Here is a 97,636-nt window from a genome sequence, read left to right as displayed (position 1 = left end):
ACAATAGCGATCTTTTCCTGTGTAGTACGCCGTCTGCGTTTCTCCGGTCCTAAGACATCAATCATCTGCTCTCCAATGACTAGTCTAAAAACTAGTATTAAGACTATCACTTATTTAAGTGATATTGGTTGTCTGGAGATTCATGGGGCCAGTCTAAAGATAACCCATATTGTATAATGCGTTTAAATATGCCGTCTTATATAAAATGATGGTCAGATTAATATGCGGATTATCTTTCTACGCAAGGAGTATTTATCTCTACTCCCGTCAATGATTGCATCTCTTTTCTCTGCTAACGGTGTCGCGGCGGCCATTGATTTATGCCAGGGATATGATATCAAAGCGAGTTGTCACGCCAGCAGGCAAAGCCTTTCAGGCATTACGCAGGACTGGAGTGTCGCCGATGGGCAATGGCTGGTTTTTTCGGATATGACCAATAATGCCAGCGGAGGAGCCGTATTTTTGCAACAAGGAGCGGAATTTTCACTATTACCAGAAAATGAAACTGGAATGACTCTGTTTGCCAATAACACCGTTACAGGAGAATATAATAACGGCGGGGCCATATTTGCTAAAGAAAACTCAACGCTGAATCTTACTGATGTTATTTTTTCCGGTAACGTCGCAGGCGGCTATGGTGGCGCAATCTATTCTTCTGGTACTAACGATACTGGTGCCGTCGATTTACGTGTCACTAACGCCATGTTTCGCAATAACATCGCTAATGATGGCAAAGGTGGCGCAATTTATACCATTAATAATGACGTTTATTTAAGTGATGTTATTTTTGATAACAACCAGGCATATACATCAACAAGTTACAGTGATGGCGATGGCGGGGCAATCGATGTTACCGATAATAATAGCGACAGCAAGCATCCTTCAGGTTATACGATAATAAATAACACCGCCTTTACAAATAACACTGCCGAAGGTTATGGCGGGGCGATATATACCAATAGCGCGACGGCTCCCTATCTTATTGATATTTCTGTTGATGACAGCTACAGCCAGAACGGCGGCGTGTTAGTGGATGAGAACAACAGCGCAGCAGGCTATGGAGATGGTCCTTCCACTGCGGCGGGTGGCTTTATGTATCTCGGCTTAAGTGAAGTTACCTTTGATATTGCCGACGGAAAAACGCTGGTTATTGGCAATACAGAGAATGACGGAGCTGTTGACTCTATTGCTGGTACCGGGTTGATCACCAAAACAGGTTCCGGCGATCTGGTACTTAATGCAGATAACAATGACTTTACTGGTGAGATGCAGATTGAAAACGGTGAAGTTACCCTGGGTCGCAGCAACTCCCTGATGAATGTCGGCGATACGCATTGCCAGGACGATCCGCAAGACTGCTACGGTCTGACGATAGGGAGTATTGATAAGTACCAGAATCAGGCAGAGCTAAACGTTGGCTCCACCCAACAAACCTTTGTGCACTCATTGACGGGCTTTCAGAATGGCACTTTAAATATCGATGCTGGTGGCAATGTTACTGTTAATCAAGGTAGTTTTGCTGGCACCATCGAAGGTGCTGGTCAGCTCACCATTGCGCAAAACGGCAGCTACGTGCTGTCGGGGGCGCAGTCGATGGCGCTAACCGGCGATATAGTCGTTGATGATGGTGCGGTGCTTTCGCTGGAAGGCGACGCGGCAGATCTCGCCGCTCTCCAGGACGATCCGCAGTCGATCGTGTTAAACGGCGGTGTGCTCGATCTCTCTGATTTCTCCACCTGGCAGAGTAGCACATCATACAACGATGGCCTTGAAGTCAGCGGCAGCAGCGGAACGGTTATCGGCAGTCAGGATGTGGTAGATCTTGCAGGTGGAAACGATATGCATATCGGCGGTGACGGGAAAGATGGCGTCTACGTGGTGGTCGATGCGGGCGACGGGCAGGTAAGTCTGGCAAACAATAATAGTTATTTGGGCACAACACAAATCGCCTCCGGTACGCTGATGGTGAGCGACAACTCGCAGCTTGGAGATACCCACTATAACCGCCAGGTTATCTTTACCGATAAGCAACAAGAAAGCGTGATGGAGATTACTGCCAATGTCGATACTCGCTCTACGACGACTGAGCATGGGCGTGATATTGAAATGCGCGCCGACGGTGAAGTGGCAGTTGATGCGGGGGTAGACACGCAGTGGGGCGCACTGATGGCTGACAGCAGCGGGCAGCATCAGGATGAGGGTAGCACATTTACTAAAACGGGGGCGGGTACGCTGGAGCTGACCGCCAGCGGTACAACGCAGTCGGCAGTACGTGTCGAAGAAGGCACCCTGAAAGGCGATGTTGCGGATATCTTTCCTTATGCTTCGTCACTGTGGGTCGGTGATGGGGCGACGTTCGTTACTGGCGCGGATCAGGATATTCAGTCAATTGATGCTATTTCCAGCGGCACTATCGACATCAGCGATGGTACGGTTTTGCGCCTGACCGGGCAGGATACTTCCGTCGCCCTTAATGCCTCACTATTTAACGGCGATGGGACGCTGGTGAATGCCACCGATGGTGTGACGTTGACAGGTGAGCTTAATACCAACCTTGAAACTGACAGCCTGACTTATCTTTCCAACGTGACGGTTAATGGCAATCTGACCAATACGTCCGGTGCGGTTAGCCTGCAAAATGGCGTCGCTGGCGATACGCTGACGGTAAACGGTGATTATACCGGCGGCGGTACGCTACTGCTCGATAGCGAATTAAACGGCGATGACTCGGTAAGCGATCAATTGGTGATGAACGGTAATACTGCTGGCAACACAACTGTGGTGGTTAACTCCATTACAGGGATTGGTGAGCCGACATCGACAGGCATTAAAGTGGTTGATTTCGCAGCTGATCCCACGCAGTTTCAAAACAATGCGCAGTTCAGTCTGGCAGGCAGCGGCTACGTCAATATGGGAGCGTATGACTACACGCTGGTGGAAGATAACAACGACTGGTATCTGCGATCGCAAGAAGTAACGCCGCCATCGCCACCTGATCCAGACCCTGACCCAACACCCGATCCTGACCCAACACCCGATCCAATCCCCGCTTACCAGCCGGTGCTGAATGCCAAAGTTGGCGGTTATCGCAATAATCTGCGGGCGGCAAATCAGGCGTTTATGATGGAGCGACGCGATCATGCAGGTGGCAATGGTCAGACGCTGAATTTACGTGTTATCGGCGGACGTTATCATTACACGGCGGCAGGGCAACTGGCTCAGCATGAAGACACTTCTACGGTGCAGCTTAGCGGTGACCTGTTTAGCGGGCGCTGGGGCGATGATGGCGAGTGGATGCTTGGGGCGGTTGGTGGCTACAGTGATAATCAGGGCGAGAGCCGCTCGAATATGACCGGAACTCGCGCCGATAACCAGAACCACGGTTATGCCGTTGGGCTGACCTCAAGCTGGTATCAGCACGGTAATCAGAAGCAGGGGGCCTGGCTGGATAGCTGGCTGCAATACGCGTGGTTTAACAATGATGTTTCCGAACAAGACGATGGCACAGATCATTACCACTCGTCGGGGATTATCGCCTCGCTGGAAGCCGGGTATCAGTGGTTACCGGGGCGTGGTGTGGTGATTGAACCGCAGGCGCAGGTGATTTATCAGGGCGTGCAGCAGGATGATTTTACCGCCGCTAACCGTGCGCGCGTGTCACAATCGCAGGGTGATGATATTCAGATGCGGCTGGGTTTACACAGCGAATGGCGTACCGCTGTTCATGTCATACCAACATTAGATCTGAATTATTATCACGATCCCCATTCGACGGAAATTGAAGAGGATGGCAGCACTATCAGTGACGATGCGGTGAAGCAACGGGGTGAAATAAAAGTGGGAGTCACGGGCAATATCAGTCAGCGAGTGTCCCTGCGCGGCAGCGTGGCGTGGCAGAAAGGGAGTGATGATTTTGCCCAGATGGCAGGGTTTTTGTCGATGACGGTGAAATGGTAATCACTGTCTAGTCGGCACGGTTGCCGGATGCGGCGTAAACGCCTTATCCGGCCTACGGGGAGCATTTGTAGGCCTGATAAGACGCGGCAAGCGTCGCATCAGGCATTGGCTCGGCCAAACAACAACCTCACTTATTCTGCGTGTGCAGCATATAGTTCACATCCACGCCGGGGCCGAGTTTAAAAGTATTAGTGAGCGGGTTGTAATGTAGCCCGGTTATATGTCGCTCTTTAAGGCTTGTCTGATCTACCCAGCCAAGCAGTTCTGCCGGTTTAATAAACTTCTTCACATCATGCGTGCCTTTGGGCACCATGCGCAAAATATATTCCGCGCCAACCACCGCCATCAGCCATGACTTGCCGTTGCGGTTAAGCGTCGAGAAAAAGACATCGCCGCCTGGTTTCACCAGTTGCGCACAGGCTCTGACCACTGACTGCGGATCGGGGACGTGCTCCAGCATCTCCATGCAGGTCACCACATCATACTGCCCGGCATGTTTTGCCGCGTGCTCTTCCACGGTTTCCTGCACATAATCCACCTGAATGCCGCTTTCCAGCGCGTGCAGTTTTGCCACCTGCAATGGCTCAAAGCCCATATCCAGACCGGTCACCGTCGCGCCTTCGCGCGCCATACTCTCGGCCAGAATGCCGCCGCCACAACCGACATCGAGCACCTTTTTGCCAAATAAACCGCCAGCACGCTCGGCAATATAGCCCAGACGCAGCGGGTTAATGCGGTGCAACGGTTTGAACTCACCTTCAAGATCCCACCAGCGGGAGGCGACGGCTTCAAATTTAGCGATCTCTTCGTGGTCTACGTTATGGTTTTCCGGCGATTTTTCGGCATTCATTGGCACTTCTACTCCGTAATTGGCAAGACAAACGAGTATATCAGGCATTGGATGTGAATAAAGCGTATAGGTTTACCTCAAACTGCGCGGCTGTGTTATAATTTGCGACCTTTGAATCCGGGATACAGTAGAGGGATAGCGGTTAGATGAGCGACCTTGCGAGAGAAATTACACCGGTCAACATTGAGGAAGAGCTGAAGAGCTCCTATCTGGATTATGCGATGTCGGTCATTGTTGGCCGTGCGCTGCCAGATGTCCGAGATGGCCTGAAGCCGGTACACCGTCGCGTACTTTACGCCATGAACGTACTAGGCAATGACTGGAACAAAGCCTATAAAAAATCTGCCCGTGTCGTTGGTGACGTAATCGGTAAATACCATCCCCATGGTGACTCGGCGGTTTATGACACGATCGTCCGTATGGCGCAGCCATTCTCGCTGCGTTACATGCTGGTAGACGGTCAGGGTAACTTCGGTTCCATCGACGGCGACTCTGCGGCGGCAATGCGTTATACGGAAATCCGTCTGGCGAAAATTGCCCATGAACTGATGGCCGATCTCGAAAAAGAGACGGTCGATTTCGTTGATAACTATGACGGCACGGAAAAAATTCCCGACGTCATGCCAACCAAAATTCCTAACCTGCTGGTGAACGGTTCTTCCGGTATCGCCGTAGGTATGGCAACCAACATCCCGCCGCACAACCTGACGGAAGTCATCAACGGTTGTCTGGCGTATATCGATGATGAAGACATCAGCATTGAAGGGCTGATGGAACACATCCCGGGGCCGGACTTCCCGACGGCGGCAATCATTAACGGTCGTCGCGGTATTGAAGAAGCTTACCGTACCGGTCGCGGCAAGGTGTATATCCGCGCTCGCGCAGAAGTGGAAGTTGACGCCAAAACCGGTCGTGAAACCATTATCGTCCACGAAATTCCGTATCAGGTAAACAAAGCGCGCCTGATCGAGAAGATTGCGGAACTGGTAAAAGAAAAACGCGTGGAAGGCATCAGCGCGCTGCGTGACGAGTCTGACAAAGACGGTATGCGCATCGTGATTGAAGTGAAACGCGATGCGGTCGGTGAAGTTGTGCTCAACAACCTCTACTCCCAGACCCAGTTGCAGGTTTCTTTCGGTATCAACATGGTGGCATTGCACCATGGTCAGCCGAAGATCATGAACCTGAAAGACATCATCGCGGCGTTTGTTCGTCACCGCCGTGAAGTGGTGACCCGTCGTACTATTTTCGAACTGCGTAAAGCTCGCGATCGTGCTCATATCCTTGAAGCATTAGCCGTGGCGCTGGCGAACATCGACCCGATCATCGAACTGATCCGTCATGCGCCGACGCCTGCAGAAGCGAAAACTGCGCTGGTTGCTAATCCGTGGCAGCTGGGCAACGTTGCCGCGATGCTCGAACGTGCTGGCGACGATGCTGCGCGTCCGGAATGGCTGGAGCCAGAGTTCGGCGTGCGTGATGGTCTGTACTACCTGACCGAACAGCAAGCTCAGGCGATTCTGGATCTGCGTTTGCAGAAACTGACCGGCCTTGAGCACGAAAAACTGCTCGACGAATACAAAGAGCTGCTGGATCAGATCGCGGAACTGTTGCGTATTCTTGGTAGCGCCGATCGTTTGATGGAAGTGATCCGTGAAGAGCTGGAGCTGGTTCGTGAACAGTTCGGTGACAAACGTCGTACTGAAATCACCGCCAACAGCGCAGACATCAACCTGGAAGATCTGATCACTCAGGAAGATGTGGTAGTGACGCTCTCTCACCAGGGCTACGTTAAGTATCAGCCGCTTTCTGAATACGAAGCGCAGCGTCGTGGCGGGAAAGGTAAATCTGCCGCACGTATTAAAGAAGAAGACTTTATCGACCGACTGCTGGTGGCGAACACTCACGACCATATTCTGTGCTTCTCCAGCCGTGGTCGCGTCTATTCGATGAAAGTTTATCAGTTGCCGGAAGCCACTCGTGGCGCGCGCGGTCGTCCGATCGTCAACCTGCTGCCGCTGGAGCAGGACGAACGTATCACTGCGATCCTGCCAGTGACCGAGTTTGAAGAAGGCGTGAAAGTCTTCATGGCGACCGCTAACGGTACCGTGAAGAAAACTGTCCTCACCGAGTTCAACCGTCTGCGTACCGCCGGTAAAGTGGCGATCAAACTGGTTGACGGCGATGAGCTGATCGGCGTTGACCTGACCAGCGGCGAAGACGAAGTAATGCTGTTCTCCGCTGAAGGTAAAGTGGTGCGCTTTAAAGAGTCTTCTGTCCGTGCGATGGGCTGCAACACCACCGGTGTTCGCGGTATTCGCTTAGGTGAAGGCGATAAAGTCGTCTCTCTGATCGTGCCTCGTGGCGATGGCGCAATCCTCACCGCAACGCAAAACGGTTACGGTAAACGTACCGCAGTGGCGGAATACCCAACCAAGTCGCGTGCGACGAAAGGGGTTATCTCCATTAAGGTTACTGAACGTAATGGTTTAGTGGTTGGCGCGGTACAGGTAGATGACTGCGACCAGATCATGATGATCACCGATGCCGGTACGCTGGTACGTACTCGCGTTTCGGAAATCAGCATCGTAGGCCGTAACACCCAGGGCGTGATCCTCATCCGTACTGCGGAAGATGAAAACGTAGTGGGTCTGCAACGTGTTGCTGAACCGGTTGACGAGGAAGATCTGGATACCATCGATGGCAGTGCCGCGGAAGGGGACGATGAAATCGCTCCGGAAGTGGACGTTGACGACGAGCCAGAAGAAGAATAATTTTACTTCTTCATGCCAAAAGGGAGCTATCTCCCTTGTTTGAATTGAAAAGTCCAGGCTGCAAAGTCTGGGCTTTTGTCGTATTAGGGCACGGTAAAGTTTGGCTGTGCCCGTAAAAAATGGCTGGCTATACACAAGGAATGTGGCAATGAGTGGTGAAAAAAAGGCGAAAGGCTGGCGGTTCTATGGTCTTGTAGGTTTTGGCGCAATAGCACTGCTTTCCGCTGGCGTCTGGGCGTTGCAATATGCTGGCAGTGGGCCAGAAAAAACGTTGTCGCCGCTGGTGGTGCACAACAATCTGCAAATCGATCTCAATGAGCCGGACCTCTTTCTCGACAGCGACTCTCTGAGCCAGCTTCCCAAAGATCTCCTCACCATTCCGTTTCTCCACGATGTTCTGAGCGAAGATTTCGTTTTCTATTATCAGAATCATGCCGATCGTCTGGGCATTGAAGGCAGCATTCGTCGTATTGTCTATGAACACGATCTCACGCTGAAAGATAAGCTCTTTTCGTCACTCTTAGATCAGCCCGCGCAGGCAGCGCTGTGGCACGATAAACAAGGCCATCTTTCACATTATATGGTGCTGATCCAGCGCAGTGGTTTAAGCAAACTGCTGGAGCCATTGTTGTTTGCCGCTACCAGCGACAGCCAGTTAAGCAAAACGGAAATCAGTAGCATCAAGATAAATAGTGAAACTGTTCCTGTTTATCAGTTGCGCTATAACGGCAATAACGCCCTGATGTTCGCGACTTATCAGAACAAGATGCTGGTGTTTTCCAGCACGGATATGTTGTTTAAAGATGATCAGCAGGATACCGAAGCCACGGCGATCGCAGGTGATTTGTTGAGCGGCAAAAAACGCTGGCAAGCAAGCTTTGGCCTGGAAGAGCGTGCTGCTGAAAAAACGCCAGTACGCCAGCGCATCGTGGTCAGCGCCAGGTTGCTGGGTTTTGGCTACCAGCGGTTAATGCCTTCTTTTGCTGGCGTACGCTTCGAAATGGGTAACGACGGCTGGCACAGTTTTGTGGCGTTAAATGATGAATCCGCCAGCGTAGATACCAGTTTCGATTTTACGCCGGTCTGGAACAGTATGCCTGCCGGGGCCAGCTTCTGTGTGGTGGTGCCGTATTCACACGGTATTGCCGAAGAGATGCTTTCGCACATCAGTCAGGAAAACGACAAGTTGAATGGGGCGTTAGACGGTGCCGCGGGGCTGTGCTGGTATGCAGACTCAAAATTGCAAACCCCGCTGTTTGTCGGTCAGTTTGATGGCACTGCCGAACAGGCGCAATTGCCAGGGAAACTGTTTACGCAAAATATTGGTGCGCACGAAAGCAAAGCGCCAGAAGGTGTTTTGCCGATAAGCCAGACTCAGCAGGGCGAAGCGCAAATCTGGCGTCGCGAAGTGAGTTCCCGATACGGTCAGTATCCGAAAGCGCAGGCGGCGCAACCCGATCAATTAATGTCGGATTATTTTTTCCGCGTGTCGCTGGCGATGCAAAACAAAACGCTGCTTTTCTCCCTCGATGACACGCTGGTTAATAACGCCCTGCAAACACTGAATAAAAACCGCCCGGCAATGGTGGATGTAATACCCACTGATGGCATCGTTCCGCTCTATATCAATCCACAAGGCGTGGCGAAACTGCTGCGTAACGAAACGTTGACCAGTCTGCCGAAGAATCTCGAACCGGTTTTTTATAACGCCGCACAAACTTTATTAATGCCGAAGCTGGACGCTTTATCTCAACAACCGCGTTATGTCATGAAGCTGGCCCAGATGGAACCCGGTGCCGCCTGGCAGTGGCTACCCATAACCTGGCAGCCGCTATGAGGCACGGGCTGCTGGCGCTGATTTGCTGGCTGTGTTGTGTTGTTGCCCATAGCGAAATGCTGAATGTCGAACAATCCGGGCTGTTTCGCGCCTGGTTTGTACGCATTGCACAAGAACAGCTCCGCCAGGGGCCAAGTCCACGCTGGTATCAGCAGGATTGTGCGGGCCTGGTGCGATTTGCGGCGAACGAGACGCTGAAAGTTCACGATAGTAAATGGCTAAAAAGTAACGGTTTCTCTAGCCAGTATTTGCCGCCAGAGATGACGCTAACACCTGGACAGCGTCAACTGGCGCAAAACTGGAATCAGGGGAACGGGAAAACCGGCCCCTACGTGACCGCGATTAATTTGATTCAGTACAACAGCCAGTTTATTGGCCAGGACATAAACCAGGCGCTGCCTGGCGATATGATTTTTTTCGATCAGGGCGATGCCCAGCACTTAATGGTCTGGATGGGGCGTTACGTCATCTACCACACCGGAAGCGCCACGAAAACTGACAACGGAATGCGCGCAGTCAGTCTGCAACAACTTATGACATGGAAGGACACCCGATGGATACCCAACGATTCCAATCCCAATTTCATTGGCATTTATCGTTTAAATTTTCTGGCGCGATAGCAGCGTGCTTGTCCCTGTCTCTTGTGGGAACAGGGCTTGCTAATGCTGATGATTCGCTTCCTTCCAGTAACTATGCGCCGCCCGCCGGGGGAACATTCTTTTTGCTTGCTGACAGCAGTTTTAGCAGCAGTGAAGAGGCGAAAGTGCGACTGGAAGCGCCGGGGCGTGATTATCGGCGCTATCAGATGGAAGAGTACGGCGGCGTGGACGTTCGCCTGTATCGTATTCCTGACCCGATGGCATTTTTGCGCCAGCAGAAAAACCTGCATCGCATTGTGGTGCAACCGCAATATCTGGGCGACGGGCTGAACAATACGCTGACCTGGCTGTGGGATAACTGGTACGGCAAATCTCGCCGCGTAATGCAGCGTACTTTCTCTTCTCAGTCACGGCAGAATGTGACTCAGGCATTACCCGAATTACATCTCGGCAATGCCATTATTAAACCTTCCCGTTATGTACAGAACAACCAGTTTTCCCCGCTGAAAAAATATCCCTTGGTGGAACAGTTCCGTTATCCACTATGGCAGGCTAAACCGGTCGAGCCGCAGCAAGGGGTAAAACTGGAAGGCGCATCCAGCAATTTCATCTCGCCGCAGCCGGGTAACATTTATATTCCTCTCGGCCAACAAGAGCCGGGACTGTACCTCGTCGAGGCGATGGTTGGTGGGTATCGGGCGACGACGGTGGTGTTTGTTTCCGATACCGTGGAGCTTAGCAAAGTGTCAGGCAACGAGCTTCTGGTGTGGACCGCGGGTAAAAAACAGGGTGAAGCGAAGCCCGGCTCAGAGATCTTGTGGACTGACGGTCTTGGCGTGATGACCCGCGGTGTGACCGATGACAGCGGTACCTTGCAGTTACAACATATATCGCCAGAACGTTCATACATTCTGGGTAAGGATGCTGAAGGCGGTGTTTTTGTCTCCGAGAACTTCTTCTACGAAAGCGAAATCTACAACACCCGCTTGTATATTTTTACCGATCGCCCGCTATATCGCGCAGGCGATCGTGTCGATGTTAAAGTGATGGGCCGCGAGTTCCACGATCCGTTGCATTCATCCCCCATCGTCAGCGCCCCGGCGAAGCTTTCGGTGCTGGACGCTAACGGCAGTCTGTTGCAAACCGTCAATGTCACGCTGGATGCGCGCAATGGCGGGCAGGGAAGTTTCCGCCTGCCAGAAAATGCCGTAGCCGGAGGTTATGAGTTACGTCTTGCTTACCGCAATCAGGTCTATAGCAGCAGTTTTCGCGTGGCAAACTACATCAAGCCACATTTCGAGATTGGTTTAGCTCTCGACAAAAAAGAGTTCAAAACTGGCGAAGCGGTCAGCGGCAAACTGCAACTGCTTTACCCGGATGGTGAGCCGGTAAAAGATGCCCGCGTGCAGTTAAGTTTGCGCGCTCAGCAATTATCAATGGTCGGTAACGATTTGCGTTATGCCGGACGTTTTCCCGTGTCGCTGGAAGGCAGCGAAACGGTGTCCGACGCCAGCGGTCATGTGGCGTTAAATCTCCCCGCCGCCGATAAACCGAGCCGCTATTTGTTAACCGTCTCCGCCAGTGACGGCGCGGCGTATCGCGTCACCACCACCAAAGAGATCCTCATTGAACGCGGCCTGGCGCATTACTCTTTAAGTACCGCCGCACAATACAGTAATAGCGGCGAGTCGGTTGTGTTCCGTTATGCCGCGCTGGAATCTTCAAAACAGGTTCCTGTTACGTATGAATGGTTGCGTCTCGAAGACCGCACGAGCCATAGCGGAGAGCTACCGTCAGGCGGCAAATCCTTTACCGTCAATTTCGCTAAACCTGGCAACTACAATCTGACATTACGCGATAAAGACGGCTTAATTCTCGCTGGGTTAAGTCATGCCGTCAGCGGTAAGGGCAGCACGGCGCATACTGGTACGGTAGATATCGTGGCGGATAAAACGCTGTACCAGCCAGGCGAAACTGCGAAGATGCTGATTACCTTTCCGGAGCCAATTGATGAAGCATTATTGACGCTGGAACGCGATCGCGTGGAACAGCAGTCGCTGCTTTCGCATCCGGCAAACTGGCTGACGTTACAACGTTTAAACGATACCCAGTATGAAGCCCGGGTTCCAGTGAGCAATTCCTTTGCGCCTAACATCACTTTTTCGGTGCTGTATACCCGTAATGGTCAGTACAGTTTTCAGAACGCCGGGATCAAAGTTGCCGTTCCTCAGCTTGATATCCGGGTGAAAACGGACAAAACCCATTACCAGCCTGGTGAACTGGTCAATGTCGAATTAACCTCGTCGCTGAAAGGTAAACCTGTTTCTGCGCAGCTAACGGTAGGCGTGGTCGATGAAATGATCTACGCGCTGCAACCAGAAATCGCGCCGAATATCGGCAAATTTTTCTATCCGCTGGGGCGTAACAATGTGCGTACCAGCTCCAGTCTGTCGTTTATCAGCTACGACCAGGCGCTCTCCAGCGAGCCGGTTGCGCCTGGCGCAACTAACCGCAGCGAGCGGCGAGTAAAAATGCTTGAACGTCCACGGCGTGAAGAGGTGGATACCGCGGCATGGATGCCGTCACTCACAACCGATAAACAAGGCAAAGCGTATTTCACGTTCCTGATGCCTGATTCGTTAACCCGCTGGCGTATCACCGCGCGTGGGATGAACGGCGACGGGCTGGTCGGGCAGGGGCGTGCTTATCTGCGTTCGGAAAAAAATCTCTACATGAAGTGGAGTATGCCAACGGTGTATCGCGTGGGCGACAAACCGGCGGCAGGACTGTTTATCTTCAGTCAGCAGGATAACGAACCGGTGGCGCTGGTGACTAAATTTGCAGGCGCTGAGATGCGCCAGACGCTGACGCTGCACAAAGGGGCGAATTATATTTCGCTGACGCTGCACAAAGGGGCGAATTATATTTCGCTGACGCAGAACATTCAGCAATCTGGCTTGTTAAGTGCAGAACTGCAACAAAATGGGCAAGTGCAGGACAGCATTAGCACAAAACTGTCTTTTGTGGACAACAGCTGGCCCGTTGAACAGCAGAAAAATGTCATGCTCGGCGGTGGCGAGAACGCGCTGATGTTGCCCGAGCAGGCGAGTAATATCCGGCTACAAAGTAGTGAAACGCCGCAGGAGATTTTCCGCAACAATCTTGATGCGTTAGTCGATGGACCATGGGGTGGCGTGATCAACACCGGTAGCCGTCTGATCCCGCTCAGTCTCGCCTGGCGTTCGCTTGCCGATCATCAAAGTGCCGCCGCTAACGACATTCGTCAGATGATTCAGGATAACCGTCTGCGGCTGATGCAACTGGCGGGGCCCGGAGCGCGCTTTACCTGGTGGGGTGAAGATGGCAATGGTGACGCCTTCCTTACGGCATGGGCATGGTACGCCGACTGGCAGGCCAGCCAGGCGCTCGGCGTAACGCAACAACCGGAATACTGGCAGCATATGCTCGACAGTTATGCCGAGCAGGCGGATAACATGCCGTTATTGCATCGGGCGCTGGTGCTGGCGTGGGCACAGGAGATGAATCTGCCGTGCAAAACGTTGTTGAAAGGGTTGGATGAAGCTATCGCCCGGCGCGGAACTAAAGATGAAGATTTCTCTGAGGAAGACATCCGCGATATCAATGACAGCCTGATCCTCGATACACCGGAATCTCCACTGGCAGATGCGGTGGCAAACGTCTTAACCATGACGTTGCTGAAAAAAGCGCAGTTGAAGTCCACGGTGATGCCACAGGTTCAGCAATATGCGTGGGATAAAGCGGCAAACAGCAATCAGCCGCTGGCGCACACGGTTGTGCTGCTCAATAGCGGTGGTGACGCTACCCAGACGGCCGCTATTTTAAGTGGTTTGACCGCTGAGCAATCCACTATTGAGCGCGCGCTGGCCATGAACTGGCTGGCGAAATATATGGCGACAATGCCTCCAGTTGTTTTGCCTGCGCCTGCGGGCGCATGGGCTAAACATAAGTTAACTGGAGGGGGCGAAGACTGGCGTTGGGTTGGTCAGGGCGTGCCGGACATTCTCTCTTTTGGTGACGAATTATCGCCGCAAAATGTGCAGGTCCGCTGGCGTGAGCCGGCAAAAATGGCTCAACAAAGTAACATTCCGGTGACCGTTGAACGCCAGTTGTATCGGCTTATCCCTGGTGAAGAAGAGATGAGCTTTATTCTGCAACCGGTGACCAGCAATGAGATTGACAGCGATGCGCTGTATCTCGATGAAATTACGCTTACCAGCGAGCAGGATGCAGTTCTGCGCTATGGTCAGGTGGAAGTACCGCTCCCGCCGGGAGCCGACGTTGAGCGCACAACATGGGGCATTTCAGTCAATAAACCCAACGCCGCGAAACAGCAGGGGCAATTGCTGGAAAAAGCGCGTAATGAAATGGGCGAACTGGCCTATATGGTGCCGGTGAAAGAACTGACGGGAACGGTCACTTTCCGCCATTTGCTGCGCTTCTCGCAAAAAGGGCAATTCGTTCTGCCTCCTGCTCGTTATGTGCGTTCCTATGCACCTGCGCAGCAAAGTGTTGCGGCAGGGAGTGAATGGACCGGGATGCAGGTGAAATAAGTGAACTGGCGCAGAATCGTCTGGCTATTGGCGTTGGTTACTCTGCCAACGCTTGCGGAGGAGACGCCGTTACAACTGGTGCTGCGCGGTGCGCAGCACGATCAACTGTATCAGCTGTCGTCATCAGGCGTGACCAAAGTCTCAGCATTACCTGACTCGCTCACCACGCCGTTAGGGAGTTTGTGGAAACTGTATGTTTACGCCTGGCTGGAGGATACCCATCAACCGGAGCAGCCCTACCAGTGTCGCGGAAACTCCCCGGAAGAGGTTTATTGTTGTCAGGCTGGGGAGAGCATAACGCGCGATACCGCGCTGGTACGTTCCTGTGGGCTCTATTTTGCGCCGCAGCGGTTGCATATTGGCGCAGATGTGTGGGGGCAATACTGGCAACAGCGTCAGGCACCTGCGTGGTTAGCGTCTCTTACAACGCTGAAGCCAGAAACCTCGGTAACGGTTAAATCGCTGCTCGATTCATTAGCGACGTTACCTGCGCAAAACAAAGCTCAGGAAGTCTTACTGGATGTGGTGCTGGACGAGGCGAAAATCGGTGTCGCATCCATGCTCGGTAGTCGGGTACGGGTGAAAACCTGGAGCTGGTTTGCCGATGATAAACAGGAAATCCGCCAGGGTGGTTTTGCTGGCTGGTTAACCGATGGTACACCGCTGTGGGTTACTGGCAGTGGCACCAGCAAAACGGTACTAACCCGTTATGCGACGGTGCTTAATCGGGTTTTGCCAGTGCCGACGCAGGTTGCCAGTGGGCAATGTGTAGAGGTGGAGCTGTTTGCCCGCTATCCGCTGAAGAAAATCACAGCGGAAAAGAGTACGACGGCAGTAAAACCCGGCGTACTTAATGGGCGCTATCGTGTAACGTTTACTAATGGTAACCACATTACGTTTGTCAGCCACGGTGAGACGACCTTACTGAGCGAAAAGGGCAAACTGAAATTGCAGTCGCATCTCGATCGTGAAGAGTACGTTGCCAGAGTTCTGGATCGCGAGGCGAAAAGTACGCCCCCTGAGGCAGCGAAAGCCATGACCGTGGCGATTCGCACTTTTTTACAGCAAAACGCCAATCGGGAAGGCGATTGCCTGACCATCCCCGACAGCAGCGCCACGCAGCGTGTTTCTGCTTCGCCAGCGACCACGGGGGCGCGAACGATGACCGCCTGGACGCAGGATCTCATCTATGCAGGCGATCCGGTTCATTATCATGGCAGTCGCGCTACCGAAGGGACACTTTCCTGGCGGCAAGCCACGGCCCAGGCGGGGCAGGGGGAGCGTTACGACCAGATACTCGCGTTTGCTTATCCCGACAACAGCCTTAGCCGCTGGGGAGCTCCACGCTCAACCTGCCAGTTATTACCCAAAGCGAAAGCCTGGCTGGCGAAAAAAATGCCGCAGTGGCGGCGTATATTACAAGGCGAGACGGGGTACAACGAACCAGACGTGTTTGCGGTCTGTCGTTTAGTCTCAGGTTTCCCCTATACCGATCGGCAGCAGAAACGGCTGTTTATTCGTAACTTCTTTACGCTTCAGGATCGGCTGGATTTAACCCATGAGTATCTGCACCTGGCCTTTGATGGTTATCCCACCGGGCTTGATGAGAACTATATCGAAACGCTGACCCGACAATTATTAATGGACTAATGCTATGCGAAAGATTTTTCTTCCGTTGTTACTGGTGGCACTTTCGCCTGTCGCTCACAGTGAAGGTGTGCAGGAAGTCGAGATTGACGCACCGCTCTCTGGCTGGCATCCGGCAGAGGGCGAAGATGCCAGTTTTTCACAATCGATCAATTACCCGGCGTCGTCCGTCAACATGGCAGATGATCAAAATATCTCAGCGCAGATCCGCGGCAAAATAAAGAATTATGCTGCGGCGGGTAAAGTTCAGCAGGGCCGGCTGGTGGTCAACGGTGCCAGTATGCCGCAGAGAATTGAATCCGATGGTTCATTTGCACGCCCTTATATTTTCACTGAAGGCAGCAACAGCGTGCAGGTCATCAGCCCGGATGGGCAAAGCCGGCAAAAAATGCAGTTTTACTCAACGCCGGGTACAGGAACGATTCGTGCACGTTTACGGCTGGTTCTCTCGTGGGATACGGACAATACCGATCTCGATCTCCATGTTGTCACGCCCGATGGCGAACACGCCTGGTACGGTAACACCGTGCTGAAAAACAGTGGTGCACTGGATATGGATGTCACGACGGGGTACGGACCCGAGATTTTCGCCATGCCAGCACCAGTTCACGGGCGCTATCAGGTGTATATCAACTACTATGGTGGGCGCAGCGAAACGGAATTGACGACCGCCCAACTGACGCTGATCACCGATGAAGGATCGGTCAATGAGAAACAGGAAACATTTATTGTACCGATGCGTAATGCTGGCGAGCTGACGCTGGTGAAAAGTTTTGACTGGTGATCCATCCCTTCACACAACCTGGCTCTCTCTTTTTTCAGATAAGACTGCTGGGCGATCTGCCGACGCCAGGATATAACCATTAACAAGCGTCGGCAGATTGGTCATTTCTTATTTTTCGTACTGAGAACTGTCCATCTACTCCGGCTTTCCTGGTTAAGGCAATGGTTTCTAAGCGATACGCATTATTGCAATGGTGACAGAACATTGCGGTAACACGCTTTTACCGCTACCTTAACCACACTCCATCGGTCACCTGAGGCGGAGCTTCGCCCCTTTGAAATACCTTGCTTCTTTTCGTACAACCCTGAAAGCCTCGCGCTACATGTTCAGAGCATTGGCGTTAGTGCTCTGGCTGTTGATTGCTTTTTCATCCGTTTTTTACATCGTTAATGCGTTACATCAGCGAGAATCGGAAATTCGTCAGGAATTTAATCTGAGTTCCGATCAGGCTCAGCGCTTTATTCAACGCACCTCTGATGTGATGAAAGAGCTGAAGTACATCGCCGAAAATCGCTTATCGGCAGAAAACGGTGTGCTTTCCCCGCGTGGACGAGAAACGCAGGCGGATGTGCCTGCGTTTGAACCGCTGTTTGCCGACTCCGATTGTTCCGCAATGAGTAACACCTGGCGAGGTTCTCTGGAGTCATTGGCGTGGTTTATGCGCTACTGGCGCGATAATTTTTCTGCGGCTTACGATCTCAACCGGGTATTTTTAATCGGCAGTGATAACCTCTGCATGGCCAATTTCGGTCTGCGTGATATGCCAGTGGAACGCGATACCGCGTTGAAAGCTTTGCATGAACGCATCAATAAATATCGAAATGCACCACAAGATGATAGCGGCAGTAACCTCTACTGGATCAGCGAAGGTCCGCGCCCTGGCGTCGGGTATTTTTACGCGTTGACGCCAGTTTATCTGGCGAACCGGTTGCAGGCGCTTTTGGGTGTCGAGCAGACCATCCGGATGGAGAACTTTTTCTTACCGGGTACGTTGCCGATGGGGGTTACCATTCTTGATGAAAATGGTCATACCCTGATTTCGCTTACCGGACCAGAAAGTAAAATTAAGGGCGATCCTCGCTGGATGCAGGAACGCTCCTGGTTTGGCTATACGGAAGGGTTCCGGGAGCTGGTGCTGAAGAAAAATCTGCCACCCTCATCGCTAAGCATCGTGTATTCGGTGCCGGTTGATAAGGTGCTGGAACGCATTCGCATGTTGATCCTTAACGCAATTTTGCTGAATGTGCTTGCCGGAGCTGCATTGTTTACTCTCGCGCGGATGTACGAGCGACGTATTTTCATTCCGGCGGAAAGCGACGCCCTGCGACTGGAAGAACATGAGCAGTTCAATCGCAAGATTGTCGCCTCCGCGCCAGTGGGTATCTGCATTTTGCGTACCGCTGATGGCGTCAATATTTTAAGTAACGAACTGGCGCATACCTATCTCAATATGCTTACGCATGAGGACCGCCAACGACTGACGCAAATTATCTGTGGGCAGCAGGTCAATTTTGTTGATGTCCTGACCAGCAACAATACCAATCTGCAAATCAGCTTCGTCCATTCGCGCTATCGTAATGAAAACGTGGCCATTTGTGTGCTGGTGGATGTTTCTTCGCGCGTGAAGATGGAAGAGTCGTTGCAGGAGATGGCACAAGCAGCGGAACAGGCGAGCCAGTCAAAATCGATGTTCCTTGCCACCGTCAGTCATGAGCTGCGAACGCCGCTGTATGGCATTATCGGTAACCTGGATCTGTTGCAAACCAAAGAGTTACCGAAAGGCGTCGATCGGCTGGTGACGGCAATGAACAACTCTTCCAGCCTGTTGTTGAAAATTATCAGCGATATTCTCGATTTCTCGAAGATTGAATCGGAACAGTTGAAGATCGAACCGCGTGAGTTTTCACCGCGTGAAGTGATGAACCACATCACCGCCAACTATTTACCGCTGGTGGTACGCAAGCAGTTAGGCTTGTACTGCTTTATTGAACCGGATGTGCCAGTGGCCTTAAATGGCGACCCGATGCGTTTACAGCAGGTCATCTCCAACCTGTTGAGTAACGCCATAAAATTCACCGATACCGGCTGTATAGTTTTGCATGTCCGCGCTGATGGCGATTATCTCTCTATCCGTGTTCGCGATACCGGCGTGGGGATTCCGGCGAAAGAAGTGGTGCGCTTGTTTGATCCCTTCTTCCAGGTCGGAACGGGCGTACAGCGAAACTTCCAGGGGACCGGTCTGGGTCTGGCGATTTGTGAAAAACTGATCAGCATGATGGACGGCGATATCTCGGTAGATTCAGAACCGGGAATGGGCAGCCAGTTTACCGTGCGTATTCCGTTGTACGGCGCTCAGTACCCGCAGAAAAAAGGCGTGGAAGGGTTGAGTGGTAAACGCTGCTGGCTGGCGGTCCGCAATGCGTCGCTCTGTCAGTTCCTGGAAACCAGTTTGCAGCGCAGCGGCATCGTCGTTACAACATACGAAGGGCAGGAACCGACTCCCGAAGATGTGTTAATTACTGACGAGGTAGTGAGTAAAAAATGGCAGGGTAGAGCGGTAGTGACCTTCTGTCGTCGCCATATTGGTATTCCGCTGGAGAAAGCGCCAGGGGAGTGGGTACACAGTGTGGCTGCCCCGCATGAGCTACCGGCATTGTTGGCGCGTATTTATTTGATCGAGATGGAGAGCGACGATCCTGCTAACGCTCTGCCGTCGACGGACAAAGCGGTCAGCGATAATGACGATATGATGATTCTGGTCGTGGATGATCATCCGATTAACCGACGTCTGCTGGCAGATCAGTTGGGATCGTTGGGCTATCAATGTAAAACCGCGAATGATGGTGTCGATGCGCTTAATGTACTTAGCAAGAATCATATTGATATCGTGCTTAGCGACGTCAACATGCCAAATATGGATGGTTACCGCTTGACGCAACGCATTCGTCAGTTGGGACTGACGTTGCCGGTAATCGGAGTAACTGCTAATGCGTTGGCTGAAGAGAAGCAGCGGTGTCTGGAGTCCGGTATGGACAGCTGCCTGTCGAAGCCGGTAACGCTGGATGTGATAAAACAGACGCTGACGGTATATGCCGAGAGGGTCAGGAAATCGCGGGAATCGTAGGACGGATAAGGTGTTTATGCCGCATCTGGCATTCAGTGCAAATGCCAGATGCGACGCTGACGCGTCTTATCTGGCCTACTTTAATGTAATCTGTTGAAATAATGGGAATCGTAGGCCGGATAAGGCGTTTACGCTGCATCCGGCAATCGGTGCAAATGCCAGATAAGACACTAACGCGTCTTATCTGGCCTACAGATGATTAGTCTTTATCTGCCGGACTTAAGGTCACAGAAGAGAGATAATTCAGCAGGGCGATATCGTTCTCGACACCCAGCTTCATCATCGCAGATTTCTTCTGGCTACTGATGGTTTTAATACTGCGGTTCAGCTTTTTAGCGATCTCGGTCACCAGGAAGCCTTCCGCAAACAGGCGCAGAACTTCACTCTCTTTTGGCGAGAGACGCTTGTCACCGTAACCACCAGCACTGATTTTTTCCAACAGGCGAGAAACGCTTTCCGGGGTAAATTTCTTCCCTTTCTGCAGCGCGGCGAGAGCTTTCGGCAGATCGGTCGGTGCACCTTGTTTCAGCACGATCCCTTCGATATCCAGATCCAATACCGCACTAAGAATCGCCGGGTTGTTGTTCATGGTCAGAACAATGATCGACAGGCTTGGGAAATGGCGCTTGATGTACTTGATTAAGGTAATGCCATCGCCGTACTTATCGCCAGGCATGGAGAGATCGGTAATCAACACATGCGCATCCAGTTTCGGCAGGTTGTTGATCAGTGCTGTAGAGTCTTCAAATTCGCCGACAACATTCACCCACTCAATTTGCTCAAGTGATTTGCGAATACCGAACAAGACTATCGGATGGTCATCGGCAATAATTACGTTCATATTGTTCATGTAATAGGCTACCTTGCTACAGCAAGCTCTTGACATAACTGTCAATGTCGCTGATGTATTTTTCTATTCCTGGAACATCCTTCTCACGAATCAGATGTTCCAGCGTTTCACATAACTGCTTGCCGGGTACCAGATTTAGCATGGCAAATACGCCTTTAAGACGATGAGCCGTTTGGGCTAACGCAGCAAAGTCACTGGTTGCTGCTTCAGTATACAGCCTCTTAACATCATCCGGTACTGTGTCTACAAAGAGCGCATAATAGCCGCTGGCATGGAGTTGCGCATTTTCATCTCCGCCCAGAGGCGATTCTGTCACCTCTTCCTGCGCCAGTTGCACTTCAATTAATTGTAAGACCGCTTCCTGCATAGCGTTGCTCATATTGAAGTTGACGCACAATTGACCAGGCCCAATTTCCCGTACGCCAGACTCATCATCGCTTAAAAGCAAGCCAGAGGCAGTAAGATTAGACGGATTATCCGTTAAAAAGATATCATAATCTTGACTAATTAATCTTTCATCGGGTGTGATACAGGTTGCACCCCAATTTTCTAACTGGCGAGTGACAATATTCCGAATTTCTGCCGAAGTAACATCCACCATTACGCAGACATCATCCAGTAAACGCTCTTCTTCCTCTTCAACTTCCGGGTCAGCTGCGAGCATTTTGATATGCACAGAGTAGCGTGTACCAAGCCCATCCCGCGTTTTGATGTTTAAATGACCGCCCAGTTTACGTGCCAGTTGATCGCTCAGCCAGAATGCCAGCGGGTCCGCCTTGCCATAGCGATCGTTTTGGGTCTGGTTGATAAACGGGAAGTGCAAATTATCCATTTCATGAATACTTACGCCTTCTCCCGTGTCCAGAATGCGGAACGTCAGGCGGTCTTCGGAGGACTCATCCTGATCAACCTCAAGGGTGATTTTTCCCAATTGCGTTGAGGTCACGGCATATTGCATCAGTAGCAGCAAAATACGTCGTAAGGCATCGCGATCGCCGCGGCGCATATCGTGTGCTTTCAGATGATTGTTAATCAGCAGTTGCAGACCTTTACGCTTGATGGCAGGCAACACTGAAGGCACAACTTCATCAATTAAATCCTGCACGGAGAACAGCACCGTCTCACTTTTCCAGCTATCATCCGCAAGCATGTTCGCTAACTGTATTTCATCAACCAGCCGCACCAGCACATCTGCCTGATTCGCCAGTTGTTTGCTTTCCGGGGCGTTGAGTTTAGCCGCGCTCTCCGCCAGGGACTGTGCGGGTTCTTTCAGCGCATCGCCAATGTTTTTCATAAAGGTCATCCGCCCCTGCTGGTTTTTCTCATACAGACGCTGCGCCTGCTTGAGTTTCTTGTTTACCAGCACTTCGCGATCCTGATCGCGAATAATGAAAATTTGTGTGCGCGGCGCGACCTGGCTGCGGAACATGCGGATCTCATACAGCTCGTTATTGATCGTCGCCTGAATAATCCCCTGATGCTGTTCCGCCATGGTGGTGATGTTTTGCAGATTCAAATGCGGCAGCAAATGATCGGCAATTTTGTTACTTATGACAGTGCGGTTCGATTCCTGATCGTGAACCAGCAGGCCGAGCGGCAGCAGTGAGACTATCTCTTCATTAATTGCCCGTAAAATGCGCAATTCGTTATTGACCGCCGTGCTGGGTAGACTTTCTGTACTGCGGCTGGAGAAATGGCGGAATGTGGTATAGCCAAATAACGCCAGCGCCAGCAAACCGATGTTCAGCAGCAGTGGCAGCAGAATGTTTTGCAACGTATCCAGCAATAAGGTGCCATAAGGAACCTGCCAGACCAGGCGCATATCGGTAGAGTTGAGTGCCGAGGCGATTTCAATCTTCGTACTGTTAAAGTGGATACTGACGCTATCCGTTCCTTCTTTCTCATTATCATTGTCTCCCGTTGCCGTCGTGTCTGGCTCAAGGCGGAAACTGTCCAGCGGCATACCCGGTGGGATCAAATCATTAATCGGCAGATCAAAAGCCACGACCGTTGCCAGATGTCCTGGCTGGTTAAAGGTAGTACGCAATGTAAAGTAATGACCGTTCTGCCAGGCCAGGCGGCGCATGTTAGAAAAGCTTTCGCGTTCATCGAGGGCGTTGGCCTGTTGCAACATCTCTGCACGACGTGAATCAACAATGTCGCTGACGGTCGATTCTTTAAATCCGGAGGTGAGATCTTTAAGGGGTAGGGTTGAGATCAGCACCAGACTGTTATCCTGACCATTCAGGTAATACATCGACCACGGTACATTTTCTGCGCCCCACAATGTATCCAGATAAGTGGACATCCGCTGAGTCATCTCAAGCGTTGAGTTGTCGTGAGAGCCAAAGATTAACGCTTCCGTTTTGCGGCGTGGTTTCTCCAGATAGTAGACATCCTGTTTCAGGCGCGTCTCTTGTAAACCTTCGCCGGAGGAGGGGGAGGTCGTCGCGGCAATGTTGTCGTAGATCTGCCAGGTCACGTAACGCCAGTTATCGACGCGCTTTTGGATAGCATGGGTAATGTCGACAATCTGGTAACTTTTATCTTTCAGCCAGGCGTTAACGGCGCTTTGTACCATTACACCCATCGTCACCAGTAACACAATGATCAACAGTAAAAAGAAGCGGGTAATGCTCCCCGGTAGGAGTGAAAAGCGGGTCGTGGCCGTTGTCTCTTTCTGACGCATTCGTGTTTATGACCTGTTAAAACTTCGCGAAGTGATAGGGCAGTATAAAGGGTACAGTGTGAAATTCCAGACTCTTACCTGATTGATGATTCTCTATTCTCCCGTGATATTTATCATCCTGCATTGGGGGAAATAGATGTACAAGCGCCATTTTGCTGTACAAATAACCTACAAAAAGCCCAACAAAAATAATTGCAAATAAACAAAGATTGCTGGAAATTATGCGGATGTTAATTATTTGTGAAATAGTTAACAAGCGTTATAGTTTTTCTGTGGTAGCACAGAATAATGAAAAGTGTGTAAAGAAGGGTAAAAAAAACCGAATGCGAGGCATCCGGTTGAAATAGGGGTAAACAGACATTCAGAAATGAATGACGGTAATAAATAAAGTTAATGATGATAGCGGGAGTTATTCTAGTTGCGAGTGAAGGTTTTGTTTTGACATTCAGTGCTGTCAAATACTTAAGAATAAGTTATTGATTTTAACCTTGAATTATTATTGCTTGATGTTAGGTGCTTATTTCGCCATTCCGCAATAATCTTAAAAAGTTCCCTTGTATTTACATTTTGAAACATCTATAGCGATAAATGAAACATCTTAAAAGTTTTAGTATCATATTCGTGTTGGATTATTCTGCATTTTTGGGGAGAATGGACTTGCCGACTGATTAATGAGGGTTAATCAGTATGCAGTGGCATAAAAAAGCAAATAAAGGCATATAACAGAGGGTTAATAACATGAAAGTTAAAGTACTGTCCCTCCTGGTCCCAGCTCTGCTGGTAGCAGGCGCAGCAAACGCTGCTGAAGTTTACAACAAAGACGGCAACAAATTAGATCTGTACGGTAAAGTAGACGGCCTGCACTATTTCTCTGACAACAAGTCAGAAGACGGCGACCAGACCTATGTACGTCTTGGTTTCAAAGGCGAAACTCAGGTTACTGACCAGCTGACCGGTTACGGCCAGTGGGAATATCAGATCCAGGGCAATACCTCTGAAGACAACAAAGAAAACTCCTGGACCCGTGTGGCATTCGCAGGTCTGAAATTCCAGGATGTTGGTTCTTTCGACTACGGTCGTAACTACGGCGTTGTTTACGACGTAACTTCCTGGACCGACGTACTGCCAGAATTCGGTGGCGACACTTACGGCTCTGACAACTTCATGCAGCAGCGTGGTAATGGCTACGCAACCTACCGTAACACCGACTTCTTCGGTCTGGTTGACGGTCTGAACTTTGCTGTTCAGTACCAGGGCAAAAATGGTAGCGTAAGCGGCGAAGGCATGACCAACAATGGTCGTGGTGCTCTGCGTCAGAATGGCGACGGTGTCGGCGGATCTATCACTTATGATTACGAAGGCTTCGGTATCGGTGCTGCAGTTTCCAGCTCCAAACGTACTGATGATCAGAACTTCGGCCTGAACGGTTATGGTGAGCGTTATTTGGGTAACGGCGACCGCGCTGAAACCTACACTGGTGGTCTGAAATACGACGCTAACAACATCTACCTGGCTGCTCAGTACACCCAGACCTACAACGCAACTCGCGTAGGTTCCCTGGGTTGGGCGAACAAAGCACAGAACTTCGAAGCTGTTGCTCAGTACCAGTTCGACTTCGGTCTGCGTCCATCTGTAGCATACCTGCAGTCTAAAGGTAAAAACCTGGGTGTCGTTGCTGGTCGTAACTACGACGACGAAGATATCCTGAAATATGTTGATGTTGGTGCGACCTACTACTTCAACAAAAACATGTCCACCTACGTTGACTACAAAATCAACCTGCTGGACGACAACCAGTTCACTCGTGACGCTGGCATCAACACTGATAACATCGTAGCTCTGGGTCTGGTTTACCAGTTCTAATCTCGATTGATATCGAACAAAGGGCCTGCGGGCCCTTTTTTCATTGTTTTCAGCGTACAAACTCATTTTTTTGGTGTACTCTTGCGACCGTTCGCATGAGGATAATCACGTATGGAAATAAGCTTTACCCGCGTGGCACTGCTGGCTGCCGCGCTCTTCTTTGTTGGTTGCGATCAAAAACCACAACCCGCCAAAACCCACGCTACTGAAGTTACCGTTCTTGAAGGCAAAACCATGGGTACCTTCTGGCGTGCCAGCATCCCGGGCATTGATGCCAAACGCAGTGCCGAACTTAAAGAAAAGATTCAGACCCAGCTGGACGCCGACGATCAGCTGCTTTCGACCTATAAAAAAGATTCCGCGCTGATGCGCTTTAACGACTCGCAAAGTTTGTCGCCGTGGCCAGTAAGTGAAGCGATGGCCGAAATCGTCACTACCTCGCTGCGCATTGGCGCGAAGACCGATGGTGCGATGGATATTACCGTCGGGCCGCTGGTGAATCTGTGGGGCTTTGGCCCGGAACAACAGCCGGTTCAAATTCCGAGCCAGGAACAGATCGATGCGATGAAAGCCAAAACCGGCTTACAGCACCTGACGGTCATCAATCAGTCGCATCAGCAATATCTGCAAAAAGACCTGCCGGATTTATATATCGATCTCTCCACCGTCGGTGAAGGTTATGCGGCGGATCACCTGGCACGCTTGATGGAGCAGGAAGGTATTTCACGTTATCTGGTGTCAGTTGGTGGTGCTCTGGATAGCCGTGGTATGAACGGTGAAGGCCAGCCGTGGCGGGTAGCGATTCAAAAACCAACCGATAAAGAAAACGCGGTTCAGGCCGTGGTGGATATCAACGGTCATGGCATTAGCACCTCTGGCAGCTACCGTAACTATTACGAACTGGACGGCAAACGTCTTTCTCATGTTATCGATCCGCAAACCGGGCGTCCTATCGAACACAATCTGGTATCCGTGACGGTGATTGCCCCGACGGCGCTGGAAGCCGATGCCTGGGATACTGGCTTAATGGTACTCGGGCCGGAGAAAGCCAAAGAGGTTGTTCGCCGGGAAGGGCTGGCGGTCTATATGATCACCAAAGAAGGTGATAGCTTTAAAACCTGGATGTCGCCGCAGTTTAAAAGCTTCCTTATCAGCGAAAAAAATTAAAGCGCAAGATTGTTGGTTTTTGCGTGATGGTGACCGGGCAGACTAAAGGCTATCCTTAACCAGGGAGCTGATTATGAAAAAAGCCACATGCTTAACTGACGATCAACGCTGGCAATCTGTCTTAGCCCGCGACCCGAATGCCGACGGCGAATTCGTTTTCGCCGTGCGTACCACAGGCATCTTTTGCCGTCCGTCTTGCCGCGCCAGACATGCTTTGCGGGAAAACGTCTCCTTCTACGCAAATGCCAGCGAGGCACTCGCCGCTGGCTTTCGCCCCTGCAAACGTTGTCAGCCAGACAAAGCCAATGCCCAGCAACATCGGTTGGATAAAATTACCCACGCCTGTCGACTGCTGGAACAGGAAACGCCTGTAACGCTGGAAGCCTTAGCCGACCATGTGGCGATGAGTCCGTTCCATCTGCATCGGTTGTTTAAAGCGACTACCGGAATGACGCCTAAAGCCTGGCAACAGGCCTGGCGCGCTCGCCGTTTGCGCGAATCGCTGGCGAAAGGGGAGAGCGTGACGACGTCTATTCTTAACGCCGGATTCCCCGACAGCAGCAGTTACTACCGCAAAGCCGACGAAACGCTGGGCATGACGGCTAAACAATTCCGTCACGGTGGCGAAAATCTGGCGGTGCGTTACGCGCTGGCTGATTGTGAGCTGGGTCGTTGCCTGGTGGCAGAAAGCGAGCGGGGGATTTGCGCGATATTGCTGGGCGATGATGACGCGACACTAATCAGCGAGTTGCAGCAGATGTTTCCCGCTGCCGACAACGCGCCTGCCGATCTGATGTTTCAGCAACATGTGCGTGAAGTGATCGCCAGCCTCAATCAACGCGATACGCCGCTGACGTTACCGCTGGACATTCGCGGCACTGCTTTTCAGCAACAAGTCTGGCAGGCACTGCGCACGATACCTTGCGGTGAAACCGTCAGTTATCAGCAACTGGCTAACGCCATCGGCAAACCGAAAGCGGTACGGGCCGTTGCCAGCGCCTGTGCCGCCAACAAGCTGGCTATCATAATACCCTGTCATCGGGTGGTCCGTGGTGATGGCACACTTTCCGGTTACCGCTGGGGCGTGTCGCGTAAAGCGCAACTGCTGCGCCGCGAAGCTGAAAATGAGGAGAGGTAATGTTGGATCTGTTTGCCGATGCTGAACCGTGGCAAGAGCCACTGGCGGCTGGAGCGGTAATTTTGCACCGTTTTGCTTTTAACGCTGCGGAGCAACTGATCCGCGATATTAATGACGTTGCCAGCCAGTCGCCGTTTCGCCAGATGGTCACCCCCGGGGGATATACCATGTCGGTGGCGATGACCAACTGTGGGCATCTGGGCTGGACGACCCATCGGCAAGGTTATCTCTATTCGCCCATTGATCCGCAAACAAATAAACCGTGGCCCGCCATGCCACAAAGCTTTCATGATTTATGTCAACGTGCGGCTACGGCGGCGGGCTATCCGGATTTCCAGCCAGATGCTTGTCTTATCAACCGCTACGCTCCTGGCGCGAAACTGTCGCTGCATCAGGATAAAGACGAACCGGATCTGCGCGCGCCGATTGTTTCTGTTTCTCTTGGCTTACCCGCGATTTTTCAATTTGGTGGCCTGAAACGTAATGATCCGCTCAAACGTTTGTTGTTGGAACATGGCGATGTGGTGGTATGGGGCGGTGAATCGCGGCTGTTTTATCACGGCATTCAACCGCTGAAAGCGGGGTTTCATCCACTCACCGGCGACTGCCGCTACAACCTGACATTCCGTCAGGCAGGTAAAAAAGAATAAAAATAAGAATTATTATTGCTGTGCGCGCGAAGATGTTTAAACTGCGGGCTGTAATTCATTGTCCGGGTTTTCTGCATGGAACTTCTTGTACTTGTCTGGCGGCAGTATCGCTGGCCATTTATCAGTGTGATGGCGCTAAGCCTCGCCAGTGCGGCATTAGGCATTGGCTTAATTGCTTTTATCAATCAGCGCCTTATCGAAACGGCGGATACCAGTCTGCTGGTATTGCCGGAGTTTCTGGGATTATTGCTGCTGTTGATGGCAGTCACTCTCGGATCGCAACTGGCGCTCACCACTTTGGGGCATCACTTCGTTTACCGACTGCGTAGTGAATTTATCAAGCGGATTCTGGATACCCACGTCGAGCGCATTGAACAACTCGGTAGCGCCTCGTTGCTGGCGGGATTAACCAGCGATGTGCGCAATATCACCATTGCTTTTGTGCGTCTTCCGGAACTGGTGCAGGGGATCATTCTCACTATCGGTTCCGCGGCGTATCTGTGGATGCTGTCGGGCAAAATGTTGCTGGTAACGGCTATCTGGATGGCGATCACCATCTGGGGTGGTTTTGTACTGGTGGCGCGGGTGTACAAACATATGGCGACCCTGCGTGAAACCGAAGACAAGCTGTACACGGATTTTCAAACCGTACTCGAAGGGCGCAAAGAGCTGACTCTGAACCGGGAACGCGCCGAGTATGTGTTTAACAACCTCTACATCCCCGATGCGCAAGAGTATCGCCATCATATTATTCGCGCAGACACCTTCCATCTTAGCGCCGTGAACTGGTCAAACATCATGATGCTGGGCGCTATCGGCCTGGTGTTCTGGATGGCGAACAGTCTCGGTTGGGCTGATACCAACGTTGCTGCGACCTATTCGTTGACGCTGTTATTCCTGCGTACGCCGCTGCTTTCGGCGGTTGGCGCATTGCCGACGCTGCTGACGGCGCAGGTGGCGTTTAACAAGCTGAACAAATTCGCGCTCGCGCCTTTCAAAGCTGAGTTTCCGCGCCCGCAGGCTTTTCCCAACTGGCAAACGCTGGAGCTGCGTAACGTGACGTTTAGCTATCAGGATAACGCGTTTTCCGTTGGGCCGATTAACCTCACCATTAAACGTGGCGAGCTGCTGTTTCTGATTGGCGGCAACGGTAGCGGAAAATCGACGCTGGCGATGTTGTTGACGGGCTTGTATCAGCCACAAAGCGGCGAAATCTTGCTGGATGGCAAACCTGTCAGCGGCGAACAACCGGAAGATTATCGCAAACTGTTTTCGGCAGTGTTTACCGATGTCTGGCTGTTTGATCAACTGCTGGGGCCGGAGGGTAAACCCGCTAACCCGCAACTGGTTGAGAAGTGGCTGGCGCAGCTGAAAATGGCTCATAAGCTTGAGTTAAGCAACGGGCGTATTGTTAACCTGAAGTTATCAAAAGGGCAGAAAAAACGCGTGGCGCTGTTGCTGGCGCTGGCAGAAGAACGCGATATTATCCTGCTGGATGAATGGGCGGCGGATCAGGATCCACACTTCCGTCGTGAGTTTTATCAGGTGTTGCTGCCGCTGATGCAGGAGATGGGTAAAACTATTTTCGCTATCAGTCATGATGATCATTACTTTATCCACGCCGACCGCCTGCTGGAAATGCGCAATGGGCAACTTAGCGAGCTGACGGGCGAAGAGCGCGATGCCGCTTCGCGTGATGCCGTTGCCCGGACGGCATAATATTACGACGCTGACCTGGCGGACTGCTGCCGTCAGGTCAATATGCTAAAAATCCCTTCATTTCTAATAACCCTATAATTAATCAACGAAATTATAATGTTTCTAAAATTAGAATATAATTTATAAACATTATTTAAATGTTATTACTTAAGTGTTACCGTTGATGCCGCGCAAATCTCACCTGCAATAAAGCGACTAAAAGTAAGGCATTAACAAGATGAAAAAAGTGACTGCCATGCTCTTCTCGATGGCCGTGGGGCTTAATGCCGTTTCGATGGCGGCAAAAGCGAAAGCGTCCGAGGAGCAGGAAACTGATGTACTGTTGATTGGCGGCGGCATTATGAGCGCCACGTTGGGGACCTATTTACGCGAGCTGGAGCCTGAATGGTCGATGACCATGGTGGAGCGCCTGGAGGGTGTCGCGCAGGAGAGTTCGAACGGCTGGAATAACGCCGGAACCGGGCATTCTGCACTGATGGAACTGAACTACACCCCGCAAAACGCCGATGGCAGCATCAGTATTGAAAAAGCAGTCGCCATTAACGAAGCATTTCAGATTTCCCGCCAGTTCTGGGCGCACCAGGTTGAGCGCGGCGTGCTGCGTACTCCGCGTTCATTTATCAATACCGTTCCGCATATGAGCTTTGTCTGGGGCGAGGATAACGTTAATTTCCTGCGCGCCCGTTACGCCGCGTTGCAACAAAGCTCGCTGTTTCGCGGTATGCGTTACTCTGAAGATCACGCGCAGATCAAAGAGTGGGCACCGTTAGTGATGGAAGGGCGCGATCCACAACAGAAAGTAGCGGCAACACGCACAGAAATTGGCACTGATGTGAACTATGGCGAGATCACCCGCCAGTTAATTGCTTCCTTACAGAAGAAATCTAACTTCTCGCTGCAACTCAGCAGCGAAGTCCGCGCCCTAAAGCGTAATGACGATAACACCTGGACCGTTACCGTTGCCGATCTGAAAAACGGCACTGCACAGAACATCCGCGCCAAATTTGTCTTTATCGGCGCGGGCGGTGCGGCGCTGAAGCTATTACAGGAATCGGGGATTCCGGAAGCGAAAGACTACGCCGGTTTTCCGGTGGGCGGACAGTTCCTTGTTTCGGAAAACCCGGACGTGGTTAATCACCATCTGGCGAAGGTTTACGGTAAAGCATCCGTTGGCGCACCACCGATGTCGGTTCCGCATATCGATACCCGCGTTCTGGACGGTAAACGCGTAGTGCTGTTTGGGCCATTTGCCACCTTCTCAACCAAATTCCTCAAAAACGGTTCATTGTGGGATCTGATGAGTTCCACCACCACCTCTAACGTGATGCCGATGATGCACGTCGGGCTGGATAATTTCGATCTGGTGAAATATCTGGTGAGTCAGGTGATGTTGAGTGAAGAGGATCGTTTTGAAGCGTTGAAAGAGTACTATCCGCAGGCAAAAAAAGAGGACTGGCGTTTGTGGCAAGCGGGGCAGCGCGTGCAGATTATCAAGCGTGATGCCGAGAAAGGTGGCGTACTGCGTCTGGGTACTGAAGTGGTCAGTGACCAGCAAGGGACCATTGCCGCGCTGCTGGGGGCATCGCCAGGGGCGTCAACCGCCGCGCCGATTATGTTGGATCTGCTGGAAAAAGTATTTGGCGATCGCGTTTCCAGCCCGCAATGGCAGGCTACGTTGAAAGCGATCGTTCCGTCTTATGGACGCAAGCTGAACGGTGATGTAGCGGCAACAGAACGCGAGTTGCAGTACACCAGCGAAGTGCTGGGGCTGAAATACGACAAGCCGCAGGCAGCAGATAGTACGCCAAAACCGCAGTTGAAACCGCAACCCGTTCAAAAAGAAGTGGCGGATATTGCGTTGTAATGATGTGCCACATCCGGCATGGTATGCCGGATGTGGCGTATGCTGATAAGACGCGCCAGCGTCGCATCAGGCACCGGCTCGGGCGTTAGATGTCGGATGCGGCGTGACCGCCTTATTCGGCCTACGGGGTGCCGCACTTCACAGCATTTTAGCGAACTACCGCGTTGTCAATTTTCTCTTCCGCCTTCCAGACGCGGTACTTCACATCTACATTGTCTGGCGTATACACCACGATCGGCAGCTTGCTGTTGTAACGCAGCATTCCAGCATCGCCCAGATACGCGGTGACAAATTTCTTCTCTTTCTTGCCATCCGGGCAGGCCATCATCGTGGAAACCGGCGAGCTAACTTTATCAAAGACATAATAATCATAGCCCCAGCCTTCCAGCGTTTTGCTTTCCAGCTTCCCGCCGAGACGATGCAAATTGCAATCGACTTCCAGCGTCTGACCGATTAACAGTTCTACTTTCAGGGTAGATTCATCTTCTTGCGGGGTTAACTGAATCACCTGACGCTTCATCCCTTTTTCAGCTTGTGGATAAGGCGCGATTTTTTCCAGTGGCTGGACGCTTTCTGCCGCCCAGGCGGAAGTGGTAGCGAAAGCGGCAAACAATACTGCAGGTAGAATGGTCTTCATTTTTTTGCTTTCCTTCTTCATTTATAGGTTTTCACCGATGATGTCGCTGAAGGTTAACATATTCATCAGATTTATTAATTTGCTTTATGAATAACTTAAAGAACATTCAGACAATTTTACCTGCTCTTTTAGTGTTAAATTCTGATGAGGGAGCAAACCAGCAGAAATATCTCTGGTGAATTAATCGCTATATAAATATGTTTATAACCATTTGAAATGTGAGCAAAAGCCCGTTTTTGCCACGCTTCCCGCCACTCTTTTGATCCTGCTACAGGTTTTACCCCGATCGGGGTATGCATCTTTGACACATCCTTTAATATCTTAGCGGCTATAAAAATGGCTTATTAATTATGCGGTTTATTTGGTCGCTCTCAATTTTCAGAGCGCGTTAATGATGGAAGGTCAATGTGAAGATTGATGCATCCCGTCGGGGCATACTCACTGGTCGCTGGCGCAAAGCCAGTAACGGTATCCGTCCACCCTGGTCCGGTGATGAATCTCATTTTCTGACCCATTGCACCCGTTGCGACGCCTGTATTAATGCTTGTGAAAACAACATTCTGCAACGCGGCGCGGGCGGCTATCCGAGCGTTAATTTCAAAAATAACGAGTGCAGCTTCTGTTACGCCTGCGCGCAGGCTTGCCCCGAATCGCTATTTTCTCCGCGCCACACCAGGGCCTGGGATTTGCAGTTCACCATTGGGGACGCGTGCCTGGCGTATCAGTCAGTTGAATGCCGCCGCTGTCAGGATAGCTGTGAGCCAATGGCAATTATCTTTCGCCCGACGCTCTCCGGAATCTACCAGCCGCAACTTAATAGCCAACTTTGCAACGGATGTGGAGCATGTGCAGCCAGCTGTCCGGTATCAGCCATAACTGCGGAGTATCTCCATGCACACTAACTGGCAAGTTTGCAGCCTGGTCGTGCAGGCCAAAAGCGAACGAATTTCAGACATCAGCACCCAACTGAACGCCTTTCCCGGCTGTGAAGTTGCTGTCAGCGACGCGCCGAGCGGTCAGTTGATTGTGGTGGTGGAAGCAGAAGACAGCGAAACGCTGATCCAAACCATTGAGTCAGTACGCAACGTAGAGGGCGTGCTGGCGGTGTCGCTGGTTTATCACCAGCAGGAAGAGCAAGGTGAGGAAACACCATGAAACTCAGTCGTCGTAGCTTTATGAAAGCTAACGCCGTTGCGGCCGCTGCGGCGGCTGCCGGTCTCAGCGTGCCGGGCGTTGCCCGCGCCGTTGTTGGTCAGCAGGAAGCCATTAAATGGGATAAAGCGCCGTGCCGTTTCTGCGGTACTGGTTGCGGCGTTCTGGTCGGAACGCAGCAGGGGCGTGTGGTGGCCTGTCAGGGCGACCCGGACGCACCGGTTAACCGTGGCCTGAACTGCATTAAGGGCTATTTCCTGCCCAAGATCATGTACGGTAAAGACCGTTTGACGCAGCCGCTGCTGCGTATGAAAAACGGTAAATATGACAAAGAAGGCGAATTTACCCCAATCACCTGGGATCAGGCCTTCGATGTGATGGAAGAGAAATTCAAAACCGCCCTGAAAGAAAAAGGACCGGAATCGATCGGTATGTTCGGTTCTGGTCAGTGGACTATCTGGGAAGGTTATGCCGCGTCCAAGCTGTTCAAAGCGGGCTTCCGTTCGAACAACATCGACCCGAACGCACGTCACTGTATGGCGTCGGCAGTAGTTGGCTTTATGCGTACCTTTGGTATGGATGAGCCGATGGGCTGCTATGACGACATCGAGCAGGCTGACGCGTTTGTGCTGTGGGGCGCTAACATGGCGGAGATGCACCCGATCCTCTGGTCACGCATCACTAACCGTCGTCTCTCTAACCAGAACGTCACCGTGGCGGTGCTTTCTACCTACCAGCATCGTAGCTTCGAGCTGGCGGATAACGGCATCATCTTTACGCCGCAATCTGACCTGGTGATCCTGAACTACATCGCCAACTATATCATTCAAAACAATGCGATAAATCAGGACTTCTTCAGCAAGCACGTTAACCTGCGCAAAGGGGCGACGGACATCGGCTACGGTTTACGTCCGACCCATCCGCTGGAAAAAGCAGCGAAGAATCCGGGTTCTGACGCCTCCGAACCGATGAGCTTTGAAGATTACAAAGCCTTCGTTGCTGAGTATACGCTGGAAAAAACTGCCGAAATGACCGGCGTGCCGAAAGACCAGTTAGAACAACTGGCGCAGCTGTATGCCGATCCGAACAAGAAAGTCATCTCCTACTGGACGATGGGCTTCAACCAGCATACTCGTGGCGTGTGGGCCAACAACCTGGTCTACAACCTGCACCTGCTGACCGGCAAAATTTCCCAGCCGGGTTGCGGTCCGTTCTCCCTGACCGGGCAGCCTTCCGCGTGTGGTACTGCGCGTGAAGTGGGCACCTTTGCTCACCGTCTGCCTGCGGACATGGTGGTAACTAACGAGAAACATCGTGATATCTGCGAGAAGAAGTGGAATATCCCGAGCGGCACCATTCCGGCGAAAATCGGTCTGCATGCGGTAGCACAAGACCGTGCGCTGAAAGACGGCAAGCTGAATGTTTACTGGACCATGTGTACCAACAACATGCAGGCCGGGCCGAACATCAATGAAGAGCGTATGCCGGGCTGGCGCGATCCGCGCAACTTCATCATCGTCTCCGATCCGTATCCGACAGTCAGTGCGCTGGCCGCCGACTTGATCCTGCCGACCGCAATGTGGGTAGAGAAAGAGGGCGCTTACGGTAACGCCGAACGCCGTACTCAGTTCTGGCGTCAGCAGGTACAGGCGCCAGGCGAAGCGAAATCGGATCTCTGGCAGTTAGTCCAGTTCTCCCGCCGCTTCAAAACTGAAGAAGTATGGCCGGAAGAGCTGCTGGCGAAGAAACCGGAACTGCGTGGCAAAACGCTGTACGAAGTTCTGTATGCCACCCCCGAAGTGAGCAAATACCCTGTATCCGAACTGGCGGAAGATCAGCTGAACGATGAATCCCGCGAGCTGGGCTTCTATCTGCAAAAAGGGCTGTTCGAAGAGTACGCATGGTTTGGTCGCGGTCACGGTCACGATCTGGCACCGTTCGATGACTACCACAAAGCGCGCGGTCTGCGCTGGCCGGTGGTGAACGGTAAAGAAACGCAGTGGCGTTACAGCGAAGGTAACGACCCGTACGTGAAAGCGGGCGAAGGCTACAAGTTCTACGGTAAACCGGATGGCAAAGCGGTGATCTTCGCGCTGCCGTTCGAACCGGCGGCGGAAGCACCGGATGAAGAGTACGACCTGTGGCTCTCTACCGGACGCGTTCTGGAGCACTGGCACACCGGCAGTATGACTCGCCGTGTACCAGAACTGCACCGCGCCTTCCCGGAAGCGGTCCTGTTTATTCACCCGCTGGATGCGAAAGCGCGCGATCTGCGTCGTGGCGACAAAGTGAAAGTGGTTTCTCGCCGTGGCGAAGTGATCTCGATTGTCGAAACGCGCGGTCGTAACCGTCCGCCACAGGGCCTGGTGTACATGCCGTTCTTCGACGCCGCACAGCTGGTTAACAAACTGACGCTGGATGCGACCGATCCGCTCTCGAAAGAGACGGACTTCAAGAAGTGCGCAGTCAAACTGGAGAAGGTGTAAGCCATTATGTCCCGGTCAGCGAAACCTCAAAATGGTCGCCGCCGCTTTCTGCGCGATGTCGTTCGCACAGCAGGCGGGCTGGCTGCCGTGGGTGTGGCGCTGGGGTTACAACAGCAAACCGCACGCGCATCTGGCGTGCGGTTGCGCCCGCCCGGAGCCATAAACGAGAACGCCTTTGCCAGTGCCTGTGTGCGTTGCGGTCAGTGTGTTCAGGCTTGCCCTTACGACACCTTAAAACTGGCGACGCTGGCTTCTGGCCTGTCGGCGGGCACGCCATATTTTGTCGCACGGGATATTCCTTGCGAAATGTGTGAGGACATTCCGTGCGCCAAAGTGTGCCCAAGCGGTGCGCTGGATCGTGAGATTGAATCGATCGACGACGCGCGGATGGGGCTGGCGGTACTGGTGGACCAGGAAAACTGTCTCAACTTTCAGGGGCTGCGCTGCGATGTTTGTTATCGCGAATGCCCGAAAATTGATGAGGCCATCACCCTGGAGCTGGAGCGCAACACGCGTACCGGTAAGCACGCCCGCTTTCTGCCGACGGTTCACAGCGACGCCTGTACCGGTTGCGGTAAGTGCGAAAAAGTATGCGTGCTGGAACAACCGGCAATCAAGGTGTTACCGCTGTCACTGGCGAAAGGGGAGTTAGGTCACCATTACCGCTTCGGCTGGCTGGAGGGGAACAATGGCAAATCGTAAACGTGACGCCGGGCGCGAGGCGCTGGAGAAAAAAGGCTGGTGGCGCAGTCACCGTTGGCTGGTGTTACGTCGCCTTTGTCAGTTCTTCGTGCTGGGGATGTTTTTGAGCGGTCCGTGGTTTGGTGTGTGGATCTTACACGGTAACTACAGCAGTAGCCTGTTATTCGACACCGTTCCGCTGACCGATCCGCTGATGACGCTGCAAAGTCTTGCCAGTGGTCATCTGCCTGCCACGGTGGCGTTGACCGGTGCGGTGATTATCACCGTGCTCTACGCCCTGGCGGGAAAGCGATTATTTTGCAGCTGGGTCTGCCCGCTGAACCCGATTACCGACTTAGCGAACTGGTTACGCAGGCGCTTTGACCTCAATCAGTCTGCGACGATCCCTCGCCACATTCGCTACGTGCTGTTGGTGGTCATTCTGGTGGGATCAGCCTTAACTGGCACGCTCATTTGGGAATGGATCAACCCCGTTTCTCTGATGGGGCGCAGCCTGGTAATGGGCTTCGGCAGCGGCGCGCTGCTTATTCTCGCGCTGTTTTTATTTGATCTACTGGTCGTTGAACACGGCTGGTGCGGGCACATTTGTCCGGTTGGCGCGCTGTATGGCGTGCTGGGTAGCAAAGGTGTGATTACCGTTGCGGCCACCGATCGGCAGAAATGTAACCGCTGTATGGATTGTTTTCATGTTTGCCCGGAACCGCATGTGCTACGTGCCCCGGTGCTGGATGAACAAAGCCCGGTGCAGGTCACCAGCCGCGATTGCATGACGTGCGGTCGCTGCGTGGATGTCTGTTCTGAGGATGTATTTACAATAACTACACGATGGAGTTCGGGAGCGAAATCATGAAAAGCCATGACCTGAAGAAAGCGCTGTGTCAATGGACGGCGATGCTGGCCCTGGTGGTAAGCGGCGCGGTTTGGGCGGCTAATGGCGTCGATTTTAGCCAGTCGCCGGAAGTATCCGGGACACAGGAAGGGGCCATTCGGATGCCAAAAGAGCAGGAACGGATGCCGCTGAACTATGTGAATCAGCCGCCAATGATCCCGCATAGCGTTGAAGGTTATCAGGTAACGACCAATACCAACCGCTGCTTGCAGTGCCACGGTGTCGAAAGTTATCGCACCACTGGCGCGCCGCGTATCAGTCCTACTCACTTTATGGACAGCGACGGCAAAGTGGGCGCGGAAGTGGCTCCGCGTCGTTATTTCTGTCTGCAATGTCACGTACCGCAGGCCGATACCGCGCCAATCGTGGGGAATACCTTTACCCCATCAAAAGGTTACGGGAAATAAGAGGTTATTATGGGAAATTCTGACCGTAAGCCTGGTCTGATTAAGCGCCTGTGGAAATGGTGGCGTACCCCCAGCCGTCTGGCGCTGGGGACGCTGCTGTTGATCGGTTTTGTTGGCGGCATCGTCTTCTGGGGTGGCTTTAACACCGGGATGGAAAAAGCCAATACCGAAGAGTTCTGCATTAGCTGCCACGAAATGCGCAACACGGTGTATCAGGAATACATGGATTCCGTGCACTACAACAACCGTAGCGGCGTCCGTGCGACCTGTCCGGATTGTCACGTTCCGCACGAGTTTGTGCCGAAGATGATACGCAAGCTCAAAGCAAGTAAAGAGCTGTATGGTAAAATTTTTGGCGTTATTGACACGCCGCAGAAATTTGAAGCTCATCGTCTGACGATGGCACAGAATGAGTGGCGGCGCATGAAGGACAATAACTCGCAGGAGTGCCGTAACTGTCACAACTTCGAGTATATGGATACAACCGCCCAGAAATCGGTTGCCGCGAAGATGCATGACCAGGCGGTGAAAGATGGGCAAACCTGTATTGATTGCCATAAAGGGATAGCGCACAAGCTGCCCGATATGCGTGAAGTCGAGCCAGGTTTTTAACAGGGTTATTGCGTGGGTATGCTTGAAGCCAGAGAGTTACTTTGTGAGCGGGATGAACGAACCTTATTTAGTGGCTTGTCATTTACGCTGAACGCAGGAGAGTGGGTACAAATCACCGGTAGCAACGGCGCGGGGAAGACAACGCTTCTCCGTTTGCTGACGGGGTTGTCTCGCCCTGACGCAGGCGAGGTTCTCTGGCAAGGGCAGCCCTTGCATCAGGTACGCGACAGCTACCATCAAAACCTGTTATGGATAGGCCATCAGCCGGGGATCAAAACCCGGCTGACGGCGTTAGAAAATCTGCACTTTTATCATCGCGATGGCGATACCGCACAATGTCTGGAAGCCCTGGCGCAGGCCGGGCTTGCCGGATTCGAAGATATTCCTGTAAATCAGCTCTCGGCCGGGCAACAACGCCGCGTCGCTTTAGCGCGTCTGTGGCTGACCCGTGCCACGTTATGGATCCTCGACGAGCCTTTTACCGCGATTGACGTTAACGGCGTCGATCGTCTGACCCAGCGTATGGCGCAGCATACGGAGCAGGGGGGGATTGTGATTCTGACTACCCACCAGCCGCTCAACGTTGCTGAAAGTAAAATTCGCCGCATTTCACTGACGCAAACGAGGGCCGCATGATGTTCTGGCGCATTTTCCGTCTTGAGCTGCGTGTAGCGTTTCGCCATAGCGCCGAAATCGCCAACCCGCTGTGGTTCTTCCTGATTGTAATTACCCTTTTTCCGCTCAGTATCGGTCCGGAGCCGCAACTGCTGGCGCGTATTGCACCGGGCATTATCTGGGTTGCTGCGCTGCTTTCATCCTTGCTGGCGCTGGAACGACTGTTCCGTGACGATTTGCAGGACGGCAGTCTTGAACAATTGATGTTGTTGCCGTTACCCTTGCCCGCCGTTGTGCTGGCGAAGGTGATGGCGCACTGGATGGTAACCGGTCTGCCGTTACTCATCCTTTCGCCACTGGTAGCAATGCTACTGGGAATGGATGTTTATGGCTGGCAAGTGATGGCGCTGACGCTTCTGCTGGGAACGCCTACGCTTGGCTTTCTCGGTGCACCGGGTGTGGCGTTGACAGTGGGACTTAAGCGCGGTGGTGTGCTGCTCAGCATACTGGTGTTACCGCTGACTATCCCATTACTCATCTTTGCCACCGCCGCGATGGACGCGGCTTCCATGCATTTGCCCGTTGACGGGTATCTGGCAATTTTAGGCGCGTTGCTGGCAGGCACCGCGACATTAAGTCCTTTTGCGACGGCGGCAGCGTTACGAATCAGCATTCAATAACGCTGGATTACTGATTTTTGTTCGAGTCTGGTATCGAAACTATGTGGAAAACACTGCATCAACTGGCGATCCCTCCACGGCTGTATCAAATCTGTGGCTGGTTTATACCGTGGCTGGCAATTGCCAGTGTGGTCGTGCTTACCGTCGGCTGGATCTGGGGATTCGGCTTTGCTCCGGCTGATTATCAGCAGGGAAATAGCTACCGCATTATCTACCTGCATGTGCCTGCGGCGATCTGGTCGATGGGCATTTATGCATCAATGGCGGTGGCGGCTTTTATTGGCCTTGTCTGGCAGATGAAAATGGCCAACCTGGCGGTGGCGGCGATGGCCCCCATTGGTGCCGTGTTTACCTTTATTGCCCTGGTTACCGGCTCTGCATGGGGAAAACCGATGTGGGGCACCTGGTGGGTATGGGATGCACGTCTGACTTCTGAACTGGTGCTGCTGTTTTTGTATGTGGGTGTGATTGCCCTGTGGCACGCCTTCGACGACCGCCGTCTGGCGGGCCGTGCGGCAGGTATCCTGGTGCTGATTGGCGTGGTGAATCTGCCGATTATTCATTACTCCGTGGAGTGGTGGAACACCCTGCATCAGGGATCAACGCGGATGCAGCAAAGTATCGATCCGGCGATGCGTTCGCCGCTGCGCTGGTCGATTTTTGGCTTCCTGCTGCTGTCTGCCACGCTGACGCTGATGCGGATGCGTAATTTGATTTTGCTGATGGAAAAACGCCGTCCGTGGGTGAGTGAACTGATACTGAAAAGAGGCCGTAAATGACCCCTGCATTTGCTTCCTGGAATGAATTTTTCGCAATGGGCGGTTACGCCTTTTTTGTCTGGCTGGCGGTGGTGATGACCGTTATTCCGCTGGTGGTTTTGGTCGTGCACTCGGTGATGCAGCATCGCGCAATTCTGCGTGGTGTGGCGCAACAGCGGGCGCGTGAGGCGCGTTTACGTGCTGCGCAACAGCAGGAGGCTGCATGAATATTCGCCGTAAAAACCGCTTGTGGATTGCCTGTGCCGTGTTGGCAGGGCTGGCGCTGACTATCGGTCTGGTGCTATATGCGCTGCGCTCGAATATCGATCTCTTTTATACGCCGGGGGAAATTCTCTACGGCAAGCGTGAAACTCAGCAAATGCCGGAAGTCGGGCAGCGTCTGCGCGTCGGCGGGATGGTGATGCCGGGTAGCGTGCAGCGCGATCCCAATTCGCTAAAAGTAACTTTCACCATTTACGACGCTGAAGGTTCAGTAGATGTCTCTTACGAAGGCATTTTGCCGGATCTGTTCCGTGAAGGGCAGGGCGTTGTGGTGCAGGGCGAGCTGGAAAAAGGCAATCATATCCTCGCGAAAGAAGTGCTGGCGAAACACGACGAAAACTACACGCCGCCAGAAGTTGAGAAAGCGATGGAAGCTAACCACCGTCGCCCGGCGAGTGTTTATAAGGACCCAGCATCATGATGCCGGAAATTGGAAACGGGCTGCTGTGCCTGGCGTTAGGGATTGCGCTGCTGCTGTCCGTGTATCCGCTATGGGGCGTGGCGCGCGGAGATGCGCGCATGATGGCGTCTTCCCGCTTGTTTGCCTGGCTGCTGTTTATGTCTGTGGCTGGCGCATTTCTGGTGCTGGTCAATGCTTTCGTGGTCAACGACTTTACCGTCACCTATGTTGCCAGCAACTCCAATACCCAGCTTCCGGTGTGGTATCGCGTGGCGGCTACCTGGGGCGCGCATGAAGGCTCGCTACTGCTGTGGGTGCTGCTGATGAGCGGCTGGACCTTTGCGGTGGCGATTTTTAGTCAGCGTATTCCGCTGGATATTGTGGCCCGCGTACTGGCGATAATGGGGATGGTCAGCGTCGGCTTTTTGCTGTTCATTCTCTTTACCTCTAACCCATTCTCACGCACGCTGCCGAACTTCCCGATTGAAGGGCGCGATCTTAACCCGCTGTTACAGGATCCGGGGCTGATCTTCCATCCGCCTCTGCTTTATATGGGGTACGTGGGTTTCTCGGTGGCGTTTGCTTTTGCCATTGCTTCTTTGTTGTGCGGGCGTCTGGACAGCACTTATGCGCGTTTTACTCGTCCGTGGACGCTGGCGGCGTGGATCTTCTTGACGCTCGGCATTGTGCTCGGTTCCGCATGGGCCTATTACGAACTCGGCTGGGGCGGCTGGTGGTTCTGGGATCCGGTAGAAAACGCCTCGTTTATGCCGTGGCTGGTGGGGACTGCGCTGATGCACTCACTGGCGGTCACTGAACAACGCGCCAGCTTCAAAGCGTGGACATTACTGCTGGCAATCAGTGCCTTCTCGTTGTGTCTGCTGGGGACTTTCCTGGTGCGTTCCGGCGTGCTGGTATCGGTACACGCGTTTGCCTCTGATCCGGCACGCGGTATGTTTATCCTCGCCTTTATGGTACTGGTGATTGGTGGTTCGCTGCTGCTGTTTGCCGCGCGTGGACACAAAGTTCGCTCACGCGTAAACAATGCGCTGTGGTCGCGGGAATCTCTGCTGTTAGCGAACAACGTTTTGCTGGTCGCCGCGATGCTGGTGGTATTACTGGGGACGCTGCTGCCGCTGGTGCACAAGCAACTGGGACTGGGCAGTATTTCGATTGGCGAACCGTTCTTCAACACCATGTTTACCTGGCTGATGGTGCCGTTTGCGCTGCTGCTTGGTGTCGGTCCTCTGGTGCGCTGGGGGCGCGATCGCCCACGTAAAATCCGCAATTTATTGATTATCGCCTTCATCTCAACGCTGGTGCTGTCGCTGCTGCTGCCGTGGCTGTTCGAAAGCAAAGTTGTGGCGATGACGGTGCTCGGCCTGGCAATGGCCTGCTGGATTGCTGTGCTGGCAATTGCGGAAGCTGCGCTGCGTATTTCACGTGGCACGAAAACCACCTTCAGTTATTGGGGAATGGTGGCGGCTCACCTGGGGCTGGCAGTGACAATTGTTGGTATTGCCTTTAGCCAGAACTATAGCGTTGAGCGTGATGTGCGCATGAAGTCCGGCGATAGCGTCGATATTCATGAATATCGCTTCACCTTCCGTGATGTCAAAGAGGTGACTGGCCCGAACTGGCGTGGCGGTGTGGCGACTATCGGCGTAACGCGCGATGGCAAGCCGGAAACGGTGCTGTATGCGGAAAAACGTTATTACAACACTGCCGGGTCGATGATGACCGAAGCGGCAATTGACGGCGGCATCACGCGTGACCTGTACGCCGCGCTCGGTGAAGAGCTGGAAAACGGCGCGTGGGCCGTGCGTCTTTACTACAAACCATTTGTTCGCTGGATTTGGGCGGGCGGGCTGATGATGGCGTTGGGCGGACTGCTGTGTCTGTTTGATCCTCGCTATCGTAAGCGCGTGAGTCCGCAAAAAACTGCGCCGGAGGCCGTATGAAGCGCAAAGTATTGTTAATTCCGTTGATTATCTTCCTGGCGATTGCCGCGGCGCTGCTGTGGCAGCTGGCGCGTAATGCCGAAGGGGATGATCCGACCAATCTGGAATCGGCGCTCATTGGCAAGCCTGTGCCGAAGTTTCGTCTCGAATCACTGGACAATCCGGGGCAGTTTTATCAGGCGGATGTGCTGACTCAGGGCAAACCAGTGCTGCTTAACGTCTGGGCGACCTGGTGTCCGACCTGCCGTGCGGAACATCAATATCTGAATCAGCTTTCAGCGCAGGGCATTCGCGTGGTCGGCATGAACTATAAAGACGATCGCCAGAAGGCAATCAGCTGGCTGAAAGAGCTGGGCAATCCTTACGCGCTAAGCCTGTTTGATGGCGACGGCATGTTAGGGCTGGATCTCGGTGTCTATGGCGCGCCAGAAACCTTCCTTATTGACGGCAACGGTATCATTCGCTATCGCCATGCGGGCGATCTCAATCCTCGCGTCTGGGAAGAAGAGATCAAGCCGCTGTGGGAGAAATACAGTAAGGAGGCCGCACAATGAGGTTTTTATTGGGCGTGCTGATGCTGATGATCTCCGGCTCAGCACTGGCGACCATCGACGTGTTGCAGTTTAAAGATGAAGCACAGGAACAACAGTTCCGTCAGCTCACTGAAGAACTGCGCTGCCCGAAATGCCAGAACAACAGCATTGCCGATTCCAACTCGATGATTGCCACCGACCTGCGTCAGAAAGTGTATGAACTGATGCAGGAAGGTAAAAGTAAAAAAGAGATTGTCGATTATATGGTGGCGCGTTACGGCAACTTCGTCACTTACGATCCGCCGTTAACGCCGCTGACCGTGCTGCTGTGGGTGCTTCCGGTAGTGGCTATTGGCATTGGCGGTTGGGTCATATACGCCCGCTCGCGGCGTCGGGTACGCGTAGTGCCGGAAGCGTTTCCTGAACAAAGCGTGCAGGAAGGTAAGCGTGCCGGATATATTGTTTATCTGCCGGGTATTGTGGTGGCGTTAATTGTGGCTGGCGTCAGCTACTACCAGACTGGCAATTATCAGCAGGTGAAAATCTGGCAGCAGGCCACGGCACAGGCTCCGGCGTTGCTGGACAGGGCGCTGGATCCGAAAGCCGATCCGCTCAACGAAGAAGAGATGTCGCGTCTTGCGCTGGGGATGCGTACTCAACTGCAAAAAAATCCGGGAGATATAGAAGGCTGGATTATGTTGGGCCGCGTTGGCATGGCGCTGGGTAACGCCAGTATCGCCACCGATGCATACGCTACTGCGTATCGCCTCGATCCGAAAAACAGTGATGCCGCACTGGGTTATGCTGAAGCGTTGACACGTTCATCTGATCCCAACGACAACCGCCTCGGCGGCGAACTGCTGCGCCAGTTGGTGAGAACGGACCATAGCAATATCCGTGTGCTAAGCATGTATGCGTTTAATGCCTTTGAGCAGCAGCGATTTGGCGAAGCCGTTGCCGCGTGGGAGATGATGTTGAAACTCTTACCTGCCAACGATACTCGCCGTGCGGTGATTGAACGTAGTATCGCGCAGGCGATGCAACATTTGTCGCTGCAGGAGAGTAAATAAAAAGAGGCCCGATGGTGATGCCATCGGGCTATTTTTATTGTGCCCCGCGTTGTTGCAGGAACAGAATGGTGGCCGCCACGCGTGAGCGGACATTGAGTTTACGCAGCAGATTGCGAATATGTACTTTTACTGTCTGCTCGGAAATATTCAATACCGAGGCAATCTGTTTATTTGACAGCCCCTGTGCCAGCTCGTGCAGAACATCCAGCTCGCGCTCCGTCAGCACGCTGAAGGGATCTTCTTCCGCGCCAAACATTTCACGTTCACGTAAGTACTGATTGACGCGTTCGCTAAAGACTTTGCTGCCTTTCGCTCCGGCACGAATCGCTTCCAGCAATACTTCCGGGTCGCTGTCTTTCAACAGATAACCGTCTGCGCCTGCGTCTATCAGCGCAAAGACATCGCTGGAGGCATCGGATACGGTCAGGATAATAATTTGCGCGGTAACGCCATCCCTGCGCAAGGCATTGAGGGTATCCAGGCCACTCATACCTTTCATATTGAGATCCAGCAAGATCACGTCGATATCCAGTCTATTCGCCAGATCGATCGCGCTCGCGCCGTCGCCCGCTTCGGCGACCACTTCAAAGCCAGGATCAAGCTCCAGTAACTGACGAACACCGCGTCGCATAAGTGGATGATCATCCACAATCATCACCTGAAAAGGCGTTGCTTCAGGCATAGTAGTCTCCTGAGGTTTTATTAGAATCATTATGTTTGAGCGTAGCGTTGGTAACGCTACCAGGCGCGTGAATGTTACCCCATTTTATGTATGGACATGTAGTGAAAACTACAACCTTGTCGTTCGCTTTGGCATCATTTTCATTATAAAGACGGAATTTTGCATCAGCTTCTCATCAAGAAAAACAACTAAAAAATCAATCACAATACTTGTGCATTTCTTTAAACAGTTTTTAAAAACTGACTCCGGGTATGGAGCTATGGGTATTTTCCGTACCCAATGCTTTTAACAGCAATTAATTTCATAGGATGAAAGCTCAATTCATCAATCTGGTTCTGTTTCTCTTTGTCGTTCCGCAATATCTGTTCTGGTGGCTACAGCGTTATATTCACCCATAGCATTGGCATCAACAGTTGAGTATGGTGAGACAGTTGATGGTGTTGTCCTGGAAAAAGATATCCAGCTGGTTTATGGGACCGCCAATAATACGAAAATCAATCCTGGCGGAGAACAGCATATAAAAGAATTTGGTGTAAGTAGTAATACTGAAATTAAAGGAGGGTATCAGTACATTGAAATGAATGGTACCGCAGAATACTCAGTATTAAATGACGGTTATCAAATTGTTCAAATGGGTGGCGCGGCAAACCAGACTACCCTCAATAATGGTGTGCTACAGGTTTATGGCGCAGCGAATGATCCCACGATTAAAGGCGGGCGCTTAATCGTTGAAAAAGATGGGATTACCGTCCTTGCCGCTATCGAAAAGGGAGGATTACTGGAGGTTAAAGAGGGGGGATTAGCGATTGCGGTAGATCAGAAAGCAGGCGGTGCTATTAAAGCAAGCACGCGGGTCATGGAGGCATTCGGAACAAACCGTCTCGGTCAGTTCGAAATCAAGAATGGTATTGCTAACAATATGCTGTTGGAAAACGGCGGAAGTTTGCGAGTTGAAGAAAATGACTTCGCTTATAATACTACTGTAGATAGTGGCGGCTTACTGGAGGTTATGGATGGCGGGACTGTAACTGGCGTTGATAAAAAAGCAGGCGGAAAATTAATTGTCTCAACGAATGCGCTGGAAGTGAGTGGTACAAACAGTAAAGGCCAATTTAGTATAAAAGATGGTGTGTCAAAAAATTATGAACTGGATGATGGTTCCGGGCTCATTGTTATGGAGGACACGCAGGCCATTGATACTATCCTTGATGAGCATGCCACTATGCAATCGCTGGGAAAGGATACTGGTACGAAAGTGCAGGCAAATGCGGTATATGATCTCGGTCGATCAGATCAGAATGGAAGTATCACGTATTCCTCAAAAGCCATTTCTGAAAATATGGTTATCAACAATGGCCGCGCTAACGTCTGGGCTGGCACAATGGTTAACGTTTCAGTCAGAGGGAATGATGGCATTCTTGAGGTCATGAAGCCGCAAATAAATTATGCACCCGCAATGTTGGTGGGTAAGGTAGTGGTTTCTGAGGGCGCTTCTTTTAGAACGCATGGTGCCGTGGATACCAGCAAAGCGGACGTTTCGCTCGAAAATAGCGTATGGACCATCATTGCCGATATCACTACGACGAACCAAAACACCCTCCTCAACTTAGCCAACCTTGCGATGTCTGACGCAAATGTGATTATGATGGATGAGCCAGTGACTCGTTCATCAGTGACGGCAAGTGCGGAAAATTTCATTACGTTGACCACCAATACCCTGTCGGGAAACGGCAATTTTTATATGCGTACCGATATGGCTAATCATCAGAGCGATCAGCTCAACGTCACCGGTCAGGCAACAGGTGATTTCAAAATATTCGTGACGGACACCGGTGCCAGCCCGGCAGCAGGAGATAGCCTTACACTGGTAACAACGGGCGGCGGTGATGCTGCATTTACGTTGGGCAATGCCGGAGGCGTTGTTGATATCGGTACGTATGAATATACCTTGCTGGATAATGGCAACCATAGCTGGAGTTTGGCAGAGAATCGCGCGCAAATTACCCCTTCAACCACTGATGTGCTGAATATGGCGGCAGCACAACCGCTGGTATTTGATGCAGAACTGGACACCGTGCGTGAGCGTCTTGGTAGCGTAAAAGGCGTTAATTACGATACGGCGATGTGGAGTTCGGCAATTAACACCCGCAACAACGTGACCACTGATGCGGGCGCTGGCTTTGAGCAAACATTGACCGGGCTGACGCTCGGTATCGATAGCCGTTTCTCCCGTGAAGAAACCAGCACAATTCGCGGCTTGTTCTTTGGTTACTCTCATTCTGATATTGGTTTTGATCGCGGCGGCAAAGGCAATGTCGATAGCTATACCCTGGGGGCTTATGCCGGTTGGGAGCATCAGAACGGTGCCTATGTTGATGGAGTGGTGAAAGTTGACCGTTTTGCCAACACCATCCATTGCAAGATGAGTAATGGGGCAACAGCGTTTGGCGATTACAATAGTAACGGCGCGGGTGCTCATGTCGAGAGCGGGTTCCGTTGGGTTGACGGATTGTGGAGTGTTAGACCCTATCTGGCCTTTACCGGCTTTACCACAGATGGTCAGGACTACACGTTATCAAACGGCATGCGCGCGGATGTGGGAAATACCCGGATATTACGCGCTGAAGCGGGAACGGCGGTAAGCTATCACATGGACCTGCAAAACGGTACGACGCTGGAACCCTGACTGAAAGCCGCCGTGCGTCAGGAATACGCCGATTCTAACCAGGTGAAAGTTAATGACGATGGCAAATTTAATAATGATGTGGCTGGAACCCGTGGCGTTTATCAGGCTGGGATAAGGTCATCGTTTACCCCGACGTTAAGCGGTCATTTGTCAGTCAGCTATGGCAATGGCGCAGGGGTAGAATCGCCGTGGAATACTCAGGCGGGTGTGGTCTGGACGTTCTGATAACAAAAAATAAACAGGCTGTGATGTGTCACGGTCTGTTTATCGAATTAATTGCAGATATAAAAAAAACCAACCGTAAAGGTTGATTTTTTCTTGGGATTTTTGGTCGGCACGAGAGGATTTGAACCTCCGACCCCCGACACCCCATGACGGTGCGCTACCAGGCTGCGCTACGTGCCGACTCGTGGCTGCTAATACTACCGTTTTCCACACCGATTGCAAGTAAGATATTTTGCTAACTGATTTATAATTAATCAGTTAGCGATAAAACGCTTCTCGTCTGTCAGCACTTGCAATAACAAACTTAACTGTGGTTTTTCATCTTTCACTCTTTCACCACGTAAGTTGTAAGTGCGGTATTTACCGTTATTGTTCAGCACCAGCGTCTTTTTCGGGGTGGTAATTGCCAGCGTATCGTTATCCGCTGCAGTAACCCAGTAATGACGGCGTTGAGGGTTGAACAAATCCTGACCTTGCGAATATTCGCTGGCAGGTGTGCTGACATGTAGCAGGCGTTGCATCAGCGTCGTCATCAGATCGGTATGATCAGTCAGAGCATTAATACGCTGCGCCGGCGTGCCTGGCCAGTGAATCACTAATGGCACCTGCAGATGACCGTGGGACCAGTCAAAGGTTTCTTCGTCTTCGCTCAGCGGAATACCCCGACCGGCAGTGATAATCACCACCGTATTGTCCAGTTTGCCAGAATCACGCAGTGCATTGAGCACGCGGTTGATCTGGTCATCGACATTGCCTGCCGCCCGGCTATATTTCCGTGCAAATGCCTGCTGATTGCTGTCGTCAATGTTAGTGCCATTGAAAGAGACCCACGAGAACCAGCGGTTATCTTCTTGTGCGTAGCGGCCCAGCCAGTTGATCCACTGCGTGGCGGTCTGCTCGTCGGATTGGGTGCGTACGCTCGGCATCGAGAAATCTGACAACAATGCCTGGCGATACAGCGGGCTGGTAAAGCCATCTGATGAGAATAATCCCAGCTGATAGCCTTGCTGATTAAGCGCAGTAATTAACGCCGCAGGGGTACGGGTCGACAGAATGCCGTCCATATAGCTCGGCGAGATGCCATAGAACAGGCCAAAGATGCCGTTGTCTGTAGTGTTGCCGGAGCTCATATGGCGCGTGAACGAAATATTTTGCTCAGCAAAACCTGCCAGCGCAGGCATCTGCTTCTCGAAGCGTGAGTAGTTCAGGCCATCGACAGTAATCAACAGCACATTCTGCCCGGTGCCCATATCGCGATAGCGCAGTTCGCTTAACGGATACTGAACGGAAACGGCGTCTGGATTACCTTGCTCAATAAGACGGCGTTGATACTCCTGCGCATCAAGCAGACCATGCTTCTCAAGAAAACGTCGCGCCGTCATCGGGTACGAAAGCGGCAGGTTAGCGCGCTGCATGGTGATCGGGCGATAGAAGTTGGCATCGGCCCAGATATACACCACATGCGAGGCGATAAAGGCGATAAATAAGAATGCGGCCAGCGGGCGCGCGAAGCGCCGACGACGCGTCAGGCTGCGCAGCTTTTGCCAGCTCCACGTCGCAAACACCAGTTCAAGCAATAAAATAACCGGCACGCTGATGAACATCAGCTGCCAGTCGCGCGCCATCTCATTTTCGTCTGGGTTGATAACCAGTTGCCAGACGATGGGATTAAGATGGAGATGGAAACGAGTAAAGACTTCGCTATCGATCAGTAATAGCGTCATTCCCGCCGTTGCCAGAATGACGGACAAAAACCTCATCAGCCTCTGGGAGCCGACGATAAAGGTCAGCGGGAAGAGGATCAGCAAGTAGGTGGCGAACACCAGGAAGCTGAAATGGCCGATAATGCTTACGTAGGAATAAATGCGACCAGCAAGCGTTGTCGGCCAGTCGGCGATAAACAGGTAACGGCTGCCAATGACGAGCGAAAGCAGAATATTGAACAGTGCAAACCAGTGCCCCCAACTGACCATCTGGGAGACTTTTTCACGGTAGCGCTGACGATGAGTTACCATAACCTGTTATCTGTTTCCCTTAGTGCGCTTTGTCTTCGTTGATAGAGGACTGTAAGGCGCGGGCAAAAGAGTTGGCAATTGCCTGGCGTTGGGCCGGGGCAATGCTGGTATTGATAAGGTTAGTGACCATGTTGCCTAACACCATCAGGGAAAGGTCGGTCGGAGCCTTATGTTTTTCCAGTACGTTGAGCAGCTCTGCGAGCAATTGTTCAACCTGTTCATCACTGTAGCGGGAAATTTGTGGCATAAATCGAAATCAGTTAGTTGATGAAAGGGCAACATATTACCGTAGCAACGGTTTTTTTTCTGCTTTTTTATGCGTTAAATCATTCTCGTTACGCTGCCTTCTGTAAAATGACCGCCATCTTTTATTGCGTCGCTTAACCGGCGGTGGTTGAATACCGCCCGGTCTTAAAGGAGAGTTTATCATGAGTCTGGATATCAACCAGATTGCTCTGCACCAGCTTATCAAGCGTGATGAGCAGAACCTTGAGCTGGTGTTGCGCGATTCATTGCTGGAACCGACAGAAACCGTCGTTGAGATGGTGGCAGAACTGCATCGGGTCTATAGCGCCAAAAATAAAGCTTACGGCTTGTTTAGCGAAGAGAGTGAACTGGCGCAGACGCTGCGCTTACAGCGTCAGGGCGAAGAGGACTTTCTGGCATTTAGCCGCGCGGCAACCGGGCGCCTGCGTGACGAATTAGCGAAATATCCTTTTGCTGACGGTGGATTCGTGCTGTTTTGCCACTACCGTTATCTGGCGGTGGAGTATCTGCTGGTGGCAGTTCTGAGCAACCTGAGCAGTATGCGCGTTAACGAAAATCTCGACATCAATCCAACCCATTATCTTGATATCAATCATGCGGATATTGTTGCGCGTATCGATTTAACCGAATGGGAAACCAATCCAGAGTCCACCCGCTATCTCACTTTCCTGAAAGGGCGAGTAGGGCGCAAAGTGGCGGATTTCTTTATGGATTTCCTCGGGGCCAGCGAAGGGTTAAACGCGAAAGCGCAAAACCGTGGGCTGTTGCAAGCGGTTGATGATTTCACTGCCGAAGCACAACTGGATAAAGCAGAGCGACAGAACGTGCGCCAGCAGGTTTATAGCTACTGTAATGAGCAGCTGCAGGCAGGCGAAGAGATCGAACTGGAGTCGCTGTCGAAAGAGCTGGCAGGCGTCAGCGAAGTGAGTTTCACGGAGTTTGCGGCTGAAAAAGGCTACGAACTGGAAGAGAGCTTCCCGGCAGACCGTAGCACACTGCGTCAGTTGACGAAGTTTGCCGGTAGCGGCGGTGGCTTGACTATTAACTTTGATGCGATGCTGTTAGGTGAACGCATCTTCTGGGATCCGGCAACCGATACCCTGACCATTAAAGGCACGCCGCCGAATTTGCGTGACCAATTGCAGCGCCGGACGTCTGGCGGCAATTAATCGGTTTTGTGTTCTGAATGCCAGATGCGGCGTGAACGCCTTATCTGGCCTGCAAAAAATAGCAATACCGTAATCAGGCATAATCTGCAGATACAAAAAACCCCGCCGGAGCGGGGTTTTTTACAACTTATTCAGCAATTAAGCGCGAACGAAGTCGATGTGCTGCAGCTTCGGTTTGTACGGGTGACGCTGTACGTCCTGAGCTTTAACTTTGATTTCTTTACCGTCAACAACGATGGTCAGAACTTCGCTGTAGAATTCAGCTTTAGCTTGCATGTTCATGACTTTGTCGTGATCCAGCTCGATAGCCAGCGGCGCTTCTTTGCCACCGTAGATGATTGCCGGGAACTTGTTAGCGGCACGCAGGCGGCGGCTCGCACCCTTACCCTGCTCTTTACGTACTTCTGCGTTGATAGTAAACATTTCTTTCTCTCTTAAATTAATCCTGCTACAGGCGACCCAGCAACAGGTAAGTGATCTGCTTTGCGTATGCAAAAGCGGGCGAGATTCTATACTCAATCGCTTTATACATCAATCAAAACTACCATTAACCGCGTAATTCGTGCGCCCGACGAAAACGACCTTCGTAATCGAACACTTTTTCACGCACTTGCCAGTACTGACCTTTCATGCGGGCAACGACAAAATCCGGGTGTCGCAATAAGGCTTGCTGGGCGAGGATATCGGCGGCGGTGATCCAGCGCAGAGGGATGCCCGGTGTGCGCGTATGCGGGCGGATAAAAAGCTGCTCGAAGGCAGTTCGCTGGGCGGGCGTTTGCAGACGGAAACGCTCACTCACATCCGCGCCGTCTTCATCGTAATAGGTGATTTTCAACCATTCGCCTTTCTCGTCGTGCTCATGCTGCAAAGACATGCCGCTACAGCGTAATACCAGCGCATCTTTCAGTCGTAGCGCCGCTTTTAACATATCATCCGGATCAACCAGTACCGTGTCACATTCGCGGCAGCGGCGAGCGGCAATATCATTTTCTGCGTTACATTGCGGGCAATTTTTAAAACGGAAACGGAAGTCACACTGTTCGCGATGACCGTCGTCATCTTCAAACCATCCCTGACAGCGGCGACCAAAGTGTTCAATCAATGTCCCGTCGGCGGTCGTTTTCCCCCAAAAGGTGTTGGCAAAACCGCAGGCAGGGCAGAAAACCTGTACCGGAACGTTGTCACTTTTGCCTTTCGGTGTACCAACTTCCGGCGCGTAGAGATCGTGAGGATTACCCGCATAATCAAGAATTAAACAATCAGTCTTGCCCGGAGCGAGACGCAGACCGCGCCCGACAATTTGTTGGTAAAGACTCACTGATTCGGTAGGGCGCAGAATGGCGATAAGATCGACGTGCGGGGCGTCAAATCCGGTGGTCAGTACTGCGACGTTGACCAGATAGCGAAAACGCTGGGCTTTAAAATCTTCAATTAACACATCGCGCTCAGCGCCGGGGGTGTCGCCAGTAATCAGTGCAGCATCTTCGGCAGGCAGTAATCCCACAATCTCTTTTGCGTGTTCAACGGTGGCGGCGAAAATCATTACCCCTTTGCGCTTTTCGGCGAACTCCATGATCTGGCTGATGATATGTGGCGTAATGCGTTGCTGTTTTTTCAGCTCACGGTTGAGATCAGCTTCGCTGAACAGCCCGTTACTCTGTGCCTGCAAGCGGCTGAAATCGTATTGCACTACTGGCATATCCAGTCGTTCTGGCGGCGTCAGATAGCCGTGTTTAATCATATAACGCAGCGGCAGCTCATAAATGCAGTCACGGAAAAGGGCTTTCTCATCGCCGCGTACCATGCCGTGATAATGGAACTGGTAGATCCAGCCTTTGCCCAATCGAAAAGGCGTGGCAGTCAGCCCCAGCAGGCGTAAGTGGGGATTCACTTTAGTCAGGTGAGTGAGGATTTGCTGATACTGGCTCTCTTCATCGTCACCAATACGGTGGCATTCATCGACAATCAACAGCGAAAATTCACCCTGAAAGGCATCAAGATTACGAGCGACCGACTGCACGCTGCCAAATACCACTTTACCGTGGCTCTCTTTGCGCTTTAACCCAGCGGCAAAAATATCGGCTTCCAGCCCCAGCGCCTGATACTTTGCATGGTTTTGCGCCACCAGTTCTTTGACGTGTGCCAGCACCAGAACACGACCACGCGCCAGCCGTGCCAGTTCGGCAATCACCAGGCTTTTACCTGCGCCGGTGGGCAGCACGATAACGGCAGGGGTTTTATGACGACGAAAATGGTTGAGCGTGGCATCCACGGCTTCTTGCTGATATGGGCGAAGTGTAAAAATCATGGTCTCGCGTAGGTAGATTATTCTGCTAATAGTATGCCATGGATCTTTTTCCCTTGAGGGATGTTATTAGACCGCTATACTGGGCAGACAACAGTTCAGATTTTCGGGTCAATGCCCGACCTCCGTTTTTACAGGCAAAATCACACACATGCGACTTGATAAATTTATCGCACAGCAACTCGGCGTTAGCCGTGCTATTGCCGGGCGTGAAATCCGCGGCAATCGTGTCACCGTCGATGGCGAAATCGTCCGTAATGCAGCGTTCAAACTGCTTCCTGAACATGATGTCGCTTACGATGGCAACCCGCTGGCGCAGCAACACGGTCCACGTTACTTCATGCTCAATAAGCCTCAGGGCTATGTTTGCTCCACGGACGACCCTGATCACCCAACGGTGCTCTATTTTCTTGATGAACCGGTAGCGTGGAAACTGCATGCGGCGGGGCGGTTGGATATTGATACCACCGGTCTGGTGCTGATGACTGATGATGGTCAGTGGTCGCACCGCATTACTTCTCCGCGCCATCATTGCGAGAAGACCTATCTGGTGACACTGGAATCACCTGTAGCTGACGATACGGCAGAGCAATTTGCTAAAGGCGTGCAGCTGCATAACGAAAAAGATCTCACTAAGCCTGCGGTGCTGGAAGTGATTACCCCAACGCAGGTTCGTCTGACCATCAGCGAAGGGCGTTATCATCAGGTGAAACGCATGTTCGCCGCCGTGGGTAACCACGTGGTTGAGCTGCATCGTGAACGTATTGGCGGTATTACGCTGGATGCTGATTTAGCCCCCGGTGAATATCGTCCGTTAACTGAAGAAGAAATTGCCAGCGTCGTCTAACTTTTCAATGACTTTCAGGAGCCCGTTGTGACCACCCGACAGCATTCGTCGTTTGCTATTGTTTTTATCCTTGGCCTGCTGGCCATGTTGATGCCGCTGTCGATTGATATGTATCTGCCCGCGCTACCGGTAATTTCAGCGCAGTTTGGCGTACCGGCGGGCAGTACGCAGATGACCCTCAGTACTTATATTCTGGGCTTTGCGTTGGGGCAGTTAATCTACGGGCCGATGGCAGACAGCTTCGGGCGTAAGCCGGTGGTGCTCGGCGGTACGCTGGTGTTTGCCGCCGCCGCGGTGGCGTGTGCGTTGGCAAACACCATCGATCAGCTGATTGTGATGCGTTTCTTCCACGGGCTGGCTGCGGCTGCGGCCAGCGTGGTCATTAACGCCCTGATGCGCGATATTTACCCGAAAGAAGAGTTCTCGCGGATGATGTCGTTTGTCATGCTGGTGACCACTATTGCACCGCTGATGGCACCGATTGTCGGCGGTTGGGTGCTGGTGTGGCTGAGCTGGCATTACATCTTCTGGATCCTGGCATTAGCGGCGATTCTGGCTTCGGCAATGATTTTCTTCCTGATTAAAGAAACCTTACCACCGGAGCGTCGTCAGCCATTTCACATTCGTACCACTATTGGTAACTTTGCGGCGCTGTTCCGTCATAAGCGTGTCCTGAGTTATATGCTGGCCAGCGGTTTCAGCTTTGCCGGAATGTTCTCGTTCTTAAGCGCCGGACCGTTTGTCTACATTGAAATTAACCACGTCGCGCCGGAAAACTTTGGTTATTACTTTGCACTAAACATTGTTTTCCTGTTCGTGATGACCATTTTTAACAGCCGCTTCGTTCGCCGCATTGGCGCGTTAAATATGTTCCGCTCGGGGTTGTGGATACAATTTATTATGGCAGCGTGGATGGTCATCAGTGCGCTGCTGGGGCTGGGATTCTGGTCGCTGGTGGTTGGCGTTGCGGCGTTTGTGGGCTGCGTGTCGATGGTGTCATCCAATGCGATGGCGGTCATTCTTGATGAGTTTCCCCATATGGCGGGAACGGCATCTTCGCTGGCAGGAACCTTCCGTTTTGGCATAGGGGCAATTGTTGGCGCATTGCTTTCTCTTGCGACCTTTAACTCTGCATGGCCGATGATTTGGTCAATTGCATTCTGCGCAAGCAGCTCCATTCTCTTCTGTCTGTACGCCAGTCGACCGAAAAAACGGTGATCTATTGCACAACGAGGAAGCTAAAAGGCTTCCTTTGTTGATGCATGTCAACCACAAATCTATCATTCCCCCGATATATGTTTATTTTATGTAAAATCAATTTATGTAAAAAGTCACATCATTGTAGTTAAAAAGGTTGAGTTAGATCGCAGAAACGGGTACATATAGCCCCGCAAACGTGACCACGCCCGCAGATATTACTTAAATCAGAGCCATAGAGGCCACGCAGGCGAGGCATCAATCTTTACGATCTGTATAAAGACGGATTGTTGATGATGTGTTAAAATTGATGTAAACAAATTGTGAAGTGAATGTACTTCCGGGGAAAATAAGTGACTTCATTACAACTCTCAATCGTCCATCGACTGCCGCAGAACTATCGCTGGTCTGCTGGTTTCGCAGGTTCGAAGGTTGAACCGATTCCGCAAAATGGACCGTGCGGTGACAACAGCCTGGTGGCGCTTAAATTGCTTAGCCCGGATGGTGATAATGCATGGTCGGTGATGTATAAACTAAGCCAGGCGTTAAGCGACATCGAAGTTCCATGTTCGGTGCTGGAGTGTGAAGGTGAGCCGTGCCTGTTTGTAAATCGCCAGGACGAGTTTGCTGCAACATGCCGATTGAAAAATTTTGGTGTGGCAATTGCCGAACCCTTTTCAAACTACAATCCTTTTTAAGCGTCAGCTCAACGCCAGTAGCTGACGCGTATACTCCTGCTGCGGTGTGGCAAACACGCGCGCGCACGGTCCTTGTTCCACTACTTCCCCTTGTCGCAGTACGATAACCTGATGACATAACGCGCGGACAACGTGCAAATCGTGGCTGATAAACAAATAGGCCAGTTGATGCTTTTGTTGCAATGATTTCAATAGCGTCAATATTTGCGCCTGTACCGTTTTGTCGAGTGATGATGTCGGTTCATCAAGTATGATCAGCGAGGGCTTAAGAATTAATGCCCTGGCAATCGCAATACGTTGTCGCTGACCACCAGAGAACTCCGCCGGATAACGGTGGCGTGTTTCAGGATCTAATCCCACTTCATGCATCACGGCTATCACTTGTTGTTCGCGTTGTGCGGCAGAAAGCGTCGGCTGGTGAACCCGTAAGCCTTCCTCAATAATCTGCAAAACGTTGAGTCGTGGGTTGAGCGAGGAGTTTGGATCCTGAAATACCACCTGAATGCGATGACGAATAGGTAACAGCTGGCGGCGATTTAAATTTTGCAGTGGCTGACCGTCAAAGATGATGCTGCCCTGAGAATTAATCAGTCGCAGCAGCGCCAGTCCCGTCGTACTTTTCCCGGAACCGGACTCGCCCACTAAACCCAGTGTTTCACCCGCTCGTAGCGTAAAACTGATGTTTTTCACCACCACATTATGATCCACAATGCGCTTCAAAATCCCTTTGCGAATGGGGAAGGCAACCTGAAGCTGTTCAACATCCAGCAACGTTGAGGCAGGTTCTGGCAACGGCACTGGATCGCCTGACGGTTCACTGTTGAGTAGCTTTTGTGTGTAAGGATGAGTGGGTGAGGCAAATAGCGTAGCGGCGTAATTTTGCTCGACACAGCGACCGTTTTGCATTACCGCCACGCGGTGGGCCAGTTTTCTGACAATGCTGAGGTTATGAGTAATAAACAGCATGCCCATATTCAGCTCGCCTTGCAGTTCGCGCAACAGCTGTAAAATCTGCGCCTGGACAGAGACGTCCAGTGCGGTGGTCGGTTCATCGGCAATTAATAATTCCGGTCGCGTTAACAGCGCCATCGCAATCATCACCCGCTGGCGTTCCCCGCCGGAGAGCTGATGCGGATAATCTGTCAGCCGTTTTGCCGCCTGGCGGATACCAACGCGATCAAGGCAGTTAAGAATTTCGCCACGAGCCGCTTCCCGACGCATCCCGCGGTGGAGTGAAAGCACTTCATAAAGCTGTTTTTCCAGGGTATGCAATGGATTTAACGACACCATCGGTTCCTGAAAAATCATGGCGATCTTATTACCGCGTACACCGCGCAACGTTTGATCGCTGGCGTGAAGCAGCGATTCGCCATGAAAACGAATATCGCCGGAGAGATATTCAACCGGCGGGGAAGGGAGCAGGCGTAAAATTGACAGCGCGGTAACGCTTTTGCCTGAACCTGACTCACCCACCAGCGCCAGCGTTTCGCCAGCCTCAATCTGTAGTGAAACATCATTGACTACTGTACGTACGGTTTGCTGATGGCGAAAACCCACCGACAAATTTTCAATCGCTAACAGAGTTTGCGTCATGCTACACCGCCTTATTAGGATCAAATGCGTCGCGGACGGCTTCACCAATAAAGATCAGCAAAGACAATAATATCGCCACCGACAAGAAGGCGGTGATCCCAAGCCACGGGGCCTGAAGGTTATTTTTCCCTTGTAACAGCAGTTCACCGAGTGACGGTGAACCGAGCGGTAGACCGAAGCCGAGGAAATCGAGCGAGGTCAGGGTGGTTATCGAACTACATAAAATAAACGGTAAAAAGGTGAGGGTCGCGACCATGGCATTAGGCAACATATGACGCAGGATGATACTGCGATCGCTGACGCCAAGCGCCTGTGCCGCACGAATGTAGTCGAAATTACGAGTACGTAAAAACTCCGCCCGCACCACGCCGACCAGACTCATCCAGCCAAACAAGACAGTAATTGCCAGCAGCCACCAGAAGTTAGGCTGTACGACGCTGGAAAGTAAAATAATCAAAAACAGCGTCGGCATCCCCGACCATACTTCAATAAAGCGTTGTCCCCAGAGATCGACTTTACCGCCGTAATAGCCTTGTAGCGCCCCCGCCAGCACGCCCATCACGCTGGAACAGAGAGTCAGCATCAGGCCAAACAGAACCGAGATCCGCGTGCCATAGAGAATGCGTGCCAGCACATCGCCGCCGTTGGCATCCGTTCCCAGCCAGTTTTGCCGGGAGGGTGGAGAAGGGAAGGGCTTATCGGTAGCAAAGTTGATACTGGTAGCACCAAAGCGAATCGGTGCCCACAGTACCCAGCCGTTATTTTCCAGCCGTTGTTTCAGCCACGGGTCCTGATAATCAGCCTGACTTGCCAGCGGGCCGCCAAAATCGCTTTCGCTGTAGTTTTTCAACAACGGGAAATACCAACTGCCGTCATAACGTACCAGCAACGGTTTATCGTTGGCGATAAGTTCAGAACACAAACTCAAACCAAACAAAACGAGGAAAATCCATAACGACCAGTAGCCGCGACGGTTATGGCGAAAACGCGCCCAACGGGCCTGATTGACGGGGCTGAGTCGCGACATTAACGTCCCTCAAAATCTATACGCGGATCGACCAGCGTATAGCTGATATCACTGACAATATTCAGCAGCAGGCCAATCAGGGTGAAAATATACAAGGTACCAAACATTACAGGATAATCGCGCGAGACGGTCGCTTCGTAGCCCAGTAAGCCAAGGCCATTGAGTGAAAACATCACTTCAATCAGCAGCGAGCCGGTAAAAAACATGCTGATAAACGTCGCCGGAAAACCGGCAATCACCAGCAGCATGGCGTTGCGGAACACATGTTTCCAGAGAATATTTTTTTCACTTACCCCTTTCGCACGCGCGGTCACCACGTATTGCTTGCGCACTTCATCAAGGAATGAGTTTTTGGTCAGCATGGTCAGCGCCGCAAAGCCACCAATCACTGTCGCCAGCACCGGCAGCGTGATATGCCACAGATAATCGGTGATTTTCTGATACCACGGCAGCGAATCAAAGTTAGCGGAAACCAGGCCGCGTAGAGGGAACAGGTCGAAATAGCTGCCGCCCGCGAAGAAGACAATCAGCAGGATGGCAAACAAAAAGGCCGGAATGGCGTAGCCGATGATGATAAATGCGCTACTCCAGACGTCAAAGCGGCTCCCATTATAAACAGCTTTGCGAATGCCTAACGGAATCGACACCAGATAGATAATCAGCGTGCTCCACAATCCGAGGGTGATGGAAACCGGCAGACTGTCTTTAATCAGCGTCAGCACCGAGGCGCTGCGAAAAAGGCTATCACCAAAATCAAAGCGGATGTAGTCCCAGAGCATTTTGAAGTAACGTTCGTGGATCGGCTTATCGAAACCGTAGCGATGAGTGATCTCGGCGATCACTTCTGGATCTAATCCGCGTCCGCCACGGTAATTACTGTCGCTGATATTGCCGACGCCCGTTTGCGCATGGCTGGCGCGAATACCTTCACCGCCTGCGCCGGGTAATACTCCGGCATTACCAAACTCAATGGCGGCGATGGCCTGGTCGACCGGACCGCCAGGCGCAATTTGCACGATGAAAAAGTTGATAGTGATAATCGCCCATAACGTTGGGATCACCAGCAACAGACGGCGAATCAGATAAGCGCCCATCTACTCTCCCTGTTGTCTGGCTGACGGCAGTTTGGCCGCTTTATTAACGTCATACCACCAGGTATCGATACCCAGGCTGTAAACAGGGCGTACAGCGGGTTGGGAGAATTTATCCCACCAGGCGAGACGGTCTTCCGCCATGTACCACATTGGCAGCATGTAATAATTCCACGTTAATACGCGATCCAGTGCTCGCCCTAACGGCAGTAATTTTTCTTTATTTCCCTGCGCGGCAATAATTTGATTGATCAGCGAGTCGATAACCGGACTTTGCACGCCGGGGGCATTATAAGTGGAATTGATATATTCCGATGACCAGGAAATCTGTAAATCGGAACTGGGCCACGGCATCGCCCGCCATACGCGCGGCATCATGTCATAGTCGCGACTGCGCATGCGGTTGGTGATTTGCGAGTTATCCACCTTGCGAATGTCCATGTTGATACCCAGCCGTTGCAGGCTGTGCTGGAACGGCAATACCCACTGACTATTGCTGCTTGCGGGAAGCAATAATTCAAAGCTGAGTGGCTGACCCGTTGTGGCATTAACGCGTTGCTGACCCTTCAGCACCCAGCCCGCTTCGTTGAGAAGTTTGTCGGCTTTTAACAGGTTGTCACGATCGTAGCCATCGCCTTTAGATACCGGCGGCTGGTAGATTTGTGTGAAGACTTCTGGCGGTAGATCTTTTTTCATTGGTGCCAGAAGCACCAGCTCCGCGGCGTCGGGGTAATTTCTGGCCGCGTATTCGGTATTCTGAAAATAACTGTTCGTGCGACTCCAGGCGTTGTAAAACAACGCCTTGTTCATCCATTCAAAGTCAAAGGCGAGGGTGATTGCTTCCCGGACCCGGCGATCGCTGAATACCGGACGTTGGATATTAAACGCCAGCCAGCGCGTATCCTGGGCTGATTCGTTCTTTTGCTCATCTTTGATGATGTATTTTTTATCGAAATTTTTACCGGTATAACGCGTGGCCCAGTTTTTAGCGTCGTTTTCCATACGCAAATCAAAGGCACCTGCTTTAAACGCTTCAAAGGCGACATTATCATCGAGGTAATAATCGTAGCGAATGGTGTCGAAATTCCAGCGTCCACGGTTTACCGGTAAGTTTGCTGCCCAGTAATCTTTCACGCGGGAATAGACAATATTTTGCCCCATTTTCCAGGACGTAACGCGGTACGGACCACTGGCAAGCGGAGGCGTGGCGAGCGGGTCGCTAAGTTTGTGATCCTTCCAGTACTTTTCTGGAAATACCGGCAGCGAAAACAGACTCAGCATATCTTCTTTGCTGGCTTTAGCTAACTCAATGCGCACGGTTAACGGTGCAATGGCTTTGACGGTGGTGCCTTTGTAGACCAGACGAAATTGCGGTACGCCTTCGGTCATAAATTTTCGAAAAGTAAACTCTACATCGCGGGCAGTAATGGGCGAACCATCATGAAAACGGGCGCGCGGATTAATAGCGACCTCCACCCAGGAATAATCGTCAGCATAGCGTGCGCTTTCAGCAATCAGCGGGTAATAACTGCCTGGTTCGTCATCGGAAGTCGTAAATAGCGTGTCGTACAGCTGCTCGGTGCGTGCGCCCGGGTTGCCGCGCAGTGCATAGCGGTTGAAATTATCGAAGGTGCCGAGGGCTGACAACGTTATCTGCCCACCTTTTGGCGCGGCGGGGTTCACATAATCAAAATGGTTGAAATTAAACGCGTACCGGGGTTCGCCCAGCACGGCAAAGGCATAGCTTTCCTTGATAGCCTGCGCCTGCGCACCAAAGGTGAACAGAGCGATAAACAGCAGCAGTATGCGCACAATCATCTGCAACGGATTTCCTTTTACTCATCATTAGCCGCAATCCGGCATGCTTTCACTATGAATAATAAGGGACGTAAGCACACCTTACCACTGCGGCGTATACGGTTTCTTCAGCCAGCGAACAAAATCGTCCAGCGGTAACGGGCGACTAATCCAGTAGCCTTGCATGAAATTAACGCCGCGTTCGCTTAGCCATCGCGCTTGTTCCGGCGTTTCGACCCCTTCAGCAACCGTCAGCATATTGAGGCGTTTCGCCAGCGTCAGCACCGCGTCAAGTACGGGTGAAGTGATCGTTTCCGTACCGATGGCGTTGATAAATCCACGGTCAATTTTCAGATAATCGAGCGTAAAACGCTCAAGATAGATAAGCGCGCTGTGCCCGGTGCCGAAGTCATCAATAGCAATTTCTACGCCTACCGAGTGCAGCCAGGCGAAGAGTTGTGTGGCTTCTTGCTCTTTCAGCATATCGCGCTCGGTAATTTCCAGCACAATCTGGAAATGGTGTGCGGGTAGGGAAGTGAGCAGTTTCTGGATATCTGCTTTAAAGCTTTCGCTGTGCAGATGGTCCGGCGCAATGTTAATGCCAAATTTGACGCCTACCGGCAGCACTTTTTCTAATTCTGCGGCATCGCGGGCAATTAACTCAAACAGATGCTGAGTCAGCGGCACAATCATCTTTTGCGATTCGGCAAAGTTAATGAAGGCATCCGGGGGAATTTCTCCCGCGACAGGATGCCGCCAGCGTAGCAGTACTTCCAGGCCCGTTACTCGCAAAGCTTGTGTATCCACCACCGGTTGATACGCCACGTAAAATTGTTCGCGCTTGATGGCGGTCATGATTTCTCTGCCGGGGCGCATACGTACGCTCATCAGGTAATAGCAGAGCAGGCCAACGACAGTTCCACTCATGCCGCCCAGTAAAAATGCGTACCACACATCGTTCCATGTCCAGTCATCTGCATAAAGCCGAACGGTCAGAGGAATGCCCGCAATTTTAGTTTCACGGACTGGCATGTCGGTTAATTCGTTAACGTTCATCAAACGTGAAGAAAAGGTAGATAGCGCAGTATTGCCAATAATGAGGGCGACGCCATCGTAATCTTCCTGCCGTGAACTATAAAAGAGTGAAGGCGTCAGGTTGAGATTCAGAGCGGCAAAGACGCCGCTATTTTTCAGCAAAGGGTTGCGATACCAGATGACGATTGCGGGTTTGTTCGGCACCATCGGCGTGCCGGGTAAGATCGCCATATCGACATTTTTATTAATGTCGAGCGCCGGAATCAATTCATTGAGTGGAATGTCCATCTCACCGGTCGCAGATGAACAGAATGTTTTTTTATCTTTCACCAGCACAAACGTACGGACATTCATGCTAAACGCCGCGCGGGCGGTCAGTTCGGGGTTAGCCTGCTGGCAGGTATCTAAGGTCAGCGGCTGGAGCCGGTCAGTAGTGGATTTCAGGTCGGCAAAATAGGTATCGAGATACTTTTGTACGTCGGTAATCAGTGTGTCGTATTTGACTTCGTGCTTATGCCAGGCCACTAAAAACTGAAGGCAACTCACCAGTATCGCAATCATCACGCCTGCAACAATGCAGGTAAGCAGGAGCTTACGTCCAGAATTGGGAGCGCGTATGAACATGATTCCGTTAATTTCCTGAAATTACGACAACATTTAAAAGATAACAATGACCGGACTATAGCCTGGATCAAGACGCGGAAACATCATTTTCTCTGATGAATGAAAACAAAAAAGCACTGCCTAAGCAGTGCTTTCAGTTAACTCGTTAGGATAGCCAAGGGATTGCATCCAAACGGTTTATTAGCTGCGGCTGAGAACCCGGCGTGCTTCGTTGTAACGCTTCTTCCAGTACGGTTCATTCATGCTGGAAATAATAACACCACTGCTGGTGGAAGCATGGACAAACTGATTGTTGCCGATATAAATACCGACATGGCGTCCCGTTGAACCGGCACGGAACAGAACTAAATCACCCGTACGCAAATTACTGCGGGAAACAGATTTACCCATTTCCTGCTGTTCGTAAGTCGAACGTGGAAGTTCTAAGCCAAATTGCTCACGGAATGTACGCTGTACGAAACCAGAACAATCGATACCTTTTTTAGTGCTGCCGCCCAGACGATAACGTACGCCTTTCCAGTCAGCATACTGATCCATAATTCGCGATTTTACGTCGACATTACGAACCAGGTTTTCAAATTCATCCTGAGAAGCTTGCAGTGATGATGTTTCACTACCCACTACACGTGTCTCAGGATGCATATTCTTTGCGGTGTTATTTGCACTACATGCAGAAAGCAGAACCGCTACTGCAATCGCGGGGATCCCGCGCAAGATATATCTCAAAATCGGTTGAGATTTGACCATGTTGTTTGTTTTCCCTTGAAGTCCTTAACGACAAATATCGTTATAAAAAAATGCCAAGCGACACGAGACTAATTACCTGGGCATGTTGAAACAATTCCTTAAGGCCAAATCTGTGGACTAACGCACAAAATTATATGCTGTGAGGATAATCTACCGCCGAGGCAAAACGAGTTCGAGATTACCCGATTGGTGCGGTCTTGGCGAGCGGTTTTACATGATTTTTTATAAGAAAAAGTGATACAGAAAGTTAATAAGCGGGATTGGTCAATTAAAGTACGATTGAGTGAAACGCATGCAATCCATTCATTTACTTAGAGAATGATTTTTGCGCGCGATGGATGAAAGCACGGTGCGCATCATCAGGATTATCCTCACTATAAAAATAAACCTGATGATGTTAATTACTGTGAGTTATTTGTTTTGGAAATGTTTGTTTTTTCCCGGTAGTGATTTGTCAAAAAAGGTGATTAATCGATCACTTAATGGCGTCAGCAACACCCAGGGCAAACCGATCAATATCACGGTCATCGAACCGACAATGATGTCAGTAAACCAGTGTGCGCCAATCATTACTCTGGGAAACGCAAAAACCACAAAAATAATAAGGGCGATAAGACCTGCAACTTTGCCGAAATAACGCCACATGAATGCCGAAAAAATAAGCAGCATCATGCCGTGATCGCCGGGAAAGCTATCTCGTGAGGCATCTTTCGTGGGAACAGAGAGCAGTTCGCTGACGCGGTTAATGTCGGTAAAAGTCAATGTTGGGCTGGCCCGTTTTACAGGAATTAATGCCTGACCCAGCTGGTTTAATACCACTGCAGTTAATAGCATGACCAGACCAATAATCACGATACGTCGTCTGCCTGGGGCGTTTTCTTTCAGCCAGAAACTCAGCATCAACATACCCATCGCCAGCAGTGAACAACCGTCGAAGGCGCGATTGTTGGTCAATGCAACCAGCCACAAAAAGGCCTTACTTTCGACCAGTTTCTGATTAAAGAAATAAAAAATATCCGCATCAATCGGCAACCAGAATCCATGATTAACGGGAATATACCAGGAAAGAAACAGCGCGAGGCCGACAATATTCAACAACACTATTTGCGGCAAATTTTTAATCATATTTTCTCTAATTATCTTACTGAAAAACGCAGGCAACCTTACGCGGTAGTCGCTAAACGAAGCTTCAACAGCGCGCTCTGCAAAGCATTCCAGTCAGCTTCGCTGCTGGAAATCAGCTCAATACGACTGTCCGGTGGCGCAACGTTTTGCGTTTCAATGTGCAGGTCATCGCCCTGACGGTTGATTCGTACCAGCCCTTCGGGAATACGCAGCACGCCTTTGACGCGTTCCACCGGTGCAAGTCGCGCCCATTCCAGAATGCCAATGGTGTCGAATACCGTATCAGCGTCGAATATCCAGCCGCAGGCCTGATATCCTTGCCCGCTGTTCAGACTGCGACGCCAGCGTTGATGCTCTGGCAGGCTTAACGCTGCTAACCCTTTTTTCACGACATGCTGATGAGAATGCGCGGCGCTGGCGGGCAACTCGGCTAAATTGCGACGCGGCAAATCCAGAAGATGACCGTCAACTTTCCCATGCTCACTGTGAATTAATTGTCGATCGCCACCATTTTGCTGCCACCAACGCTGTAGCGCTTGCTCACTTTCGGGCGTCGCACGGTCGGATTTATTGGCGACAATGATGTCTGCGGCAGCCAGCTGGTCACGGAAGTTTTCATTGCTGGCGCTTTTTTCGTCCAGCAGCAAGCGCGGATCGAGAATGCACAAGGTGGCGCGCAGATCTATCCACGGTTCATAGACTGGTGCGGTTAACAGATCGAGGATCTGTTTCGGATGGCCCAGCCCGGTCGGCTCTATCAACAAGCGGTCTGGTTTTCCCTGACGCAGTAAGGTATTCAACCCTACCTGCATGGGTAAACCATTAACGCAGCACATGCAGCCGCCGGGGATCTCTTTCAGCAATGCGCCGCTATCGGCGAGCAAAGCACCATCAATTCCGACTTCCCCAAATTCATTAACCAGTACCGCCCATTTTTCGTTGGGATCTTTATGGGCTAACAGATGAAGAATCGACGTGGTTTTCCCGCTGCCGAGAAAACCGGTGATGAGGTTGGTCCTGGTCACAACGGCTCCGCAATACTCTGGTAAGTTAACTGAGCGTTAATCCTGGCTAAAAAAGGCAGAAAAGAGAAGGGGAGAGCGGACGAAGGTGAGCTTCATCCGCTTTAACCGCAGAAATCGTTAAATTTTGAGGGTGTTTAATAGCGCCTGATGTGCGCCGAATTGTACGATTTGTTGCCAGGCTTGTTCGATGGCCTGCACAAAATGCGGGTTATCTGGCAGATCATCACCGAAAACTTCACGCAGGGAAAGCAGGGCGGTTACGCGTTGTTCACTGCTGCTGCCCGCAACAAGTTCGCGAATTTTATCGCTAAGCGGATCGCGAACATCAATGGCATTTCCGGCATCATCAACGCCGCTGACGTAACGCATCCAGCCAGCAACGCCTAATGCCAGCAACGACCAGTCCGTTTCGCACCCCAGATGTATGCGAATACCTGCCAGCATACGTTGCGGTAATTTCTGGCTACCATCCATTGCGATTTGCCAGGTCTTATGTTTCAGCGCCGGATTAGCAAAACGTGCAATTAACTTGTCCGCATATTGTGTTAAATCGACATCTTTAATTTGTAGTGTCGGCGCTTGCTCATTCAGCATTAATGTTCTGGCGGCATGGCGAAATGCGCGATCCTGCATGCAATCACTGATATGGGCGAATCCTGAAAGGTAACCCAGATAAGCGAGAAAAGAGTGGCTGCCATTAAGCATACGCAGTTTCATCTCTTCCCATGGCAGGACATCATTCACCATTTGTACACCTGCGACTTCCCAGGCAGGACGCCCAGCGACGAAGTTATCTTCCACTACCCACTGGATAAACGGTTCGCAGCTAATCGCGCAGGGATCATTTACCCCCAGATGCTGGCTGATTTCTGCCAGTGATTCGTCGGTTGCAGCCGGAACAATGCGGTCGACCATGGTTCCCGGAAAACTGACGTGTTCTTTTATCCACCCGGCGAGTTCTGGCGAACGTTTTTCTGCCATTCCCAGCACCGCGTTTTTCACCACATGGCCATTGTCGGGAATATTGTCGCAGGAGAGCACGGTAAACGGTGTAAGGCCGCGCTCACGGCGGCGTTTCAGTGCTTCGACGAGAATACCCGGTGCGGAGTGAGGTTCTTCAGGGGTTTGTAGATCGTGAATAATCCGCGGATTACTGGTGTCGAGTGCACCGGTGGCCGGGTCAATACAATAGCCTTTTTCGGTAATCGTCAGGGAAACAATTGCCACCTGTGGCTCGCAAAATTTCTCAATAATTGCCGCTAAGGAATCCAGTTTTGCATTAAGGCATTCGTGAACGGCACCGACAATTATCACCTGATTGCCGTCCGCACCTTTTTCCAGCACGGTATATAAATGGTTCTGTGCGCGGAGCTGGCTCATCAGTTGATCACCGCTGAACAAGCTGATTTCACAGATCCCCCAGTCGCCGCCCTGGGCATTCAGCACACGATCGGTCAGTAACGCCTGATGAGCGCGGTGAAAGGCGCCAAAGCCAAAATGAACGATACGTGATTGCAACTGCTGGCGATCGTAGCGTGGAGCGTGTACATGATGCGGGAGCGTAACGGAGGCAATTGTCTTCATAGGAGTCACGTCTTAGTAACGATAAATTAACAATGACAGTGTAAAGTTATATGACAGCAATTGAAATTGGTCTGGATTGTTAATGCGATGAAGTGTGAGGGCGATCAATCAACGAGTGAAAATTGAGGGCGTAAGGTGTTCAGGAAGCGCAAAATAGAAGATTGGTATAATAAATTAAAAAAGGGACAGCCTGAGCTATCCCTTTTCTGCATGCGGCTGAAGTTAGTCAGCACGCCCCATATAACGGCGTTCTTCGATATGGATACGAATTTTTTCGCCCGGGCTTAAGTATTCTGGTACCTGAATCACCAGACCAGTGCTCAATGTCGCCGGTTTGTTACGGGCGCTGGCAGATGCCCCTTTGATGCCTGGTGCGGTTTCAACGATTTCCAGATCAACGGTCTGCGGCAGCTCAAGCGCCAGCAGTTGACCGTCCCAGGTCAGCACCTGCATGTCCGGCATGCCGCCCTCTGGCATAAACAGCAACTCTTCTTCAATCTGATCTTTGGTGAAGGTATACGGGGTATAGTCTTCTTTATCCATAAAGACATATTCGTTGCCATCGACATAGGAGAAGTCAACGTAACGGCGGGTCAGCGTCACGGTGTCAACGATATCATCACCTTTGAAACGCTCTTCTACTTTCAGCCCGGTACGGACATCAGAAAAACGCATTTTGTACAGCGTAGCGGCACCGCGGGCAGTGGGCGACTGAATATCAATATCCTTAACCAGCAGCAGTTTGCCGTTGTAATTCAGTACCATACCTTTTTTAATTTCGTTCGCTCTTGGCATCGAAAAATTCCTGTAGTCGAAAATGTCAAAAATATCGCGACAAAGTACTCGCGACGGGCCTTTCGGGCAAGTGGTATTCGCACTTTTGCTGGTGCAAAAAAGGTGGTACTGTGCGCGCTCATCAATCCGGTGGTTAACCTTAAGAGAACAACGTATGAAATGCCGTCCGGGTTGCGGGGCGTGTTGCACTGCCCCTTCAATTTCCAGCCCTATTCCCGGTATGCCAGATGGCAAGCCCGCCAATACGCCCTGCATTCAGCTTGATGAACAGCAACGCTGTAAAATTTTCACCTCGCCACTGCGACCGAAAGTCTGTGCAGGCTTACAAGCCAGCGCTGAAATGTGCGGTAACTCGCGTCAGCAGGCCATGACCTGGCTTATCGATCTGGAAATGCTGACCGCGCCTTAAACATCTTTAATCCGCAGTAAGCAAAACAGAGTGGCGATAATCATCACCATCGCAAACCAGAACACAGCGTGATAATTCCAGATCTCGGCGACGATGCCCGCCACTGATCCTGCGATGATCCAGCCCACGCGCGACGTGTTGGTATAGAGCGTGGTGGCTGAACCCGCCTGACCGGGCATCAGATCCTGAAAATAGAGCATCCCGATGCCGCCCAGAATGCCAATAAAAATAGCATTTAGCAGCTGCAAGCCCAACAGAATGACAGGTGAATGCGCCATCAGCATTCCTGCGTAAAAACAGACGCCACCCACGGCAGCAACGCGCATTAAGAAACGCTTACCCAGACGTTTGGCGAAATATCCGGCAATCAACATCGTCGGGATTTCCAGCCCGGCGGCGGTCCCCATCATCACACCGGCCAGTTTCTCGGGAAGATGCAGTTCGTTGATAATAAATAGCGGCATGTTGATGATGTACAGGCTGTTCGAGCCCCACATCAATGTACAAATGACAAACAGCAGCAGCGTATCGCGACGGTTACGGCGCGGCGCTTCGATCGTGCCGGTCGCCAGCGGAAGCTCTTTTTGCATCGACGGTAAAAACAGCCACACCATCACACCGCAAACAATAAACGCTACCGCTGCGCTCAGATACATTACCGTAAAGCTGAAACCCATCGCTAAGGCATAAGCCAGCGGTGGGCCAATGACCCATGCCAGTGAAACCTGAGCGCGTAAAAAAGAGCTGAACATCACCGCCTCACGTCCGGTTTTGTCGGCATGTTCACGGGCAAGGGCAAACATTTGCGGGTTAGCGGTCGAGCCAAAGCTGCTAAGAAAGACGCCAACGAATAGCAAAACAAAGTAGTTGCGATTCCAGGCAAAAAGGGTGCAGGCCAGCACGCCTAACAGGCAGCAAAAGACAATCAGCGATTTGCGATCGCCGCGCTTATCAGAGCGCCCGGCGAGAAACTGACTTACCAGAATCCCAATGACAGCGCTGCCGGTAAAGAAGAATCCCACCATCGCCGGACGAGCATGTACTTCATCAGTAAGAAAAATACTGAGTGTCGGGGTTTGCAGAGCGCCCGCAATACCGGTGAGAAAGGCAACGATTAAAAACGCCGTCGAGGTCAGGTCAAACGATTTCGCGCTGGAGACTGCGGGGGAGTTATGCATGCTGGTCGATCACTGGAAGAGGAAGACGCGGAGTTTACGCTGCTTGTCAGAAAATAAACAGACAGCGAAATCAAAAGCGCCACGAATAATCAAAATGCCATTTCACTGTTGCTGATTGGCTGCTGACGCTGCTGAAATGAAATTGCTGATAACGGATTTTCCCATCAGCAATTAGGAAAAATGGCAAAAAATTGTGCAGCACATCAAACTTTTGCTCATAACTTTACGGCTTTCCTTGCGTGCTGAAACAGAAGTATTATGCTTTCTTGAAACGTTTCAGCGCGATCTTGTCTTTAACCCTAAGCCAGGTTGGCGCTTTTTTTCTCATAGAGGCTGAATCGTTTCAATTCAGCAAGAGAGGAGAACTATGTTCCAGTTATCCGTACAGGACATCCATCCGGGCGAAAAGGCCGGAGACAAAGAAGAGGCGATTCGCCAGGTCGCTGCGGCGCTGGTGCAGGCCGGTAATGTAGCAGAAGGCTACGTCAATGGCATGCTGGCGCGCGAACAGCAAACCTCAACGTTCCTCGGCAATGGTATTGCTATTCCACACGGCACTACCGACACCCGCGATCAGGTGCTGAAAACCGGCGTTCAGGTATTTCAGTTCCCGGAAGGCGTCACCTGGGGTGACGGTCAGGTAGCGTACGTGGCAATCGGTATTGCTGCCAGCTCGGATGAACATCTGGGCCTGCTACGCCAGCTGACCCACGTACTGAGCGATGATTCCGTTGCTGAACAACTGAAGTCAGCAACAACAGCAGAAGAACTTCGCGCATTACTGATGGGCGAAAAGCAGAGTGAGCAGCTGAAGCTCGACAACGAAATGCTGACGCTGGATATCGTCGCCAGCGATCTGCTGACTCTTCAGGCGCTGAACGCTGCGCGTCTGAAAGAGGCGAGGGCAGTTGACGCCACTTTCGTCACCAAAGCCATCAATGAACAACCGCTGAACCTCGGACAGGGTATCTGGCTGAGCGATAGCGCCGAAGGCAATCTGCGTAGCGCGATTGCGGTAAGCCGTGCGGCAAATGCTTTTGATGTGGACGGCGAAACGGCAGCCATGCTGGTGAGTGTGGCGATGAATGACGATCAGCCCATCGCGGTTCTTAAGCGTCTCGCTGATTTATTGCTCGACAATAAAGCTGACCGCTTGCTGAAAGCGGATGCGGCAACGTTGCTGGCGCTGCTGACCAGCGATGATGCGCCGACCGACGACGTGTTAAGCGCGGAGTTTGTGGTGCGCAATGAACACGGCCTGCATGCTCGTCCAGGTACCATGCTGGTCAATACCATTAAACAATTTAACAGTGATATTACCGTGACAAACCTTGATGGTACCGGCAAACCGGCAAACGGACGTAGTCTGATGAAAGTTGTGGCACTTGGCGTTAAGAAAGGTCATCGCCTACGCTTTACCGCCCAGGGTGCAGATGCTGAACAGGCGCTGAAAGCAATCGGCGACGCTATCGCTGCTGGTCTTGGGGAGGGCGCATAATGAGCAGACGTGTTGCTACTATCACCCTTAATCCGGCTTATGACCTTGTTGGTTTCTGCCCGGAAATTGAACGCGGCGAAGTGAACCTGGTGAAAACCACCGGTCTGCATGCGGCGGGTAAAGGCATCAACGTGGCCAAAGTATTAAAAGACCTGGGAATTGATGTCACCGTTGGCGGCTTCCTGGGTAAAGACAATCAGGATGGTTTTCAGCAACTGTTCAGCGAGCTGGGCATTGCCAACCGTTTCCAGGTTGTACAGGGGCGCACCCGAATTAACGTTAAGCTGACGGAAAAAGACGGCGAAGTGACCGACTTCAACTTCTCGGGTTTTGAAGTCACCCCCGCCGACTGGGAACGCTTTGTGACTGATTCTCTGAGCTGGCTCGGTCAGTTCGATATGGTCTGTGTCAGCGGAAGCTTACCGTCAGGCGTCAGCCCGGAAGCGTTCACCGACTGGATGACTCGCCTGCGTAGTCAGTGTCCTTGCATTATCTTTGATAGTAGCCGTGAAGCGTTAGTAGCAGGTTTGAAAGCGGCACCGTGGCTGGTGAAACCTAACCGCCGCGAGTTGGAAATCTGGGCAGGCCGTAAACTGCCTGAAATGAAAGATGTGATTGAAGCTGCACATGCGCTACGTGAACAAGGTATTGCGCATGTTGTTATTTCACTGGGTGCCGAAGGCGCGCTTTGGGTTAATGCCTCCGGCGAATGGATCGCCAAACCACCGTCAGTCGATGTCGTAAGCACCGTTGGCGCAGGGGATTCTATGGTTGGTGGCCTGATTTATGGCTTGCTGATGCGTGAATCCAGTGAACACACACTGCGTCTGGCGACAGCTGTTGCAGCCCTGGCGGTAAGTCAAAGCAATGTGGGTATTACCGATCGTCCGCAGTTGGCCGCAATGATGGCGCGCGTCGACTTACAACCTTTTAACTGACAGCAGGAGAGGCATAATGAAAACGCTGCTGATTATTGACGCTAATCTCGGTCAGGCACGCGCCTATATGGCGAAGACCCTGCTGGGCGCGGCGGCGCGAAAAGCAAAACTGGAAATCATCGACAATCCGAACGACGCAGAAATGGCGATTGTTCTCGGTGATTCCATCCCGAATGACAGCGCGCTGAACGGTAAAAATGTCTGGCTGGGTGATATTTCCCGGGCAGTTGCGCACCCTGAGCTGTTCCTGAGTGAAGCCAAAGGCCATGCGAAACCTTACACTGCGCCGGTCACTGCGACAGCACCGGTTGCCGCCAGCGGTCCGAAACGCGTAGTTGCGGTGACTGCTTGCCCGACTGGCGTAGCACACACCTTTATGGCGGCTGAAGCCATTGAAACCGAAGCGAAAAAACGTGGCTGGTGGGTGAAAGTTGAAACCCGTGGTTCTGTTGGCGCGGGTAATGCAATCACTCCCGAGGAAGTAGCCGCAGCGGATCTGGTGATTGTGGCGGCAGATATCGAAGTGGATCTGGCGAAATTTGCTGGTAAACCGATGTATCGTACCTCTACCGGTCTGGCGCTGAAGAAAACCGCGCAGGAACTGGATAAAGCGGTTGCTGAAGCAACGCCGTATGAACCGGCGGGCAAAACTCAAACGGCGACCACTGAAGGTAAGAAAGAGAGTGCAGGCGCTTATCGTCACTTGCTAACGGGCGTCTCTTACATGCTGCCGATGGTCGTTGCTGGTGGTCTGTGTATCGCGCTTTCTTTTGCTTTTGGTATCGAAGCGTTTAAAGAGCCGGGTACGTTGGCAGCGGCGCTGATGCAGATTGGTGGTGGTTCAGCCTTTGCGCTGATGGTGCCGGTACTGGCAGGTTATATTGCCTTTTCCATTGCCGATCGTCCGGGCCTCACGCCGGGTCTGATTGGCGGTATGCTGGCGGTCAGCACCGGTTCTGGCTTCATTGGTGGTATTATTGCGGGCTTCCTGGCTGGTTACATTGCGAAGTTAATCAGTACGCAATTGAAACTGCCACAGAGTATGGAGGCGCTGAAACCGATCCTGATCATTCCGCTAATTTCCAGTCTGGTGGTCGGTCTGGCGATGATCTACCTGATCGGTAAACCGGTTGCTGGCATTCTCGAAGGGTTGACTCACTGGCTGCAGACCATGGGGACTGCGAATGCGGTTCTGCTGGGGGCGATCCTCGGTGGCATGATGTGTACTGACATGGGCGGTCCGGTAAATAAAGCAGCGTACGCATTCGGTGTGGGTCTGCTGAGTACTCAAACCTATGGCCCGATGGCGGCGATTATGGCGGCAGGTATGGTGCCACCGCTGGCAATGGGCCTGGCAACAATGGTGGCGCGTCGCAAATTCGACAAAGCGCAGCAGGAAGGTGGCAAAGCCGCTCTGGTACTGGGACTGTGCTTTATTTCGGAAGGTGCAATTCCGTTTGCTGCTCGTGATCCGATGCGTGTGCTGCCGTGCTGTATCGTGGGTGGGGCGCTGACTGGCGCAATCTCAATGGCGATTGGTGCGAAACTGATGGCACCGCACGGTGGTCTGTTTGTTCTGCTGATCCCTGGCGCTATTACGCCGGTATTGGGTTACCTGGTAGCAATTATTGCCGGTACGCTGGTGGCGGGTTTGGCCTATGCCTTCCTGAAACGTCCGGAAGTGGACGCAGTAGCGAAAGCAGCGTAATAAAAGGTGTGTTACAGGGCAGAAATTTCCTGCCCTGTATCATTGGATGAGCGCAAAGGGAATGACCGGTTTGTAAATGTAATTTTATGAATTTAAATGGTTTTATCTTTCAGTAGAAACCTGAAACGTTCATCAAACACTAAGGTTATTTCCTCAAGGGCAGATTATTTTCTGCCCTTTTTTAGTGTTCCTGTTCTGTGCATCCCGTCACAAATTCCTCGCTTTTGTAATTCAGGCATTTAATCGCATTTTGTGAGCCTGCTCAAATCTGCCCATTTTGCCTCTCTGGCGGTAATTTACTTTACGTAAAACATGCATACTATGAGCACATGTTTAAATATGAACACATGTTTAAACCGTCTTTGCAGTATCTATATTCTTGTGGATTGACAGGGTTGGTAATTTTTTACCAGAGGACGTGCTATGCGCGAAAAGGATTATGTCGTAATTATAGGTTCGGCGAATATTGATGTCGCCGGATATTCACATGAATCATTAAATTATGCGGATTCAAATCCAGGTAAAATAAAATTTACGCCTGGTGGAGTAGGGCGCAATATTGCACAAAACCTGGCGTTGCTGGGTAACAAAGCCTGGCTACTGAGCGCAGTAGGCAGTGATTTTTATGGTCAATCGCTGCTAACGCAAACCAATCAATCTGGCGTTTATGTCGATAAATGCCTGATTGTGCCGGGAGAAAATACGTCTAGTTATTTATCATTACTCGATAATACCGGTGAAATGCTGGTTGCTATAAATGACATGAATATTAGCAACGCTATTACAGCTGAATATCTCGCACAGCACCGTGAATTTATTCAGAGGGCAAAGGTCATTGTCGCAGACTGTAATATCAGTGAAGAGGCACTGGCATGGATTCTGGATAATGCCGCCAACGTACCCGTATTTGTCGATCCGGTTTCAGCGTGGAAATGTGTCAAAGTGCGCGACCGTCTAAATCAGATCCACACTCTCAAGCCAAACCGCCTTGAAGCGGAAACCCTGAGTGGGATTGCGCTGTCAGGGCGTGACGATGTGGCAAAAGTTGCTGCCTGGTTCCATCAACATGGCCTGAACCGACTGGTATTGAGCATGGGCGGCGATGGCGTTTATTACAGCGATATCAGCGGTGAAAATGGCTGGTCTGCGCCGATCAAAACCAATGTTATTAATGTTACCGGAGCGGGCGATGCCATGATGGCGGGACTTGCTTCGTGTTGGGTAGACGGAATGCCGTTTGCCGAATCTGTTCGTTTCGCACAGGGATGTTCGTCAATGGCGCTCTCCTGTGAATACACCAATAACCCCGATTTATCGATTGCCAACGTTATATCGTTAGTGGAGAACGCAGAATGTCTGAATTAAAAATTTCCCCTGAATTATTACAAATTTCCCCGGAAGTGCAGGACGCTTTAAAAAACAAAAAACCGGTTGTGGCGCTGGAATCGACCATTATTTCTCACGGGATGCCGTTCCCACAAAATGCCCAGACCGCAATTGAAGTAGAAGAAACTATTCGTAAACAGGGCGCAGTACCTGCCACTATCGCCATTATTGGCGGCGTGATGAAAGTGGGTTTAAGCAAAGAAGAAATTGAATTACTGGGTCGTGAAGGGCATAACGTGACCAAAGTTAGTCGTCGCGATTTACCTTTTGTTGTTGCCGCCGGAAAAAATGGCGCAACCACTGTGGCTTCAACGATGATTATTGCGGCGCTTGCCGGAATTAAAGTATTTGCCACCGGGGGAATTGGTGGTGTGCATCGCGGGGCGGAACATACCTTCGATATTTCTGCCGATTTGCAAGAACTGGCAAATACTAATGTCACCGTTGTTTGTGCCGGGGCGAAATCTATTCTCGATTTAGGATTAACCACTGAGTATTTAGAAACCTTCGGTGTGCCGTTAATTGGCTATCAGACTAAAGCGCTGCCTGCGTTTTTCTGCCGTACCAGCTCGTTTGACGTCAGCATTCGTCTCGACAGCGCCAGTGAAATTGCCCGTGCAATGGCGGTGAAATGGCAAAGCGGGCTGAACGGTGGCCTCGTGGTAGCGAACCCGATCCCGGAACAGTTTGCGATGCCGGAGGAATCTATCAATGCAGCCATAGATCAAGCCGTCGCCGAAGCCGAAGAGCAGGGCGTTATTGGTAAAGAAAGTACACCGTTCCTGCTGGCGCGCGTTGCTGAGCTGACCGGCGGTGACAGCCTGAAATCCAATATCCAGCTGGTGTTCAACAACGCCATTCTGGCGAGTGAAATTGCCAAAGAATACCAGCGTCTCGCGGGTTAATTTCTGACGGGCAGAAAGCCGTCGCCCGTACTCATCAAGCATACCAAAACCTGGCGCTGACGCCGGGTTTACTGGCATGAAGGGAAAATCATTATGGATATAATGAGAAGTGTTGTGGGGATGGTGGTGTTACTGGCAATAGCATTTCTGTTGTCAGTGAATAAAAAGAGCATCAGTTTGCGCACGGTTGGAGCCGCACTGCTGCTGCAAATCGCTATTGGTGGCATCATGCTCTACTTCCCACCGGGAAAGTGGGCAGTAGAACAGGCGGCATTAGGCGTTCATAAAGTGATGTCTTACAGTGATGCCGGTAGCGCCTTCATTTTTGGTTCGCTGGTTGGGCCGAAAATGGATGTCCTGTTTGACGGTGCGGGTTTTATCTTCGCCTTTCGCGTACTTCCGGCGATTATTTTCGTTACTGCGCTCATCAGTCTGCTGTACTACATTGGCGTGATGGGGCTGCTGATTCGCATCCTTGGCAGCATTTTCCAGAAAGCTCTTAACATCAGCAAAATCGAATCTTTTGTCGCAGTCACAACTATTTTCCTCGGGCAAAATGAGATCCCGGCGATCGTTAAACCGTTTATCGATCGCATGAATCGCAACGAGTTGTTTACCGCAATTTGTAGCGGGATGGCGTCCATTGCTGGTTCGATGATGATTGGTTATGCCGGAATGGGCGTACCAATTGACTACCTGTTAGCGGCATCGCTGATGGCGATCCCAGGTGGTATTTTGTTTGCACGTATTCTTAGCCCGGCCACCGAGCCTTCACAGGTCACATTTGAAAATCTGTCGTTCAGCGAAACGCCGCCAAAAAGCTTTATCGAAGCGGCGGCGAGCGGTGCGATGACCGGGCTGAAAATCGCCGCTGGTGTAGCGACGGTGGTAATGGCGTTTGTCGCAATTATTGCGCTGATCAACGGCATTATCGGCGGAATTGGTGGCTGGTTTGGTTTCGCCAATGCCTCTCTGGAAAGTATTTTTGGCTATGTGCTGGCACCGCTGGCGTGGATCATGGGTGTGGACTGGAGTGATGCCAATCTTGCGGGTAGCCTGATTGGGCAGAAACTGGCGATTAATGAGTTTGTTGCTTATCTCAATTTCTCGCCCTATCTGCAAACGAGCGGCACGCTGGATGTCAAGACCATTGCCATTATCTCGTTCGCCCTCTGTGGGTTTGCAAACTTTGGTTCTATCGGTGTTGTCGTTGGCGCATTTTCGGCTATTTCGCCAAAACGTGCTCCAGAAATCGCCCAGCTTGGTTTACGGGCGCTGGCAGCAGCAACGCTTTCCAACCTGATGAGTGCGACTATTGCCGGGTTCTTTATTGGTCTGGCGTAATGCTCGATTTGTAGACCGGATAAAACGTATTAAGCGTTGCATCCGGCAATCGCGCTATTGCAAATAATTTTTACTGCATCATCCCGGAGAATTTATTCTCCGGGTCCATCTCCAGCGCCAGTCCTGACAACTGCTTTCTGTTTTTAATGAGATACCCTTTCTTGCTTTTAGTTAATAAACCGTCGTGAATGAATTGCGCGAGAACATATAAAAGATGTCGATAAGAAACGCCTAAATACTCTGCCGCTTGCGTATGCTTTTCGTGATAAAGATCACCTTCCTGCGAGAGTAATATAAAAGCTGCCAGGCGATTAACTAACGGAAATGATTGATTCTGAGTTAAAGAAACAATATTACGATAATTTTTATGACTTAAGGTGACGCAGAGTTTTCGTAAAAATAGCGTGTCGTTTAATAACAGCGGGCGGTAATGTTTCATAGGGAGCGCAAGGCACCAACACTCTTCAATAGCCTGCACCGCACGCGGTTCATGGTCTTTGTCGATTAACTCAATCTCGCCAATAAAACAGGGGGCGGCAAAGAAATCGATCAGCGACACGCGACCATTAGCTAGCGTGGCGTAAAGCCTGGCGCGGCCTCGCGTCAGGTAAAACAGCCAGGACGGCTGTTGCCCTTCCTGCACAATGTAGTCACGCGCTAAAAAATGAAACAGCCGCGTATCGGCTGAAACATCCGTTAAAAAGCAATCCTTAAACGCGGATTCACTCATCAATTGCTGCTTAAGATCATTATTGTGGATTTCTTTCACGATGTTTATCCGCTATGAGATTTCTCATATTTAGCATACGTACGCGGTTGGTAAGATTCAATCATCGGCCCGGTCGAATTTTCTTTGCTGTAGAAAAAATAACGCAACTGGAAACAGAGGAAATAAACAATGGAAAAGAGAAAAATTATTCTGGATTGTGATCCGGGTCATGATGATGCTATTGCAATGATGATGGCAGCGAAACATCCGGCAATAGATTTATTAGGCATCACTATTGTAGCGGGTAATCAGACGCTTGATAAAACATTAATTAATGGCCTGAATGTTTGCCAGAAACTGGAGATTAATGTTCCGGTTTATGCGGGGATGCCGCAACCCATTATGCGTAAACAAATCGTTGCCGATAATATTCACGGTGAAACCGGACTGGATGGCCCGGTATTCGAGCCGCTGACCCGCCAGGCAGAAAGTACCCACGCGGTGAAATACATCATTGATACCCTGATGGCAAGCGATGGCGATATCACTCTGGTGCCGGTTGGTCCGCTTTCAAATATCGCGGTGGCAATGCGTATGCAACCCGCGATCCTGCCCAAAATCCGTGAAATTGTGCTAATGGGCGGCGCTTACGGTACAGGCAACTTCACGCCATCTGCCGAGTTCAACATCTTTGCTGATCCGGAAGCAGCCCGCGTGGTGTTCACCTCCGGCGTTCCATTAGTGATGATGGGCCTCGATCTCACCAACCAGACCGTTTGCACCCCGGACGTGATTGCACGGATGGAAAGGGCAGGCGGCCCTGCCGGAGAGCTGTTCAGCGACATCATGAACTTCACTCTCAAAACGCAGTTCGAAAACTACGGCCTGGCTGGCGGCCCGGTGCACGACGCCACCTGCATCGGTTATCTGATTAACCCTGATGGCATTAAAACACAGGAGATGTACGTCGAAGTGGACGTCAACAGTGGCCCTTGCTATGGGCGTACCGTCTGCGACGAGCTGGGCGTTCTTGGCAAGCCCGCTAATACCAAAGTCGGCATCACTATTGATACCGACTGGTTCTGGGGCTTAGTCGAAGAGTGCGTGCGCGGCTACATCAAAACCCATTAAGTGTTGATAACAAGCCGGGTCAGTATCGCAAGATCCAAGCCCGGCTATTTCTGATGGGCAGAAAGCCGTCGCCCAATATGACATGAAGAGATAATAACTATGGATGTCATGAGAAGTGTTCTGGGAATGGTGGTATTGCTGGCAATTGCATTTTTGCTGTCAGTAAACAAGAAGAAGATCAGCCTGCGTACCGTTGGCGCGGCGTTAGTGTTACAGGTTGTGATTGGCGGGATTATGCTTTGGTTACCGCCAGGGCGTTGGGTCGCTGAAAAAGTCGCTTTTGGCGTGCATAAAGTGATGGCGTACAGCGACGCGGGTAGCGCATTTATCTTCGGTTCGCTGGTCGGGCCGAAAATGGACACGCTGTTTGATGGCGCAGGATTTATCTTTGGTTTCAGGGTATTACCGGCAATTATCTTCGTCACTGCACTGGTGAGTATTCTCTACTACATCGGTGTGATGGGGATTTTAATTCGCATTCTCGGCGGTATCTTCCAGAAAGCGTTAAATATCAGCAAGATTGAGTCATTCGTCGCGGTCACCACCATTTTCCTCGGGCAAAACGAAATTCCGGCGATCGTCAAACCCTTTATCGATCGTCTGAATCGCAATGAATTATTTACAGCGATTTGTAGTGGCATGGCCTCGATTGCTGGTTCGACAATGATTGGTTACGCCGCCCTGGGCGTACCTGTGGAATATTTGCTGGCGGCATCGTTAATGGCGATCCCAGGCGGGATCTTGTTTGCCCGCCTGTTAAGCCCGGCTACGGAATCTTCGCAGGTTTCCTTTAATAACCTCTCTTTCACCGAAACACCGCCAAAAAGCATTATTGAAGCCGCTGCGACAGGGGCAATGACCGGGCTGAAAATCGCCGCCGGTGTAGCGACAGTTGTTATGGCATTTGTCGCCATCATTGCGTTAATTAATGGTATTATCGGCGGCGTTGGCGGCTGGTTTGGTTTTGCACATGCCTCGCTGGAGTCCATTTTAGGTTACCTGTTGGCCCCATTGGCGTGGGTGATGGGGGTTGACTGGAGTGATGCAAATCTTGCCGGGAGTTTGATTGGGCAGAAGCTGGCGATCAATGAATTTGTCGCTTATCTCAATTTCTCGCCATATCTGCAAACGGGTGGCACTCTGGATGCTAAAACCGTGGCGATTATTTCTTTCGCGTTGTGCGGTTTCGCTAACTTTGGTTCTATCGGGGTGGTGGTGGGGGCGTTTTCTGCGGTTGCGCCACACCGTGCGCCGGAAATCGCCCAACTTGGTTTACGCGCGCTGGCGGCGGCGACACTTTCTAACCTGATGAGTGCTACTATTGCAGGATTCTTTATTGGTTTAGCGTAGTGCGCAATTTATGAGCCGGATAAGATGCGGTCAAGCGTCGAATCCGGCAACATTGTTACACCATTGGCACTAATGAAAGCGCGTTATCGGCAGACAGGGTAGGGTTGTTTAAGCTGCCGCTGGCGCGCGAAATTGCCGCGCAGGCTACCGCAAAACGGGCGCTGTCGCGGAAACTGTATCCTTCAAGAAAGCTATATACCAGGCCCGCCATAAAACCATCGTCAGCACCAAAACTGTCTACTGTCGTATGCGCTGGCGCGGTCAGCAAAAATTGTTCTCCATCCTTATCGCTGCAAAATACAGATTCATCTTTCAGATAAACAAAAATGCGTTTAACACCTTGTTGATGCAGCGAATTTACAGCTCTGATGCGATCGTTGTCGTCTTTAATCGGTTGCCCCCACAAAATTTCCAGTTCATTTTGTGTTGGTTTCAGAGTGTGGATCCGGCTGTACCAGTTTTTTACTTTGTTCGCTTTAAATTCGGAAACGGTATCGACAAACATCGGAATTTCATCAGCAATGGTAAAGACCCACTCCAGGGCTTCAGGTGTGAGATTACAATCAGCCAGCACCACACCAGCATGGCGAATCAAGTCCCGTGAAGTATTGAGCAGTTGAGGCGTTAGCTGTTGCAGAATATGTGTGTCATTGATTGCCAGGATAGTTTCTTCCTGCTTATTAGCGATAGCGAGATAAGTTGCAGTGCTGTGTCCATGCAGACGAATGCAGTTTGAAACGTTCACGCCCGCGCGGCGCGTTTCTTCCAGTAATGTCTCGCCGTAAAAATCGTTGCCAATAGCTGATATTAAATGCACATCCCGACCAAGCAGAGCCAGGTTATGCGCGATATTACGTCCGACGCCGCCTGCGGAACAGTGAACAGAACCTGGATGAGAGGCTGCTTGCGGGTAACGGATATCCGCCATTCCGCGAATATCCATATTGATTGCACCCACAACCACACAGTAATCCTGCTCGGTAAGGATATATCCTTTGCCTTTAATCAAACCCTTGCGCATCAAATCCATAATATGAGCGGCAACACGTGAGCGGCTGATTTGCAGAATATCGGCGATTTCATTCTGTTGAATCAGCGGGTTACGCCGTAAAATTTTAAGAATCTGCTTTTCCCTGTCGTTCATCGATCAGGCCACCGCTTTTTCAGTTTGTTGCGCTTTCAGCCAGGCGATCTCTTCTGCCCAGATATCCGGGTTGATGGTTTCAAGGATCAGCGGAATGCCGTCGAAACGGTCGTCCTGCATGATCCAGCGGAACGCATCATGACCGATATTGCCTTCACCGAGGCTATGATGGCGGTCAACGCGGCTGCCAAAGGTGCTTTTCGCATCGTTAAGGTGCATCCCGCGCAGATACTTAAAGCCAACAATACGGGCAAAATCCGCGAACGTTTTCTCGCATTCGGCTGGAGTACGCAAATCATACCCGGCAGCGAAAGCATGGCAGGTATCAATGCAGACGCCGACACGGGATTTATCTTCCACGCCGTCGATAATCGCCGCGAGATGTTCGAATTTAAACCCTAAGTTACTGCCCTGACCGGCGGTGTTTTCAATCACCGCTGTTACACCTTGAGTTTTATCCAGCGCAATGTTGATGGATTCGGCAATACGCGCAAGGCAATCCTCTTCTGAAATCTGCATCAGATGGCTGCCAGGGTGGAAGTTGAGCAAAGAAAGCCCCAGTTGTTCGCAACGCTGCATTTCATCTATAAAGGCATCGCGCGATTTTTCCAGAGCTTCAGTGACCGGATGTCCGAGGTTAATCAGATAGCTGTCGTGGGGAAGAATTTGCGCCGATGTGTAGTGATATTTTTCACAGGCCGCTTTGAATTCATCGATGGTTTGCGTCGTGAGCGGTGCGGCACGCCACTGACGTTGGTTTTTGGTGAACAAGGCAAACGCGGTTGCGTCGATTTCGGCGGCGCGAATTGCGGCATTTGCCAGACCGCCAGCAGCACTAACGTGCGCTCCAATGTATTTCATGCGAGGACTCCTGTTAAACCCGCTGGAGGAAAACGGTAATGATAGCGGGTTAACAGGAGCAAGATGTAGTGGTTTATGCGATGACGCTTTGAATCACATAGTTAATCGCACCACCACCAACAATCAGCCAGGCAAACAGTACCAGTGCCATCAGCAGAGGTTTCGCCCCGGCTTTTTTCAGCGCGCTGACGTGAGTGGTCAGACCCAGCGCCGCCATCGCCATTGCCAGCAGGAAGGTATCCAGCGTTACCAGCATGTTCACCACGCTCTGCGGTAACAGGTGGAACGAGTTAAAGATGGCAACGACGATGAACAAGATGGCAAACCACGGAATAGTGATTTTGCTTTTCTCGCCGCTGTTCGCCCCAGACAGCTGTTTAACACGCGCCGCCAGCAGGATGAGGAACGGAGCCAGCATCATCACGCGCAGCATTTTGGAAATAACTGCTGCGTTTTCCGCATCCGGGCTGATGGCATGACCTGCCGCCACCACCTGCGCCACTTCGTGCACAGTAGAACCAATGTAGATACCGAAAGTTTCCGGACTAAACCATTGAGACATCAGCGGATATATCGCCGGGTAGAGGAAAATAGCGACGGTCCCGAAGATAACAACGGTTGCAACAGCCACGGTTACTTTACTGGCTTCCGCTTTCACTACTGGCTCAGTCGCCAGTACCGCGGCAGCACCACAGATACTGCTACCGGCACCGATCAACCAGCTGGTGTGCTTATCCAGACCAAACACTTTCTGCCCCAGGAAGCAAGCCAGCAGGAAGGTACTGGACAGCGTCAGCACGTCAATGATGATCCCACTGATACCGACATCGGCAATTTGCGAGAACGTCAGACGGAAGCCATAAAGAATGATACCCAGACGTAATAAATATTGCTTGGCAAACAGCACACCACCGTCACAGCTTTTCCAGATGTGCGGATAGATGGTGTTGCCTAAAACCATCCCCAACAAGATTGCGAGGGTGAGGGCACTAAACCCGGCACCCGCAACCGCGGGAATGGAACCACCCCACAGGGCGACCCCGGTGATAACTGCACTCAGGGCTAACCCCGGAATAAAATGCCACAGTGTACGATGTTGTTTCTGTAAGGTGATATTCGTCATAACCCTCTCCTTTAACCGGGCATAAGGTTACGACTAACTGGTTTAAAAATAAAATTGATTATATATTTATAATTAATCTTTATAAGTGGTAAGCGACTATGCACATCACCCTCCGGCAGTTGGAAGTTTTTGCAGAAGTATTGAAAAGTGGATCAACCACCCAGGCGTCGGTGATGCTGGCGTTGTCGCAATCAGCAGTGAGCGCAGCCTTGACCGACCTGGAAGGGCAGCTTGGCGTGCAACTGTTTGATCGCGTGGGGAAAAGACTGGTTGTTAATGAACACGGGCGGCTGCTCTATCCGCGTGCGTTGGCATTGCTTGAACAGGCGGTTGAAATCGAACAACTGTTTCGCGAAGACAACGGCGCGATTCGTATCTATGCCAGTAGTACCATCGGTAACTACATTCTGCCTGCAGTTATCGCCCGTTATCGCCATGATTATCCGCAGTTGCCGATTGAACTTAGCGTTGGGAACAGCCAGGACGTGATGCAAGCGGTGCTGGATTTCCGCGTTGATATTGGTTTTATTGAAGGACCGTGCCACAGCACTGAAATTATTTCTGAACCGTGGCTGGAAGACGAGCTGGTGGTTTTCGCCGCGCCGACTTCGCCGTTGGCCCGTGGTCCGGTCACCTTAGAGCAGCTGGCCGCTGCGCCGTGGATCCTGCGTGAACGCGGTTCCGGCACGCGGGAGATTGTCGATTATCTATTGCTGTCACATTTACCGAAGTTTGAGATGGCGATGGAATTAGGTAACTCCGAGGCAATCAAACATGCGGTGCGTCATGGGTTGGGAATTAGTTGCCTGTCGCGACGGGTGATTGAAGATCAATTGCAGGCAGGCACATTAAGTGAAGTTGCGGTCCCTCTGCCGCGCCTGATGCGTACGTTGTGGCGTATACATCATCGGCAAAAACACCTTTCCAACGCGCTACGGCGCTTTCTGGACTATTGCGATCCCGCGAATGTACCGCGTTAAGTTGCTGTACAAGAACATGCTGGTGCTGTGTCGATTTCGTGACGCAGCGCCCTCAGCATGCATTCGCCAGAAAAGAGATTGGCTGCTTTACTTATAATCCCTGGGCGATCATGAAGGTGTCTTATAACCGTGTATTTCTGCCGGAAGGATTGCCAATCGTCTGCTACAATCGCGCCTCATTTTTAAGATGGATAGCATTTTTGTATGGTTTCCGAAACTAAAACCACAGAAGCGCCGGGCTTACGCCGTGAATTAAAGGCGCGTCACCTGACGATGATTGCCATTGGCGGTTCCATCGGTACAGGTCTTTTTGTTGCCTCTGGCGCAACGATTTCTCAGGCAGGTCCGGGCGGGGCATTGCTCTCGTATATGCTGATTGGCCTGATGGTTTACTTCCTGATGACCAGTCTCGGTGAACTGGCTGCATATATGCCGGTTTCCGGTTCGTTTGCCACTTACGGTCAGAACTATGTTGAAGAAGGCTTTGGCTTCGCGCTGGGCTGGAACTACTGGTACAACTGGGCGGTGACTATCGCCGTTGACCTGGTTGCAGCTCAGCTGGTCATGAGCTGGTGGTTCCCGGATACACCGGGCTGGATCTGGAGTGCGTTGTTCCTCGGCGTTATCTTCCTGCTGAACTACATCTCAGTTCGTGGCTTTGGTGAAGCGGAATACTGGTTCTCACTGATCAAAGTCACGACAGTTATTGTCTTTATCATCGTTGGCGTGCTGATGATTATCGGTATCTTCAAAGGCGCGCAGCCTGCGGGCTGGAGCAACTGGACAATCGGCGAAGCGCCGTTTGCTGGTGGTTTTGCGGCGATGATCGGCGTAGCTATGATTGTCGGCTTCTCTTTCCAGGGAACCGAGCTGATCGGTATTGCTGCAGGCGAGTCCGAAGATCCGGCGAAAAACATTCCACGCGCGGTACGTCAGGTGTTCTGGCGAATCCTGTTGTTCTATGTGTTCGCGATCCTGATTATCAGCCTGATTATTCCGTACACCGATCCGAGCCTGCTGCGTAACGATGTTAAAGACATCAGCGTTAGTCCGTTCACCCTGGTGTTCCAGCACGCGGGTCTGCTCTCTGCGGCGGCGGTGATGAACGCAGTTATTCTGACGGCGGTGCTGTCAGCGGGTAACTCCGGTATGTATGCGTCTACTCGTATGCTGTACACCCTGGCGTGTGACGGTAAAGCGCCGCGCATTTTCGCTAAACTGTCGCGTGGTGGCGTGCCGCGTAATGCGCTGTATGCGACGACGGTGATTGCCGGTCTGTGCTTCCTGACCTCCATGTTTGGCAACCAGACGGTATACCTGTGGCTGCTGAACACCTCCGGGATGACGGGTTTTATCGCCTGGCTGGGGATTGCCATTAGCCACTATCGCTTCCGTCGCGGTTACGTATTGCAGGGACACGACATTAACGATCTGCCGTACCGTTCAGGTTTCTTCCCACTGGGGCCGATCTTCGCATTCATTCTGTGTCTGATTATCACTTTGGGCCAGAACTACGAAGCGTTCCTGAAAGATACCATTGACTGGGGCGGCGTAGCGGCAACGTATATTGGTATCCCGCTGTTCCTGATTATTTGGTTCGGCTACAAGCTGATTAAAGGAACTCACTTCGTACGTTACAGCGAAATGAAGTTCCCGCAGAACGATAAGAAATAAGTTTCCTCCCTTCCTTGCTAAGCCCTCTCAACCGAGAGGGCTTTTTCAATTCCATTTCCCTGACAAATCATGCGGATATAAAATTTAACATTTGGATTGATAATTGTTATCGTTTGCATTATCGTTACGCCGCAATCAAAAAAGGCTGACAAATCAGAGGCTGTTCCGGCTTTCTGGGATGATCACCTGCATACAAATAAGTCCACCGCGATGCTGCCGTACGCAAGGGGACGTGAAGAAGATGTGAGCGATAACCCATTTTATTTTCGTAGTTACCTCATGGAGATATGGAATGTTTAGGTTGAACCCTTTCGTACGGGTCGGGCTGTGTTTGTCCGCTATTTCTTGTGCATGGCCTGTGTTAGCGGTCGATGATGATGGCGAAACGATGGTTGTCACTGCATCTTCCGTTGAACAAAACCTCAAAGATGCACCCGCCAGTATCAGCGTCATTACCCAGGAAGACCTGCAGCGAAAACCGGTACAGAATCTGAAGGATGTCCTCAAAGAAGTGCCTGGCGTACAACTGACGAACGAAGGGGATAACCGTAAGGGCGTTAGTATTCGTGGTCTGGACAGCAGCTACACCCTGATTCTCGTCGACGGTAAACGCGTTAACTCCCGCAATGCCGTCTTCCGCCACAATGATTTCGATCTGAACTGGATCCCGGTCGATTCCATCGAACGTATTGAAGTGGTTCGTGGCCCGATGTCGTCGCTATACGGCTCCGATGCGCTCGGCGGTGTAGTGAATATCATCACCAAAAAAATCGGTCAGAAATGGTCGGGTACCGTTACCGTCGATACCACCATTCAGGAACATCGCGATCGCGGTGATACCTATAACGGTCAGTTCTTTACCAGTGGACCATTAATTGATGGTGTGCTGGGAATGAAAGCTTACGGCAGCCTGGCAAAACGTGAAAAGGATGACCCGCAAAACTCAACGACCACCGATACCGGAGAAACGCCGCGTATTGAAGGATTCTCCAGCCGCGACGGCAATGTCGAATTTGCCTGGACACCGAATCAAAATCACGATTTTACTGCCGGATACGGTTTCGACCGTCAGGATCGTGATTCCGACTCGCTGGACAAAAACCGCCTGGAACGCCAGAACTACTCCGTCAGCCATAATGGGCGTTGGGATTACGGCACCAGCGAACTGAAATACTACGGTGAGAAAGTCGAGAACAAAAACCCTGGCAACAGCAGCCCGATAACTTCCGAAAGCAATGCGGTCGACGGCAAATACACGTTGCCGCTGACGGCAATTAATCAGTTTCTCACGGTTGGCGGTGAATGGCGTCACGACAAACTTAGCGATGCGGTGAACCTGACCGGGGGAACCAGCTCCAAAACGTCTGCCAGCCAGTACGCGCTGTTTGTGGAAGATGAATGGCGGATCTTCGAGCCGCTGGCGCTGACGACCGGCGTGCGTATGGACGATCACGAAACCTACGGTGAACACTGGAGTCCGCGTGCCTACCTGGTTTATAACGCCACCGACACCGTAACGGTGAAAGGGGGCTGGGCGACGGCATTTAAAGCACCTTCTCTGTTGCAACTTAGCCCTGACTGGACGAGCAATTCCTGCCGTGGCGCATGTAAGATTGTGGGTAGCCCGGATCTGAAACCAGAAACCAGCGAAAGTTGGGAGCTGGGGCTTTACTACATGGGTGAAGAAGGCTGGCTGGAAGGGGTTGAATCCAGCGTTACCGTTTTCCGTAACGATGTGAAAGATCGTATCAGCATCAGCCGTACGTCTGACGTCAACGCTGCACCGGGCTACCAAAACTTTGTTGGTTTTGAGACGGGCGCTAACGGACGGCGCATACCGGTATTTAGCTACTACAACGTTAACAAAGCTCGTATTCAGGGCGTGGAAACCGAACTGAAAATTCCGTTCAACGATGAATGGAAACTGTCGATCAACTACACCTACAACGATGGTCGTGATGTCAGCAACGGCGAAAACAAACCGCTATCCGATCTGCCGTTCCATACTGCTAACGGTACGCTGGACTGGAAACCGCTGGCGCTGGAAGACTGGTCATTCTATGTTTCTGGTCACTATACCGGGCAGAAACGCGCCGACAGCGCGACGGCTAAAACACCGGGCGGTTATACCATCTGGAATACCGGCGCGGCCTGGCAGGTGACTAAAGACGTCAAACTGCGCGCAGGCGTGCTGAACCTTGGCGACAAGGATCTCAGTCGTGACGACTACAGCTATAACGAAGACGGACGTCGTTACTTTATGGCAGTGGATTATCGCTTCTGATGAGAAGATGCCCGGCGAACCGGGCGGACTTTCACTTCAGTAAATACTGCGCATGGAAGCGCAGGTGATCCTCTATAAAAGAGGCGATGAAGTAGTAACTGTGATCATATCCCGGCTGAATACGCAGCGTCATCGGCCACGCTTTCTGGCGCGCGGCTTCTGCCAGTACCGCAGGTTGCAACTGGTCGGCAAGAAACTGATCATTATCGCCCTGATCGATAAGCGTCGGGATCGCATCCTGCGCGTTACTGGCATACATCAGCGCGCAACTGTCCCATTCCAGCCATGCATTTTTGTCCTCACCTAAATAGCTGCTAAACGCTTTGATTCCCCACGGGACGCTGCACGGATTCACAATTGGCGCAAAGGCCGAAACGCTGGTGTATTTACCCGGATTTTTCAGCGCCATAATCAGCGCACCGTGACCACCCATTGAATGACCGCTAATGGCGCAGCGGTCGCTGACATTAAATTGCGACTGAACCAGCGCCGGTAATTCATCGCGCAGATAATCATACATCCGGTAATGCGTCGCCCACGGCGGTTGCGTGGCGTTAAGATAAAACCCCGCGCCCTGGCCTAAATCGTAGCCATCATCGTTGGCAACCTGTTCGCCGCGCGGGCTGGTGTCTGGCATCACCAGTACAATCCCCAGTTCTGCCGCCACGCGCTGGGCACCCGCCTTGGTGGTGAAGTTCTCGTCATTGCAGGTTAATCCGGAAAGCCAGTACAGCACTGGTGGCGGGGTGTGATCACGAGGGGGTGGGAGAAAGATACTGAACGTCATCGGGCAGTTTAAGGTACTGGAGTCGTGTCGCCAGCGTTGCTGCCAGCCTTCAAAACAGCGGTGCTCTTCGAGCATTTCCATGCGTGGCTCCTTGTTGTGTTGTTTGCAATTTCTTCATCATACCGTTTATTCAATGTGCTGTGAGTAACTTTCACTTCCGTATTTGCATAACGATGTTTTAACATCTGCTGATGAAAGGCAGCGGCAATTACAATAATTATCGCTGTGAATACTGGATTATGTGCGCCGCCTCACGCACAATAATCAGGCTGTAAATCAGCTTAATAACTTTGCCCCCACGCAGGGCGGAGGCGTCACACCTGCAGGAGAAATCATAAATGCCATCACTCAGTAAAGAAGCGGCCCTGGTTCATGAAGCGTTAGTTGCGCGAGGACTGGAAACACCGCTGCGCCCGCCCGTGCATGAAATGGATAACGAAACGCGCAAAAGCCTTATTGCTGGTCATATGACCGAAATCATGCAGCTGCTGAATCTCGACCTGGCTGATGACAGTTTGATGGAAACGCCGCATCGCATCGCTAAAATGTATGTCGATGAAATTTTCTCCGGTCTGGATTACGCCAACTTCCCGAAAATCACCCTCATTGAAAACAAAATGAAGGTCGATGAAATGGTCACCGTGCGCGATATCACTCTGACCAGTACCTGTGAACACCATTTTGTTACCATCGATGGCAAAGCGACGGTGGCTTATATCCCGAAAGATTCGGTGATCGGTCTGTCAAAAATTAACCGTATCGTGCAGTTCTTTGCCCAGCGTCCGCAGGTGCAGGAACGTCTGACGCAGCAAATTCTTATTGCGCTACAAACGCTGCTGGGCACCAATAACGTGGCTGTCTCGATCGACGCGGTGCATTACTGCGTGAAGGCGCGTGGCATCCGCGATGCAACCAGTGCCACAACAACGACCTCTCTTGGTGGATTGTTCAAATCCAGTCAGAATACGCGCCACGAGTTTCTGCGCGCTGTGCGTCATCACAACTGATTAAAAGGCAGGAACCATGGAGCGCAACGTCACGCTCGATTTTGTTCGCGGCGTCGCCATTCTGGGGATCCTGCTATTAAACATCAGCGCCTTTGGGCTACCAAAGGCGGCTTATCTCAATCCCGCCTGGTACGGTGCTATTACGCCGCAGGATGCATGGACCTGGGCATTTCTTGATCTCATCGGCCAGGTGAAATTCCTCACGCTTTTTGCGCTGCTGTTTGGTGCTGGACTGCAAATGTTGCTGCCCCGTGGCAGACGCTGGATCCAGTCGCGGTTAACGCTGTTAGTCTTATTGGGCTTTATTCACGGTTTATTGTTCTGGGACGGCGATATTCTGCTGGCTTACGGGCTGGTGGGCTTAATCTGCTGGCGGCTGGTGCGCGATGCGCCATCGGTAAAAAGCCTGTTTAATACCGGCGTCATGCTTTATCTGGTGGGGCTTGGCGTTTTGCTGTTATTGGGGCTGATTTCCGACAGCCAGACCAGCCGCGCCTGGACGCCGGATGCATCGGCTATTTTGTATGAAAAATACTGGAAGCTTCACGGCGGCGTTGATGCGATCAGTAATCGTGCCGATGGTGTTGGCAACAGTTTACTGGCACTGGGCGCACAGTATGGCTGGCAACTGGCTGGGATGATGCTCATTGGTGCGGCGCTGATGCGCAGCGGCTGGCTGAAAGGGCAGTTCAGCTTACGTCACTATCGTCGTACTGGTTTTGTGCTGGTGGCGATTGGGGTGACCATTAACCTTCCTGCCATCGCCCTGCAATGGCAGCTGGACTGGGCGTATCGCTGGTGTGCCTTCTTACTTCAAATGCCGCGGGAACTGAGTGCGCCGTTTCAGGCGATTGGCTATGCGTCGCTGTTTTATGGCTTCTGGCCGCAATTAAGCCGCTTTAAGCTGGTGCTGGCAATCGCCTGCGTCGGACGGATGGCGCTGACCAACTATCTATTGCAAACGCTGATTTGTACCACGCTTTTTTACCACCTCGGTTTGTTTATGCATTTTGATCGCCTGGAGCTGCTGGCGTTTGTTATTCCGGTATGGCTGGCGAATATCCTCTTCTCTGTTATCTGGCTGCGTTACTTCCGCCAGGGGCCGGTGGAATGGCTCTGGCGTCAGTTAACTTTGCGTGCTGCCGGAACGGCAATATCTAAAACATCAAGATAACGATCTGGATCACATTCGTTAACAAAACGGCTGTAACCGTTTCCATTGCTGTGACTCGATTCACGAAGTCCTGTATTCAGTGCTGACAAAATAGCCGCCAGCAAGCAGTCATTTACTGCAATCTCATAACAGGTAGTGAATATGATCACCATTCGTGATGTAGCGCGTCAGGCTGGCGTCTCTGTGGCAACGGTTTCCCGGGTGCTCAATAACAGCACGCTGGTCAGTGCCGACACGCGTGAAGCAGTAATGAAAGCCGTGAGTGAGCTGGATTATCGGCCAAATGCCAATGCCCAGGCGCTGGCAACTCAGGTTAGCGATACCATTGGCGTGGTGGTGATGGACGTTTCTGATGCTTTTTTCGGCGCGCTGGTAAAAGCGGTGGATCTGGTCGCCCAGCAGCATCAGAAATACGTGCTAATCGGCAATAGCTATCATGAAGCGGAAAAAGAGCGTCACGCCATTGAGGTGTTAATTCGCCAGCGTTGTAATGCGTTGATTGTTCACTCAAAAGCATTGAGTGACGATGAACTGGCGCAATTTATGGATAACATTCCCGGTATGGTGTTAATCAACCGCGTTGTGCCGGGGTACGCCCATCGTTGCGTTTGCCTGGATAATCTCAGCGGTGCCCGAATGGCGACGCGCATGTTGCTGAATAACGGTCATCAACGTATTGGTTATCTTTCTTCCAGCCACGGCATTGAAGATGACGCCATGCGTAAAGCAGGCTGGATGAGTGCGTTGAAAGAGCAGGATATTATTCCGCCGGAAAGCTGGATTGGCACTGGTACGCCGGACATGCCGGGCGGTGAGGCGGCGATGGTTGAACTGCTGGGGCGCAATCTACAACTTACCGCTGTATTTGCTTATAACGACAATATGGCCGCTGGCGCACTGACAGCATTAAAAGATAATGGCATTGCGATTCCGTTACATCTCTCAATCATCGGTTTCGATGATATTCCCATCGCCCGTTACACCGACCCGCAATTAACGACCGTGCGTTATCCCATTGCTTCAATGGCGAAATTAGCCACCGAACTGGCCTTGCAGGGGGCAGCAGGCAATATTGATCCTCGTGCCAGCCACTGTTTTATGCCGACGTTAGTGCGTCGCCATTCTGTCGCAACACGCCAGAATGCGGCGACGATCACTAACTCAACAAATCAGGCGATGTAACCGCTTTCAATCTGTGAGTGATTTCACAGTATCTTAACAATGTGATAGCTATGATTGCACCGTTTTAACGTTGTAACCCGTATGTAACAGTGAATAATCACTTTCACCGAGGTAATAGCGTCATAACAACAATTAAAGCCGTTTTCTGGAGCGTTACCGGGCATGGAAGAACGAATTTTAAAAAGTGAGCTTCGGCGTTCAGTAACACTTCATTAACTCTACTGCCCCGCCGAGCATTTATCTCAAGCACTACCCTGCATAAGAAAAACCGGAGATACCATGAATAAGAAGGTGTTAACCCTGTCTGCTGTGATGGCCAGCATGTTATTCGGTGCCGCTGCACACGCTGCTGATACTCGCATTGGTGTAACAATCTATAAGTACGACGATAACTTTATGTCTGTAGTGCGCAAGGCTATTGAGCAAGATGCGAAAGCCGCGCCAGATGTTCAGCTGCTGATGAATGATTCTCAGAATGACCAGTCCAAGCAGAACGATCAGATCGACGTATTGCTGGCGAAAGGGGTGAAGGCACTGGCAATCAACCTGGTTGACCCGGCAGCTGCGGGTACGGTGATTGAGAAAGCGCGTGGGCAAAACGTGCCGGTGGTTTTCTTCAACAAAGAACCGTCTCGTAAGGCGCTGGATAGCTACGACAAAGCCTACTACGTTGGCACTGATTCCAAAGAGTCCGGCATTATTCAGGGCGATTTGATTGCTAAACACTGGGCGGCGAATCAGGGTTGGGATCTGAACAAAGACGGTCAGATTCAATTCGTATTGCTGAAAGGTGAACCGGGCCATCCGGATGCAGAAGCACGTACCACTTACGTGATTAAAGAGCTGAACGACAAAGGCATTAAAACTGAACAGTTACAGTTAGATACCGCTATGTGGGATACCGCTCAGGCGAAAGATAAGATGGACGCCTGGCTGTCTGGCCCGAACGCCAACAAAATCGAAGTGGTTATCGCCAACAACGATGCGATGGCAATGGGCGCGGTAGAAGCACTGAAAGCACACAACAAGTCCAGCATTCCGGTGTTTGGCGTCGATGCGCTGCCAGAAGCGCTGGCGCTGGTGAAATCCGGTGCACTGGCGGGCACAGTACTGAACGATGCTAACAACCAGGCGAAAGCGACCTTTGATCTGGCGAAAAACTTGGCCGATGGCAAAGGTGCGGCTGATGGCACCAACTGGAAAATCGACAACAAAGTGGTCCGCGTACCTTATGTTGGCGTAGATAAAGACAACCTGGCTGAATTCAGCAAGAAATAAGACTGATTGGGCGCAGTCGTTTACTGCGCCCTTATTGTATGGCCAACAAGGTAAAATTATATGGTCAGCTCAACGACTCCGTCTTCCGGGGAATACTTGTTGGAAATGAGCGGTATCAACAAGTCTTTTCCTGGTGTTAAGGCACTTGATAACGTTAATTTAAAAGTCCGGCCACATTCTATCCATGCATTAATGGGGGAAAACGGCGCAGGAAAATCAACATTATTAAAATGCCTGTTTGGTATTTATCAAAAAGACTCCGGCACCATTTTATTCCAGGGTAAAGAGATCGATTTCCATTCCGCCAAAGAAGCACTGGAAAATGGTATTTCGATGGTACACCAGGAGTTAAACCTGGTATTACAACGTTCGGTGATGGATAACATGTGGCTGGGGCGATATCCCACCAAAGGCATGTTTGTCGATCAGGACAAAATGTACCGCGAAACCAAAGCGATTTTTGATGAACTGGATATTGATATCGATCCGCGTGCGCGCGTCGGCACATTATCCGTTTCGCAAATGCAGATGATCGAAATCGCCAAAGCGTTTTCCTATAACGCGAAAATTGTGATTATGGATGAACCGACTTCTTCGTTAACCGAAAAAGAGGTCAATCATCTGTTCACTATTATTCGTAAATTAAAAGAGCGCGGCTGCGGTATTGTTTATATCTCGCATAAAATGGAAGAAATCTTCCAGTTATGTGATGAAGTTACCGTATTGCGCGACGGTCAGTGGATCGCCACCGAACCGCTGGCAGGACTGACGATGGACAAGATCATCGCCATGATGGTTGGGCGTTCTCTTAATCAGCGTTTTCCTGACAAAGAAAACAAGCCGGGCGAAGTCATCCTCGAGGTGCGTAACCTAACGTCACTGCGCCAGCCGTCGATTCGCGATGTCTCGTTTGATCTGCATAAAGGGGAGATCCTCGGTATTGCCGGGCTGGTGGGGGCGAAACGTACCGATATTGTTGAGACGTTATTTGGTATTCGCGAGAAATCGGCTGGCACCATTACGTTGCACGGCAAACAGATCAATAACCATAATGCCAACGAAGCCATAAACCACGGATTTGCACTGGTAACTGAGGAGCGCCGCTCAACGGGAATTTATGCCTATCTGGATATTGGTTTTAACTCGTTAATTTCCAATATTCGCAACTACAAAAATAAAGTTGGTTTACTGGATAACTCGCGGATGAAAAGCGATACCCAGTGGGTGATTGATTCGATGCGGGTAAAAACGCCGGGTCATCGGACGCAAATTGGTTCGCTCTCCGGTGGTAATCAGCAAAAGGTGATTATTGGTCGCTGGCTACTAACGCAACCAGAAATATTAATGCTCGATGAACCGACGCGCGGTATTGATGTCGGGGCGAAGTTTGAAATTTATCAGTTAATTGCCGAACTGGCGAAGAAAGGCAAGGGGATTATTATTATCTCCTCTGAAATGCCTGAGTTGTTAGGGATAACAGACCGTATTCTGGTCATGAGCAATGGTCTCGTTTCCGGAATTGTCGATACAAAAACAACAACGCAAAACGAAATTCTGCGTCTTGCGTCTTTGCACCTTTAAGATTAGGGGCTTCCCATGAGTGCGTTAAATAAGAAAAGTTTTCTTACTTACCTGAAAGAGGGCGGTATTTACGTCGTTCTTTTAGTTTTGCTGGCGATTATTATTTTCCAGGACCCAACATTTTTAAGTCTGTTGAACTTAAGTAATATTCTCACCCAGTCATCGGTGCGTATTATTATCGCG

77 protein-coding genes, 1 tRNA gene and 1 pseudogene (1 of these 79 cut by a window edge) are annotated in these 97,636 nt (G+C 51.4%); 52 read left to right on the top strand and 27 right to left on the bottom strand.

Annotated elements, in window-relative coordinates; genetic code table 11:
- Positions 1–222: 222 nt before the first annotated feature.
- Complete coding sequence (gene yfaL / locus ACJHXA_RS04645) at positions 223–3,957, top strand: AIDA-I family autotransporter adhesin YfaL/EhaC (RefSeq protein ID WP_103262047.1); 3,735 nt, start codon at positions 223–225, stop codon at positions 3,955–3,957.
- Positions 3,958–4,084: 127 nt separating this feature from the next.
- Here yfaL and ubiG read toward each other — a convergent pair whose 3' ends face one another.
- Positions 4,085–4,807: a bifunctional 2-polyprenyl-6-hydroxyphenol methylase/3-demethylubiquinol 3-O-methyltransferase UbiG gene (gene ubiG / locus ACJHXA_RS04640; RefSeq protein ID WP_000990754.1), complete on the bottom strand. Its 723-nt coding sequence runs from the start codon at positions 4,805–4,807 to the stop codon at positions 4,085–4,087.
- A 146-nt stretch (positions 4,808–4,953) separates the two neighbouring features.
- Here ubiG and gyrA point away from each other — a divergent pair, with 146 nt between their 5' ends.
- The 7 genes from gyrA (at position 4,954) to rcsC (ending at position 20,164) form a co-directional block, all read left to right on the top strand.
- Positions 4,954–7,581 carry a DNA topoisomerase (ATP-hydrolyzing) subunit A gene (gene gyrA / locus ACJHXA_RS04635; RefSeq protein WP_001281242.1) on the top strand — a complete coding sequence of 876 codons (2,628 nt, stop codon included), beginning with the start codon at positions 4,954–4,956 and terminating at the stop codon, positions 7,579–7,581.
- A gap of 148 nt (positions 7,582–7,729) precedes the next feature.
- Entirely contained in the window at positions 7,730–9,418 is a 1,689-nt protein-coding gene (locus ACJHXA_RS04630; RefSeq protein WP_000012311.1) for a DUF2138 domain-containing protein, read from the top strand.
- A complete protein-coding gene (locus ACJHXA_RS04625) occupies positions 9,415–10,038 on the top strand; it encodes a DUF1175 domain-containing protein (RefSeq protein ID WP_001298790.1) in 624 nt (207 codons plus the stop codon). The genes ACJHXA_RS04630 and ACJHXA_RS04625 overlap by 4 nt, the downstream gene beginning before the upstream one ends.
- A gap of 23 nt (positions 10,039–10,061) precedes the next feature.
- On the top strand, positions 10,062–14,609 hold the full coding sequence (locus tag ACJHXA_RS04620) for an alpha-2-macroglobulin (RefSeq protein ID WP_336620735.1): 4,548 nt from the start codon (positions 10,062–10,064) through the stop codon (positions 14,607–14,609).
- Entirely contained in the window at positions 14,610–16,259 is a 1,650-nt protein-coding gene (locus ACJHXA_RS04615; protein WP_001104541.1) for a YfaQ family protein, read from the top strand.
- 4 nt (positions 16,260–16,263) lie between these two features.
- Positions 16,264–17,040 carry a YfaP family protein gene (locus ACJHXA_RS04610; RefSeq protein WP_001225855.1) on the top strand — a complete coding sequence of 259 codons (777 nt, stop codon included), beginning with the start codon at positions 16,264–16,266 and terminating at the stop codon, positions 17,038–17,040.
- 274 nt (positions 17,041–17,314) lie between these two features.
- Positions 17,315–20,164: a two-component system sensor histidine kinase RcsC gene (rcsC, locus tag ACJHXA_RS04605; protein ID WP_000876014.1), complete on the top strand. Its 2,850-nt coding sequence runs from the start codon at positions 17,315–17,317 to the stop codon at positions 20,162–20,164.
- A 199-nt stretch (positions 20,165–20,363) separates the two neighbouring features.
- On the opposite strand, the gene rcsB is transcribed toward rcsC, so the two are convergent.
- Positions 20,364–21,014 (bottom strand): response regulator transcription factor RcsB, encoded by a 651-nt coding sequence (gene rcsB / locus ACJHXA_RS04600; RefSeq protein WP_001061917.1) that lies wholly within the window; start codon positions 21,012–21,014, stop codon positions 20,364–20,366.
- 16 nt (positions 21,015–21,030) lie between these two features.
- Positions 21,031–23,703 (bottom strand): phosphotransferase RcsD, encoded by a 2,673-nt coding sequence (gene rcsD / locus ACJHXA_RS04595; RefSeq protein ID WP_001249088.1) that lies wholly within the window; start codon positions 23,701–23,703, stop codon positions 21,031–21,033.
- A gap of 738 nt (positions 23,704–24,441) precedes the next feature.
- Between rcsD and ompC the strand changes: the two genes are divergently transcribed.
- The 6 genes from ompC to mqo all read left to right on the top strand — a co-directional run bounded on the left by ompC (position 24,442) and on the right by mqo (position 32,104).
- Complete coding sequence (gene ompC / locus ACJHXA_RS04590; protein ID WP_000865609.1) at positions 24,442–25,566, top strand: porin OmpC; 1,125 nt, start codon at positions 24,442–24,444, stop codon at positions 25,564–25,566.
- 111 nt (positions 25,567–25,677) lie between these two features.
- Positions 25,678–26,733 carry an FAD:protein FMN transferase ApbE gene (apbE, locus tag ACJHXA_RS04585; RefSeq protein ID WP_000406098.1) on the top strand — a complete coding sequence of 352 codons (1,056 nt, stop codon included), beginning with the start codon at positions 25,678–25,680 and terminating at the stop codon, positions 26,731–26,733.
- A 73-nt stretch (positions 26,734–26,806) separates the two neighbouring features.
- Positions 26,807–27,871: a bifunctional DNA-binding transcriptional regulator/O6-methylguanine-DNA methyltransferase Ada gene (gene ada, locus ACJHXA_RS04580; protein WP_000710368.1), complete on the top strand. Its 1,065-nt coding sequence runs from the start codon at positions 26,807–26,809 to the stop codon at positions 27,869–27,871.
- Positions 27,871–28,521 (top strand): DNA oxidative demethylase AlkB, encoded by a 651-nt coding sequence (gene alkB / locus ACJHXA_RS04575; protein ID WP_000884922.1) that lies wholly within the window; start codon positions 27,871–27,873, stop codon positions 28,519–28,521. Before ada ends, alkB begins: the two co-directional genes overlap by 1 nt.
- Before the next feature lie 75 nt (positions 28,522–28,596).
- A complete protein-coding gene (gene yojI, locus ACJHXA_RS04570; protein WP_000422188.1) occupies positions 28,597–30,240 on the top strand; it encodes a microcin J25 efflux ABC transporter YojI in 1,644 nt (547 codons plus the stop codon).
- 217 nt (positions 30,241–30,457) lie between these two features.
- Entirely contained in the window at positions 30,458–32,104 is a 1,647-nt protein-coding gene (gene mqo / locus ACJHXA_RS04565; protein ID WP_000758074.1) for a malate dehydrogenase (quinone), read from the top strand.
- A gap of 148 nt (positions 32,105–32,252) precedes the next feature.
- Here mqo and eco read toward each other — a convergent pair whose 3' ends face one another.
- Positions 32,253–32,762, bottom strand: coding sequence for a serine protease inhibitor ecotin (gene eco / locus ACJHXA_RS04560; protein ID WP_000712252.1), 510 nt, complete (start codon positions 32,760–32,762; stop codon positions 32,253–32,255).
- Between the two features lie 113 nt (positions 32,763–32,875).
- Positions 32,876–33,040 (bottom strand): protein YojO, encoded by a 165-nt coding sequence (gene yojO / locus ACJHXA_RS04555; protein ID WP_001296837.1) that lies wholly within the window; start codon positions 33,038–33,040, stop codon positions 32,876–32,878.
- 108 nt (positions 33,041–33,148) lie between these two features.
- Between yojO and napF the strand changes: the two genes are divergently transcribed.
- The 15 genes from napF to ccmH are packed head-to-tail and all read left to right on the top strand — an operon-like array spanning position 33,149 to position 45,288.
- Complete coding sequence (gene napF / locus ACJHXA_RS04550) at positions 33,149–33,643, top strand: ferredoxin-type protein NapF (protein ID WP_000686723.1); 495 nt, start codon at positions 33,149–33,151, stop codon at positions 33,641–33,643.
- The gene (gene napD / locus ACJHXA_RS04545) at positions 33,633–33,896 is read left to right on the top strand and encodes a chaperone NapD (protein WP_000557378.1); all 264 of its coding nucleotides are present in this window, start codon (positions 33,633–33,635) and stop codon (positions 33,894–33,896) included. The genes napF and napD overlap by 11 nt, the downstream gene beginning before the upstream one ends.
- Entirely contained in the window at positions 33,893–36,379 is a 2,487-nt protein-coding gene (napA, locus tag ACJHXA_RS04540) for a nitrate reductase catalytic subunit NapA (protein WP_000778069.1), read from the top strand. Before napD ends, napA begins: the two co-directional genes overlap by 4 nt.
- A gap of 6 nt (positions 36,380–36,385) precedes the next feature.
- Positions 36,386–37,081, top strand: coding sequence for a ferredoxin-type protein NapG (gene napG, locus ACJHXA_RS04535; RefSeq protein ID WP_000091291.1), 696 nt, complete (start codon positions 36,386–36,388; stop codon positions 37,079–37,081).
- A complete protein-coding gene (gene napH, locus ACJHXA_RS04530) occupies positions 37,068–37,931 on the top strand; it encodes a quinol dehydrogenase ferredoxin subunit NapH (protein WP_000013515.1) in 864 nt (287 codons plus the stop codon). Before napG ends, napH begins: the two co-directional genes overlap by 14 nt.
- Complete coding sequence (napB, locus tag ACJHXA_RS04525; protein WP_000835177.1) at positions 37,928–38,377, top strand: nitrate reductase cytochrome c-type subunit; 450 nt, start codon at positions 37,928–37,930, stop codon at positions 38,375–38,377. Before napH ends, napB begins: the two co-directional genes overlap by 4 nt.
- Positions 38,378–38,386: 9 nt before the next feature.
- Complete coding sequence (napC, locus tag ACJHXA_RS04520) at positions 38,387–38,989, top strand: cytochrome c-type protein NapC (RefSeq protein ID WP_000528376.1); 603 nt, start codon at positions 38,387–38,389, stop codon at positions 38,987–38,989.
- Positions 38,990–39,001: 12 nt separating this feature from the next.
- The gene (gene ccmA, locus ACJHXA_RS04515) at positions 39,002–39,625 is read left to right on the top strand and encodes a cytochrome c biogenesis heme-transporting ATPase CcmA (protein ID WP_000525587.1); all 624 of its coding nucleotides are present in this window, start codon (positions 39,002–39,004) and stop codon (positions 39,623–39,625) included.
- Positions 39,622–40,284 carry a heme exporter protein CcmB gene (gene ccmB, locus ACJHXA_RS04510; protein ID WP_000971730.1) on the top strand — a complete coding sequence of 221 codons (663 nt, stop codon included), beginning with the start codon at positions 39,622–39,624 and terminating at the stop codon, positions 40,282–40,284. The genes ccmA and ccmB overlap by 4 nt, the downstream gene beginning before the upstream one ends.
- A 41-nt stretch (positions 40,285–40,325) precedes the next feature.
- Positions 40,326–41,063 (top strand): heme exporter protein CcmC, encoded by a 738-nt coding sequence (gene ccmC, locus ACJHXA_RS04505; protein ID WP_001295447.1) that lies wholly within the window; start codon positions 40,326–40,328, stop codon positions 41,061–41,063.
- Positions 41,060–41,269 carry a heme exporter protein CcmD gene (ccmD, locus tag ACJHXA_RS04500; RefSeq protein ID WP_000186540.1) on the top strand — a complete coding sequence of 70 codons (210 nt, stop codon included), beginning with the start codon at positions 41,060–41,062 and terminating at the stop codon, positions 41,267–41,269. Before ccmC ends, ccmD begins: the two co-directional genes overlap by 4 nt.
- Positions 41,266–41,745 carry a cytochrome c maturation protein CcmE gene (gene ccmE, locus ACJHXA_RS04495; RefSeq protein ID WP_001026418.1) on the top strand — a complete coding sequence of 160 codons (480 nt, stop codon included), beginning with the start codon at positions 41,266–41,268 and terminating at the stop codon, positions 41,743–41,745. Before ccmD ends, ccmE begins: the two co-directional genes overlap by 4 nt.
- Positions 41,742–43,685: a cytochrome c-type biogenesis heme lyase CcmF gene (gene ccmF, locus ACJHXA_RS04490; RefSeq protein WP_000982426.1), complete on the top strand. Its 1,944-nt coding sequence runs from the start codon at positions 41,742–41,744 to the stop codon at positions 43,683–43,685. The genes ccmE and ccmF overlap by 4 nt, the downstream gene beginning before the upstream one ends.
- Positions 43,682–44,239, top strand: coding sequence for a thiol:disulfide interchange protein DsbE (gene dsbE, locus ACJHXA_RS04485; protein WP_000824439.1), 558 nt, complete (start codon positions 43,682–43,684; stop codon positions 44,237–44,239). Before ccmF ends, dsbE begins: the two co-directional genes overlap by 4 nt.
- On the top strand, positions 44,236–45,288 hold the full coding sequence (gene ccmH / locus ACJHXA_RS04480) for a cytochrome c-type biogenesis thiol:disulfide oxidoreductase CcmH (RefSeq protein WP_001211588.1): 1,053 nt from the start codon (positions 44,236–44,238) through the stop codon (positions 45,286–45,288). Before dsbE ends, ccmH begins: the two co-directional genes overlap by 4 nt.
- 34 nt (positions 45,289–45,322) lie before the next feature.
- On the opposite strand, the gene narP is transcribed toward ccmH, so the two are convergent.
- Positions 45,323–45,970, bottom strand: coding sequence for a nitrate/nitrite response regulator protein NarP (narP, locus tag ACJHXA_RS04475; protein ID WP_001113637.1), 648 nt, complete (start codon positions 45,968–45,970; stop codon positions 45,323–45,325).
- A gap of 319 nt (positions 45,971–46,289) precedes the next feature.
- Here narP and yejO point away from each other — a divergent pair.
- Positions 46,290–48,881 (top strand): annotated as a pseudogene (gene yejO / locus ACJHXA_RS04470) (autotransporter YejO).
- Between the two features lie 103 nt (positions 48,882–48,984).
- Here yejO and ACJHXA_RS04465 read toward each other — a convergent pair.
- The 3 genes from ACJHXA_RS04465 to ACJHXA_RS04455 all read right to left on the bottom strand — a co-directional run bounded on the left by ACJHXA_RS04465 (position 48,985) and on the right by ACJHXA_RS04455 (position 51,143).
- Positions 48,985–49,061: transfer RNA gene (locus tag ACJHXA_RS04465), tRNA-Pro, on the bottom strand.
- A gap of 74 nt (positions 49,062–49,135) precedes the next feature.
- Positions 49,136–50,896 carry an LPS biosynthesis-modulating metalloenzyme YejM gene (gene yejM, locus ACJHXA_RS04460; protein ID WP_000256200.1) on the bottom strand — a complete coding sequence of 587 codons (1,761 nt, stop codon included), beginning with the start codon at positions 50,894–50,896 and terminating at the stop codon, positions 49,136–49,138.
- A 19-nt stretch (positions 50,897–50,915) separates the two neighbouring features.
- Positions 50,916–51,143, bottom strand: coding sequence for a YejL family protein (locus ACJHXA_RS04455; RefSeq protein ID WP_001135667.1), 228 nt, complete (start codon positions 51,141–51,143; stop codon positions 50,916–50,918).
- Positions 51,144–51,324: 181 nt separating this feature from the next.
- Here ACJHXA_RS04455 and yejK point away from each other — a divergent pair, with 181 nt between their 5' ends.
- Entirely contained in the window at positions 51,325–52,332 is a 1,008-nt protein-coding gene (yejK, locus tag ACJHXA_RS04450) for a nucleoid-associated protein YejK (protein ID WP_000050789.1), read from the top strand.
- Between the two features lie 138 nt (positions 52,333–52,470).
- Here the strand turns inward: yejK and rplY are convergent, their stop codons facing one another.
- Both rplY and ACJHXA_RS04440 read right to left on the bottom strand, forming a co-directional pair.
- On the bottom strand, positions 52,471–52,755 hold the full coding sequence (rplY, locus tag ACJHXA_RS04445; protein WP_000494183.1) for a 50S ribosomal protein L25: 285 nt from the start codon (positions 52,753–52,755) through the stop codon (positions 52,471–52,473).
- Between the two features lie 124 nt (positions 52,756–52,879).
- Positions 52,880–54,640 (bottom strand): DEAD/DEAH box helicase, encoded by a 1,761-nt coding sequence (locus tag ACJHXA_RS04440; RefSeq protein WP_000578076.1) that lies wholly within the window; start codon positions 54,638–54,640, stop codon positions 52,880–52,882.
- Positions 54,641–54,788: 148 nt separating this feature from the next.
- Here ACJHXA_RS04440 and rsuA point away from each other — a divergent pair, with 148 nt between their 5' ends.
- From rsuA to ACJHXA_RS04425, 3 genes are all read left to right on the top strand, one after another.
- Entirely contained in the window at positions 54,789–55,484 is a 696-nt protein-coding gene (gene rsuA, locus ACJHXA_RS04435; protein ID WP_001234850.1) for a 16S rRNA pseudouridine(516) synthase RsuA, read from the top strand.
- A gap of 27 nt (positions 55,485–55,511) precedes the next feature.
- A complete protein-coding gene (bcr, locus tag ACJHXA_RS04430) occupies positions 55,512–56,702 on the top strand; it encodes a multidrug efflux MFS transporter Bcr (protein WP_000213360.1) in 1,191 nt (396 codons plus the stop codon).
- A gap of 332 nt (positions 56,703–57,034) precedes the next feature.
- Positions 57,035–57,379 (top strand): YejG family protein, encoded by a 345-nt coding sequence (locus tag ACJHXA_RS04425; RefSeq protein WP_000202798.1) that lies wholly within the window; start codon positions 57,035–57,037, stop codon positions 57,377–57,379.
- Between the two features lie 3 nt (positions 57,380–57,382).
- On the opposite strand, the gene yejF is transcribed toward ACJHXA_RS04425, so the two are convergent.
- The 10 genes from yejF to yeiP all read right to left on the bottom strand — a co-directional run bounded on the left by yejF (position 57,383) and on the right by yeiP (position 69,822).
- Positions 57,383–58,972, bottom strand: a complete 1,590-nt coding sequence (yejF, locus tag ACJHXA_RS04420; RefSeq protein ID WP_000194928.1) for a microcin C ABC transporter ATP-binding protein YejF — start codon at positions 58,970–58,972, stop codon at positions 57,383–57,385.
- Position 58,973: 1 nt separating this feature from the next.
- Positions 58,974–59,999: an ABC transporter permease gene (locus ACJHXA_RS04415; protein WP_000088916.1), complete on the bottom strand. Its 1,026-nt coding sequence runs from the start codon at positions 59,997–59,999 to the stop codon at positions 58,974–58,976.
- On the bottom strand, positions 59,999–61,093 hold the full coding sequence (locus tag ACJHXA_RS04410) for a microcin C ABC transporter permease YejB (RefSeq protein ID WP_000501583.1): 1,095 nt from the start codon (positions 61,091–61,093) through the stop codon (positions 59,999–60,001). The genes ACJHXA_RS04415 and ACJHXA_RS04410 overlap by 1 nt, the downstream gene beginning before the upstream one ends.
- Entirely contained in the window at positions 61,094–62,908 is a 1,815-nt protein-coding gene (locus ACJHXA_RS04405; RefSeq protein WP_001315741.1) for an extracellular solute-binding protein, read from the bottom strand.
- A gap of 81 nt (positions 62,909–62,989) precedes the next feature.
- Entirely contained in the window at positions 62,990–64,546 is a 1,557-nt protein-coding gene (locus ACJHXA_RS04400) for a cyclic di-GMP phosphodiesterase (protein ID WP_000470594.1), read from the bottom strand.
- Between the two features lie 180 nt (positions 64,547–64,726).
- Positions 64,727–65,293 (bottom strand): bifunctional murein DD-endopeptidase/murein LD-carboxypeptidase, encoded by a 567-nt coding sequence (mepS, locus tag ACJHXA_RS04395; protein ID WP_000241012.1) that lies wholly within the window; start codon positions 65,291–65,293, stop codon positions 64,727–64,729.
- 411 nt (positions 65,294–65,704) lie between these two features.
- Positions 65,705–66,418, bottom strand: coding sequence for a Kdo(2)-lipid A phosphotransferase (gene lpxT / locus ACJHXA_RS04390; RefSeq protein WP_000594599.1), 714 nt, complete (start codon positions 66,416–66,418; stop codon positions 65,705–65,707).
- Positions 66,419–66,456: 38 nt separating this feature from the next.
- Complete coding sequence (gene yeiR, locus ACJHXA_RS04385) at positions 66,457–67,443, bottom strand: zinc-binding GTPase YeiR (protein ID WP_000198822.1); 987 nt, start codon at positions 67,441–67,443, stop codon at positions 66,457–66,459.
- Positions 67,444–67,560: 117 nt separating this feature from the next.
- Positions 67,561–69,027, bottom strand: a complete 1,467-nt coding sequence (locus tag ACJHXA_RS04380; protein WP_000848214.1) for a mannitol dehydrogenase family protein — start codon at positions 69,025–69,027, stop codon at positions 67,561–67,563.
- Positions 69,028–69,249: 222 nt separating this feature from the next.
- Positions 69,250–69,822, bottom strand: coding sequence for an elongation factor P-like protein YeiP (gene yeiP, locus ACJHXA_RS04375; protein WP_001136827.1), 573 nt, complete (start codon positions 69,820–69,822; stop codon positions 69,250–69,252).
- Positions 69,823–69,976: 154 nt separating this feature from the next.
- Here yeiP and ACJHXA_RS04370 point away from each other — a divergent pair, with 154 nt between their 5' ends.
- On the top strand, positions 69,977–70,231 hold the full coding sequence (locus tag ACJHXA_RS04370; protein ID WP_001349348.1) for a YkgJ family cysteine cluster protein: 255 nt from the start codon (positions 69,977–69,979) through the stop codon (positions 70,229–70,231).
- Here ACJHXA_RS04370 and setB read toward each other — a convergent pair.
- Positions 70,228–71,409, bottom strand: a complete 1,182-nt coding sequence (setB, locus tag ACJHXA_RS04365; RefSeq protein ID WP_000551969.1) for a sugar efflux transporter SetB — start codon at positions 71,407–71,409, stop codon at positions 70,228–70,230. The genes ACJHXA_RS04370 and setB overlap by 4 nt on opposite strands.
- A gap of 367 nt (positions 71,410–71,776) precedes the next feature.
- On the opposite strand from setB, the gene fruB reads away from it, so the two are divergent.
- From fruB to ACJHXA_RS04335, 6 genes are all read left to right on the top strand, one after another.
- Positions 71,777–72,907 carry a fused PTS fructose transporter subunit IIA/HPr protein gene (gene fruB, locus ACJHXA_RS04360; protein WP_000487257.1) on the top strand — a complete coding sequence of 377 codons (1,131 nt, stop codon included), beginning with the start codon at positions 71,777–71,779 and terminating at the stop codon, positions 72,905–72,907.
- A complete protein-coding gene (gene fruK, locus ACJHXA_RS04355; RefSeq protein WP_000091263.1) occupies positions 72,907–73,845 on the top strand; it encodes a 1-phosphofructokinase in 939 nt (312 codons plus the stop codon). The genes fruB and fruK overlap by 1 nt, the downstream gene beginning before the upstream one ends.
- Before the next feature lie 16 nt (positions 73,846–73,861).
- On the top strand, positions 73,862–75,553 hold the full coding sequence (gene fruA / locus ACJHXA_RS04350) for a PTS fructose transporter subunit IIBC (protein ID WP_000854469.1): 1,692 nt from the start codon (positions 73,862–73,864) through the stop codon (positions 75,551–75,553).
- A gap of 423 nt (positions 75,554–75,976) precedes the next feature.
- Positions 75,977–76,918, top strand: a complete 942-nt coding sequence (locus tag ACJHXA_RS04345; RefSeq protein ID WP_001208134.1) for a pseudouridine kinase — start codon at positions 75,977–75,979, stop codon at positions 76,916–76,918.
- Complete coding sequence (gene psuG, locus ACJHXA_RS04340; RefSeq protein WP_001292468.1) at positions 76,906–77,844, top strand: pseudouridine-5'-phosphate glycosidase; 939 nt, start codon at positions 76,906–76,908, stop codon at positions 77,842–77,844. The genes ACJHXA_RS04345 and psuG overlap by 13 nt, the downstream gene beginning before the upstream one ends.
- A gap of 93 nt (positions 77,845–77,937) precedes the next feature.
- A complete protein-coding gene (locus ACJHXA_RS04335; protein WP_001317214.1) occupies positions 77,938–79,188 on the top strand; it encodes a NupC/NupG family nucleoside CNT transporter in 1,251 nt (416 codons plus the stop codon).
- A gap of 70 nt (positions 79,189–79,258) precedes the next feature.
- On the opposite strand, the gene ACJHXA_RS04330 is transcribed toward ACJHXA_RS04335, so the two are convergent.
- Positions 79,259–79,957: a transcriptional regulator YeiL gene (locus tag ACJHXA_RS04330; protein ID WP_000658576.1), complete on the bottom strand. Its 699-nt coding sequence runs from the start codon at positions 79,955–79,957 to the stop codon at positions 79,259–79,261.
- 129 nt (positions 79,958–80,086) lie between these two features.
- Between ACJHXA_RS04330 and rihB the strand changes: the two genes are divergently transcribed.
- Positions 80,087–81,028: a ribosylpyrimidine nucleosidase gene (gene rihB / locus ACJHXA_RS04325; protein WP_000415446.1), complete on the top strand. Its 942-nt coding sequence runs from the start codon at positions 80,087–80,089 to the stop codon at positions 81,026–81,028.
- 99 nt (positions 81,029–81,127) lie between these two features.
- Positions 81,128–82,378 carry a NupC/NupG family nucleoside CNT transporter gene (locus tag ACJHXA_RS04320; RefSeq protein ID WP_000382941.1) on the top strand — a complete coding sequence of 417 codons (1,251 nt, stop codon included), beginning with the start codon at positions 81,128–81,130 and terminating at the stop codon, positions 82,376–82,378.
- 55 nt (positions 82,379–82,433) lie between these two features.
- Here ACJHXA_RS04320 and ACJHXA_RS04315 read toward each other — a convergent pair whose 3' ends face one another.
- The 3 genes from ACJHXA_RS04315 to ACJHXA_RS04305 form a co-directional block, all read right to left on the bottom strand.
- Positions 82,434–83,522, bottom strand: coding sequence for a sugar kinase (locus ACJHXA_RS04315; protein ID WP_000999819.1), 1,089 nt, complete (start codon positions 83,520–83,522; stop codon positions 82,434–82,436).
- 3 nt (positions 83,523–83,525) lie between these two features.
- The gene (nfo, locus tag ACJHXA_RS04310; protein WP_000873890.1) at positions 83,526–84,383 is read right to left on the bottom strand and encodes a deoxyribonuclease IV; all 858 of its coding nucleotides are present in this window, start codon (positions 84,381–84,383) and stop codon (positions 83,526–83,528) included.
- A gap of 73 nt (positions 84,384–84,456) precedes the next feature.
- Entirely contained in the window at positions 84,457–85,506 is a 1,050-nt protein-coding gene (locus tag ACJHXA_RS04305; protein ID WP_000182053.1) for a YeiH family protein, read from the bottom strand.
- Between the two features lie 98 nt (positions 85,507–85,604).
- Here ACJHXA_RS04305 and yieE point away from each other — a divergent pair, with 98 nt between their 5' ends.
- The 3 genes from yieE to cirA all read left to right on the top strand — a co-directional run bounded on the left by yieE (position 85,605) and on the right by cirA (position 90,444).
- Positions 85,605–86,486 (top strand): DNA-binding transcriptional regulator YeiE, encoded by an 882-nt coding sequence (gene yieE, locus ACJHXA_RS04300; RefSeq protein WP_000548294.1) that lies wholly within the window; start codon positions 85,605–85,607, stop codon positions 86,484–86,486.
- Positions 86,487–86,690: 204 nt separating this feature from the next.
- Positions 86,691–88,160 carry a lysine-specific permease gene (lysP, locus tag ACJHXA_RS04295; protein ID WP_000253273.1) on the top strand — a complete coding sequence of 490 codons (1,470 nt, stop codon included), beginning with the start codon at positions 86,691–86,693 and terminating at the stop codon, positions 88,158–88,160.
- Positions 88,161–88,452: 292 nt separating this feature from the next.
- Positions 88,453–90,444, top strand: coding sequence for a catecholate siderophore receptor CirA (cirA, locus tag ACJHXA_RS04290; RefSeq protein ID WP_000489233.1), 1,992 nt, complete (start codon positions 88,453–88,455; stop codon positions 90,442–90,444).
- A 31-nt stretch (positions 90,445–90,475) separates the two neighbouring features.
- On the opposite strand, the gene yeiG is transcribed toward cirA, so the two are convergent.
- Entirely contained in the window at positions 90,476–91,312 is an 837-nt protein-coding gene (yeiG, locus tag ACJHXA_RS04285) for an S-formylglutathione hydrolase (RefSeq protein WP_000425462.1), read from the bottom strand.
- A 257-nt stretch (positions 91,313–91,569) separates the two neighbouring features.
- Between yeiG and folE the strand changes: the two genes are divergently transcribed.
- From folE to mglC, 6 genes are all read left to right on the top strand, one after another.
- Positions 91,570–92,238: a GTP cyclohydrolase I FolE gene (gene folE / locus ACJHXA_RS04280; protein ID WP_001139613.1), complete on the top strand. Its 669-nt coding sequence runs from the start codon at positions 91,570–91,572 to the stop codon at positions 92,236–92,238.
- A 16-nt stretch (positions 92,239–92,254) separates the two neighbouring features.
- Complete coding sequence (yeiB, locus tag ACJHXA_RS04275; protein ID WP_000440895.1) at positions 92,255–93,412, top strand: DUF418 domain-containing protein YeiB; 1,158 nt, start codon at positions 92,255–92,257, stop codon at positions 93,410–93,412.
- A gap of 141 nt (positions 93,413–93,553) precedes the next feature.
- Positions 93,554–94,594, top strand: a complete 1,041-nt coding sequence (gene galS / locus ACJHXA_RS04270; RefSeq protein WP_000628660.1) for an HTH-type transcriptional regulator GalS — start codon at positions 93,554–93,556, stop codon at positions 94,592–94,594.
- Positions 94,595–94,873: 279 nt separating this feature from the next.
- On the top strand, positions 94,874–95,872 hold the full coding sequence (mglB, locus tag ACJHXA_RS04265; protein WP_001036964.1) for a galactose/glucose ABC transporter substrate-binding protein MglB: 999 nt from the start codon (positions 94,874–94,876) through the stop codon (positions 95,870–95,872).
- Positions 95,873–95,932: 60 nt separating this feature from the next.
- Positions 95,933–97,453: a galactose/methyl galactoside ABC transporter ATP-binding protein MglA gene (gene mglA / locus ACJHXA_RS04260; protein WP_000255039.1), complete on the top strand. Its 1,521-nt coding sequence runs from the start codon at positions 95,933–95,935 to the stop codon at positions 97,451–97,453.
- 15 nt (positions 97,454–97,468) lie between these two features.
- Positions 97,469–97,636, top strand: partial view of a galactose/methyl galactoside ABC transporter permease MglC gene (gene mglC, locus ACJHXA_RS04255; RefSeq protein ID WP_001275118.1) — the 5' end (the start) only. The gene runs 843 nt beyond the window's last position; 168 of the gene's 1,011 nt are visible here — the first part of the coding sequence; its start codon is at positions 97,469–97,471; the stop codon falls past the right edge of the window.

The organism is Escherichia sp. WS33 (assembly GCF_046486385.1).
Lineage (GTDB): Bacteria > Pseudomonadota > Gammaproteobacteria > Enterobacterales > Enterobacteriaceae > ECMA0423.
The sequence above is the reverse complement of the archived record's forward strand: the minus strand, read 5'-3'. Positions and strand labels throughout refer to the sequence as shown.

Excerpts from the sequence above, each read along its gene's own strand:
- fruB (WP_000487257.1), top strand. The coding sequence starts at position 71,777 with ATGTTCCAGTTATCCGTACAGGACATCCATCCGGGCGAAAAGGCCGGA.
- ACJHXA_RS04335 (WP_001317214.1), top strand. The coding sequence starts at position 77,938 with ATGGATATAATGAGAAGTGTTGTGGGGATGGTGGTGTTACTGGCAATA.
- rplY (WP_000494183.1), bottom strand. The coding sequence starts at position 52,755 with ATGTTTACTATCAACGCAGAAGTACGTAAAGAGCAGGGTAAGGGTGCG.
- ubiG (WP_000990754.1), bottom strand. The coding sequence starts at position 4,807 with ATGAATGCCGAAAAATCGCCGGAAAACCATAACGTAGACCACGAAGAG.
- rcsD (WP_001249088.1), bottom strand. The coding sequence starts at position 23,703 with ATGCGTCAGAAAGAGACAACGGCCACGACCCGCTTTTCACTCCTACCG.
- setB (WP_000551969.1), bottom strand. The coding sequence starts at position 71,409 with ATGCATAACTCCCCCGCAGTCTCCAGCGCGAAATCGTTTGACCTGACC.
- ACJHXA_RS04320 (WP_000382941.1), top strand. The coding sequence starts at position 81,128 with ATGGATGTCATGAGAAGTGTTCTGGGAATGGTGGTATTGCTGGCAATT.
- mepS (WP_000241012.1), bottom strand. The coding sequence starts at position 65,293 with ATGGTCAAATCTCAACCGATTTTGAGATATATCTTGCGCGGGATCCCC.
- napC (WP_000528376.1), top strand. The coding sequence starts at position 38,387 with ATGGGAAATTCTGACCGTAAGCCTGGTCTGATTAAGCGCCTGTGGAAA.
- yieE (WP_000548294.1), top strand. The coding sequence starts at position 85,605 with ATGCACATCACCCTCCGGCAGTTGGAAGTTTTTGCAGAAGTATTGAAA.
- ACJHXA_RS04405 (WP_001315741.1), bottom strand. The coding sequence starts at position 62,908 with ATGATTGTGCGCATACTGCTGCTGTTTATCGCTCTGTTCACCTTTGGT.
- yeiP (WP_001136827.1), bottom strand. The coding sequence starts at position 69,822 with ATGCCAAGAGCGAACGAAATTAAAAAAGGTATGGTACTGAATTACAAC.
- ACJHXA_RS04455 (WP_001135667.1), bottom strand. The coding sequence starts at position 51,143 with ATGCCACAAATTTCCCGCTACAGTGATGAACAGGTTGAACAATTGCTC.
- napG (WP_000091291.1), top strand. The coding sequence starts at position 36,386 with ATGTCCCGGTCAGCGAAACCTCAAAATGGTCGCCGCCGCTTTCTGCGC.
- ACJHXA_RS04415 (WP_000088916.1), bottom strand. The coding sequence starts at position 59,999 with ATGTCGCGACTCAGCCCCGTCAATCAGGCCCGTTGGGCGCGTTTTCGC.
- ccmH (WP_001211588.1), top strand. The coding sequence starts at position 44,236 with ATGAGGTTTTTATTGGGCGTGCTGATGCTGATGATCTCCGGCTCAGCA.
- fruA (WP_000854469.1), top strand. The coding sequence starts at position 73,862 with ATGAAAACGCTGCTGATTATTGACGCTAATCTCGGTCAGGCACGCGCC.
- ccmF (WP_000982426.1), top strand. The coding sequence starts at position 41,742 with ATGATGCCGGAAATTGGAAACGGGCTGCTGTGCCTGGCGTTAGGGATT.
- ACJHXA_RS04410 (WP_000501583.1), bottom strand. The coding sequence starts at position 61,093 with ATGGGCGCTTATCTGATTCGCCGTCTGTTGCTGGTGATCCCAACGTTA.
- ompC (WP_000865609.1), top strand. The coding sequence starts at position 24,442 with ATGAAAGTTAAAGTACTGTCCCTCCTGGTCCCAGCTCTGCTGGTAGCA.
- ccmC (WP_001295447.1), top strand. The coding sequence starts at position 40,326 with ATGTGGAAAACACTGCATCAACTGGCGATCCCTCCACGGCTGTATCAA.
- mglB (WP_001036964.1), top strand. The coding sequence starts at position 94,874 with ATGAATAAGAAGGTGTTAACCCTGTCTGCTGTGATGGCCAGCATGTTA.
- ada (WP_000710368.1), top strand. The coding sequence starts at position 26,807 with ATGAAAAAAGCCACATGCTTAACTGACGATCAACGCTGGCAATCTGTC.
- galS (WP_000628660.1), top strand. The coding sequence starts at position 93,554 with ATGATCACCATTCGTGATGTAGCGCGTCAGGCTGGCGTCTCTGTGGCA.
- ccmD (WP_000186540.1), top strand. The coding sequence starts at position 41,060 with ATGACCCCTGCATTTGCTTCCTGGAATGAATTTTTCGCAATGGGCGGT.
- ACJHXA_RS04315 (WP_000999819.1), bottom strand. The coding sequence starts at position 83,522 with ATGAACGACAGGGAAAAGCAGATTCTTAAAATTTTACGGCGTAACCCG.
- napH (WP_000013515.1), top strand. The coding sequence starts at position 37,068 with ATGGCAAATCGTAAACGTGACGCCGGGCGCGAGGCGCTGGAGAAAAAA.
- nfo (WP_000873890.1), bottom strand. The coding sequence starts at position 84,383 with ATGAAATACATTGGAGCGCACGTTAGTGCTGCTGGCGGTCTGGCAAAT.
- mqo (WP_000758074.1), top strand. The coding sequence starts at position 30,458 with ATGAAAAAAGTGACTGCCATGCTCTTCTCGATGGCCGTGGGGCTTAAT.
- napD (WP_000557378.1), top strand. The coding sequence starts at position 33,633 with ATGCACACTAACTGGCAAGTTTGCAGCCTGGTCGTGCAGGCCAAAAGC.
- yojO (WP_001296837.1), bottom strand. The coding sequence starts at position 33,040 with ATGCATACCCCGATCGGGGTAAAACCTGTAGCAGGATCAAAAGAGTGG.
- ACJHXA_RS04440 (WP_000578076.1), bottom strand. The coding sequence starts at position 54,640 with ATGATTTTTACACTTCGCCCATATCAGCAAGAAGCCGTGGATGCCACG.
- ACJHXA_RS04345 (WP_001208134.1), top strand. The coding sequence starts at position 75,977 with ATGCGCGAAAAGGATTATGTCGTAATTATAGGTTCGGCGAATATTGAT.
- ACJHXA_RS04305 (WP_000182053.1), bottom strand. The coding sequence starts at position 85,506 with ATGACGAATATCACCTTACAGAAACAACATCGTACACTGTGGCATTTT.
- napB (WP_000835177.1), top strand. The coding sequence starts at position 37,928 with ATGAAAAGCCATGACCTGAAGAAAGCGCTGTGTCAATGGACGGCGATG.
- ACJHXA_RS04610 (WP_001225855.1), top strand. The coding sequence starts at position 16,264 with ATGCGAAAGATTTTTCTTCCGTTGTTACTGGTGGCACTTTCGCCTGTC.
- yojI (WP_000422188.1), top strand. The coding sequence starts at position 28,597 with ATGGAACTTCTTGTACTTGTCTGGCGGCAGTATCGCTGGCCATTTATC.
- apbE (WP_000406098.1), top strand. The coding sequence starts at position 25,678 with ATGGAAATAAGCTTTACCCGCGTGGCACTGCTGGCTGCCGCGCTCTTC.
- napA (WP_000778069.1), top strand. The coding sequence starts at position 33,893 with ATGAAACTCAGTCGTCGTAGCTTTATGAAAGCTAACGCCGTTGCGGCC.
- yeiB (WP_000440895.1), top strand. The coding sequence starts at position 92,255 with ATGGAGCGCAACGTCACGCTCGATTTTGTTCGCGGCGTCGCCATTCTG.
- rihB (WP_000415446.1), top strand. The coding sequence starts at position 80,087 with ATGGAAAAGAGAAAAATTATTCTGGATTGTGATCCGGGTCATGATGAT.
- yfaL (WP_103262047.1), top strand. The coding sequence starts at position 223 with ATGCGGATTATCTTTCTACGCAAGGAGTATTTATCTCTACTCCCGTCA.
- rcsB (WP_001061917.1), bottom strand. The coding sequence starts at position 21,014 with ATGAACAATATGAACGTAATTATTGCCGATGACCATCCGATAGTCTTG.
- gyrA (WP_001281242.1), top strand. The coding sequence starts at position 4,954 with ATGAGCGACCTTGCGAGAGAAATTACACCGGTCAACATTGAGGAAGAG.
- ACJHXA_RS04380 (WP_000848214.1), bottom strand. The coding sequence starts at position 69,027 with ATGAAGACAATTGCCTCCGTTACGCTCCCGCATCATGTACACGCTCCA.
- ACJHXA_RS04400 (WP_000470594.1), bottom strand. The coding sequence starts at position 64,546 with ATGTTCATACGCGCTCCCAATTCTGGACGTAAGCTCCTGCTTACCTGC.
- narP (WP_001113637.1), bottom strand. The coding sequence starts at position 45,970 with ATGCCTGAAGCAACGCCTTTTCAGGTGATGATTGTGGATGATCATCCA.
- yejM (WP_000256200.1), bottom strand. The coding sequence starts at position 50,896 with ATGGTAACTCATCGTCAGCGCTACCGTGAAAAAGTCTCCCAGATGGTC.
- ACJHXA_RS04630 (WP_000012311.1), top strand. The coding sequence starts at position 7,730 with ATGAGTGGTGAAAAAAAGGCGAAAGGCTGGCGGTTCTATGGTCTTGTA.
- ACJHXA_RS04370 (WP_001349348.1), top strand. The coding sequence starts at position 69,977 with ATGAAATGCCGTCCGGGTTGCGGGGCGTGTTGCACTGCCCCTTCAATT.
- ccmE (WP_001026418.1), top strand. The coding sequence starts at position 41,266 with ATGAATATTCGCCGTAAAAACCGCTTGTGGATTGCCTGTGCCGTGTTG.
- fruK (WP_000091263.1), top strand. The coding sequence starts at position 72,907 with ATGAGCAGACGTGTTGCTACTATCACCCTTAATCCGGCTTATGACCTT.
- ccmB (WP_000971730.1), top strand. The coding sequence starts at position 39,622 with ATGATGTTCTGGCGCATTTTCCGTCTTGAGCTGCGTGTAGCGTTTCGC.
- lysP (WP_000253273.1), top strand. The coding sequence starts at position 86,691 with ATGGTTTCCGAAACTAAAACCACAGAAGCGCCGGGCTTACGCCGTGAA.
- ACJHXA_RS04625 (WP_001298790.1), top strand. The coding sequence starts at position 9,415 with ATGAGGCACGGGCTGCTGGCGCTGATTTGCTGGCTGTGTTGTGTTGTT.
- lpxT (WP_000594599.1), bottom strand. The coding sequence starts at position 66,418 with ATGATTAAAAATTTGCCGCAAATAGTGTTGTTGAATATTGTCGGCCTC.
- rsuA (WP_001234850.1), top strand. The coding sequence starts at position 54,789 with ATGCGACTTGATAAATTTATCGCACAGCAACTCGGCGTTAGCCGTGCT.
- yejF (WP_000194928.1), bottom strand. The coding sequence starts at position 58,972 with ATGACGCAAACTCTGTTAGCGATTGAAAATTTGTCGGTGGGTTTTCGC.
- psuG (WP_001292468.1), top strand. The coding sequence starts at position 76,906 with ATGTCTGAATTAAAAATTTCCCCTGAATTATTACAAATTTCCCCGGAA.
- yeiG (WP_000425462.1), bottom strand. The coding sequence starts at position 91,312 with ATGGAAATGCTCGAAGAGCACCGCTGTTTTGAAGGCTGGCAGCAACGC.
- folE (WP_001139613.1), top strand. The coding sequence starts at position 91,570 with ATGCCATCACTCAGTAAAGAAGCGGCCCTGGTTCATGAAGCGTTAGTT.
- eco (WP_000712252.1), bottom strand. The coding sequence starts at position 32,762 with ATGAAGAAGGAAAGCAAAAAAATGAAGACCATTCTACCTGCAGTATTG.
- alkB (WP_000884922.1), top strand. The coding sequence starts at position 27,871 with ATGTTGGATCTGTTTGCCGATGCTGAACCGTGGCAAGAGCCACTGGCG.
- dsbE (WP_000824439.1), top strand. The coding sequence starts at position 43,682 with ATGAAGCGCAAAGTATTGTTAATTCCGTTGATTATCTTCCTGGCGATT.
- cirA (WP_000489233.1), top strand. The coding sequence starts at position 88,453 with ATGTTTAGGTTGAACCCTTTCGTACGGGTCGGGCTGTGTTTGTCCGCT.
- yejK (WP_000050789.1), top strand. The coding sequence starts at position 51,325 with ATGAGTCTGGATATCAACCAGATTGCTCTGCACCAGCTTATCAAGCGT.
- mglA (WP_000255039.1), top strand. The coding sequence starts at position 95,933 with ATGGTCAGCTCAACGACTCCGTCTTCCGGGGAATACTTGTTGGAAATG.